The organism is Flavobacterium cauense R2A-7, assembly GCF_000498475.1.
GTDB classification, from domain to species: Bacteria; Bacteroidota; Bacteroidia; order Flavobacteriales; family Flavobacteriaceae; genus Flavobacterium; species Flavobacterium cauense.
In genome coordinates this window covers 229,501-344,843 of record NZ_AVBI01000012.1, presented here as the reverse complement: position 1 = coordinate 344,843, position 115,343 = coordinate 229,501, and the positions used below count along the sequence as shown (strand labels likewise).

Below are 115,343 nucleotides of genomic sequence, written 5' to 3'. Positions count from 1 at the left end.
AAAAAATAGAAGCACTGCGTTCAGACATAAACGAAGTTCTTTTACGTTTGCGCGGACAACTTGAAATTTCAAAAAGAGACTTGGCTTATCAGAATGCCGTTTTTAACGGAAAGATTTCAAAAATTCCCACACTGGAAAGAGAAGCAAGAGCTTTAGGTCGTCAGCAGCAAATTAAAGAAGCATTATACTTGTATCTTTTGCAAAAAAGAGAAGAAACCGCTATTTCGCTTGCTGTTACATCGCCTAATGCTAAGGTTGTTGATTCCGCCATTTCATCCGGTGCACCGGTATCCCCCCAAAAGAAATCCATTTATATGATGGCCTTGGCTTTGGGGGCTTTATTACCTTTTGGAATACTTTACCTGTTGCAGGTGTTGGATAATAAAGTGAAAGGACGTTCCGATGTGGAGAAAAAAATGTCGGTTCCGATTTTGGGAGATATTCCAACGTCTTATTCCAGTGAAGAAGTTATTGAAGCCAATAGTACGACCAGTGCCGCAGAGGCTATCCGAATTGCAAGGACCAACTTAGAGTTTCTGCTTAATCAGGTTCCTGAAGGAAGAGCCAAAACCATCTTTATCACTTCAACATTGCCAAAAGAAGGAAAGACATTTGTTGCCGTGAACATGGCGGGAGCAATAGCATTGTCCGGTAAAAAAGTTTTATTGATTGGGATGGATATCCGTAATCCGAAACTTGAGGATTACCTTCATTTGCCTAAACAAGGCGTTACTAATTATCTTTCCTCTAAAGATTTGGCTATCGAATCGTTAATTCATAAAATTCCGAATTACGAAGCATTTTACGTTTTGCCTTCTGGGGTGATTCCTCCTAATCCGGCAGAATTGCTTATGAGCAACAAAGTAGAGCTTATGTTTGATCAGTTAAAATCGGAATTCGATTATATTGTAGTGGATACTTCACCGGTACATTTGGTTACGGATACTTTATTAATAGCCCGTCACGCAGATTCTTTCGTGTATGTAATCCGTGCCAATTATCTGGACAAAGGATTGCTGTACATCCCATATAAGTTTTATCACGAGAAAAAACTTCCTAACATGGCGCTTCTTATCAATGATACCAATATCCGTAAAGGATATGGCTATGGGTATGGCGCTTACGGTTATGGTTATGGTGTTGAAGTTGTCAAGAAGTCTTGGTACAACCGGTTTTTAGATAAATTCAAAAAAGAGACTTAAAGCCTCTTTTTTATTTGAAAATACTATTGTTTTTCATGGCTTCCGTAACGGGAAGTACATCTTTAATTCTTATTTTTTTTGAAAAAGCATCGATGTGCATTTTATGATGTGCGTCTGATCCGGTAAAGTCAATCATTCCTTTTTTTAGTAATTTTTCTGCTGCTTCGGTTACATCCGGACCATAGTATCCCATGATGGAGAGCAGATTAAGCTGAAAAAGACAGCCGGCTTTTTTTAGTTTTTTATATTCGGCAAAGTTATGATGAAAAAAAGAATACCGTTCCGGATGAGCCAAAACGGGGGTGTAGCCGGAAAGCTGCAATTCAAACAAAATATCATACAATTGAATGGGCGGATTGAGATAGGACATTTCCACCAATATATAATTGTCTTTAATGGTTAACAGTGGTTCGGACTTAAAAAGTTTCACAAAAGAATCGTTCATCATGTATTCTGAAGCTGCTCTTAACTGCAGTTTTTGACTCAAATCCGGAGAAAGCGCTATTACTTCTTTGTGTTTTTCTTCAATGTTTTCTCGGGTGTTGTCCCAAACGTGTTCGCTGGTGTGTGGAGTTGTAATGCTTTGTGAAAAACCCATTTCCAACATCGATTGCATTAGAAAATTAGAGTCTTCTATTGTTTTTGCCCCATCGTCAATTCCGAATAGAATATGGGAATGAATGTCCACATACTGGTCGGGAATCAGATCTTTTAAAACAGGCTTGGATTTGAAAAATGATAACATGGTGCAAAGGTAAACATTTTTGTTGTTTGGATGAATTCTTCTGCAGGCTTAAGGTGGTAAGATCTTTTATAAGTTTTACTATCCAGAGGACAATCAGAAGGGAATTGTGGAGGTTACGGATTAGAGATTTACAACATTCTAATAGTATTCAATTGCTTTTAGTTTCTTAAACTTTAGTATATTTGGCCGTTGGGAATAATTAATTTTATTTAAATACCACCGTCTTAAAATTAAAGTGTCTTTAAAATAAATTCAATAATTTTTGACACATATGAACTTTTATGATTCTATTAGGATTGACGATTTTGATGTATGAAAGAATATAAGGATACTGAAGGAGAATGGGATCACGTGATACAGTCGCAAACGTCTCTTTTTGATTTGCGGCTGAATGAAGTTTGGCATTACAGGGATTTGCTTTTTCTTTTTGTAAGAAGGGATTTTGTAACCGTTTACAAGCAAACTATTTTAGGGCCACTTTGGTTTTTTATCCAGCCTATCCTTACTACAATTACGTTTACCATTATTTTTGGTAACGTTGCCCAGCTTTCAACAGACGGAGCGCCAAAATTGGTATTTTATATGGCCGGTATTACCTTGTGGAATTATTTTTCAACTTGTCTTACAGCGGTTTCAGGAGTTTTTAATGCCAATGCCGGAATCTTTGGAAAAGTGTATTTTCCACGTTTAATTATGCCATTAACAATTGTGATTTCCAATCTTATGAAGTTTGTGGTACAGTTCGTGATGTTTTTGGTATTTGTGATTTATTTTTATTTTCAGGGGGAAATACAGCCTAATTTTTGGATATTGTTGACGCCAATTGTGATAGTGTTAATGGCAGTTATTTCCATGGGGATTGGTTTAATATTGTCGTCGATGACCACCAAATATAAAGATCTTACTATGTTGATTGGGTTTGGTATTCAGTTGTTTATGTATGCTACTCCTGTAATTTATCCCAGTTCATCCATCCCTGAAGGATATCAATGGTTAATTCAGATGAATCCTTTGTCTGGGTTGTTTGATTACATGCGTTTTGCTTATCTTGGAGTTGGAGAATTCGGTTTGACCTCTTTACTCTATCCAACGGGTTTTGCTTTTATAATATTGGCGTTAGGAATTGTAGTGTTCAATAAAGTGCAGAAATCATTTATGGATACGGTTTAGGAAAAAAGGAAAAGATTAAAGGGAAAGAGAAGAGATTATTAGCGAGGATTTTTACAATGAGCAAAATAGTAATAAAAGCAGAGCATATTTCCAAACAATACCGTTTGGGGTTAGTAGGGACTGGTACCGTTAAAGATGATATGAAACGGTGGTGGTACAATCTGCGTGGAAAGGAAGATCCTTTTTTAAAGATTGGAGAAGCTAACGATCGTGCCGTAAAGGGAGAAAGTGATTATGTATGGTCTTTACGCGATGTTAATTTTGAAATTAACCAAGGGGATTCCGTTGGAATTATTGGACGTAACGGGGCCGGTAAATCTACCTTGTTAAAAATATTGAGTCAGGTTACCCAACCTACGACCGGAAAAATTTATACCAAAGGACGCATCGCTTCTTTATTGGAAGTGGGAACCGGATTTCATCCTGAAATGACGGGGCGTGAAAACATTTACCTCAATGGCGCTATTTTAGGTATGAGAAGGCATGAAATCACTCGAAAGTTTGATGAAATTGTTGCCTTTTCAGGCGTGGAACGTTATATTGATACTCCCGTAAAACGGTATTCGTCCGGGATGTATGTGCGATTGGCTTTTGCAGTAGCTGCTCATCTGGAATCGGAAATTTTGATTGTAGATGAAGTATTGGCAGTTGGTGATGCGGATTTTCAGAAAAAATGTCTGGGGAAGATGAGTGATGTCAGTAAAGGAGAAGGCAGAACGGTTCTTTTTGTAAGCCACAATATGGCTGCCGTAAAAAGTTTGTGTACTAAGGGAATTGTTTTAAAAAATGGTTCTGTTCTTTATGACGGAACAGCCGTAAGTGCTGTTTCGACCTATTTAAGTGGTGATTCGGAAAGTTTGAATCATAAAAAATTTGGTGATGAATATGAATTTAATTCTTTTAAACTGAAAGAAATATTCATAAATCCGAAAGGAAAAACCTCAAGTGAGGCTCTTGATGAGTATCAGGAATTAGAATTCAATACAAAAATACTGATTAAGGAAAACGCAGAAAGATATCATTTGACTTATGTTCTAAAGAATGATACCGGAGAGGCTTTGTTCACTTTCTCAAACACTTCTTCCTCAACAAAATTAAAAAACGGTGAAAACCATATTAAATGTTTTTTCCCAAAAGGGTTTTTAAATATTGGGAATTATTTTTTAGACTGTTATATTATTGAAGATTCTAAAAAAACAGTTTTTTATGAATCAGATATCATGAGTTTTACAATTCAGGAAGGTGAACGGGAGTTAGGTGCCTGGTTAGGGAAAGAACCCGGATTCATTAAGCCGGTTTTTAACTGGGTTCAAGTTTAAATATTTTATAAAAAATGAAAAAAAAAATTAGAAAAATAGTACATGCAGTATTAGATCCAATTGTAACGCGATTGGGGTATATGAACAAAGTTAGTCTTACAAATCAAGGAAATGAGTTTGATAAAAATAACTTGTTAGAGACCTTTTTTTTAAATTTGAAAGCGATGGGATTTATACCAAAACATATTGTTGATGTTGGTGCTAATCATGGTACCTGGACAAGAGAAACACTGAAGTATTTTCCGGATGCTTATTATACTTTACTCGAACCGCAAAAATGGCTACAGTCTTCTTTGCAGGATATTTTAGATACCAACAATAAAGTTACTTTTCACCCAGTTGGCGCAGGATCCTCATCGGGTTCTTTTAAATTTACTATTGTTGACAGAGACGACAGTTGTTCTTTCCGATATACAGAAGAAGAAGCAAAAGACAAAGGGTACGAGCAAATTGAAATTCCAATTGTAACATTGAATGAATTGGTTGGGAAAGGTAATTTGCCAACTCCGGATATAGTAAAAATAGATGCAGAAGGATTGGATGTTGAGGTTTTAAAAGGGGCAGATTCTCTTTTTGGAAAGACTGAAATATTCATGGTTGAAGCCGGAGTTTTTAATAAGGAGTTTGATAACAGCTTTTTAAACATGATTAATTTCATGGATGAAAAAGGGTATCGACTTTTTGAAATAACCGATTTAAACCGACCGTTTCAACCGCAAGTATTATGGTTGGTTGAATTGGTTTTCATAAAAAAGAACGGCATTGTCGATTCTTATAAAATTAACTGGTAGATTATGATAAACGTTACCAAAACTTTTCTTCCACCAATTGAAGAATACCAGAAACAGGTGAAACGTGCCTGGGACAATCAATGGCTTACCAATCGAGGAGAACTGGTTTTGGAGCTGGAAGAGAAACTGAAAAGCTTTTTATCGGTTTCCAACATAATTATTACCAATAACGGTACCATTCCTTTACAAATAGCACTGAAATTATTAGGTAAGCAAGGTGAGATTATTACCACGCCCTTTAGTTATGTTGCCACCACGGCTTCAATACTATGGGAAAATTGCAAACCCGTTTTTGTGGATATTGATCCGGAATATTTAACTATCGATGAAACGCAGATTGAAGTAGCTATTACCGATAAAACCACTGCTATCTTAGCTACCCATGTTTTTGGGAATCCCTGTCATCTTGAAAAGATTGAAAAGATAGCGGAAAAACATAATTTAAAGGTTATCTATGATGCTGCTCATGCTTTTGGGGTAAGCTATAACGGAAAGTCGATTTTTGACTATGGTGATGTAAGCACTTGTAGTTTTCATGCCACTAAACTTTTCCATACCGGTGAAGGAGGTGCAATGTTTGCCAATAATCCCGATTTACAACACCAACTGTTTTACAGTCATAATTTCGGACATAACGGACCATTAGCTTTTCACGGACTGGGAATTAATGGGAAAATATCTGAATTACAGGCGGCCATGGGATTGGCTGTTTTTCCTTATATGGGAAAAATACTCTCCGGACGGAAAAAAGTTGTTGATTATTATGATGATGCTCTTGATTTTTCAAAAATGAAACGTTTGAAAATTAGGGAAAATACCGATTGGAATTACAGCTATTACCCTGTAATTTTTGAAACAGAGGCTGTTTTGTTGGAAGCTCAAAAGCAGCTGAATGAAAACCAAATTTTCCCAAGACGTTATTTTTACCCTTCTTTAAATACAATTGAGTATGCTTCGGGGACCAAAATGCCGGTATCAGAAAGTATTGCTTCCCGCATATTGTGCTTGCCTTTGTATGTAGGGTTAGAAGAACATGAGTTAAAAAATATTGTAGGGATTATAAATAGATGTTTATGATAATTGTTGGAGCTAAAGGTTTTGCCAAAGAAGTGTTGGAAGTAGTACGTGAATTAGACCAATTGAAGAACTTGGTTTTTTACGATGACATATCCATAGATGCTCCGGACAGATTGTTTGGACAGTTTCCTGTTTTGCGAAATATAGAAGCGGCCAAAGAATATTTTTTAAAAACAGATTCTCGATTTACAATTGGTATTGGTAATCCGTTCTTACGAAAGAAGCTTTATGATAAATTCGAAGCAATAGGAGGCGTATTTACTTCTACAATTTCTCCTTCAGCAACCATAGGTTCTTTTGAGGTTCAAATAAATGATGGATGCAATATACTTCCGGGAGCCATTTTTTCTAATAGCACCAGTGTAGGAAAAGGCTGTCTGATTTATTATAATTCTTTAATCACACACGATTGTTGTGTTAATGATTTTGTTGAAGTTTCACCTGGTGCTACACTTTTAGGACGTTGTGAAGTTGGTTTCTATTCCCAAATCGGGGCAAATGCAACTATTTTACCCGACGTTAAAATAGGGAATAACGTTATTGTAGGGGCCGGTTCAGTAGTCACAAAAGATGTTCCAGATAATAGTTTGGTTGTCGGTGTTCCGGCAATGATTAAAAAACAATTACCTCCTTTACAATTTTAACATGAACGGAAAACCTCTCGTTAGTATATGTATGATTACCTATGGCCATGAAAATTATATTCGTGAAGCTATTGAAGGGGTTTTAATGCAACAATGTGATTTTGAAATTGAATTAGTTGTAAGCAACGATTGTTCACCGGATGCTACCCATGATGTTATTCATGAAATTTTGGAAAGCCATCCGAATGCTTATAAACTTAAGTATATAAAGCATGAAAACAATATTGGCATGATGCCTAACTTTGTTCATGCTTTGCAGGAATGTAGAGGGAAATATATTGCTCTTTGCGAAGGAGACGACTATTGGATCGACCCATTAAAACTCCAAAAACAAATTGATTTTTTAGAAGAAAATCAAGATTATGTATTGTGTTTTCATAAAGTCAAAGTCTTGCAGTCGGATGGTGTTTTGGGAGACGATTCGATAACTGAGGTTCCAGCCGAATATGAAACCATGGAGGCAATGGCGCGATACGGAAATTATATTCATACGCCATCTGTTGTATTCAGGAATTGTATTAAATCATTTCCTGAAGAATTTGAAAAAACCCCAATCGGAGACTATTTTCTCTATATGTTGTTAGCGTCACACGGTAAAATAAAACGTTTAGACGAGACCATGGCAGTTTACCGTCATGGAGTGGGTGTTTTTTCCGGGAACTCTTCAGATGTTATGCTTTATAAGTCGACAAAAACATTCGTTTTAATTGCTTCAGCTTTAAAGGATAATAAGGAAATCGCAGCTATAATGGTTTACAGGGTCTACAGGAATTTGAAATTTTATTCTTTTCAGAAGAATAATGATGAGGCAAACGTATTCCTGAAATTATTAAATGCTGAAACGGATAATCATTTTTTGAAGTATTTTCTTGAATTATACTTGCCTTTTGTTTCGGAGAATCTTATGGAAAAAAAAGGATATCAAAAAAGAAGTACTTTTAATGCCGTAAAGTATCATTTAAAAGAAATCATTAAAACAATTGTGAAAAAATGATGCTTGCGGTTGTAATTCCATATTATAATATTTCGTTTTTCGAACAAACGTTAGCATCTTTGGCTTCTCAGTCTGATAAAAGGTTTGTTGTTTACATCGGTGACGATGCAAGTCCGAATGATCCTTCAGGAGTCATTTCCGATTATAAAGCTGTTTTGGATATTCATTACGTCAGGTTTGAAAAAAACATGGGAGCTTTATCATTAGTCAAACAATGGGAACGTTGTATCAATCTGATTAATGAGGAGCAATGGATCATGATTTTAGGCGACGATGATGTTTTGGGAAATGAATGTGTAGCCGAATTTTATAAACATTTGCGAACTGTTGAAAGCGAAAAATATAATCTTATCCGTTTTGCTTCCGCTTATTCCAATCGTTCCGGTGAGAGGATTTCGGAAGTTTACCTGCATCCGAAAGTTGAAAGGGTAACCGATTCCTATTTTCGACATTTTAAAGGAGATTCAAGAAGTTCTTTGTCGGAACATATTTTTAGAAGAAAAGCTTATGAAGAAAGCCGTTTTACGGATTTTCCGCTGGCATGGCATTCCGACGATAAAGCGTGGTTAGATTTTACCAATTGTGGTTATGTTTATACCATAAATGAGGCCGTTGTTGATGTCAGAATTTCGGAATCCAGCATTTCAGGAAAATCAGATAATCTGCTGTTAAAACAAAACGCCAGATTATTGTTTATAGAAGATCTGGTTACGAAAAAACTTTCTTTTTTTAATAAGCTACAGAAAACCACATTTTTGTTGGAATATGGGGTTTTGCTTAAAAAAGCAGAAAAACTCAGTTTTAAAAAAGGATGCTATATAGGTTGTCAATTATTGAAAACAGGGGCTTTTATCCCTTTTGTAAAGTTTTTGAGAAGGTTTATTAGAGCTAAATATAAAAGTAATTAATTCATTTTTTTGATGTTTACAGTATCCGTTATAATTCCTGCTTTTAATGCAGAACGTTTTATAGAAAAAGCAGTTTTGTCTGCATTGCAGCAACAAGATGTTCTTGAGGTTGTGGTCGTTAATGACGGTAGTACCGACAATACACAGGTGATCCTTGAAAAGCTTCAGGGCGCAGATGGCAAAATTAAAATTTACCATCATGAAAATAGAATGAATAAAGGACGCTCTGCCAGCCGTAATTTGGGGATTAAGAAAGCAATTGGAAATTACATCGCGTTTTTGGATGCGGATGATTTTTATCTTCAAAACCGTTTTGATAACGATAAAAAAATCTTCAATGAAAATAAAAATGCAGAAGGAGTATATAATGCCATAGGTGTTCATTTTTACCGGGATGCGACAGTGGCAGAAAAAGAAGAACTACACTTAACAACCGTAACAGAATCCATCCGTCCTGAAGAACTTTTTGAAACTTTGCTTTCGGGTAAAAAAGGGTATTTTTCCATCGACGGATTAATCATAAAAAAAAATGTCTTTGAACGAACAGGTTACTTCTCCGAAGATTTGATTGTAGCAGAGGATACGGAATTGATTTTAAAAATGGCTTTAAAATCGGTTTTGGTTTCAGGGATTATAGATAATCCGGTAACTTTGCGCGGTGTGCATGATGAGAACAGTTTTTCAAACGAAGAGTTGTACAGGGTGTATCGTATAAAAATGTATGACGCACTTTTAAGGTGGTGCATGATGGAAAAAATAGCATTGGAGAGGGTGTCTGCGGTCTTAAAGTTACTTTGGGATTACAGACTTAGATACGGAAAAACGATTTGGGAAGATTTAGCATATTGGGCAAGGTTAGCAATACGCTATCCACAGTTTTTGGGAACAAAAATATTCCTAAAAAATTTTCCTTTAATCAGGAGAAGAAAGTTGATTTTTAAATAGTAAAAAAACAGTTCATGTTGCATAATAACAATTTTGATTTTTTAAGGTTAATTTTTGCCTTGTTTGTTATTGTATCGCATTCCTATCCTTTGTCCGGGATTGAAAACTGTGATGCTCTTTGTGAACTTACCAATGGGCAAATGCATTTTTCCTATATAGGAATTAAAGGTTTTTTTATTATCAGCGGGTATCTTATTTTTCAAAGTTTAAATCGTAGTAAAGGAATAGTCGATTACTATTGGAAGCGTGTTTTGAGATTGTTTCCTGCTTTGTTGGTTGTTTTGTTACTTACTATATTATTAGCTCCGTTAGTATACGAGAACAGTACTGTCTCTTATTTCAGTAATGAAACGGTATGGTCGTATTTTTACAATAACCTGTCTTTGTACAGAATGCAGTATGCGATAGACGGGGTTTTTGAAAAGAACCCATACGGCCCTGCCATAAACGGGTCGCTTTGGTCAATTTGTTATGAGTTTACCATGTACATTATCCTCTCAGGGTTGTTTCTTTTTAGAAATAATAAAACGATTGTAAAGGTTTTAGTGGTTACCTTGTTTCTTTCTTTTTTGATGTTGACTGTTTTTTTTGAAGACAAGCTGCATCGCAATCTGTTTTATATGGATGTGTCTTTGTTCGTTAACTTAGGCTTGTTTTTTTTAGGAGGCGTGATTTTGTCTGTTTTTGAATATGAAAAAAATAAAAACAGTACTCTGATTAATACAATATCCCTGTTAATCGTTATAATATCAATCGTAACGGAAAAATATTTTTCAGTTATCCAATTTATATTTATTCCTTTGTTAATAATCGGATTGGGAATTAAATCAACAAAATACATAAATTCGGTGTCAAGCAGTGTCGGAGATTTGTCATATGGTATTTACATTTATGGTTTTCCGGTACAGCAAACGCTAATGTATTTTTTTAAACTTGACTATATTAACCTGATGTTGTATGCATCAATCATTTCGGTTGTATTTGCTTATTTTTCATGGCATCTTGTAGAAAAGAAAGCATTAAAATTTAAGAAAATAAAACCTCAATTATTAAAATTAGAAGTATAATGAAAACAGCCTTATATAAACTGGTATCTCAATTGGGATATAAAATCGAGAACAAAAAGAAGGAGCAGGAAAGAAGAACCAAGGCAGTTTCCGGATACGGTGTTACCAAACAGATTCCTTTGCTTGTTAAGTCATTTGTGTTTGTTCAGAATATTGCACGAAAATACCAGGATTTGCAAATTACCGATTATAAAGATGGTGTACTGATGACTTTTAACGGGTTGAAAATATACGTGGAAAGTTACGAAGAATTGTTTATTCTAAACGAAGTGTTTGTTCAGAATGACTACAATTTTTTAACCAATGAAAAAGTTGTGGTTGTCGATATCGGAGCCAATATAGGAACTTCCTGTCTGTTCTTTTCTAAAATGGAGAATGTTCAAAAAATATATGCTTTTGAACCTGTTCCGGATACTTTTATGCAAGCAACTTTGAACTTGGAGCTTAACAAGGAAATCAGCAAAGTGGCGCAGCTTAATAATTTTGGTTTGGGAAAAAACAATCGCGACGAAGTATTTTTGTTTGACAGAAATGTAAAGGGGAATACGGGTGTTCGTGGTGCCATGAGTACCAGTTTTAAATCGGAAAATGTTGTTGAAACCAACGTGGTAATAAAAAATGCCGCCGACCAGATTAATGCCGTAATTGCCGATAATCCAGATTGTAAAACAGTTGTAAAAATGGATTGTGAAGGAGGAGAATATGAAATTTTTGAAAGCCTTTCCGAGTCCGGAGTAATTGCAAAGATTGATTATTTAATGATGGAATGGCATGATAAAGGAGCTGAGGTGCTGGAAGAGGTTTTGCGTAAAAACGGATTTATCTGTTTTTCACAAAGACTGGAGTTTAATTCCGGAATGATTTATGCTGTAAAATTAAAGTAATGAATTTGCCTTTGGTTTCCATAATTATCCCTGTTTTTAATAGGGCAACCATACTTAAAGATACTTTAGATTCTATTGTAAATCAAACTTACGCTAATTGGGAGTGTTTGATTGTTGACGATGGCTCTACGGATGAAACAAAAACGGTTATTCAGAAGTATGCCCAAAACGATTCAAGAATTATTGAGTTAGATCGGCCTCAAGAAAAAAATAAAGGCGCCAATGCCTGTAGGAATTACGGACTTTCCGCAGCTAAAGGGGATTACATTATTTTTTTTGACAGCGATGATATTATGGCTCCTACATGCTTGGAAAGAAGAGTTCAAGCTTTTACAGTTCATCAGGATAAAGATATGCTGATTTTTTCGATGGGAGTGTTCAAAGAAGATTTGAAATTTGAAATTTACCCTTTTCGCAAAGTCGTTAATCTAAGTGTTGCAGCTACTTTGGAAGAATTCGTTTTGAGTGATACCTTACCATGGAATGTTTGCCGGCCGATTTTTAAAAGTAAACTCATTAAGGATAAAATTGGATTTAATGAAAAAATCCAGAATTTTCAGGATGAAGAGTTTAATATTAGAGTTTTGGGCAAGTTAAAACCTGAATATTTATCAATTGACGAAACGGATACCTATTACCGTTTTGACCAAGTAAGTCAAAATAAATATAAAACACTAAAAGGAACACAAGATATAGTTGATTGTTTTTATGAATTTTACGCAACTGTTTTTTCAGTATTTAATGAAGATCAAAAGAAGAGTCAACATAAAAAATTAAAACTGAAATTTTTCAACCATATTCGGTTTTATGCGATTCCGGGAATCAATAGGACAGTGGTGTTTCAAACGATACAATTGTTTAAAAAAGAATTGGGTTTTACCCTTAAAGAAAAGACAATTATTGATTTGATGTTATTGCTGAATAAATATTATTATCAGAAAAGAGGCTATCATTTTGTTTCGACAAAATTGAAAGAAATGATGCTAAAATAAACCTTGTTATGGTACAGCCGTTACTCTCAATTATAATTCCGACATTTAACAGAGCCCATCTGATAAGGGAAACGTTAGACAGCATTCTGCTACAGAGCTATCAAAATTGGGAATGTTTGATTGTTGATGACGGCTCAACAGATCATACTAGCGGTGTAGTTCAGGAATACAGCAAAAAAGACAGTCGTTTTCAATATCATCAGCGCCCTGTTAATAGTGTTAAAGGACCAAATTCTTGTAGAAATTACGGCTTTGAATTGTGTAAAGGAGATTACGTTAATTGGTTTGATAGTGACGACCTTTATCATCCATTCGCTTTGGAAAATTATACAAAAGCAATTCAGGAAGATACAGATGTTGTGATTGCTCCATTAGAAGTTGTTGATTTTGAAACTAAAAAAAAGATCAAAGAAAACACGATTCTCTCTAACAATATCATTGAAGATTATTATGTTGGTAAAATTGCATACTACGTTTGTGGACCATTGTGGAAAAGAAGCTTTCTTACACAACAAAAACAATTGTTTGATCCCGCAATACGCAATTTAGACGATTGGGATTTTAATTTAAGAATGCTTTACGCAAAACCCAAGGTCCTGTATATTGACAAGCCATTAATTAAGTATCGTTTTCATACCACTTCGCTGTCACAGGAATTGGCAAAACTTAATTTCAGCGAAATACAGTCTGAATTTACTGCCAGAGAAAAACATATATTGTTACTGTCTCAAAACAAAATGGCTAACCTAAAGGTTCTTAAAAAGTTTATTAAAAACCGATATCTCTTTTTTTTCAGAGAAGCTTTGATGCAAAATCATCCAAAGAAATTTTATTTTCTGAAGAAATTACTTCGTTGTGAATTCTTTTTATTTGATATTTACGGTATGTTGAAAACGGTAACCGGATATATGATTTTTTCCCTTTTTAAAAAGGGGTATGCACTTTTAAAATAAGCTCATGAAAATACTTTTTATTTCCATGCCTTCCGTGCATGTTATTCGATGGATTGAAAATCTGAAAGATACTTCTTTGGAGTTGTTTTGGTTTGATGTTTTGGGTAAAGGGAAATTAGAAACCCTTTCTTCTGTAACGCAATTTACAGATTGGAAAAAAAGAAAAGTAGCTTATGTGAAAGGAGAGCATTTTTTGAAAAAAAAGATGCCATCCTTGTATGATTCGATTCAGTCTGTATTGGAAGTAACTGCAAATGAAGCGCTTGATAAAATCATTCGGGAAGTCCAACCGGATGTTATTCATAGTTTCGAAATGCAAAGCTGCAGTTATCCCATCCTTAAAACCATGAATGCCTTCCCGGATATTAAATGGGTTTATTCCTGCTGGGGAAATGATTTGTATTATTATCAGCATTTAAAATACCATCAACCCAAAATTCAGGCCGTGTTACAACGTGTAAACTTTTTGCATACGGATTGTTTACGGGATTTTGAGCTTGCCAAAAACTTAGGATTCACAGGGAAGCACATTGGGGTAATTCCGGGAGGGACAGGATATAAACTTTCAGAATTACAGCATTTTAAAAAACCGGTTTCCGAACGAAAAATAATATTGGTAAAAGGATACCAGCATTTGTTTGGTCGCGGTCTGGTTGTTGTTAAAGCATTACATGCAATGCTTAAAGCAATCAAGGATTATGAAGTGGTTGTTTTTGGGGCGCACCAAAGCGTAATCGACTATATTTCTGTTAACAATTTATCTTTTAAAGCATACAGCCGACACGGGTTATCACACCAAGAACTTTTGGAACTCATGGGGCAGTCTTTGATTTACATTGGAAACAATATCTCAGACGGAATGCCAAATACGCTTTTGGAGGCAGTGGTTATGGGGGCCTTTCCGATACAGTCCAATCCCGGAGGTGTTACTGCAGAAATAATTCGTCATGGGGAAAATGGTTTTCTGATTTCAGAACCTGAAAGTATAAATGAAATAAAAGGATTGATAAAACAAGCTCTCGAAATTCCCGATAGGTTTGTCGAAATTTCCAAAATAAATGATGCAATAGCAACGCAACGCTTGGATTATTATGTTAATCAGCAAAAAGTGATAGCTTTATACCAAAATATAAATAGTTTATAATGCGAATAGGTTTCAATCCTTTGAAAGATAAAGAACTGCCTCCAAATGATTTTTTTCATCAGGTTATTGTTCCTGTTTATATACCCAATCAGGAGGGGTATTTTAAAGATAGTTTTACCATTTTTAAGTATTGTTTAGCCTCTCTTTTTAAAACCTGTCATTCTAAAACGTATTTTACTGTAGTCAATAACGGTTGTTGTCAAGAAGTCATCGATTATTTAAACGATTTGCACAATCAAGGTGAAATTCATGAACTGATTCATACTACTGCAATAGGTAAGCTCAATGCGGTTTTGAAAGGGCTGTCGGGACAAAATTTTCAGATAGTTACCATAACGGATGCCGATGTATTGTTTTTAAATGATTGGCAAAAAAGGACTTATGCCGTTTTTGAAGCATTTCCAAAAGCTGGAGCGGTATGTCCAACACCGTCTTCTAAAACAATACGGCAAAATACTTCAAACGTGCTGATTGAAAATTTGTTTTCGAAAGAAATGAAATTTACACCGGTTATAAACCAAAAGGCTTTGCAGGCTTTTGCAATCAGTATTGGAAATCCGGATTTTTATAATAAGTATCAATTGGATAATTATCTGACGGTTGCAAACGGCACAGTAAAGGCAGTTGTTGGAGCAGGACATTTTGTAACCAGTTATAAGGGAACAGTTTTTAATACGCTCAAAGAAAGGTATTCTAATTTCAGTTTGGGTGGAAACAGTGAAATCGAATTGTTGGATAAACCCGTTTCCGAAAAAGGATTTTGGCGACTCTCCACAGAGGATAATTATGCCTATCACATGGGAAACACTTTAGAGTCATGGATGGAGGAAGCATTTGAGAATTGTAAAATCCTCACGGAAGAGGGAGCTTTTCCACTAAAATTGGCCAAAGTAAAAACGAATTCATTACTGATTTGGGTTCAACAGCTATTTTTTGCTAAAGTTCTTGTGAGAAAGCCAATATGGAAATGGTTTCTGCATTTTAAAGGTTTGTCAAAAGAAGCGGCATCAGGTTATTAACTATGATTAAATTGAGATGAGAAATTTTATAAAAAAAATTTTATATTATTTTTTGAATACACCGGAAAATAAGAATGGAGTGCTTTTGTCCGGATTTTCAAGAGGTTTACAAAATGTAGCGTTTGAAGGAAAAAATGCTGTACCCGATTCATGCAATTTTTCAGGAAAAATTAAAATTGGGTATGCTACAACTTTAGGGTATAATAACTTCTTTCACGGTAATATTGTTGTTGGGAAATATTGCCAAATCGGGGCAAATGTCGCAATACATACCACCAATCATCCAACGGCATATCTTTCAACGTACATTAATAAAAATCTTTTTAACGGCGAACTTAAAGAACATAAAGAAACCAAAAAAGTAACTGTTGGAAACGATGTTTGGATAGGACATAACGTAATTATTGTTGGAAACGTGACTGTTGGAGATGGTGCGGTTTTAGCAGCGGGTAGTGTGGTTACCAAAGATGTGGAGCCTTATACCATAGTAGCGGGTGTGCCGGCAAAACCAATGCGAAAACGATTTTCGGCTACCATTATTCAGGAAATTGAAGCCCTGCAATGGTGGGATTTGCCGGAATCGGAATTGGAAAAAATAAAACCACTTTTTTTTAAAGATTTTACCAATAAAGAAAGCATTTATGAATAAACCTTATTTAATTGCCGAAATTGGTCAGGCTCACGAAGGGAGCTTAGGGATTTTACATTCGTATATTGATGCTGTGGCAGCAACCGGAGTGCAGGCCATTAAGTTTCAGATGCATATTGCCGAAGCAGAAAGCAGTATTCACGAGCCTTTTCGGGTGAAATTTTCTTATGAGGACGCCACGCGTTTTGAGTACTGGGAACGAATGGGTTTCACACAGGAACAATGGAAAGGAATAAAAACACATTGTGATGAAGCCGGATTGGATTTTATCTGTTCGCCTTTCAGTAATCTGGCGGTGGATTGGTTGGAAGACATTGGTGTGAAATACTATAAAATCGGGTCAGGGGAAGTCAACAATTGGTTGTTGTTGGATAAAATAGCCCAAACCGGAAAACCGCTTATCCTGTCGTCCGGAATGAGCAGTTATGCAGAATTGGACAAAACCATTGCTTTTTTAAATGAACGAAATGTCTCTTTTTCCATTCTGCAATGCACCACTTCCTATCCAACACAACCGGAGCAATACGGTTTAAATGTAATCAAAGAATTAAAAGAACGTTATGGTGTTACCGTTGGTTTTTCCGATCATTCTTCAAAAACGTCAACCAATATAGCAGCAGTTGCTTTAGGGGCTGAAATCCTTGAATTTCATGTGGTTTTTGATAAACGGATGTTCGGACCCGACACAAAATCCTCATTAACCATTGATGAAGTGTCCGATATGGTGGTTTCGGTTAATGAAATATATGCAGCATTGCAACATCCGATTGATAAAAATCACAATGAACAATTTCTTACTTTAAAATCCATATTCGAAAAATCTTTAGCGGTCAATAAGGATTTACCGAAAGGGCATTTGCTTACTTTTGATGACCTGGAAGCTAAAAAACCTAAAGGTTACGGCATCGATGCCCAGAAATTTCAGGAACTTATTGGGAAACCCCTGAAAAAAGACCTTAAGCAATGGGATTTTTTAAATGAAGCGGATTTAGCCTAGAAGATTATAACTCTGAAGTGTCAAATAACATTTTTGTCATTCCCTTTTTTTCGCTATTTTTAGCACTTGAAATAAAGAAAAAATGCCGAAAAGAAAAATAGCTGTAGTGATTACTGCCCGACCTTCTTACAGTAGAGTAAAGACGGTTTTAACCTCTATTCAGAAACACCCTGAACTGGAACTTCAACTGATAATAGCGGCTTCGGCTCTGCTTGATCGTTATGGTTCTGCGGTAAACTACATCGAAAAAGACGGTTTTGAAATTGCAGCACGTGTTTTTAATGTTTTGGAAGGTGAAAATCTAACGGCTGCTGCCAAAACTACCGGAATAGGAATTTTGGAATTGTCTACGGTTTTCGATAATTTAAAACCGGACATTGTAGTTACCGTTGCCGATCGTTTTGAAACCATGGCTACTGCTATTGCTGCGTCTTATATGAATATTCCTTTGGCACACATACAAGGCGGTGAAGTGACCGGGAATATTGATGAAAAAGTACGTCATTCCATCACTAAATTAGCCGATTATCATTTTGTGGCTTCTGAAGGTGCTAAAGAAAGAGTTATAAAGCTGGGAGAAGATCCGGCTATGGTTTTTAATACCGGATGTCCTTCTATCGATTTGGCGAAAGAAATAAAAAGCAGTACAAAACTGCCTTTTAACCCGTATGAAAAATACGGAGGGGTTGGAGCACAACCCGATTTAAGCAAGGGATATTTAGTCGTAATGCAGCATCCCGTGACTACCGAGTATAAAGATTCCCGAAAACATATTGAAGCGACCCTTGAGGCGGTTTATAAATTAAACAAACCGACGTTATGGTTTTGGCCTAATGTGGATGCCGGTGCCGATGGTACATCAACCGGAATAAGAGCTTTCAGGGAACAGCACCAGTTGCCTCAGGTTCATTTTTTCAAAAATATGGAAGGAAAAGATTTTCTGGAATTATTAAAACACAGTGATTGTCTTATCGGAAATTCAAGTGTTGGTATCCGTGAATGCGCCTATTTAGGTGTACCTGTGGTTAATATCGGATCCAGACAAAATAAACGCGATCGCGGAAATAATGTTATTGATGTGGATTATTGTCAGGATGCCATAGAAAATGCCATTTTACAATCCTCAGAAAAAGGAGTTGCCCTGTCATCCTCGTTATACGGAAACGGAAATGCCGGCGAAGAGATTGCCTCTTTGTTAACCACACTTCCGCTTCAGTTTCATAAAACAATAATGTATTAGCGATGAGGATTTTGGCTGTTATCCCTGCTCGGGGAGGTTCCAAAGGGGTTCCCGGAAAAAACATAAAAATTTTAGGGGATAAACCTTTAATTGCGTATTCCATTGAGAGTGCTAAAAAAAGCAGACTCCTTTCTGAAATAATGGTAACTACCGATGATGAAGCTATTGCGGGCGTTGCTTTGCAATGGGGCGCTAATATCCCTTTTATACGACCAAAAGAATTAGCGGAAGACACTACACCAACATTGGCGGTAATTCAGCATGCACTCGAGTTTTACGAAAGCCGGGGTGATTTTTTTGATGCGGTTTGTTTGTTACAGCCTACCAGTCCGTTTCGCGAAGACGGATTTATCGATGCTGCCATAGCCAAGTTTATCGAATCAAACGCCGACTCTTTAGTAAGTGTGTTACCGGTTCCTCATGAATACAATCCGCACTGGACTTTTGAAACCAATGAAAGCGGGTTTTTAAAAATTGCTACCGGTGATGAAAAACTGATTTCCAGACGACAGGATTTGCCTAAAGCCTATCATAGGGATGGTGCTGTTTATATAATGAAGACCGATATTGTTAAACAAGATTCGTTATATGGGAAGCAGCTGACTTATATCGAAAGTAATCCCGAAAATTACGTAAATATAGACACACTGCAGGATTGGGAAAAAGCTACTTTACTTATAAAAAAATAATGGTATGTGCGGAATAGCCGGTATAATTGGTGGTAAGGCAACAAAAGAGATTTTATATAAAATGTTGGCTGCTCAAAAGCACAGAGGTCCTGACTATACAGGGGAAGCATTAGCAGAAAATAAATTTGCCTTGGGACACAACCGATTGAGTATAATCGACTTGAGTGCTGCTGCCAATCAGCCTTTTGAGAGTGACTGCAAACGGTATTTGATTGTTTTTAACGGTGAAATTTATAATTACCGGGAACTAAAATCGGAACTGAAATCTAACTATAATTTTCGAACATCTTCTGATACCGAAGTCCTTTTAAATGCTTATAAGGAATGGGGAAGTGAATGTATGGCCCGATTTAATGGTATGTTTTCTTTCGCGATTTGGGACAAGCAGGAGGAAAAACTTTTTGCGGCCCGCGACCGATTCGGCGTTAAACCTTTTTATTATTCGATGCAGCAGGATTCACTTTTTTTTGCCTCTGAAATCAATGCTTTTTTTGCTTCCGGCATAAAAAAAGAACCCAGAAAAACACTATGGGCCTCATTTTTAACCCAAGGACATTACGGAACCCCCACTGAAACATTTTGGAACGATGTCCAACAATTGCAGCCCGGCTATTATCTGGAATTTAAAAAGGGAAAAATTAATTTCAGTAAATGGTATGACTTTGTAGAAAATATAAATGAGTTGCTTCCGGTTTCCAAAGAAAATGAAGAGGACTATATTACCGAATTATTACTCGATGCCATAAGATTGCGTTTTAGAGCTGATGTTCCGGTAGGATTTAATGTAAGTGGCGGTCTTGATTCCAGTATATTGTTAGCACTTATTGATCACGAGTTTAAAGCAGATAGTAAAAGTATTGAAACCTTTACATTTTATACCGGTGATGATCGTTATGATGAGCTTTTTTGGGTGGAGCAAATGCTAAAAGGAAAAGAGTATCCGTTCAACAAATGCCTGCTGACCCCAAATGAAATTCCAGAGAAAGCAACGGCAATGGCTCATTTACAAGCAGAACCTTTCGGAGGTATTCCAACGTTAGCTTACAGTGAGGTTTTTAAAACAGCAAGAGCGAAAGGCGTGAAAGTGCTCTTGGACGGGCAGGGTTCTGATGAAGCCTGGGCCGGTTATGATTATTATGTTAAGAATAATGGGGCTGTGATTCAAGGGGTTTCGCAATCGCCTTTTAAAACGAACGTGCTGCAACAGGATTTTTTGAAATTATCGGATAAGATTGTTTACGAGAAGCCTTTTTCAGATCAATTACTGAATTTGCAATACCGGGACTTGTTTTTTACCAAAATTCCGAGGGCGTTGCGTTTTAATGATCGGGTTTCCATGATGCACGGCACTGAATTGCGTGAACCGTTTTTGGATTACCGTTTGGTGGAATATGTTTTCAGTCGTCCAGCCGACTTTAAAATTAAAAATGGGCAACAAAAATGGCTGTTGCGAAAAATAGCCAATAAGTATTTGAATAAGGAAGTAGCCCTGGCTCCAAAACGTCCGTTGCAAACCCCGCAACGCGAATGGCTTGCAAATGAATTACAAGCTTGGGTAAGATCTGTTGTCGGAACTTTGGAAAATCAGGAATGGTTTGATAAAAAAGAACTCCGAAATGAATTGGAAAGCTATTTTAAAGGAAATCAGGAAAGTAGTTTTCATATTTGGCAATGGGTAAATTTAGGATTGCTATTGAACGAATAACAGTTTTTGACTTTCGAGTCGTTAATAGATGAATACAGTTTTGAATTTTTAAAAAACAGCAGCAAATTAGTATTAAACATGGATAAGAATCCGGTTATTTCTTTTGTAAGTCCGGTTTATAGAGCCGAAAAAATTCTCGACAAATTAGTGGAAGAGATTCATCTGGTTATGTTGGAAATCAATGCCACTTTCGAGATTGTTTTGGTTGACGACAGGAGTCCGGACAACAGTTGGGAAGTAATGCAACGGATTTCCGGTAAATTTCCAGAGGTTAAAAGTATACGATTGAGCCGTAATTTCGGTCAGCATCCTGCTATTATGGCTGGGCTAAGTCATGCAAAAGGGGAATGGGTGGTTGTAATGGATTGCGATTTGCAGGATCAGCCCAAAGAAGCACTTAAACTGTATCGAAAAGCTCAGGAGGGGTTTGATGTGGTTTTAGCCAACCGGAAAAACAGAAAGGATGGCTTTTTTAAGAAATTATCTTCCAAACTGTTTTCGGTTCTTTACAGCTATTTAACCGATACAAAGTTTGACTCCTCAGCGGCTAACTTTGGAATTTACAACCAAAAAGTTATTCGGGAAGTATTGCAAATGAATGATGCTATCAAATCCTTTCCACTGTTTGTAAATTGGGTAGGGTTTAAAAGTACAATTGTCGAAGTGGAACATTCCGAACGGTATTCGGGGGCATCAACTTATACACTTTCCAAATTATTGAGCTTGGCTTTTAATACTATTCTGTCCTTTTCCAACAAACCGCTGAAACTTTTCGTGAAATTCGGATTGTTAATGTCGCTTATTGCCGTTTTGTTGGGCTTTTATACTCTTTATAAATACAGTGTTGGCGAAATAAAAGTAATGGGTTATAGCTCACTGATTGTGTCCATTTGGTTTTTATCCGGAACGATAATAACAGTTGTGGGTGTGGTGGGGATTTATGTTGGAAAGATTTTTGATCAGTCCAAAAACAGACCTTCTTATATAATTGATACCGTTTATGATAACAAAATATAACAATATTCAGGCTGAAGAAATTATCGTTGGAATCAATACGGTAATAGAACCTACGGCAAGTATTCGTGGAATCAACGGGAAAGCCAAGCGTATTGTTATTGGTGATAACTGTTATATAGGACATAATGTACAGATTATTTGTGATGCTTTTTCATTGGGTGATTATTCCAAGATTCAGCATAATGTGAATGTTCATGGTTATCAGCCTTGCAGGATTGGGCACAATGCCTGGATTGGACAGTTTACAATCATTGATTCAATCGGAGGGACTGCTATTGGGAATAATTGCGGTATTGGCGCCCATTCCCAATTGTGGAGTCATATTAAGTTTGGTGATACTCTGGAAGGATGTCGTTTTTTGGATGAAAAACCACTTCTCGTAGGCAATGATGTCTGGTTCGTAGGACATTGCATCGTTTCACCTATAACAGCAGCCGACAAATCCATGGCTATGGTCGGGTCGGTTATTACTAAAGACATGCGGTATAATGAAATTTATGCTGGTTCTCCTGCAGTTTCGGTTTCAGATAAAATGGGATTTCAGTTTAAAGAGGTAGCTGTGGGAGAAAAATTTGCCAAAATGCAGGAGTATCTGAATACGTATCACGGCAAAAAAAACAATTTGAAAATTGTAACAGATGCTTCCGAAATTGATTTCGGAAAACATGAAATTACCTATTTTGACGTTTCCGACCGGACCTATACTAAACGAGGCACGGAAGATGAAATTCAATTCATGAAGTTTTTATTGCCTGAAAAGGCTAAATTTACTCCGATAGTATAATATGCAAATCCCGTTCAATAAACCGTATCTCACAGGTAAAGAGACACACTATATAGAATCGGCAGTGAAAGCGTGGCAGCTATCCGGAAACGGCATGTTTACCCAAAAATGTCATGCTTTTTTTGAACAACACTATGGTTTTAAAAAAGTGCTGCTGACGACTTCCTGTACCGATGCTTTGGAAATGTGTGCCATACTGGCTAACATTCAGCCTGGCGATGAGGTAATTGTACCGAGTTATACTTTTGTTTCTACAGCAATTGCTTTTGTGCGTCAAGGCGCTACCATAGTTTTTGCAGATTCGGAATCAAATACACCGAATATCGATGTATCGAAATTGGAAGCGTTAATTACGCCTAAAACCAAAGCCATTGTTCCGGTTCATTATGCCGGTGTGGCCTGTGATATGGATCCGATTATGGCTTTAGCCGATAAATACAATCTTATTGTGATTGAAGATGCGGCTCAGGCCATTGATTCCTGTTACAAAGGAAAACCCTTGGGTTCTATCGGGCACATGGCCGCTTTTTCGTTTCATGAAACCAAGAACATTATTTCCGGCGAAGGTGGTATGCTCGTTATTAATGATGAAAAATACACAAACCGGGCTGAAATTATATGGGAGAAAGGTGCAAATAGAGCTGCTTTTTTCAGAGGAGAAGTGGCTAAATATACTTGGGTGGATACGGGTTCTTCTTTTTTACCCTCTGAAATTATAGCCGCTTTTTTATGGGCACAGATAGAAAATCTGAATAAAATTCAGGAAAAACGGTTGACGCTTTGGCAATCGTATTACGCTGGTTTAAAAGACTGGGCAGAAGCAAACGGTGTTCATTTTCCCCTGGTTCCCGATTATGCTACCAATAATGCACATATGTTTTACCTCATTTGTAATTCTGAAGCACAACGCTCCCAACTTATTAATCATTTGAAAGGCAATGGTATTTTGGCGATTTTTCATTATCAGAGTTTGCATTCCAGTCCGTATTATTTTGAAAGACATGACGCTAGAGAGTTGCCCAATAGTGATAGTTACAGCAACAAATTGGTAAGACTTCCCATGTATTATGAATTGGATGTGGAAAAGGTGATTGCAAAGATCAAACAGTTTTAAATTAAAGTCCGACTTGAAAAATCAGATTGAAATTTGATTTTGAAACAATTCAGTATTGCCGAAAAAAAGCGATATTTGGCAACTGAATTATATAAAGTTCCGAAATATCCAATGTCAAAAAATAAAATCATATTGTTGTTTCCCGATGGTGTCGGAATCCGAAACTATCTGTATTCTGATGTTTTCAGAACTTCAAATGAAGAACTAATATTATTTCATAATTTTGATGATGAAACGGAAACGGAAATAAAAGAACTTACCAAAGTTTCATCTGCAATTAAAATTCCTAAATATAATGAAGGTGTTAAGGAGAAATTTATACGGGAATTAATCTGCATTTCCCGTTTGCAGTACAATAGTTCGTTAACGGATAATAAAACCATTCTTTCTAATTGGAAATCAAACCATAAGGGCAGTTTTAAAAATATTTTTTACAAGGCAATAACAATTTCGGCTTCATTATTTAAGAAATATGAAAATATCCTGAAACTGGAAACCGCTTATCAGAAAGCTATCAGGAAAAATTCATTTTATACTGAAGTAAAGAAAGTGCTTGAGGAAGTTAAACCGGATAAGTTATTTTGCTCCCATCAGCGAGGTTTGCAATGCGCTACGATTTTTGCTGCCGCACAAGATTTAGGTATTGAAACGACTACTGTGATTTATTCTTGGGATAATTTACCTAAGGCAAGAATGGCGTTGCGTGCAGACAATTATTTGGTTTGGTCCGAATACATGAAAGCGGAAATGAAAATGTATTATCCTGAAATTCATCAATCAAAGATTTTTGTTGCTGGGACGCCACAATTTGAATGTTATGCAAACCCTGAAAACATTATCCCGAAAAAAGAGTTTTATGACAGGTATAATTTGGATTTGAACAAGAAAATTATCTGTTATTCCGGAGATGATGTTTTGACTTCTCCAGACGATCCTCAATATTTAGAAGATATTGCAGTGGAAATTATAAAAGAAGGGCTGGATGCGGAATATCAGATTTTGTTGCGCCGTTGCCCAGTGGATTTGTCGGGAAGATTCGATTCCGTAATACAGAAATACAACAATCTTATTAAAGAAGCTCCGCCGGTCTGGTTGTTTAAAAAGTCAACGGATTGGAGTATGGTTTATCCTTCAAAAGAAGATATTCCGTTGCTGGTAAGTACCGCTTATTATTCGGATTTGGTCATTAATATAGGTTCAACCATGGCTTTTGATTTTGCTATGTTTGGAAAGTCTTGTGTTTTTATAAATTATGATCAAAAAAACAAAAATGTCGAAAATTGGTCGGTTGATACAATCTATCAATTTCAACATTTCAGAAGTATGCCTGCCAAAGAAGCGGTACTATGGTTGAACAGTAGCGACGAGATAACTCAGAAAATAGTTCAGAAAAGCAATATGGATGATATGGCACAATGGAAGTCAGTTGTTATTGCTGATCATAAAAATGCATCATCAAACATTAAAGCGATTTTAAAAATACAGTAACATGCACATTTGTTTCATAACATCCGAATTTCCAAAAACAGGTTTTCCTCATGGAGGTGTAGGTACATTTGTGGCAACATTGGGAAAATCATTAGCAGAAAACGGGGTTAAAGTAAGTGTTATAGGTTTAAATTATATTTCCAAAGAAGAGAAAGAAGTCGTAAATGGTATAACGGTTTATCGATTAGCTCCTAAGAAAATTAAAGGATTGCAATGGCTGCTTAATTCCAGAGCAATTTCTGAAAAAATTGAAGCAGTACATAAAGAAAATCCTATTGATTTTGTAGAAACTTCAGAATTAGGGATGGCTTTTTTATCTAAGATAAAAGGGATAAAGTATGTCATAAGAATGCATGGAGGCCATCATTATTTTGCAAAAGCGGAAAACAGGCCTGTGGAATTCTGGAAAGCATTTCAGGAAAAACGTTCTTTCAAAAAGGCGGATCATATAATTGCAGTGTCAAAATTTGTTGGTGAAACTACACGTGAATTACTTGGTTTAGGAGAAAAACCCATTGAAGTAATTTTTAATCCTATCGATACAAACAAGTTTTTTGATGCGACAAATGTGAAAACAGTACCCAACACGATATTGTTTGCCGGTAGCATTGTGGAAAAAAAAGGAATCAGACAATTGGTTGAATCAATTGAATATTTGATTGATGATTTTCCGGATATTCATTTGTTGATTGCCGGAAGAGGTGGGAATTTGCCGGGAACTAAAATTCCGTATTTGCCTGAGTTGGAAAAAAAAATCACCCCAAAAATAAGACCGCATATCACGTTTTTAGGAGTAGTGCCCAATGATGAAATGCCAAAAACTATTGCCACGGCACATGTTTGTTGTTATCCAAGCCATATGGAAGCAATGCCTGTAGCATGGTTGGAAGTTTTGGCAATGGGGAAAAATTTTGTGGGAAGTATTGCCGGTCCTGGTCCTGAGGCTGTGCTCGATAATGTAACCGGAGTTTTGGCTAATCCTTTTTCACCTGAAGATATCGCCAAAAAAATAAAATGGGTTCTGGAGCATGAGGATGAATCTAAAGTGATGCGGGAAAATGCTCGAAAAGATGTCAGTAAAAGATTTAGTATTGATGTTATTGTAAATCAGAATATTATTTTTTTTAAAGCATTACTGGATAAAAAAAGATAACTTTAGCAGCAAATAATAGGAGTAATGAAGGTTGTGGAAGCAATTGCAAATAGTTGTGAAGCAAAGAAATAACGACAGTTAAAATGATAGTTTCAGCATTAATAGCTTCGGATTATAGAAAATATAAAAAATATGGTGGAAATTTTATTTCTATTCTGTTTTTTACTCAGGGATTTTGGGCAATTTTTCAATATAGAATTTCAAATGCTATATATAGAAGGATAAAAATTCCAATATTCCGTCATTTTTTACTTTTTATTTGTCTTATATGGCAAAAATTCACAGAAATTATTACAGGAATTTCTATACCTTATTCAGTATCAATAGGGCATTCGTTTTATATAGGTCATTTTGGAGGTATTATTCTTAATGCCAATACGGTTTTAGGCAATAATTGTAATATTTCTCAAAATGTAACTATAGGTGTTTCAGGATTAGGAGAAAAAAGAGGTGTCCCCATCATCGGGAATAATGTCTATATCGGAGCTAATTCAGTTGTTGCAGGGAAAATAGTTATTGCAGATAATGTGCTTATTGGCGCCTGTTCGTTAGTTACAACAGATGCGAAAAACCACGATGTACTGTTAGGGGTTCCTGCGGTAGTAATTTCCAATAAAGGTTCGGAGGGCTATATTTAATGAAGTTGTTAATTGTATCCGCAGCACCTTTAATCCCCAAAAAAAAAGAGTGGAAAGCTTATGGTCCTTATGTAAAGGAAATGGAATTTTGGGCTAAATATGCAGATGAAATTCAGTTTTGTTGTCCGGTTTGGGAATCCGACCGGGGCTTATTGGTTACCACGATTCCTTTTGAAACAGTGTCGCCCGTTGTACTGAAAGAGTTTGATGTGCAATCTGCAGCTAAGGCTTTTAAAAGTATTTTTGCAGTTCTTGTTAATTTGGTTTACATAGCCAAAGCCATGAAAACTGCGGATCATATTCATTTGCGTTGTCCGGGTAACATTGGACTGTTGGGCTGTTTGGTTCAGATACTGTTTCCGAATACACCCAAAACAGCCAAATATGCCGGAAACTGGGATCCGAAGGCCAAACAGCCTCTAAGTTACCGTATTCAAAAATGGATTTTGTCTAATACTTTTTTGACCCGAAACATGCAGGTTTTGGTCTATGGAGAGTGGCAGGGAAGTACAAAAAATATTAAACCTTTCTTTACGGCATCATACAAGGAAAGTGATAAAGAGGATGTTCCTTTGCGGAAGATTCTTCGACAGACTCAAGATGGCAGTGAGCCTCAGGAAGATATTCGTTTTTTGTTTGTGGGAACCTTGTCTGAAGGGAAACGTCCTTTGTATGCCATTCAATTGGTGGAAGAGTTAAGGAATAAAGGGTATAGTGTTCGAATGGATCTATATGGAGAAGGAAAAGAAAGAGCACAGTTGTTATCATATATTCAGGAAAAGGGATTGCAGAAAATTGTTGTTTTACACGGCAATCAAAGTGCTGAAACAGTTCAGCATGCATACCGTGACAGTCATTTTTTATTGTTGCCTTCTAAAAGTGAGGGTTGGCCTAAAGTGGTAGCGGAAGCCATGTTTTGGGGTTGTGTTCCAGTTGCCAGTGCTGTTTCCTGTGTACCAACAATGTTGGATAACGGTACTCGTGGTGTTGTGTTGACAATGGTTTTTGATGAAGATTTTAATCAACTTAAAAAAGTTATAGATGATGCTGGAAAGTATCAGATTTTAGCTGAAAAAGGTATGCTGTGGTCGCGTCACTATACTTTGGATTATTTTGAATCAGAAATAAGAGGCCTTTTGGAGAGGCCTTCTTGAAAATTATACAGTGTGTCTTTCTGCAAGTACAAAAGCACACAAAAGTTCTTCGACAAAGCGGAGTGGTATCGGGACAGAATGATGAAAACAAATAAAATTATTAAAAAAATAAAATATAACAGTAAAGTGCGTATTCTTCAATTAATAGACAGCTTGGAAGCAGGAGGAGCTGAACGTATGGCGGTAAATTATGCCAATACATTGGTTTCACGTGTTGAAGTTTCTGCGTTGGCGGTATCGCGAAAAGAAGGCGCCCTCAAGGATGAGCTTAGTGACGAGGTTCCTTATTTGTTTTTAAATCGGAAAAAATTACTGGATTTAAGCGCTTTGTGGCGCCTTAGAACGTTTATATTTCATAATCGTATTGAATGGGTTCATGCACACGGGACATCCTTTTTTATGGCAGTTTTACTCAAGTTGGTTTATCCGAAACTGAAAATTGTATGGCACGATCATAATGGCAACAGGGTTAAAATGAGAACGAATGATAATAGAATGCTTATTGCGAGTTCATTCTTTTTTAATCGTGTACTTGTCGTTAATGAAGAATTAAAGATTTGGGCAGAACAACATTTAAAATGTAAAAAAGTGGCGTATTTGCCAAATTTTACTGTAATAAATGAAAAGGAACAAAAAAATACCGTTTTAAATGGAACTTCAGGAAAACGGATTGTTTGTTTGGCTAATCTTCGTCATCCCAAAAATCATTTGACTTTGTTGACGGCATTTCATATTTCCCGTCTGGCAGAAACCGGGTGGTCGTTACATTTGATCGGAAAAGACAATTCGGATGCTTATTCGGAAGAATTAAAGAATTATATCAGGACAAATAATTTGTCTGAAAGCGTTTTTGTATATGGAGGGTGTAATGATGTTTTCCATGTTCTTCAGCAGACAACTATAGGAGTATTAGCCTCCACTTATGAAGGCTTTCCGGTAACATTATTGGAATACGGGCTTTCCGGATTGGCTGTTATTTCCTCAAATGTGGGATATTGTTCTGAAATTATCAATGACACTGAAAGCGGAATGCTTTTCAATCCAATGAATAAGACAGAATTAAGCGAAAAATTAGTAGTTTTGGCAAAGAATGATGACCTGATAAGCGAATTTGGATCATCATTGAAAAAAACTGTTGAAAATCGATTTTCGGAACAGGCAGTGATTACGGATTATTTGCATTTTATTAATTGATTTTGGAAAAAGGAAAATTATCATATACTTCACTGATATTCATTCATGTTGCCATTGGATTGGTTGTTTATTTCCTTCCTTTTCTCTCCAAAATATACAGTTTCCTGATATTGATTGTGGGGTTGTTGTATGTAATGAAAACCAAAAATAAAAATAATGAGGTTTTATTCGTTGCCGCCTACATGGTTGGTAGTGAGGTTTTTTTGCGCATGACTCATGGGAATTCTTTTCACGAGTTAACCAAGTATTCTGTTATTTTCTTTGCTGTTTTGGGGATGATTTACAGCGGTATCTCAAAAGGAGGCATTCCGTTTTGGATATATTTGATTTTTTTATTGCCCGGGGTTTTAGTAGCCACAGAAACACTTAATTATACAACAGATATGCGTAAAGCAGTCATGTTTAATTTGTCAGGGCCTCTTTGTCTTGGGTTTACTGCTATTTATTGTCATCGACGCCGATTTACTTTGGAAGAACTTAATAACTTGTTGTTAACGATCCTGCTTCCGATTATTTCTACGTTAACCTATATTTTTCTGTACACTCCCAGTGTTAAAGACGTAGTTACCAATACTGCATCCAATCACGAAACTTCTGGCGGATTTGGCCCAAATCAGGTAGCAACCATATTAGGATTGGGAGTCTTTATTTTGTTTACCCGAATTGTGCTGCGGTCTAAAAGTAATTGGTTGCTTTGGTTGAACGTTGTTCTTTGTGTATTGATGACTTTTCGCGGAATTGTGACTTTTTCAAGGGGTGGTATGATGACTGCCGGTTTTATGATTCTTCTCTTTCTTAGTGTTTTATTCTTTTATATGAATGCAAAAAGTCGTTTTAAGATATTGCAAACACTAGGTTTCGGATTGTTATTGCTTTCAGGGGTTTGGTTGTACAGTGCCTCGGAAACCAGCGGGTTAATCGAACGACGATATGCCAATGAAGGGGTACACGGAAATAAAAAAGAAAGTCAGTTGTCCGGAAGGGAGGATTTGATTTCTTCCGAGCTAAAAATGTTTCTCGATAATCCTGTTTTTGGTATTGGAGTAGGAAAGAACAAAGAATTTCGTGAGGAAACAACAGGAATTCAAGCGGCTTCACACAATGAAATTACCCGTATGCTTGCTGAACACGGTAGTTTTGGATTAATTGGTTTTCTCATTTTGTTACTGGTTCCGTTTGTGTTGTATCTGGATAATAAGATGCATGTTTATATGTTATCTTTTTATTTTTTCTGGTTGCTGACCCTTAATCACGCCGCGATGCGAACGGCCGCACCAGCCTTCATTTACGCCTTAACTCTTTTAAAAATTTACGCACTTGAAAAACCTGTTGTACATAGGGAACAAACTGTCGGGTAAAGGTTTAAATACCACAATAATAGAAACGTTAAGCGCGCAATTTACCAAAGAAGGCTATCGTGTGGTTGCTGTTTCTGGTTTTAAAAATCCTGTTTTGCGGATGTTGGATATGCTGTTGGCGGTAATCCGATATCGAAAAAGTGATTTTGTTCTGATTGATACTTACAGCACTTCTGGGTTTTGGTTTGCGTTTAGCGTAAGTCAGCTTTGCCGTTTATTTGGAAAGAAATACATTCCGATTTTGCACGGCGGGAACTTGCCCAACCGATTGCAAAACAATCCTAAACTTTGTACCATGGTATTTGGGAATGCTTATAAAAATGTTGCTCCTTCTCATTATTTGTTGGAGGCTTTTAAAAAGGCAGGGTTTTCAAATCTTGTATTTATTCCGAATACTTTGGAAATCGGACAGTATCCTTTTTTGGAAAGAACCGAATTACAGCCGAAATTACTTTGGGTAAGAGCTTTTGATGCTATTTACAATCCCAAGATGGCTATTGATGTGCTGAGCCTGCTTCAAAAAAAGTTTCCGGAAGCACAGCTTTGTATGGTAGGGCCCGATAGGGATGGCAGCATGGAAAGTTGCAAAGACTATGCTTTGGAAAAGAATGTAGCGGTTCATTTTACAGGACGGCTTCCTAAAACAGAATGGATTGCCTTAGCAGCAGCATACGATATCTTTATCAATACCACTCATTTTGATAATACCCCGGTTAGTGTCATGGAAGCGATGGCTTTAGGACTTCCGGTCGTTACCACTAATGTTGGAGGAATTCCATTTTTATTGAAGAATAATCAGGAGGCTATGTTGGTTGCTGATAATGATTTTGTTGGTATGGTGGATGCGATTGTGTCGTTGATTGAAAATCCTCAGACGGCTAAGGAAATGGCCCGTAAGGCCCGAATTAAAGCAGAAAGTTGGGATTGGAATGTTGTGAAAGACCAATGGAAGAACTTGCTGTCTTAATTTTTAAGGTTTTTCTATTATTTTGTTATTTCATCTTTGGTTGTGTTTTTTTCTCTAATAATTCGTTATTTTGCATCATATCGATTTGAGAATGACGAACAGGAAAAAAATACATTTTGAAATTTCGGAGCGTAAGATACTTCTCCGTCTTTTTGACGTGATGCTGGTGTTGCTGGCACTTTATTTTCTGAGCAGCTGTTTCCAGTTTGATTATTTCAGGTTTTCCATTCACAATTACTATTGGGCATTTGTTTTGGCTTTTTACCTGCTTTTGTTCGGTACCGTATTTGAAATGTACAATCTTCAGGTGGCCGGAAATCAGTTCCAGATTATCAAAAGTATCATACTGACCGCTACCACAACGGTTTCTGTTTACCTTCTAACACCCGTTTTAACCCCATCGCTACCCAAAAACAGGTTGCAGATTTTGTTTTTTTATGCCACTATTTTGGGCGTTCTTTTTCTTTGGCGCATGGTGTATCAGAAGTTTTTGGCTTCTGATCGTTTTTATAAAAATGTACTTTTTTTAGCAGATGATAAAACAGTTGACAGTCTGGTGGATGAACTGGAAAAAGCCGATCCCAATTATAAGGTAATTGGATATTTTAGTACGAAGGAATCGCTTAAAAAGAAGGTGAAACTGCAAAAAATTACGCTGGAAACGTTTGAGGATTTTATAAAAAAACATTCTATTTCGGAAATTGTAATCGCCAATAAATCGACTGATGAGTTTCCGGTTGAAGTATACGATAAATTGCTGTTTTTTTTGGAAAAAGGTGTTGTCATTCGTGAGTATTCGCAAGTGTATGAAATGAGTACCTACCGTCTTCCGGTGCAATTTTCGGAAAAAGATTTTTATAAATATTTTCCTTTCAGCAGAAGCAATCAGAATAAGCTGTACCTGTATGCCATTCGCCTTTTCGATATTATTGTTTCTTTGATTGGCTTATTGATTGGTGCTTTATTGCTGCCGTTTCTTTTTATAGCGAATCTGTTGGGGAATAGAGGGCCGTTACTTTACACTCAGGAAAGAGTAGGGAAAAACGGTATTCCTTTCAAAATTTACAAATTCCGATCGATGGTAACCAATGCCGAAGCCAATGGTGCTGTTTTTGCCGCGGCGAACGACAGCCGAGTTACACCTTTTGGTAAATTCCTGAGAAAAACCCGTATCGATGAATTTCCGCAGTTTATCAATATTCTTAAAGGGGATATGGCGGTAATCGGACCAAGACCGGAACGCCCCATTTTTGTAAATCAAATTGCCGAAATCATGCCGTTCTACCAAACACGACATGTAATTAAACCGGGACTTACCGGTTGGGCACAGGTAAAACACTCGTATGGCGAAACCATCGACGACAGCCTGATAAAACTACAATACGACTTGTATTACATCAAAAACCGCAGTTTGTTTCTCGATGTGAATATTGTGGTGAAAACACTCAGCACGGTGTTGTTCTTCAGAGGGCAGTAATCAGAAAGCAGATAGCAGGAAGCAGAAGTATGTGATTACTCCTTCGTCGGAATAACTGTAATTAAACGTTACTTCTGAAGTGTTTCTTTTCGTACTTTACAAAGTGCTGTAAGCGATGTAATTGCAAATGGTACCATCATTATCAAATGAGCTTTGTTGAGCATGTAAACCAAATAAATTGCAATCAATCCTAGGTTTAACAGTACGATTCGGTTGGTCCAAACCGCATTTTTTTTCCAAACAAAGAAAACCAATAGTAAGTAGAGCGGACTCAAAACCAAAACATTATAGTTCCACAATACTTCTTCATGCAGGGAATACAGTCCGACCAATGAAAAGAAAAGGCCTAATAAACCAATAATTGTTAGGTATATAATCGCTGCAGATTTCTTTTTGTAAGCAAGAAAAGCGATAAGAAGCATCGCAAACGCAAAAGTGTAAAAATTATTCCAAAGCGATTTATTTGCTTTAATGTCTTGTCTTTTGAATACGGTTACGGTAGCGTCTGATAATGGTTTTCCGTTTATTTTGGTTTGTTCAATGCCTTGTAATAATTCTATCGGAAGGAACAATTGGTCGGATTGACGGTCGGTTTTAGCGCCGAAAATCAAATTGATTCCCAGATTTTCATAAAATTTATCCGTTTGGTAATCGTATAAAATCTGACGGTAGTTTTTCTGTGTGTCGGGAACTTTCGTAGAAATGGGCTCTGTTAAAACCTTATTGATCACATCGCGAACCATCGTGGTACAGTTTCGGTCAATGAATTTGTAAGTGTAAAAACGTTTTTCAGAGGCTAGTACTTCATTCAGTTCGCTAAAAATCTTTTGTTTTTGTTCGCGCGAAAGGTTTAGTTTTTGTTCGAAAATATCCCTGTTGTCATACACATAACTGTAATTGAATTCTTCGAAACTGCTTGTGGTTACAAAATATTCCAAATCGCCTTTAACGAATTTCCCGTAAAAATTAGGCGTGCTAAAGTCGAAAGCACCATAATTGTAAACAACATCTATCTGGTTTATCGGGTCGTTAATGCGCAAAGCGGTATGGCCGTATAACGAATACAATTCTTCTCCCGTACCACAGGTTAGTAAACTGATTTCGGCTTTGTCGGATAAAAATGGAGTCTGTCCAAACGCGGATATAAAACTGAAAATCAGTAAAAAGAACGAAAATGATTTTTTGAAAAGTAGTGATGGTGTCATTATCTGAAAATACCTAAGTCGACTTTTAAAGAGAAAATATTAGAGTATAAAGCGGCACTCTGGTCGCCGATGTCAGTTAAAGCATAATCTACCTGAATGCCTTTGTATTTAAATCCGACACCAATATTAGGCTGGAAACTTAAGCTTTTGGAATTGTCGATTTCTGTAATGTTTTGAAAGTTACCCACACCCGCACGAAGAAACACCAAATCAATGTAACCGGCTTCAAATCCAACGGCAGGGTCGATACTTACGATATCTGTTGAGAAAATATCGTTGGTTCGGGTAAACTGCATGTTTAAATTGGCGGCGGCCACAAGACTGTAATCGTAACGGATGATAAATTTCTTTGACATTCCCAATTGTGCTTTGGGTAAGGTTATTTCCGAGGTTTCCGGTGGTTCCTGATTTTCCCCTGGAACGGCATTTTTTATTTTCTGAAATTCTTCGTCGTCGATAGCCCAGACATTGTAAGTGGTCGTAATATCACGAAGCATCAGTCCGAATTTCCATTCGTCACGGGTTTCATACTGTAATCCCAAATCAAAACCAAAACCCCAGGAGCTTGCAAATTTTCCGATAACGCGACGGATGATTTTTGCATTCACACCATAATTGAATCCCTGAACCGGTAATGCTCTGGCATAGGAAAAGGTTAAGCCGTAATCGGCTGCGGAAAACAGGCTGACTCTGTTGTAATCAATATTGCCTTCGTTGTCAATAAGTTGTGTGGTGTTTAAGATGTCATCAACCCCAAATCGGATTAACGATACTCCAAAAGCACTGCGGTCGTCTATTGGCATTGCGAAAGCGGCATAATCGTATTGTGCGATATTGGCAAAATAACTGGCATGCATTAAAGCGATTTGTTTGTCTTCCAGTTTTAAAAGTCCTGCCGGATTCCAGTAGCCCGAATTTACATCTGCGGTATGAGATGTTACGGCATTAGACATTCCTAAAGCGGCTGCATCCACACCAATACTCATAAATTCATTGGAGTATTTTCTAACAATCTGACTGTTAGTTGCGATGCAGGTTAAAAGGAGTAGTACTAAGTAGGTTTTTTTCAAAGCCGTTTTTTTTACAAATATACATCAGTATCCGTTACACAATGCTGACTAAACGAATGCCAGATAGGGTTTTACGTTATACCTTTGACAAATATACTATATTAAGATGAAATGCCCATTAAAAATCATTCTCCCAAACGGTGCCGAAATGGTCTTGTTATTGCCTTTCCGGTTATGTTTGCTTTTTAAAAGAAATGAAATTCTCAATTACTAAACTCCATTTTGTATTAACTTATTGTATAACTTTGTGTCAGTTTAAAAAGAAAACGTATGTCATTTAAAAAACAGATTCCAAATTTTATTACTTTCTTAAATCTTATTACAGGACTTTTAGCGTTAATTCATGCGTTTAACGGTAATTACAATGAAGCCTTTTCGTTGGTGTGTCTTGGTATCTTTTTTGATTTTTGGGATGGTTTTTTTGCCCGAATCTTCAATGCACAAAGTCCTTTGGGTGTTCAGTTGGATTCTTTGGCCGATATGGTTACCAGCGGTGTGGTTCCGGGAGTGGTGATGTATAAAATGCTGTCTGATATTCAGGAAAACCAGGATATTTATACGTTAACACCGGATACTTATTATATGGCTGTAGTGCCGTACATTGGTTTTATTATTACGGTGGCTTCGTGTTACCGTTTGGCAAAATTTAACATCGATACCCGTCAGACGGACTCATTTATTGGGTTGCCAACACCGGCCAATGCGTTGTTAATTATGAGTATTCCGATGATTTTATTCGCGAATCAGTTCGATTGGCTTTCTGATATTTTAAGCAATCCTTATTTCCTTGTAGGATTGTGTTTCTTGAGTGCTTATTTGCTAAATGCTGAAATTCCGCTTTTCTCTTTAAAAGTGAAATATTTCAGTTGGGAAAAGAATAAACTTCAGGTGTTGTTTTTGGCTGTTTCGGCTATATTATTGGCTGTTTTCCAGTATTTGGCGATTCCGATAATTATTTTGTTTTATGTTGTGCTTTCAGTGCTTAACAATACGGTTTTAAACAAGCCGTCATAAATTATGAAACGCGTTCCTGCGAAAAAATCAACGCTGTTAAGAAAATCAACCCGCTCAAAATCGAAAAAGACTGCCAAAACGCCTTTTGGGAGGTTATTGTTGTATACTTTAGGCATCTTGTTTGTGGTAACGATTGTTGGCGGTTTGTATAATTATCGTCACGGTTTGTTGTATTTTTTAGGATTTAAAACCGATAGAAGTACGAGTGAACTTTCCGAAGAAGAACGGAAGATTGAAGACATCCGTATTTTTGAAGTACTGAGCCGTCACGACACCAAACTGGTCGGATTTGACGTTTCGGAATATCAGGAAAAAATTGAATGGGAAAAAATCAATACCATTGAAGAGGAGTTTCCGTTGTCGTTTGTTTTTATCCGTGCCACGGCAGGAAGTAATAAAATTGACGCCCGATACAAAGAAAACTGGAAAGCTGCGAAAGAACATTATTTTGTGCGCGGTGCGTATCATTACTATCGTCCGAACGAAAATTCCATTGCGCAGGCCGATCATTTTATTAAAAACGTAAGACTAAGAAAAGGCGATTTGCCGCCAGTTTTGGATATTGAAAAGTTGCCTAAAAATCAATCCATCGATAGTTTGAAAGTTGGCTTACGCCGATGGTTAAAACGAGTGGAAAGGCATTATAAAGTAAAGCCTATTATTTATTCCGGACAAAGTTATTACACCGATTTCCTGAAGGACGAATTCAAAGAATACCCGCTTTGGATTGCCAATTACAATTTTTTTGTAGAACGGATTCAGAACGACTGGCTGTTGTGGCAGTTTACCGAAAAAGCCCAGATTTCAGGCATTAAAGGAATGGTGGATGTGAATGTGTTTAACGGAAATAAAGAAGATTTAAAGGCTATTACCATAAAATAAAAAATCCCAAATAACTTGGGATTTTTTAGTATTAAAATTCTAATTTCTTTTTACGCAATTCGAAATTCTGGCCCAGATACACGCGGCGTACCATCTCGTCTTGTACCAATTCTTCCGGTACTCCGGCTTTTAAAATTCCGCCTTCGAACATTAAGTACGTTTTGTCGGTAATGGCTAAGGTTTCCTGTACGTTGTGGTCGGTAATGAGAATTCCGATGTTTTTATTTTTTAACTGTGCTACAATGCGCTGAATGTCTTCTACGGCAACCGGATCTACTCCGGCAAACGGTTCGTCCAATAAAATGAATTTCGGATCGGTAGCCAAACAACGCGCGATTTCCGTACGACGACGCTCACCTCCGGAAAGTAAATCCCCGCGATTGGTGCGAATGTGTTGTAAGCTGAACTCGTCAATCAATGATTCCATTTTGGCTTCCTGCTCGGCTTTGGAAAGATTGGTTAGTTGCAATACACTCAGTATGTTGTCTTCAATACTCAGTTTTCTGAACACCGATGCTTCCTGAGCCAGATATCCGATTCCGTTTTGCGCGCGTTTGTACATCGGATAATCAGTGATGTTCATGTCGTCCAAATAAATATTGCCGGCATTGGGTTTTACCAAACCTACTATCATATAAAAGGACGTGGTTTTTCCGGCACCGTTTGGCCCTAATAAACCCACGATTTCACCTTGATTCACTTCTACCGAAACGCCTTTTACCACGCTTCTTCCTTTGTAGGTTTTAACTATATTTTCGGCTCTTAATTTCATTTTTTGAGTTGCTGAGTAGCTAAGTTACAGAGTGACTAAGTTTTTTATCTGTGCAAATAAACGAATTACGGTTTACAGCATCAACTAATTAACAAATAATTATTCCTGGTTTTCCAAGGCTTCCCAGAATTCGTAGGCTCTTCTTAAATGCGGAATTACAATGGTTCCGCCTACTAATGTGGCAATTCCCATGGCTTCCATCATTTCTTCTTTGGTGATTCCTTGTTTATAAGACGTTTCCAAATGGTATTTAATACAGTCGTCGCAACGCAAAACAGCCGAAGCGACCAAACCCAGCAATTCTTTGGTTTTTACATCCAAGGCGCCTTCCATATAGGCATTGGTGTCCAAGTTGAAAATGCGCTTTACGATTTTGTTGTTGTCGTTTAATAATTTTTCGTTCATTTTAGAACGATAATCATTGAATTCTTTGACTAAATCTGACATATTATGTTGTTTTTAGTGTTTCCTTTTTGGTTACGAAATGAGAAATGAAAATACTGATTTCATATAAAATTACCAGCGGAATGGTTACGATGGTCTGACTGATAACATCCGGGGGAGTAACGATGGCGGCAATTATCAAAATAATTACATAAGAGTATTTTCGATAGTCCTTAAGGAATTGCGGGGTCACGATGCCTAATTTGGACAGGAAGTAAATCACAATCGGCAATTCGAAAACCAGTCCGGTTGCCAAAGAGGTGGTTTTTACCAATCCGATATACGAATCAACATCAATGGCGTTTTTAACGTGGTCACTGATGGTTAGATTCGCTAAGAAATTGATGGAAAGCGGCGTTAATACAAAATAACCGAAAGCTACTCCTAGGAAAAACAAAATGGAAGCGATAAAAATGAATAGTTTGATGTTTTTTCGCTCTTTGTCATATAATGCCGGACTAATGAATTTCCATAATTCCCATAAAACAAAAGGGAAAGCGATAACAAATCCAACAGTTATTGATGTCCAGATTAACATGGAAAACTGTCCTTCCATGGTTCGGTTTTGCAACTCGAACGGTAATTCCTGTATGCAGAAACTTTTATCTAAATCATATTGATTGGCCAAATCACAGAAAAAACGATACGTGATAAAGTTTCCGTCTTTCGGGCCGAATATGATGGTGTCGAAAATAAAGTCACTGAAATAATAAGCTACACAAGCGCCTAATAAAATGGCTATAGTGCTTCTTACTAACAACCATCGGAATTCTTCCAAATGGTCTAAAAACGACATTTCTTTCCCGGATTTATTCTTTGCCATTATACGATGCCCTCTTTTAAAATGTCATGAATGTGAAGTACTCCTTTGTATTGATTGTTGTCGACAACAACCATTTGTGTAATCGAATGATTTTCCATGGTATTGAATGCGTCTACCACCATATCGGATAGTTGTACGGTTTTTGGGTTTTTGGTCATGATGTCTTTTGCGGTTAAATCGCTGAATGTATCTCTTTTTTCCAACATTCTTCGGATATCGCCATCGGTTATGATGCCTACAAGGTTGTTGTTTTCGATTACAGCGGTGACTCCCAAACGTTTTTCAGAAATTTCCATGATTACGTTTTTAATGCTCGCATCAGGATTTACCTGCGGACGGTGGGTTTGGTCTAACATGTCCACCACACGAAGTAATAATTTTTTACCCAATGCGCCTCCCGGATGGTATTTCGCGAAATCTTCACTTTTAAAGTTGCGCATTTCCATCAAACAAACAGCTAAAGCATCGCCTAAAACCAATTGCGCAGTCGTGCTGTTGGTGGGGGCTAAATTGTTCGGACAGGCTTCCATGTCTACATGGGCATTCAGTACGAAATCGGATTCTTTACCCAAAAACGACGATGGGTTAGCGGTCATTCCGATTAACATATTACCGAAACGTTTCAACAATGGAACCAAAACTTTGATTTCCGGACTGTTGCCGCTTTTGGAAATACAAATGATTACATCGCCCGGTTGTACCATACCCAAATCCCCATGAATGGCTTCGGCAGCGTGTAAAAACATCGACGGTGTTCCGGTAGAATTGAATGTGGCCACCATTTTCGTTGCAATAATGGCACTTTTTCCTATTCCGGTTACAATCAAACGGCCTTTGCAGTTGTAAATCAGTTCTACCGATTTTGCAAAATCATCATCAACAAGGTTTATAAGATTGGCAATGCTTTCGCTTTCCGATAGTATCGTTTTTTTTGCCGTAGCTAAAATGGTTTCCCTGACTGTCAAAATAGAAATTTTATTAGTTTGTGAATGTTAAAGATTTTTGTATCTTTATTCTCTGCAAATTTATGTAAAAATACCTATTAATAAATAATGAAGCCAAGCGAAATTGACTTACATAAAGAGTTAAAGAAATATTTTGGTTTTAACCAATTCAAAGGTTTACAGGAAGGTGTTGTTAAAAGTATTATTACGGGTAACAACACTTTTGTGATTATGCCTACTGGTGGCGGTAAGTCATTGTGTTACCAATTGCCGGCTTTGGTGTTGGATGGTACCGCAATTGTGGTTTCTCCGTTAATCGCTTTGATGAAAAATCAGGTGGATGCCATTCGGAGTTTGTCTTCTGAATATGGTATCGCGCACGTTTTAAATTCCTCACTTACCAAAACGGAAGTCAATCAGGTAAAAAAGGATATTACTTCGGGCGTGACGAAATTATTATACGTAGCTCCGGAATCCCTAACCAAAGAAGAGTATATCGATTTTTTGAGAAGTGTTCCGATTTCTTTCGTAGCGATAGATGAAGCACATTGTATCTCGGAATGGGGGCACGATTTTCGTCCGGAGTACCGAAACTTGCGAGCAATCATTAAACAATTGGGTGATGTGCCCATCATCGGCCTGACCGCAACAGCTACCCCAAAAGTTCAGGAAGATATTCTGAAAAATTTGGATATGACGGATGCCAATACGTTTAAAGCATCGTTCAATCGTCCTAATTTATATTACGAAGTACGGCCAAAAACTAAGAATGTTGAAGCGGATATTATACGTTTTATCAAGCAGCATAAAGGAAAATCGGGTGTGATTTATTGTCTTTCCCGAAAAAAAGTAGAAGAAATTGCACAGGTTTTACAGGTGAACGGAATCAGTGCGGTGCCGTATCATGCAGGCTTGGATGCGAAAACCCGTGCCAAACATCAGGATATGTTCCTTATGGAAGATGTAGATGTGGTGGTGGCGACAATTGCTTTCGGTATGGGAATTGACAAGCCGGATGTGCGTTTTGTAATCCACCACGACATTCCGAAATCGTTGGAAAGTTACTATCAGGAAACGGGCAGGGCAGGTCGTGACGGTGGCGAAGGACATTGTGTCGCATATTACTCTTATAAAGATATAGAGAAACTGGAGAAATTTATGGCCGGAAAACCGGTTGCGGAACAGGAAATTGGCTTTGCCTTATTGCAGGAAGTGGTTTCGTATGCGGAAACATCCATGTCCCGACGTAAATTTTTACTGCATTATTTCGGAGAGGAATTTGATGAGGTAAACGGTGAAGGCGCCGATATGGACGATAATGTTCGTAATCCTAAAAAGAAAGTGGAGGCGAAAGATCAGGTGGTATTGTTACTCAAAACCGTTCGCGATACGAAAGAATTGTATAAGTCGAAAGAGATTATTTTTACCCTTATCGGCAAGATAAACGCGGTGATAAAAGCCCATAAAACCGATGCTCAGCCATTTTTCGGCAAAGGAAACGATCACGATGAAAAATATTGGATGGCTTTAATCCGTCAGGTATTGGTGGATGGTTTGCTTTCCAAAGATATTGAAACCTATGGCGTACTGAAGCTTTCTGAAAAAGGTGCCGATTTTATCAAAAATCCAGTTTCCTTTCTGATGTCTGAAGACCATGAATACAGCGAAACGGATGATGAAACGGTTGTAACCGCGGCAAAATCTTCAGGAACCGCAGACGAAGCCTTAATGACCATGCTGATCGATTTGCGTAAAAAAGTGGCCAAAAAACTCGGAGTACCGCCATTTGTAGTGTTTCAGGAGCCTTCATTGGAAGATATGGCCTTAAAATATCCGATTACTATTGATGAACTAAGCAATGTTCACGGTGTAGGAGAAGGAAAAGCCAAAAAATACGGAAAAGAGTTCGTAGAGCTGATTGCCCGTTACGTAGAAGACAACGACATCATGCGCCCGGACGACTTGGTGGTGAAATCTACCGGAGCCAATTCGGCTTTGAAATTGTATATTATTCAGAATATCGACCGCAAGCTTCCGCTGGATGATATTGCCAAATCAAAAGGTTTAGATATGGATGCTTTGCTGAAGGAAATGGAGCAAATTGTATATTCCGGAACGAAGCTCAACATCAAATACTGGATTGATGAAATTCTGGATGACGATCAGCAGGAAGAAATTCACGATTATTTCATGGAATCGCATTCCGATAAAATTCAAGACGCTTTAAATGAATTTGACGGCGATTATGATACAGAAGAACTGCGGTTGATGCGCATTAAGTTCATCAGTGAAGTTGCCAATTAATTTTTTTGTAAACCTTAAACAAATAAATATTTATGTCTGAAAATCAAAACGTTTGGAAACCTACTGAAGAAGCTAAAGGATAAGCTACGCAGTTTCGATTGTTTGCAGTTTTGTTATGGCTTGGTGCTATTGTAGCGCAGGTGTTTGCGATTCGCATGTTTTTAAAAGCTGTGAATTCAGGTGAATCACCGGTAAATGCTTGGGTTATAGGATTGATGGTCTTGGATTTGATTCTAGTTTTTGCAGGTTCTTATCTGTGGAAAAAATCAAACCGATTGGATCCGCCTTCAGAAAAAAATAAATTCCTTTTTTACATGCAAAGCCAATTGGGTGTTGTGATGGCATTTGTAGCTTTCTTGCCACTTATCATCTTTATTCTAACAAACAAGAAAATTGATGGCAAAAGCAAAGCGATTTTAGGAAGTATCGCCGGTGTTGCTTTAGTAATTGCAGGTATTGGTGGTGCGGAATTCAATCCGGCTTCGGTCGAAAAATATACCGAAGAAACCAATATGGTGGAAGCTTTAACCGGAACAAACAACGTTTATTACACCAAAGGTGGTGGAAAATACCATATTTACGAAGATTGTTATACGATCAAAAACAGTGAGCGTTTAAATGGAACGGTAGCCGATGCTCATGCTGGCGTAGCGAATCATTCTGATTTTGATCTTTGCGGAATCTGTAAGAACAAAAAAATGAAAGAAGACGGAATGTCAGAAGAAAGCTTAAACGAAAAATTAGAACAAGTTAAAGCAGGATTGAATAAAGAGAAATCCGAAGAAACTCAGACTGCTACTGAAGAAGAGCATAAAGATGCTGCTTGATTTAACGCTTAAAAAGTAATTAAAAAGCCCTGAAATTACTTTCAGGGCTTTTTAATGAGATGATTGTGGATAATATAAATGGATTAAATCAAAACTTTTTTAAAAACAGAAAGCAGTATAGGGAACCTAGAGGAAATAACTAAAAATAAATGAGATTTTTTTTAATTATTTCGTTGTTGAGCATTGTTGAAAAATCGTGAAAAAATATAGTATCTAGGTTTCTATAACTGCAATCTGTTTTGCATTCATGAGATGAATGATAAACAAACAACAAACGAATCGTGTGTTATTTTCTATTCGGGTGGCTTTGTTTTATTTGGTTGACTAAGTTTTTAAGTTTTTTGTTTGTTTCTTTTAAGGCGTCAATTTTAATTTGTTGTTCTTGTATCGCTTTAATGGTAACCGGAATAATTTCGCTATAACTTATTCCTAATCGTTCTGATTCTTTTTCCTGAAGTCCATTTTCGGGATGTTCCCCATCTATGAACCAGTCTTTTGTTACAATGGCTTCAGGGATAACTTGTAAAACTTCTTGCGCTATAAAGCCAAGTTTAGTTTCTTTTTCTTTTGACGGAATAATAAAATCATCCGCTTTTTCCTCTTTCCACTGAAAACTAACGGGTCTAAGTTTTAAAATTTCTTCTAAACCGTATTCTAAAGGTTTTATGTCTTCTTTTAGGCGTTCATCAGATGTTTGTATAGTTCCATTAGAAGCATAAACAGCAGTCCATCGTCTTGCAGTGCTTCCCAAATCTTGAGACGCATCGGTTAAAGGAGTAAATAAATCACTAACTCTGATTTCGTTTGTGCCGTCTTGTAAGTATTCAACAGATCCTACTTCAACAATTGTTCCTGTAGCTGTACCATTCCATGCTTGTAAGTTTCTAGTTGTAGTAGTTGCGCCACTACCGATAAAAACATTTGCTACGTGATAAATAGGATCAGTGTTTGTACTTCCAGAGTTCCATGTCCAATCTTGATCAATAGTGTTTGATGGTGTAGGATTTTGCCAAGTAGCTTGTCCTGTTGCATTTGAAACTAAAACTTTGCCATTAGCCTGAAAACCATCAACAATTTGTAATCCGTTTGAACTTCTTACTGAAATATTATCAACAGTTGCACCACCAGCATAAGTTCCAATGTATTGAAATCTTAAACTATAATTATTTCCAGGAATAATTGTGTAGTTCCCAGAATGTGTAGCATTAGCATCTGCTGTAGAAAGATTAAAAAATGTGGCAACAACGCTATTGGTTGTATTGTTGTAAAGTGTAGCAATAAATTGATCAGTAGTATTATAATCATCATAACCATAATCAAACGAAATAGTAACAGTGTCTATATTTATTACTCCTAGTTGAACTACTAATGTTGCATTTTGAGCACATGAAGAAGCTCCATAATCTATTACAGCTCTGTTTCCGTTGCAATTTGTACAGTTAGCGGAACTTGTGTTTTCAATTCGCCAACCATCGTCTACACCACAGCTAGTATTGTTGTTTATGTAATATAAACTAGCTGCAGTTGATGTTGTAATATTTCCTGTAGCAATACTTGTGAATGGTTGTAAGTATTCAAATGAGCTACCAACAATATGTAAACGAGTAGAAGGGGCATTCGTACCAATACCTACATTTCCAGTATTAGAAACACGAATTTTTTCAGTGTTGTTAGTAGCTAATGAGAATCCTTGATTGTCTATTGTTCCTACTTTATTAATACTTGGAGAAGTTCCATTATTGCCAGTTGTAGACCAACCAGCACTTGCGAAACTAACCCAAATGGTTCCGTTAAAATAGTAAAATCCAGGTGAATTGTTTGTTTGATAAATTAATAAACCCGTAGCAGGTCCGGTAATGGCATCTCGTTGTGCTTGAGTCATTCTTGGAACAAGAACCCCTTTCGTAGTATCAGTAATATCCAATAGAGAACTTGGATTTGGATTTGTTGTCCCGATTCCAACTTGAGAAGTAGCAACAAACGGAAGTATTATAAATAGAAAGTATATTATTTTTTTCATCTTATTTGGCTAATTCGTTTAGTATTTTTTGAATTTCAAGTTGTTGTGCTTCTATTTTTGAAAGTTTACTTTCTTGCTCTTGAATTGTTTTTACAACAACAGGAATAATTTCGGCATAGTTTACTCCTAATCGAGGCATTTTTACCTTTTGATAGGTAGTATTGATTTCTTTCCATTCGTAGTTTTGAACTGTTTCAGGAAGTACTTTTTGTAGTTCTTGAGCAATAAAACCAATTTTATGAAGCTTATCCTTTTCAGGAACAACAGTATTGCCAAATTGCTCTTTTTTCCATTGATAAGAAACCGGATTTAAAAGCATAAGTTCTTTAGTTCCATACTCTAAATTTTTTATGTTTTCTTTATCACGGGCATCAGAAGTATTAATGGTTCCATTCGATGCGTAAACATCGTACCATCTATTAGCTGCGCTTCCTAAGCTAATTGAATTATTGTTAATTGGGACAACATGATGACTTATAGATTGTTCGGATTGAACATCTTGAAAGTATTCAGTATTACCAAAACCAAATTGAGTATCTTGGCCTAAATTGTTAGGTTCTTCCACTTCTAAAAGCTGAAAAGGTTCTTTGTTATTACCAACTTGCACAAACCCAGTTCTGTAGATGGGATCATTAGTGGTTGATCCGCTAGCAAAACGCCAATCATCGTCGGTTGCTCCTAATGAGGCAATATCAGCCCAAGTTCCATTTCCATTGGCATCAGAAATTAAAACTCTATTAGCGGCTTGATTTCCATCTTGTAAAGTGAAAACAGAATTTCCTCCAGAAACTATTACATTATCTACTGAAGCTCCGGCTGCATAGGTTCCCGTATATTGAAAACGCAAACTGTAACTATTACCCGGAATAACAGTGTAATTGTTGCTAAACGTAGTATCAGCATTAGAATTTAAGCTTAAAAGCGTTGCGACAACCGAGCTAGTAGTTTCATTGTAAAGAGTCACAACAAATTGATCGGTAGCATTGTATTCTTCATATAAATAACTGAAAGAAATATTTACTGAACTTATGCCGATTGCTCCTAATTTTATAACCATGATAGCATTTTGATTACAAGTAGAACTGCCGTAGTCAATTAAAGCATAATTTCCAGTGCAACCGGTACATTGATATGTACTTCCAGTATTGGTTACTTGCCAGCTATCTGCAGCGACGCATCCTGAATTATTGTTTATAACATAAGGGTTGTTTCCTGTTCCAGTTGTTATATTTCCAGTTGCAATACTCGTAAAATTTTGAGAGTAATTAAAAACAGAGTTGCCTACAACGTGAAGTTTTGCATTAGGAGTAGTCGTACCAATACCAACATTTCCATTAGCTAAAATTCTTGAAGTTTCAATATTGTTAGCTCTTAAAACTAAACTTTGATTATCTGTAGTACCAAGTTTGTTCGTAGTAGGATTTGTTCCTAAGTTCCCTAACAAATTCCAGCTATTACCTCCAGAAAATGGCATCCAAGCTACACCGTTATAAAACCAAAATCCAGAAGCGTTATCTGTTTGATAAATTAGCAAACCAGTTGCAGGCGAAGCAATGGCTAATTTTTGAGCTTGCGTCATTCTTGGTATTAACATTCCATGGTTTGTACTTGTAACATCTAAAGCTGCACTAGCATTTGGAGTGTTAGTTCCTATTCCAACTTGAGCTTTAACAGCAAAAGTGAAAAGTAAGATTGTAATAAGATATATTTTTTTCACCATTAGTTGCTTTTTAGTAGTTTAACTTTTTGTAATAACTCGGCTGTTTCTTTTTCAAGTTGTTCAATTTCAAGTTGTTGTTCTTGTTTTGCTTTTACTAAAACAGCAACTAACTCTTCATAATTTACTCCTAAATACTTGTTTTCAACTTTTACAAATTCTTTATTCTCCTTTTCACTTTTAGGACGCCAAGTGTGATTATATACAACTTCAGGAATTACTTTTTCGAGATCTTGTGCTATTAAGCCTATTTTCGTTTCTCTTTTGTTTGATGGAATTTCTTGATGTAAATAGTGTTCATTTTTCCATTTAAAGCTTATGGTTTTTAACTTAGCTAAATCTTTAACCCCATATTTAATTTTTTGAATATTGGTTTTGTCATTAGCATCAGAAGTTTGAATAGTTCCGTTTGTTGCATAAATAGTTCTCCATCTATTTGTAGAAGAACCTAAATTCAAATAAGCATCTGTTAGTGGAACAAAATTGTGGCTAAATTGTGTTTCATTGTTTCCATCTTGCAAGTATTCGTTATTGCCAATTCCCATTGTAGTTCCAGTATTGGCTCCGTTGTCTACATCAATATGATGTGTAGTTGTACCAGTTCTTCCTATAACTACGGGTCCTATATGATGTATTGGACTTGCGTACGAACTTCCAGAATTAAATCGCCAATCATCATCTGGCGTACCTATTATTGAATTATTATTGCTCCATGTTGCTTTTCCATTAGCATCTGAAGTTAATACTTTGTTTGCAGCTTGACTTCCGTCTTCTAAACGAAAAGAAGGGTTTGTTCCTGTAATATGGATTTTAGTAGTAGGATTGGGTTGATTTACTCCAATATCTCCATCTGTTTGAATACGTACACGCTCGTTGTTGTTTGTAGCAATTACAAAATCTTGATTGTCGGTTGTGCCTAAGAAATTAGTAGTAGGATTTGTTCCGGCGTCACCTAAAATGTTCCATCCAGTTGATGAAAATGTTACCCAAGCAGTGCCGTTGTAATACCAAAAACCAGTTACATTATCTGTTTGGTAGATTAACAACCCTGTGGCTGGAGTTGCAATGGCCGTTTTTTGTACCTGTGTCATTCGCGGTATTAAAATTCCCGACACAGTTGAGTTAAGTTCAAGCATTGAACTCGGATGCGGCGTGGTCGTGTTAATTCCAACTTGCGCACCAATTGATAGGGGCAAAAGGGTAAAAAGAAAAGTTAAAATTGTTTTCATAATGTTTTCTAATTAGTTCTTTTGAGTGTTACAAAAATAACATGACAGAAAACTTTTGTTGTATTTTTGCATCTCATATACATCTCATATATATAGGTTTTGTAACTCATTAATTCCTAATATTGCTTGATTTCTTAATATTAGCTTAAAATCCATGAGAAGATTTTTGACATTATTAATTAGCTTTTTTATGTTTATTACCTGTGTTGCTCAAGAAGGCTCATCAAAGATTTTATCTATACGAGCAGCGGCGGAGAAGAATTTTCTTAAAAAGGACAGTTTAATATTTTATAAATCAAGATTGAGAGAATCCTCATTAAGGGAAAAATCGAAATATGTGGGAGCCTTAATTTATAAATATTCATCTCAAATTAGTTTTTTGAATAGGGATTTTGCAACTGCATCCCTGGAAGCAAATAAAGGATTAAGCTATTTTAAAACACATAATTTGGCAGAGGATGAGGCAGACACGTATCGGATTCTCGGAAATATTGAATTGTTGAATGATAAGTCTGACATAGCGTACGGATATTTTAGAAAATCCCAAATGTTATATGCTAATTGTGAGAACCTCACTAATCCTGACAAGGTTTATTTGGCTTTAAATGATTTGGCTTATTTGTATATTTTAAATGGAAACTTTTCACGCGCTATGGAATTGCTTTCAAAAACTCAGAAAGAAGCTAAGTCTGACGAAGTGTTAGCAAATACGTTTAGTTTGTTTTCGGTCTTGTCCAACAGGATTGATAATTTTCAGGAGTCAATTAAATATTTTAAACTTTCAAAAGCTATTTATCTTAAAGAAGGCAGGAATACCGCAGCTCTTATTTGTGATATGAACATTGCGATTAACCATTATCATCTCAAAGATTATAAAAAAGCTATAAAAGAGTTGAAAGCTGTTTTGAGTAAAACTACAAACAGCAAGGAATATTATCCACTTCAGTTACGCGGAAACTTGTTTTTAAGTAATTCTTATCTTGAACAAAGTCAATATAAACAGGCGATTTACTATTTTGATAAAGTAGAACAATTGGTTCATTCTAAGCAACATGAATATGATTTTTTGTTTGAGTCTGTTTATTTTGAAACGAAGGCTTTGTTTTTAGCGAAAGAGAGAAAGTATGATAAAGCAGAAAAAATTCTACTTGATTTTGTTGAGAATAAACTTTCAGGGGAATCTACAGGTTCTAAAATTTATTTTTATAAAGAGTTGATAAAATTGGCAAAACTTCAAAACAAAACGGAGTGTATTACGGCTTATCAAGATTCCATCAATGTGTATGAGGAGAAAAAAAGATTGGAAATTCAAAAAACCACCACTGATTTACAAATAGCGGAATTTAAATTTAATACGATTGAAAAGGAGCTTGAACTCAAAAATAAGGAAAACGAACTGTTAAAACTTAAAGAAAAAAATCTAGAAATTCTTATTACATCAATTTTTGGTGGAATCATTCTAAGCTTATTGTTCTTTACAATTTTATATTCCAGACAGCGAAAAATCAATACAATTCGCGAAGAAATGTTGTTAAAAGAAAAGCAGTATCTAGAAATGATAAACAAACAAAAAGCATTTGAAATCGAATTTAAAAACAAAGAGATTCTTGATTTTGCCCTACACATTTCAGAAAAGAATGAAATTTTGAACGAAATTAAGGTGAGATTAAAAGAACTGCCTCAAAAAGATAGTAGTTTCAAAGCAAAAGTTAACAACATCATGATGTTTATCAATAACACTATTGATCAGAATTCTGACAAAGTGGCCTTATATGCTGAAATTGACGATGTTAAAGATTCCTTTTTGCAAAAAATTTCTACTTTTTTTCCTGATTTGACCGAAAAAGAAACCCGTGTAGCCAGTTTGGTAAGAATGCAATTGTCTTCGAAGCAAATTGGTCAACAATTAAATATCACTCCTGCAAGTGTGGATAATTACCGGTCTATTCTACGAAGAAAAATGCAAGTCCCTAAAGAAAAGTCACTACAAGATTTTTTAACGGATTTGATTTAAGCAAGCTCTCCACGATGTGGTTTTAGTGCATCCCGAACCTGAATCATGTGTTCATCGGTTACCACCATAAAAGCGATGGCATGCATATCATTCAAGATTTGAAATCCGGTAATTTTTAACGGAAGTTTTTCGATTTCGATGTACTCTTTCAGGTGAATTTCGTGATGTTCGGCGGTTTTTGCAGCTGCCGGTCCTCTGAAATCCCAAATAAGCTTTATTTGTCGTTGCATTTTTAATTTTTCAGAATGTAAAGGTACTATGATGATATGAATTTCTAATGCTTAAATGTTTAGATTTGTGTTTTAGCTATTTTTTTATATGAAAAATGTATATGTCTTTCTTTTTAGTTTTGGTTTTTTTACAGGAGCTTTTTCCCAGCAACTTACACTGGAGCAGGCAAATCGATTGGCTGCTTTACCTCTAAAATGCTTGCAGCAGGAATACCCGAATAAACTCGGACAGTTATTGCAGGATTCCACAGAAATTGCTTCACCAAAAAAATTGCATCCTTCATTTTATGGTTGCTTTGACTGGCATTCCTCGGTTCACGGACATTGGTCGTTGGTGTATTTGGTAAAACAATTTCCAAATTTGAAAAATCGTTCCGAAATCATTCAGAAGCTGCAAACAAACCTTTCAAAGGAAAATATTACTCAGGAAGTAGCCTATTTATCAAAAAAACATGAAAAATCATTTGAAAGACTATACGGATGGGCTTGGGTATTGAAGCTGCAGCAGGAATTGACTGATTTTAACGACCCATTTGCTCAGGATTTAGCCAGAAATCTGCAGCCTTTGTCGGATTTGTTGGTTGAACGGTATTCGGAATTTTTGCCCAAACTGTATTATCCGGTTAGAGTCGGAACGCACACCAATACAGCTTTTGGAATGACTTTAGCTTGGGATTATGCTGTCTTTTCAAAAAATGAAAAATTCAAAGATGTGCTTAAAGAAAATGCGCTGCGTATGTTTCAGAATGATGTAGATTGTCCATTTGCATGGGAACCGAGCGGAACCGATTTTCTATCACCTTGCATGGAAGAAATAGGTATTATGCAACGCGTTTTGAGCGAGAAGGAATTTTTGAAATGGTCACGTAAGTTCGCTAAATCGCTATTTGATAAAAACTTTAAATGGGAAACCGCTAAAGTTTCAGACCGAACTGATGGTCATTTGGTGCATTTGGATGGCCTGAATTTTAGTCGTGCCTGGCATTTTTATGCTTTAGAAAACCAATACGAGCGATTTGCACATCTAAAGAATGTGGGAGATATACATCTGAAGGAATCATTGAACTCTTTAGTTGCCGGAAATTACGAAGGAGAACATTGGTTGGCTTCTTTCGCACTTAGGGCTTTCGAACAGCAAAAAGCATTGCGGTAAAATCGGTTTCTAATTCGTACTTTTGCCTTAGAATATGTTTGTAAAATAAAAATTTACCAGCTCATGCCAAAAGAATTGCTAATTCAAGTAGCTCCAGAAATAGCTTCCAACGAGGAAATGTTGAAGGTTCATGTTTCGAAATTGCTTCATGTTTCTGTTTCAGAAATTCAACATCTAACTATTTTAAAACGCTCGATTGATGCGCGACAACGTGCCATAAAAATCAATCTTAAACTTTTAGTGTTTTATCAAGGTGATGAAGTTCAGTTGGATAAAATTACCCTTCCTGAATACAAAGATGTCAGCAATGCAGCTGAAGTTATTGTGGTTGGAGCCGGACCAGCCGGTCTTTTTGCAGCACTTCAATTAGTTGAATTAGGGTTGAGACCGATTGTAATTGAACGAGGCAAAGATGTTCGAGGAAGACGACGCGATTTAAAAGCTATCAACCGCGATCATATTGTGGATGAAGATTCCAATTATTGTTTTGGTGAAGGTGGAGCAGGAACCTATTCTGATGGTAAACTATATACACGTTCTAAAAAGCGCGGAGATGTTGATAGAATTTTACGACTTTTAGTAGCTTTTGGCGCAACACCGGATATTTTGGTGGAAGCACATCCGCACATCGGTACCAATAAATTGCCGCAAATTATTCAGGATATCCGCGAGAAAATCATCGAGCACGGCGGAAAAGTGTTGTTCGAAACCCGTGTGTCTGATATTCTCATCAAAAATAATGAAGTTCAGGGCATTGTCACTCAACATAATGATGTGATTGAAGCAAAAAAAATAATTCTTGCTACCGGTCATTCCGCTCGTGATATTTTCGAATTGTTAGACAGAAAAAAAGTTTTAATAGAAGCCAAACCGTTTGCTTTAGGAGTACGCGCCGAACATCCGCAAAGTTTAATTGACAGTATACAATATTCCTGCGATTTTAGAGGCGAGTTTCTGCCGCCGGCACCGTATTCAATTGTGAAACAGGTGAACGGTCGTGGGATGTATTCGTTTTGTATGTGTCCCGGTGGGGTAATTGCGCCTTGTGCAACCAGTCCGGGCGAGGTGGTAACGAATGGCTGGTCGCCTTCCAAACGCGATCAGGCTACTGCGAATTCCGGCATTGTAGTGGAATTGAAACTGGAGGATTTTAAGCCTTTTGCCAAATTCGGAGCCTTAGCCGGGATGGAATTTCAGAAAGCGATTGAGCAAAAAGCCTGGCATTTGGCAGGGGAAACGCAAAAAGTTCCGGCACAGCGTCTGGTGGATTTTACACAAAGTAAAGTGTCGGCAACCATTCCCAAAACATCCTATGTGCCTGGCACGACTTCCGTGGAATTAGGGCAGGTTTTTCCGGGCTTTTTAACGCAGATTATGCGCGAAGGTTTTGTGCAGTTCGGCAAATCGATGCGAGGGTATTATACCAATGACGCCATTTTGCACGCGCCGGAAAGCCGTACCTCGTCGCCGGTTCGTATTCCGAGAGATCATGAAACGCTGGAACATCTTCAAATAAAAGGACTGTATCCGTGTGGGGAAGGGGCGGGTTATGCCGGAGGAATCATTTCGGCAGCCATAGACGGCGAGAAGTGTGCCATTAAATGTGCAGAATCATTAAAGTAGCCATAGATTTACAATAGCTTTTCGTAATTTTACGGAGCAATTGAAAAAAATGACAGAAGAAAACGTAATATTAGTCAACGAAAAAGACGAGCAAATTGGTTTAATGCCAAAATTGGAAGCCCATGAGAAAGCATTGCTGCACCGGGCTTTTTCGGTATTTGTGTTGAATGAGAAAAATGAAATTATGCTGCAACAAAGAGCGCATCATAAATACCATTCCCCTTTGCTATGGACCAATACCTGTTGCAGTCATCAGCGCGAAGGAGAAAATAATATTCAGGCGGGAACACGAAGATTGCAGGAAGAAATGGGTTTTACCACCGAGTTGAAAGAACTGTTTTCGTTTATTTATAAAGCGCCATTTGATAACGGTTTGACCGAACACGAACTGGATCATGTAATGATTGGGTATTATAATAACGAGCCAAGTATCAATACCGATGAAGTGGAAAGTTGGAAATGGATGTCGATTGATGCCGTGAAATCCGATATGGAACAGCATCCTGATATTTATACGGTATGGTTTAAGATTATTTTCGATGAATTTTATCATTTCCTTGAAGAGCATAAACTTTAAAATTCTATTTCTGAATTCTAATTTCAACATTTAATGAGAGTAACAGTAAGCAGAAAAGCGCATTTTAACGCAGCACATCGTTTGTATCGCAAGGATTGGACCGCGGAGCAGAATGAGGCTGTTTTTGGGAAATGCAACAATCCGAATTTCCATGGTCATAATTATGAACTGATTGTAAGCGTGACCGGAAAAATCAATCCGGAAACGGGTTATGTGATGGATATTAAGGATTTGGCGGATATTATTTATGAAGAAGTCGAAACGCAATTCGATCATAAAAATTTGAATTTAGATGTTCCGGAATTTCAGGATTTAAACCCTACTGCTGAAAATATAGTGGTTGTAATCTGGAATAAAATCAGAAAAAGAATCATGGCCGGCAATGATTTAGAGGTTGTCCTCTATGAAACACCACGTAATTTTGTAACCTATAAAGGCGAATAATGGGAGAGATTAAGGTTGGCGATAAATTGCCTTTATTTGGGGGAAAAGACCAAAACGGTAATGATTTTTACATCAGTTCAGTGTTGCATAAAAAAGTGCTGGTGATTTACTTTTATCCAAAAGACGATACGCCGGGCTGTACGAAACAAGCTTGTTTTTTTCGTGATCAGTATGAAGAATTTAAAGATTTAGGAGCAGAAGTTATCGGTATAAGCGGTGACAGTGTGAAATCGCATAAAAAATTTGCCGCCGAATACAAATTACCATTTACCTTACTTTCTGATGAAGATAAAAGCCTGCGAAAACTGTTTGGCGTGCCGACCAACCTTTTGGGATTGCTTCCGGGCAGGGTTACCTATGTTGTAGACAAATTGGGAATTGTTCGTTTGGTGTTTGACAGTATGAACGCGGAAAACCATTTTCCAAAAGTGGTGGAAGCAGTGAAAAAATTAGTGTAAATGAATTTTGATTGTTATCCGCTGGTTTTTAAACCAATAATAAAAGACCGTATTTGGGGTGGAGAAAAACTTCATACCCTTTTAAATAAAGAGATTGCTACCCAAACAGCCGGTGAAAGTTGGGAAATTTCCACTGTTCCCGGCGATGTGAGTATTGTGGAGAACGGAAAATTTTCCGGCGTTTCTTTGAATGAACTGCTTCAAAAGTATCCGAAAGAAATTCTAGGAACAACCGTTTATGAACGTTTCGGAAATGAATTTCCATTATTGTTTAAGTTTTTGGATGCCCGGGATGATTTGTCGATTCAATTGCATCCGAATGATTTATTGGCGAAAAAGAGACACAATTCTTTCGGAAAAACCGAAATGTGGTACGTAATACAAGCCGATGCCAAGGCTGAAATTATTGTGGGGTTCAAAGACAAATCTTCCTCTGAAGAATTTTTACATCATTTGGAACAGAAATCACTTCCTTTCATTTTAAATAGAATTCCCGTAAAAAAAGGGGATGTTTTCTTTTTGGAAACCGGGACCATTCACGCTATCGGGGCAGGAGTCGTTATTGCTGAAATTCAGCAGACTTCAGACATAACTTATCGTATTTACGATTGGGATCGGGTTGATGCACAGGGAAATTCCCGTGAACTCCATATTGATCTGGCTTTGGATGCCATTACTTATGATGTGGTGCAGGCCCAACGAAAATACGAATCAAATGTGAATGCCGGTAATTTGGCGGTACATTGCCCTTATTTCACGACAAATGTTATTCCGCTTGACGGGAAAATGCACTTTTCGACAGACAGAAGTTCTTTTAGGGTTTTGGTTTGTACGGAAGGGGAATTTTATGTTGAAATGAATTCGTATTTGAAATATTCGTTTCAAAAAGGGGATACGGTTTTGCTTCCGGCTGCGCTGACTGATTTTGAGTTGGTTGGAAAAGCTACTTTGTTAGAAATATTTATTTCTTAACTTATTATCTAAAGAATAGTTGTAATTTTGCAAACGAAATTTTAAACAAAATAAAATGGCAAGCGTAAAAAACTTAAAAAAAGACATCAACTTCGTATTAGGTGATATTATTGAAGCGGTTTATATCTATGAGATGACTACAACAGGGAAACCAACTGCTGAATCTGATGCGTTAATTGATGAGGCTATTGCTTCTTTTGATGGTTTGATCACAAAAGTGAACCAAAAGAAAGTTGAAAATAAAAAAGCACATTACAGACAAATTAATAAAGATTTAGAAGTTGTTGCTACTCAGTTGGTTGAAAAAATCAACAAATTGTAGTCGGAAAAAATCTTGAAAAAAGTGTAAATAAGAATTTGGAAGTTTGAAAAACTCCATTATATTTGCACCCGAAATGTAATTCACGAACGCTTATAAATATAAGAGTTTTTGAATAATTGAGACGCCGGTGTAGCTCAGCTGGCTAGAGCAGCTGATTTGTAATCAGCAGGTCGTGGGTTCGAGTCCCTCTATCGGCTCAATTTTTTCAAACACGCTTCAGCGTGGTTTCTTACTGAAACAAAAGCAACAGTACAGTTGCCGGTGTAGCTCAGCTGGCTAGAGCAGCTGATTTGTAATCAGCAGGTCGTGGGTTCGAGTCCCTCTATCGGCTCAAAAGGCTTCCAATTTTGGAAGCCTTTTTTGCATTTATATCTTCTTGAAAATTAGCAATAAAAAAAGCGTTCACTTTAATGAACGCTTTTTTATACTTTAAGTTAAATTATTCTGAGGCTTTGCGTTTTGCGATGAATTCGGTTAACTGTTTACCGTATTTGGATTTGGCAACCTCAGGAGACATTGATTTTTGAATCGTATCTAAATACTTGATGTTGGCGTCATAAATCTCTGTTAAGGCGATATACGGAGCTACTTCGTGTTTTCCGTTGTTTACGGCAAAATTAATAGCGTCCAAATAACTTCTCATAGTTAGTTTGTCGGCGCGTTGGTTTAAGCTGTCCAGTTTTTGCGCGCTATTTATTTTTCGTGCCAAAATGGTTAAACTGAATGTTTTGTTTTTTTCGTCATTGTAACGCATTTTGATTTTCTTGAAATCATTGTAAAGATCGTTGTTTTTAGATCCGGTTATTTTCGCTTTGGCGTAAAATTCTTTTAAAGTCGTTTCGATGGTCATGTTACCCGGCTCAGCAAAGAATGGTAAAATATTATCCAATGAATTCGAGGTTCCCCTGTTTAAGGATAAATACAACATTTCTGCTTCTGGTATCTGAATGTCGCTTTTGAAATTGGAATTCCCATCAATTGTGATGCTGTCCAATGTTACTAAACTAGTGTCTACAATATGTTGAATGTATAGTTCTCCTTGTTTTAGCCCTTCTACCTTGCCGGTAATGTGCAGGTTTTTGTCATTTTCTTTTTTATTGCAGGCTACCAAAGCTGAAAAAGCAAAAGCAGCGATCAGTATTTTTTTCATTCCGTTTCGTTTTTAATGATTGCAAAGTAAAGAAAATTAATTGAAACGCCTATAAAGAAACGTTTGTGCCTTTGTATTACTTGAAAAGAACCTGTTTGTATCCATAAAAAATCCCCGAGCTACTTTTGTAAATCGGGGATTGATGTTCAGTTTAAGAATTAGCCTTTTAACCAGCCTTCTTTTAATTTTGCTTTGCTGTTGTCTGTGGCATGATACCCTTCGACTTCGTCCATTGGTAAGGTGATTTTTCCTTTAATAACCTGTTCTTTGCCGTTACGTTTGATTTTCATTGTGATTGGGTCACCTTCTTTCCAGCCCATACTCAACATGATTAAATCGTAAATATTATCAAGGTTGTAATTGGTGTCGTTTACACTGACGATAATATCGTTGTTTTTGATTCCAAGGGTTTTCATAAAAGCATTCAATTCAATTTCCGGAAGAATTTTGATTTCTTTGGTGGATTGATCTACTGTTATATAAGGCGTGGTTTGGTCTTTTAAAAACGGATTACCTGCTTTTTTAACTTTTGCCTGTGTTACTCCCATTTTGGCGAAATACTGATCGTATGGAATCGGAGTTTCTCCGGAAACATAGGTTTTCAGGAATTCACCTATTGCAGGATAGGATAAAGAAGTGATTTTTGCAAACAATTCGTCATCGTTAAAGGCTTTTTTAGTTCCGTATTCTGCAGATAAAGCGTGCATTAAATCTAAAATTCCTTTTTCGCCGTTGCTGCTTTCTCTCATTTGGATGTCTACACACATTGCAATCAAAGCACCTTTTAAGTAAACATTATAGTAAGAGTCTTTGTATTGTTTGTCTAAAATGTTTTTACTCATTGTGGTAAACGGCATTTTTTCATCAAAACGCTTGGACTGGTCGATTTTATCCACCATTCGGTTGTAAAAATCTTCTTCAGAAATCAATCCTTGGTTTACTTGGAACAGATTTGCGAAATATTCGGTTACTCCTTCATACATCCATAAATGTTCTGACATTTTAGGGTTGTTGAAATCGAAATACTGGATTTCATTAGAGTGTACTGTTAAAGGCGTTACGATATGGAAAAATTCATGGGAAACCACGTCTTTTAATTGTTCCAATAAGGCTGCTTTCGGCATCATTTCCGGCATTACTACTGTAGTAGATGTAGTGTGTTCTAAAGCTCCGAAACCTTTAGCATCAGCTTTTTTCATGTCGGATAAATACAATAGAACACTGTATTTTTTGGTAGCATTTACCGGACCTAAGAATTTTTTCTGAGCACGCATCATGGTTTCCATTGCAGGAGTGATGTCGGCTGCTTTATAAGTTCCGTTAGGCGAATATACACTGATTAAAATATCCATGTCGTCTACTTTAAACGTCGTGTAATCCGGTTTGGAGTACATAATCGGGTGGTCAACCAATTCCGCATAACGGGAAGTCATGAATACATCCTTATCGGCGCTGGCATCGGTGTCGGTTAAGGACGTTGCACCCCATAAAGCCGCAGGATGTGTAACGGTTACTTTGTATGGTAGTTCTGATTTTCCTTCAAAATATCCAACAAAGCCATGGGTGTTTATCATGAAGTTTTCTCCGGCTGCTATGTTTGTTCCGGCGGGAGAAAATACATCTTTTCCGCCCATACCTCCTGAAACTTCCACGTCAAAAGAGTCGTTTACCAGATACGTAATCTTGCTGATTTTTTTTGCATCGGCAATAATCCATGAATTTTCGTCTTTTTTCGTAATGGTTAGCAGGTTGCCTTTTGCATCATAAGCTTTCACCGCTTCAATGAATCTTCCGTAATTGTCTTCTGAATAGGTTCCTGGAACAGTTTTTGGAATGTGGAATGTAACGGTTTCCGTAGTGAAAGTTGGTGGGGTAATGGTCACCATAACTTTGTCGTCGTTTACGTTTACCAGATCAATGGCAACATTTACGTCGTTTATTGTTGGCGTGTTGTTTTGCGCTGTTTTACAACTTACCAAAACTGCGGCCAATGCCAATGTGCAAATTAGTTTTTTCATTATTTCTTTTTTGATATTGAATAAGTAGCAGAGTTGCGTTTTTTGTTACAACTTACGGTTTAAGAATTTTAGTATGGTTTCGGAAAGTTCCGGAGCGTTTTTTAAATTAGGGTTAGAGTAGGAATTCATGTTTTCAGTTTTATCGCCTTTGATGGTTTTAAAAACGTGGTTCATATTTTTAAGAATAACCAGCTCACTTTTTTTATTGACCTGATTTAAGAGAAGGGCATCTTTAGGTTCTACTTGTAAATCGTTGTCGCCGTTGATGATGAGTATCGGGCAGTTCAGTTTTTGGATTTCCTCCTGAGGGTTGTATTTTATCCATGAAATAAGATACGGCTGTACACTTGCTCTGAAAATGGATTCCAGTACAGGAACTTCATTTTTAAAAGTTTCGCCTTTTTTGAGCAGGTTGAAAGAAGCAGTGATTTTTTCCTTTTGCGAAGGTAATTGTTTGTCAAGTTGTTCTATCAGTACTTCGTCGATAGATCTTCCGGCACCTGAAATTGAAATATAAGCGTTTGCATTGATTTCACGGGCGGCAATCATGCCCACTAACGACCCTTCACTGTGTCCGGCAAAAACGATTTTTTTGTAATTGTTTGTTTGTTTAAAATGTTCGGCAATGCTTTTTGCGTCCGAAATTAAATCTTCAAATCGCGATTCGGATTCATTGATATTTCCAGCTATAATCTGAGCGATGATTCTTTTGTCAAAAGTAAATACACTATATCCACCGTTTGCCAGATCTTCCGCCAGATATTTCAGCGAATTGTTTTGCATTCCGATTTGGTTTCCGTTACGGTTTGTCGGACCGGAACCTGCCAGAAGAATGACTAATGTTTTTTTGGTTTTTCCTTTTTCTGGCGTATACAAGTCGCCTTTCAGTAAAGAGCTTATGATGATTTCTTCTTTGCCAAACGTTTCATTTTGTGAATAAGTGAATGAAGAGAAACACAGTAAGAAAAAAGTAATAATTGTTTTCATAGTAGATATAAATAAAAAATCCCCTAAAAGTAGGAGATTTTTGATGTTAATCCATTTTATTTTTAAAATAGTATTTGCTGTCTAAATCGTCATCCTCAATTTCATTGAATTTTAGAGGTTTTGGTTTCGGTTTGCTTGCTGTAACCTTTTTTTTCCAAAGCTCGAAATTGTCTTTGGATAATTTTTTCCGCATCAGTTCCGTGACATCGTTTTCTGAAATCCCAAATTCTTCTTTTAATACTTCAAAAGGTTTTTTTTCCTCCTGAGCCATAGTGACAACACGCTCTAACGTTTCGTTGTCCATTTCTGAAATCTTTCTTTTTTGCATTAGATAAAAAATTAATACAATAAATGGTTTTAGTTGTGTTTACAAATTGATACTCAATATTACTAAAAAAACACCTTTAGAAATACGAAGTTTTTATTTTTCATGAATTTACAAAAATCAGACCAAAAAGGAAATCACCTTTGCATTTTGTTTTATAAAATTGTACGAAACGTAAGATTTATTCGCTGATTTATTGGTTTTGCTGTTTTCGGAATCTGGTGCTTCCAATAGTGTTGGGTAGTGCCTTTCATCAAAAGAAGGCTACCATTTTCCAGGAGAAGGTTTTGTTTGCAATCTTTAATAGTGTTGTGTTTTAGCTGAAACACCCTTTTTTCGCCAAAACTTACCGAAGCGATTACCGGATTTTGACCTAATTCTCTTTCGTTATCGGCATGCCAGCCGTTGCTGTCTTTTCCGTCTCGGTACAAATTGAGTAAAACGGAGGTAAATGTTTGACCAGTTGCTTTTTCGATTTCCGATTTGATGTGCAGCAGCAATTCATTCCATGGATGGGGTTGCATGGTAATGTTGGAATAGGAGTACGGTTTGCCTTCATTTCCGAATAAAGCCGTTAGTCGGGGTTGCTGGTATGTTTTTCCGAAAACAGTGATGCTGTCCTGTTGCCAGGGAATGTCTCTGTAAAGTTTCTGAAAGATGTTATTGGCTTCGCTTTCCGGGAAAAAATGCGGATAGTAGTCGATTTCGGCATCGGGTAAATCGAAATTGATTTTATCTTGTGGAAACAAATTCATTGATCAAAAATAAAAAAAGCGATGCACAATTGCATCGCTTTTACTTTGAGTTTTTTACATTTATTCGGCTTCGTTGTTCTGAAGCAGGTTTTTATAAACAAATCCGGCAACCAGTGCGCCCAAAACAGGAGCCAGCCAGAACAACCACAATTGCATCAATGGTTCGCCTTGAACAAATAAAGCCTGAGAAGTGGAACGGGCTGGATTTACGGAGGTATTGGTTATCGGGATGCTTATTAAATGAATTAAGGTCAGCGCCAATCCAATTGCAACTCCGGCAAACTTTCCATTAGCGAATTTGTCCGTAGCGCCAAGAATAATTAAAAGGAAAAACATGGTAAGTATAAATTCGGCAGTAAATGCAGACAACATGGAATATCCGTCTGGGGAAAAAGCACCATAACCATTGGAAGCAAATGCTCCGGCTTTAGTATTGTCAATGGCGAATCCAGCCTTTCCGGATAAGATGAAAAACAAGGTGGCAGCTGCTGTAACGGCACCGGCACATTGTGCGATAATGTATGAAATCAGGTCTTTTGCTTCAAAACGTCCGCCGGCCCATAACCCTATAGAAACTGCAGGATTGAAATGTCCGCCGGAAATATGTCCGATGGCATATGCCATGGTTAAAACCGTTAAACCGAATGCTAAAGCGACACCGGCAAATCCAATGCCTAAATCGGGAATGCCCGCTGCAAACAAAGCACTTCCGCAACCTCCAAATACTAACCAGTAAGTTCCAAAAAATTCCGCAAATAGTTTTTTCATAATAGTGTTATTTGATTATTGATTGGTTAAAAATAGTTTCAGGTATAAATATAAGCCCATAAGATTAAGGCCAATTGTAGTGGTAAACGGATAAGTCATAACCAGGAAGGAATGCCCAAACTGGCGGTATCGTCTAAATACATATAAATATTGGCAGGAAACACCGCTAACAATAATGTAATAATGCCCAAAGCGGCGAATTTTGTAAGTATCGGGATGCAAAGTGCTGATCCTAATACAATCTCTGAACCACCACAAATAAGGTTGAGTGTTTTTGGTTTGGGGAAATACGGTGGAATTATTTTATGATAAATTTTGGGAACCCTGAAATGATTTATACCAGCAATAATGTAAAGTACGGCCATGAGGTATAAATGCCAAGGTAGATTCATAATAAAACGTTTTATTTATTACGAATTTACTTAAAAAAGTATTGAAAAAAATAAAATGTTATGATTTTTTTCTGAAATTCATATTCATAATAGCAATGGCTAGTATAATTAATAAAATTCCAATCCATTGTGTTGCAATAACGGTTTCGTCTAAAATAACAAAAGCCATGGTAACTGATACGGGTAATTCCAATGACGATACGATGCTCCCTAATCCAATTCCGGTATGCGGAAATCCGGCATTCATTAGCATTGGAGGAATTATTGTTCCGAAAACAGCCAACACAATTCCCCATTTCATGAAAATTCCGAAATTAAAAGGAGTGGTTTGAGTAGCAATTGAAAATCCAAAAACAATTACTGCTCCACCTAAAAGCATGTATAAACTTCTTTGGGCAGATGAAATTCCAACAGCTATTCGGTTAGCCGTAAACATTGTAGTTGTAAAAGAAGCTGCAGCCAACATTCCCCAAATGATTCCGCGGATATCCAAATTGATACTACTGTTTATTAGGTTGGTTGCAAGAGCCGTTCCTATTAAAACAATCACTACAGAAGCTATTTTTTGAAGCGAAGGCGCTTTTTTATCCAAAATCCATTCCAGCAAAACACCCATCCAAACGGTTTGCATCAATAAAACAATTCCGATGGAAACCGGAATGTATTTTACCGCCAAATAGTAGAATACGCTGGTCATTCCTAGAGAGGTGCCGGCCAGCATCAGATGGAAAATATTTCTTCCGGATGCTTTAACAACTTCATTTTTATTCTTTGCTTTTTGAAAAGCATTAATGAGTAAGATTCCAATAATTCCTAATATAAATTGTGAAGAAGTAACTTCCGCAGTAGTGTAATGCTCATTATAGGCCAGTTTAACAAAAGTGGCTAACATTCCATAACTCGTAGCGCCTAAGCCAACTAAGAAAACTCCCTTTAATACTCTGTTCCCAAACATATTTTCAATTTTAAAAAGCCGGCAAAGATAAGCGTTTTGTTTCAATTATGCTGTTTGTTGACACAAAGTTGTGGTTTTTGATTTGTGAGATACATTAGTGAAGTGGAATTATTTCAGCGGAACTATACTAAAATAAAAATAGTTGTGTTTTGAAAGGAGTGCTAAACTTTTAATGTTTTATGAAAAGAACCTTTCTTCTGCTTTTGCTTTCTTTCGTTTGCTGTAATAACACCAACAATGAAAAAGCTAAATATTCCGATTATCATGCGGAAGCCAAAAAATATTGCAAGAACCATAATTTTAACGAAGACTATTATTTTTTGGTGGATCTTAGCGTTCATTCCGGGAATAACCGTTTTTATGTTTACGATTTCCGTTCTTCTGAAATTGTAGATAAAAATCTGGTAACGCATGGCGCCTGCGATCATTTTCAAACGAATCTGACCAAATACAGTAAAGCAAAATTCAATACTAAAGTAGACAGTCATTGTTCGATGAAAGGGAAATACAAAATCGGGAAACGGGATTACAGTTCGTGGGGAATTAACGTAAAATATTGGCTGAAGGGTTTAGAGGCTTCCAACAAAAATGCAGAAGAAAGAGTCGTTGTTTTGCATTCCTGGGGGAAAGTTTCGGATAAAGAAATATTTCCGAATTACAGTCCGCTCAGTTGGGGCTGTCCGGCAGTTTCCGATGCTTTCATGAAAAAACTCGATGAAAAACTGCAGGCAAGCGGGAAGCCGGTTTTGCTTTGGATTATTGAATAAAAAAACCTGTAAATTTGCGTTTACAGGTTTTTACTATGATGAGAGTTAATAAATCGTTGTTATTTAATCAACTCAAAACTACGTTTTACAAAAGCGGTCAAATCTTCGCCTTTCAGTAAACCTTGCGATAATTTTGCTAAGTCTAAAGCTTGTTTTACCAAACTTTCCTGAGCGTTTTTGTCTTTTTCGTTAAGAATAGATGTTGCCAAATCCGAATTGGTGTTTACTACCAGATTGTACATTTCCGGGAAATTGCCCATACCGAACATTCCGCCACCGCCGGTTTTGCTCATTTCTTTCATTCTGCGCATGAATTCCGGTTGTGTAATCAGGAATGGTGCGGCTTTGCTGTCCATGGCTTCCAATTGTACCGTGTAAGTAGTTGTCGGAACAATGCCTTCCAAAGTGGTTTTTAGCGTTTCTTTTTCATCATCGGATAATTTCGAAATCTGGTTGTCTTCTTTCTTAATTAAATTGTCGATATGGTCCGAATCTACGCGAACAAACATCAGGTTTTCGTTGTCGGCTTCCAATTTCTGAATCAGATGCGATACGATTGGCGAGTCCAATAACAAAACTTCATATCCTTTGGCTTCAGCTGCTTCCACATAACTGTGTTGTGCATCATTGTCGGAAGCATACAAGATTACTAATTTTCCGTCTTTGTCGGTTTGCTGGTCTTTAATGGTTTCTGTCAGTTCATCCAGCGTAAAATATTTCTTGTTTACGGTTGGATATAAGGTAAACGCTCCTGCTTTTTCGTAGAATTTCGGTTCCGATAACATTCCGTATTCCAAAACGATTTTGATATCGTTCCATTTTTGTTCGAAATCTTCTCGGTTTTCGGTGAATAGCGATTTTAGTTTGTCGGCCACCTTGCGAGTGATGTAATTCGAGATTTTTTTCACGGCACCATCCGCCTGTAAATACGAACGCGATACGTTTAACGGAATATCCGGAGAATCGATAACTCCTTTCAGCATGGTAAGGAATTCCGGTACGATGCCTTCCACATTATCGGTCACAAAAACTTGATTTTGATACAGTTGGATTTTGTCTTTCTGAATCTGTAAATCGGCCGACATTTTCGGGAAATACAAAATTCCGGTCAGGTTGAACGGATAATCAACATTTAAATGGATGTTGAATAATGGCTCCTCAAACTGCATCGGATACAATTCACGGTAGAAATTTTTATAATCGTCGTCGTTTAATTCTGAAGGTTGTTTGGTCCAGGCCGGCGTTGGATTGTTGATGATGTTGTCCACCTCAATTTCTTCCATTTTTTCATCTTCGCCTACGCCAAACGCTTTTTTCTCTTTACGGGTTCCGAATTTAATCGGCACCGGCATGAATTTGTTGTATTTGGTTAGCAGTTCACGGATTTTGAAATCTTCTAAGAATTCAAGCGAATCTTCGGCAATGTGCAGGATGATTTCGGTTCCGCGTTCGGTTTTGTCAGACGGAACTAAAGTGAATTCCGGACTACCGTCACACGTCCAGTGCGCTGCCGGCTCGTCTTTATAAGATTTGGTGATGATTTCGACTTTTTCAGCCACCATAAAAGCAGAATAAAAGCCCAAACCAAAATGTCCGATGATGCCACTGTCTTTCGCTGAGTCTTTGTATTTTTCCAAGAATTCTTCGGCACCTGAAAAAGCGACCTGATTGATGTATTTTTCAACTTCATCGGCTGTCATTCCCAAACCTTGGTCTATGATGTGCAGTTTTTTGCCTTCCTTGTCGATTTTTACTTCGATTATCGGGTTACCGTATTCCACTTTTGCTTCACCAATACTGGTAAGGTGTTTTAATTTCAGAGTGGCGTCGGTAGCATTGGAAACCAATTCACGAAGGAAAATTTCGTGATCGCTGTACAAGAATTTTTTAATTAAGGGAAAGATGTTCTCTACCGAAACGTTAATTTTTCCTGTTGTCATATTTTTGAGTTTTAAATTAATGTTGATGTTTTTCCAATAGTCAAAATCAGTACCAATTTGAAAAATATGACAAAATGACGTAGCAATAGGTTTACAAAAAATTAATTTGTAAATTAGTCCTTCTTGAATTTTGAGAGTACATTTGTATCAGTAACTAAATTTATTTCTATGAAAAAAAGCATTGTTTTATTGTTGTTGTCCGTTTTTGCTCTTGGCTGTAAGTCAAGTCAGGCAACAAAGCTGGACATGAAATCAGAAGTTGCGGTGAAAGGAAATTGGGAAATTGCCTCGGTTTCTTATCCGGGTTCTGAATACATAAAAGTTACTTCATTCGATATCGCCGATTCGAAATGTTTTGTTGGGAGTACATGGAAATTCGTTTCCAATAATAATAAGGGGCAAATGGCCTTAACGAAATCGAATTGTGCCGCATTTTCCTCCGACATTACATGGTTTATCAATAAGGAGGGAAATATGGTCATTAAATTTTTGAACGGTGAAAAAGCTAAAAGAGTTACGGGTGGTTATGTTTTAAGAGTGGCCAATCAAACCGGGACATCTTTTCAGTTGATTGATAAAGCCAATGTTGGCGGAAATACGGCTGAAGTAGTTTATCAGTTTCAAAAAGTAAATTAAATAAATTAATAAATAAGGCAATATGAAAAAGGTAAAAATATATGTATTGGTGGGTGCTGTAGCTTTAAGTTCCCTTTTAGGAAGCTGTGAGGCTGCAAAAAATACCAATAAAACGCAACGTGGTGCCGCAATTGGTGCAGTAGGAGGTGCTGTTATTGGCGGTATTTTAGGGAATAATATCGGTAAAGGTGGTAATACTGCTTTGGGTGCTGTAATTGGCGGTGTTGTAGGCGGTGTTGCCGGAGGTTTGATTGGAAATAAAATGGACAAACAAGCCCGTGAAATCAAGGAAGCTTTGCCCGGAGTTGAAGTACAGCGCGTAGGGGAAGGGATTCATTTGGTATTGGGTGAGAATTCAGTGAATTTCGATTTTAATAAATCAAACCTAACGGCTACAGCAAAACAGAATTTGGATAAACTGGTTCCTGTTTTCAAAGAATATCCGGATACCAACATCCAGATTTTTGGGTATACCGACAGCAAAGGTTCGGATGAATACAATTTGAGTTTGTCTGAACAACGTTCGGCAGCCGTAAAAAATTATCTTGCCAGCAAAGGTTTGGTGGCTTCCCGTTTTAAAACGGTTGGAATGGGCGAAGCGGATCCTGTAGCCGACAATGAAACTGATGCAGGAAGAAGTAAAAACCGACGTGTGGAATTTGCCATTACAGCTAATGAAAAAATGGTTCAGGACGCTAAAAAAGAAGCAGGTAATTAAACTGTTAATGGTATAAAATAAAAAATCCCGGTTACTTCCGGGATTTTTTATTATCTGTATGTTTATTATGGTTCTCCAAAAGTATAGGAAAGTCCAACTGTAAAATTGTAAATAAAAGTAGAAGTGGCATTTGGTGATCCTTTAAATTCCGGACTGGTGTAAGTGTAATTACCATCAAACCAATAGTGTTGTGAAAGGTGAACAATTCCTGTTGCATCCAGTCCGACTGCTAAATTATCGGTAATTGAGAACTGTGGATTAACACCAAAAATAATATGCCCGATTTCATCCGTTCCGCCTTGAGGAATTGTTACGGATTTTTGCATGGAATATCCAACACCCGCATGACTCAAAAGATTAAAAGTCCTACTGTAAAAATAACTTCGGGTATCAATAAGATTGGTTAGATTACAAGCAGCCTGAATAGAAATTCGGGACACATCAATACCTTTTTCGACAGGTGTTTTCTGTGTTCTGAATTTATCCATTCCGTAATCAAGTTTTATACCCCAAGTGTCCCCAAACATATATCTTCCTCCGAAATCAAGATGCGAGAAATCACTCAATCCAGGATCTTTTACTCCTGATATACCATAACTCGCGTCAATGGAAAAGTTATTGTAAACTCTTTGTCCAAATGATAGCGAAGTAAAAAGTAATAAGATGAACGTCAAATTTTTAACTGAAAAACTCATGCAAATAGTAGGTTATAATTTCTGCAATATTAGACATAAACTTTCAAATATTGATGAATTTAGATTTAAAAAAAAGACGTATTAAAATTAATAGCCATTAAATTTGCACACTCTATTTTATAATGATGCTACAGGTTAAAACAATTTCATTCGGATATACAGAAAAAAGAATTATTCACAACATTGATTTTTCCGTTGTTAAAGGAAAAAATATTGCTGTTTTAGGCGAAAGCGGTTGCGGAAAGAGCACACTGCTCAAGTTGATTTACGGATTATTTGATTTGGATGAAGGTCAGATTTTCTGGAAGGATACCGAAGTGACCGGACCAAAATTTAATTTGGTGCCCGGAATGCCGTTTATGAAATATTTGGCGCAGGATTTCGATTTGATGCCTTATGTAACCGTAGCGGAAAACGTTGGGAAGTTTTTGTCGAATTTTTATCCCGAAGAAAAAAAACAACGCATTCAGGAATTACTCGAAATTGTGGAAATGACTGAATTTGCTGATGTGAAAGCCAAGTTTTTGAGCGGAGGACAGCAACAGCGCGTGGCTTTAGCAAGAGTTTTAGCCTTGGAACCTGAGGTTTTATTGTTGGACGAACCGTTCAGTCATATTGATAATTTCCGGAAAAATGCCCTTCGCCGAAATTTATTCGCTTATCTGAAAGCCAAAGGGATAACTGTTATTATTGCCACGCACGACAGTGTGGATGCGCTTTCTTTTTCTGATGAAACCATTGTTTTACGTAAAGGCGAAATGGTTGATAAAGGCATTTCGATGGCCGTATATAATAATCCGAAAGACAAATATGTTGCTTCTCTTTTCGGGGAAGTGAATGAGTTGCTGTTGTCGCAAATTGTTTTTACCGAAGGCGAAGATGAAACACTTCTACTGTATCCGCACCAATTAAAAGTGGTCGAAAACGGAATGCTGAGAGTCGTTGTAAAACAATGTTATTTTAAAGGAAGTCATTACCTGGTGAAAGCGGTTTTTGACCGAAAAGTGATTTTCTTCGAAAACGATTCGGAGTTGGAAACGAATTCCGAAGTAACTTTAATGATCAGTTAATATGGCAAAAGAAGATTTATTGACGAAGCAGATCAACCAGCTTGGTTTTTTTCTTCGGCGGATGCTTGAGAAAATTACAAATGATAATGCTCATGATGATTCTGGTGCAACCGATTCAGTATTCAACCAGAAATTGCAGGAAGAATTGGGTTTCGATTTAAAAACGATTGAAGCGATTTCTACCGATGAAATTATTGATTTTTTGCTGAAAAATGAGTGTTTCAGTCCGGAAAATCTTGAACTATTTGCCGATATTCTTGTGAAATCAAATAAGAACGGATTTGCTGAAAAAGCACTGAAAATTTACGATTACATCAACAAACAAACCGCGGTTTTTTCTATGGAACGCGATTTGAAAATGCAAAATTTAAAGAAACGTTTATAAAAACAAAGCCCGAATTCAAATATTCGGGCTTTGTTTTACATTAGTTTTTCAAATATTTCTCCAAGAACTGATCCTGTTCCCAAAGCAGGTGAAAAATATTTTCTTTAGCAACATATCCATGTGATTCTTTTGGTAAAATCACCATTCTTGCCGGTGCGCCCAATCCTTTTAAGGCCTGAAAATAGCGTTCTGTCTGCAAAGTGAAAGTCCCTGGATTGTTATCGGCTTCACCGTGCACCAATAATAAAGGAGTTTTCATTTTATCAGCGTTCATAAACGGCGACATTCCGTTGTAGATATTAGGAACTTCCCAATAATTGCGTTGTTCGCTTTGGAATCCGAAAGGCGTCAAAGTGCGGTTATAAGCACCACTACGTGCAATTCCGCAGGCAAATAAATTGGAATGGGTCAGTAAATTTGCGGTCATAAAAGCACCATACGAATGTCCGCCCACCGCTACTTTTTTACGATTGATATAGCCTAAATTGTCCACGGCATCAATAGCCGCTTCTCCGTTTGCGACCAATTGCGAAATGAATGTGTCGTTAGGTTCTGTTTTTCCTTCTCCGATAATAGGGAACGAGGCATCGTCCAAAACGGCATAACCCTTGGTTACCCAATATACGAACGAACCGTAGTTAGGAAACGTAAATTCGTTTGGATTTTGATTGGATTGTCCGGCCGAATTCTTGTCTTTAAATTCAGTAGGATAGGCCCAGATTAATAACGGAAGTTTTTCTTTTTTGGCTTTACGGTCGTAATTGGCCGGAAGGTATAGGGTTCCCGATAATTCCACGCCGTCTTTGCGTTTGTATTTGATTACTTCTTTGTACACGTTTTTAATGCTTTCAAACGGGTTTTTGAAGGCGGTTATGGGTGTGATTTTGTCTTTCGATTTAATATTTCGGAAGTAGTAATTCGGAAATTCGGTTGGCGATTGAATCTGAACCAAAACGTCTCCTTTTTTATAATCTTCAATCGATAAAATATCTTCTTTTTTGTTTTTGAAAGCCGACTGGTACAAGCGTTTTGACTTTAAAGTTTTGGTGTTGAATTCATCAATAAAAGGAAACTGACCTTCTTTGGTAAATCCGTTTCCAATCAGGTAAGCGTTGTCGCCTTCCATGGCTAAAACCGACCTGCCGAAATCATTTTTCTTGGTTTCAAAATTTCCGGGATCGGCGTAAATGTCCTGCGAATTTCTGTCGGAAATCACTTTTGGGGCTACTGACGGATTCGACGGATTGATTAAATAGGTTTTGGTATTTCGGGTGTCGTACCAACTGTCGTAAACCACGGCGATTTGGTCATTGCCCCAAGTAATACCGCCAAAACGTTGCGGTGTTTTTACCAACGAAACGGGAGCGGAAGCAAAAGGCGCTTTCCAAAGAAAAACTTCATCTCTAAATTCCACTTTGTTAGCCGGGTCGCCGCCATCTAAAGCTTCTGCGTAATATAATGTAGCCGGTGCGTCGTTTCTCCAGCCCATGCTTCTTTTACCCTGACGTACCGCCATAAAACCTTTTGGCATAACTTCGTTCAGCGGTACTTCGTTTACGGTTTTTATTTCGTTTCCGGATTTGTCGTATACGATAGTTTTTTGCGGAAAACGACCTAACGGAACGATATAAGAAAACGGCTTCTGTAATTTCGAAATCATAATGTAATTCCCGTCTGGCGAGAAACTTTCTCCGGCATACATATCGGCTTTTTTGAACAATTCTGCTTTTCCGGTTAAATCGACTTTGTACAATTCGGAAGTTACCAGATTTTCAAAATTTTGTTCGTCGGTTTTGTTTTTCAGCAAATCCTGGTAAGTTCTGTTTTGGGAAACTTTTCCTTCACTGTTGGAAACTATCGGTCCGTTTGGCAAATCTTTTTTAGAATCGATTAATGCGGCGCGGTTTGGAACCAGTGTTTTTACCAGAATGGTTTTTCCATCACGGAACCAGCTCACCGGATTGCCCATGTTGGCATTCAGGTTGTCTGAAGTTAGTTTGGTGGCTTTCGCCGAAGCAAGGTCCAAAACCCAAAGTTCTACTCCGGAATTTGTGGTGTGGGTAAATGCTATTTTTTTTTCATCGGGCGACCAGGAAAGGTTGGCAATTTTAGGATTGTTTGGTAAACCCTGAACCTGAAGTTCGTTTTTGTCTTTAATCCGGCGTACTTTCAGATTGTTAATATAGGTAACCGTACTGGAAATATTTGTAATCGGATTGATTCGTAAGCCGCCCAAACGCATCTCTTCCTGATTTAAATCGTCTAAACTTTTATACGTATTTCGGTAGCTCAAGAGCATCCATTCTTTTTTGGTATCCATCGTTACCGATGGCGCTCTGTCGTATTCGGCTAAGGCCAGGATTTCTTTGGAAGGCTTTTGATACGTCAGGTTTTCCTGTGCAAACAGCGAACTGCTTAACAATAAGAAGAATACCGATTTATAAAGTAATTTCATAGTGTGAATTTTTTTTGAAAATGAAAGCCTCTAAAATACTATATTTAGGTAAGAAAATAAAGAGGGAATTGTTAAATGTCAACTGTTTGTCGGAAAAGAATTGCTGTAATCGAAAAAAAAAGTGCGGATAATGATTATAAATTCAATTATGCTTAGATTTGTAGCCCGATTTTTAACAAAAAAACAAAGATGATGTATCATTCAAAAATCTCTGGACTAGGTTTTTATGTTCCGGAAAATATTGTTACCAACGACGATTTATCGAAAAAAATGGATACTAACGACGAATGGATTCAGGAGCGAACCGGAATTCAGGAGCGTCGTCATATTATAAGAGGTGAAGATACTACCACTTCAATGGGGGTTAAAGCCGCAAAAATTGCTATTGAACGCTCTGGAGTTGCAAAAGAAGATATCGATTTTGTGGTTTTTGCCACATTAAGTCCCGATTACTATTTTCCAGGACCGGGTGTTTTGGTACAACGCGATTTGGGCTTAAAAACCGTTGGTGCATTGGATGTTCGTAATCAATGTTCCGGATTTGTGTATGCGCTTTCGGTTGCCGATCAGTTCATTAAAACCGGAATGTATAAAAATATTTTGGTAATCGGTTCGGAGGTTCATTCCACCGGTTTAGACATGACTGATCGTGGTCGTGGGGTATCTGTAATTTTCGGAGATGGTGCCGGAGCAGCTGTTTTGAGTCGTACGGAAGATACCACGAAAGGAATTTTATCAACCCATTTGCATTCCGAAGGACAACATGCTGAAGAATTGGTATTAATCGCACCGGGAATGGGCAAACGTTGGGTAACCGATATCATTGCCGATAATAATCCGGACGATGAAAGTTATTATCCGCACATGAACGGACAATTCGTTTTCAAAAATGCGGTGGTGCGTTTCAGTGAGGTGATTAACGAAGGTCTGGAAGCGAATAATTTACAGGTTTCGGATATTGATATGTTGATTCCGCATCAGGCGAATTTGAGAATTTCACAGTTTATTCAGCAGAAATTCAAATTAACCGACGATCAGGTATACAACAACATTCAGAAATACGGAAACACTACGGCAGCTTCCATTCCGATTGCTTTAACCGAAGCATGGGAAAAAGGAAAAATAAAAGAAGGCGACTTGGTGGTCTTGGCGGCTTTTGGTAGCGGATTTACCTGGGGAAGCGTAATTATTCGCTGGTAGTCTGTTTTTTGTGCTACTGGTCTGATTTTCTTTGCCTTGTGTTTTAATATTTTATAAATTCAAGTCGTATTTTCAGTTATTAATTTTAATATCGAACTTATGGCACGAAGAATTACCGTTAACAACGAAGGTCAGGCAAAATTATTTGAAAACCAATATCTTGAAATGCTAACCAAAGCCAATCCGTTTGTGATTTGGGGAATGTATGTTCCGATATTGTTTTTTTTAGTTTATAAAGCTCATATTGTTTATAAAATATCAGGTCCAATGACAGGATGTCTCTTTTTAGGCGGAATGTTCTATTGGACCTTTTTTGAATATATAGCGCATCGGTATTTGTTTCATTTGGTTAGTGAGAATCCGAAAATGAAGAATATTTCCTATATACTTCACGGCAATCATCATGAATACCCGAAAGACCGCGAACGGTTGTTTATGCCGCCGCTTCCGAGCTTGATTTTATCATCGACACTATTTCTGATTCACTATATTATTTTCAGAGAATATACTTTTGCTTTCTTCCCCGGATTTATGTTGGGGTATTTGTTGTATGCTTCCATGCATTATGCGATTCATGCTTTCGAACCGCCGTTTGAATTCATGAAACCGCTTTGGCGCAATCATCAGATGCATCATTATCGAAATGAGAATTTAGGTTTCGGCGTTAGTAATACGTTTTGGGATACGATTTTCGGAACCACTTTCGATTTACGGAAACATAAAGAAGAACCGGAAAAAGCAAAAGCACTGAAATTCGATAAATAAAATAAAAAAACCTCGGAGTTGACCATCTCCGAGGTTTTTTCGTTAAATAAAATATTGAAAAACTAAAAACTCATAGTTAGAACATTCCGCCACTTTGGGTTTCGTTGGCATCACGTTGTTTGCGTTGTAACGCTTTGTTTTTTCCACCACCAAACATATAGTTGAATCCGATGTAGAAGGTCTGACTTTCCCAGTAGAACGCACCATATTGTCTGTACGGAATCTCGCCATCGAAGGCAAAACGCATGTTTTTGAAAATATCGTTGTAACGTGCGGTAATCGTTCCTTTTCCTTTGAAAACATTGTAGGTTAAACCAACATCGGCTTTGTACATTTCTTTTCTTTCAAACTGCAAACTCATGTCACGGCCGCGATACATCCCGAACAATTGGAAACGCAAGTCTTTAGTCGCCGTAAAGGTGTTGTTTAATCTTGTGTTGAATGAGGTTACGTCTACCTGAGCATTTTCCAATACACCGGTATTTACATTTTGTACAGCACCTTTAACGGTTTTAAAATAAGCATCGGCACTGGCGTTAGCTGCCCACCATTTCGTAAATTTTAAATTAGCCGAAGCTTCCACTCCATAGGCGTTGTTGTTATTAAAATTGTCAAAAGAAAGGATTTTTCTGTTGTTGGACGGGTCGTTAGGATCATTGTAAACTACTCTCGAAATTTCGTCGCTTATTCTTCGGTAGAAAACACCGGTTGTTATCGAACCTAATTTTGTATTTCGGGTATAATTTACTTCAAAGGAATTTGTGAATTGCGGCTCTAACGAAGGGTTTCCTCTGGATTCCATTAACGGAGTGGTCCATTCTCGAATCGGACTGATTTGCCCGATGCTTGGTCGGTCCACACGTCTGGAATAATTAAAATTAAACGAGTTTTTTTCGTTAACAGTATAATTGATAAAAGCAGATGGATACACTGTGAAAATATCATCGGTTACTCGGTCTTTAAGGTCTACATTGGAAGATTGCGGCACTAAATTCGATTGGAATTTCGATTCGGTACGTGCAAAATCACCCGAAATATCATAATATTCAACGCGTAAACCTATTTGTGAGCTCCATTTACTGTTCCATTGTTTACTGAAATTCGAATATACGGCATTGATGTTTCGGTTAAACGTAAAGTTGTAATCAGAATCTTTGGTGTAGTTGTAAGGCGTTGCATACTCATTACCGGCTTCAGTGGCGATGAAGTTGTTTTTTGTGGTCTGGATTCTTGTTTCGGCACCCAACTCTAATTTCAAGGATTCGGAAAGAGGATTCACATAGTCAATATTAATCTGCGTATAATCCGTTACACCGTCCACAATATTCTGTGATTTTGAATCGGAAAATAAGGTTCCATCGGATGCATTTGAATTATTGTTGTATCGGGTGTCTTCCGTGTTTTTTGTTTTCGAAAAATTGGCCTGAAATTCGATATTTTCTCCTTTTTTGGTGAAATCGTGTTTGAATGCTAGGTCGTACGTTTGTGTTTTGTTTTCATTTTCGTTGTTGTAACTCTGAAAATTGTCGTTATTGCCCAAACCAAAATAATCTACAGTTGTTTTTCCATAGCCATCCATGTGGGTGATGTTTTGATTCGTGTAAAACGACAAGGTGTTTTTCTCGTTAATGTAGTAATCCATCCCCAGTTTCAGTAGATGAGAATTGTTCAGATTTCTGAATTCAAAATTCTGAAGATTCTCAAGTCCCGGATTGGCACTATTTACAAAGCCATGATTAGCATTGATACCGTGATTGAAGCCGTAGTTGCTGTAAAAATTCACTTTTCCTACTTTATAATTCAGATTTAACGCCGAATTCGTTTTAGGGGTTATACCAAATGTAACTCCAGTATTTATCGAACCGTTGAAACCGGCACTTGCATTTTTATGTAAAATGATGTTGATGATTCCGCTCATTCCTTCCGGATTGTATTTTGCTGACGGACTGGTAATCAATTCAATTTGTTTGATGGAAGACGATGGGATTTGCTGTAACAGTTGCGCAGCATCCACATTAGAAGGTTTTCCGTCGATTAAAACTCGTACGTTGCTGTTGCCTCTCAAACTCAATTCTTTGGTTTGCGGGTCGATGCTTACCGTGGGAACGTTATTCATAATATCGGAAGCGGTTGTTCCGGAAGCAATTAAGTCTTTGCCAACATTCACTACTTTTCGATCAATTTTCTGTACAATATTCGAGCGTTCTGCCACAATATTAACGCCTTCTAATTGCGTAGCTTCAGCTTCAATAGCAATCATCCCAAGATTGAGGGTTTTGTCGGTTGCACTTAAAACAATTGCTTTGGAGTAGGGTTTATAACCGATGAACTGTACTTCAAGTGTATAGGCTTTCAGTTCAAGATTCGGGATGTTAAAATTTCCGTTTTCCTGGGAAATTGCTCCGGTAACCACTTTTCCGGCGTCTTTTACGGAAACCGATGCGTATCCGATAGGCTCTTTGGTGGTTTTGTCGATTATTTTTCCGGAAACACTCCCTGAATTTACAGCGGCTGGCGCTTGTGCGAATGCAGAGCCTACAGTGCTCAACAAACAAACGAGGAATAATTTAAGCTTCATGTTTTTTGATTTTTTTTTCGTTGCGGTTGATTTTAAATGATTGCCGAATGTTACTTGAACATTCTGCTCATTACTATCAAATGCTTCGGTTTGATTGATGATTATTGAATTCTGTTTTGTCATTTTAATATGTTGCGCCTACTACGGAAACCATCCGGAAGAGCACGTGTAATAGACTCATAAAAGGATTAATTGTTACATAATTTTCATGAAAAAATAAGGAATCACGAAATTTATTCGGTAAAGTGTTGGATTTCAGGGTTGAAATTTGTGATTTTCTAATTTTCAATTTCTGCAATTAAACGTATCTTTGCACCCTTAAAAAATCTAAGATTATGATACTTCAACAAATTCTTACGGAAAAAATCCAGAAAGCAGTTCAGGATTTATTTGATGTTACACTCGAAAAAGTGGAATTTCAGGCTACCCGTCGGGAATTTGAAGGCGACATAACCGTGGTGATTTTTCCGTTGTTGAAATTGGTAAAAAGCAATCCGGTAGAATTGGGAAACAAAATTGGCGATTATCTGGTTCAGAATGTTACCGAAGTAGACCGTTTTAATGTGGTTTCCGGATTTTTGAACATTGTGATTTCCGATGCTTATTATCTGAATTTCTTTAACGGGATTAAGAATGCCGACAATTTCGGTTTCGTAGCTCCGAAAGAAGATGCGAAAGCCATTATGGTTGAGTTTGCTTCACCCAATACCAACAAACCCTTGCATTTAGGACACGTAAGAAACATTCTTTTGGGATCTTCCGTAGCTGAAATCATCAAAGCATCCGGTAAAAAAGTATACAAAACTCAAATTATCAACGACCGTGGTATTCATATCTGTAAGTCGATGTTGGCTTGGCAGAAATTCGGAAACGGTGAAACACCCGAAACTTCCGGATTGAAAGGCGATAAATTGGTTGGTAAATATTATGTGGAATTCGATAAGGCTTATAAATCCGAGATTAGTACATTAATGGCAGAAGGAAAATCGGAAGAAGAAGCCAAAAAACAGGCACCCATGATTCTGGAAGCACAACAAATGCTTTTGGATTGGGAAGCCGGAAAACCGGAAGTGGTGGAACTTTGGAAAACCATGAACCAATGGGTATACGACGGTTTTGCCGTTACTTATAAAGGTTTGGGTGTGGATTTCGATTCGTATTATTACGAAAGCAATACCTATTTGTTAGGAAAAGAAGTGGTGCAATTCGGATTGGAAAAAGGCATTTTCGAGAAAGATCCGGACGGTTCGGTTTGGATCGATTTAACCGAAGAGGGCTTAGACCGAAAAATCGTGTTGCGTTCCGACGGTACAGCCGTTTACATGACTCAGGATATCGGCACCGCGATTCAGCGTGTGAAAGACAATCCCGATGTGGGCGGAATGGTGTATACAGTTGGAAACGAACAGGATTATCATTTTAAAGTGTTGTTCTTGATTCTGAAGAAATTAGGATTTGACTGGGCAGAAGATTTGTATCATCTGTCGTACGGAATGGTGGAATTGCCGTCTGGAAAAATGAAATCCCGTGAAGGAACCGTGGTAGATGCCGATGATTTAATCGAAGAAATGACGGTAACCGCAAAAGCAATATCCGAAGAATTAGGGAAATTGGAAGGTTATTCTGAAGAGGAAAAAGCGAAATTATACGTTACCATTGGAATGGGCGCGTTGAAATATTATATGCTGAAAGTTGATCCGAGAAAAGGAATGATGTTCAATCCGGAAGAATCGGTTGATTTTGCAGGAAATACGGGACCGTTTATCCAATATACTTATGCGCGAATCCAGTCGATTTTAAGAAAAGCTGCTTTCGATTTAAGTCAGGATGTAGTAGTGGAAATCCACGAAAAAGAAAAGGAATTGTTGAAACAAATCGAAGCATTTCCCGTTGTTATTCAGGATGCGGCCAAAAACCACAGTCCGGCTTTAGTGGCGAATTACACCTATGATTTGGTGAAAGAATACAATTCTTTTTATCAAACCGTTTCTATTTTAGGCGAAGAAGACGAAATGAAGAAAATTTTCCGTGTTCAATTGTCTAAGAAAGTAGGTGAAGTTATTAAATCAGCTTTCGGTTTGTTAGGAATCAATGTGCCGGAGCGAATGTAATTTAGAATTTAGAAGCCAGAATTTAGAAGTCAGAATTTTGATAATCCTGATTACTGAATCATAAAAATAAAATGAATCAAAATAAATCATACTTTGTTCAATCGTTAACGATTTTTGCTGTTTCCATAGCGGCATTTTTGGTTTTTAAATCGTTTTTGCCAAAGAAAATCTTTTCGGAAAGTACGGCCAATTCCAAAAATGTAGTGATTGACAGTTTGCTTTTGGAAGCCATCGAAGAAGATAAAGATGCCAGCGAAGGCGATACACTTTCCAATCAGCCTATTTCTTTCACAGCGGTCGACGGTATTGCGTTTCCGGATGAAGATTTCAACGATTATAAAGGATTTCAGCATTTGGTTCAGTTTTTTGAAAAGTTATACCAGCTGGAAACCAAACACGAAGGGAATGTCCGTATTGCTTATTTCGGCGATTCGATGACCGATGGCGACATGATTGTTCAGGATTTCAGAACCAATTTCCAAAACCAGTTTGGTGGGCAAGGTGTTGGATTCGTGAATATCACATCTGAATCCGCTGGGTCACGTAATTCCATCAAACACGAATTTTCACCAAATTGGAAAACACAATCCTATTTGAACGTCAAAAAACCACGCAGTCCTTTCGGCGTTAACGGGCACGTGTTTTTTGCCAACGATACAGCGCATGTGGAATGGGTGAAATACAAAGCCAGTACTCTTAAAAATTTAACCGAATTATACAATCCGACACTTTTCTACGGAAAATCATCCAACAAAAACGGAAAAATTGGTTTGAAAGTTGGAAACGACACCATTTACAAAAAACTGTCTCCTAATAAATTGGTGAATACTTTAGTAATCGGAAATACAACCAAAAATCTGAAAGTGGATTTTGTAAAAGCCGATTCTATTCCGATTTACGGCTTCAATTTCGACGACGGAAAAGGCGTTCACGTGGATAATTTCTCCAATCGCGGAAATTCCGGTTTGCCGATCTCAACTTTTAATACCGAAGTAATGCGTCAATTTCAGGAGAAATTGGGTTATGATTTAATCGTATTGCATTACGGAACCAATGTGTTGAATTACGGTTCGTTAAATTACACTTGGTATGAGAAACGCATGAAAAAAGTGGTGAATCATTTGAAAGAATGTTTTCCGGGTGTAGCAATTCTGATTGTTTCCACTGCTGATAAAGCCACGAAATACGACTTGGAAATGAAAACCGATTCGGCTGTAGTGCCGTTAACATTAGCGCAGAAAAAATACGCCATTCAGTCGCAAGCGGGTTATGTGAATTTGTATACTTTAATGGGCGGTGATGGTTCGATGGTGAAATGGGTGGATGAAGCGCCGGCTTCGGCAAATAAAGACTATACGCATTTTAATTTCCGCGGCGCCAAGAAAATTTCTGGGATGATTTACAATCAGATTTACAGCGGCTACGAACAATTCAAAAAGTTGCGTGCGAACCGAAAAGTTGCTAAACCGATTATCAAAAAAGACAGTTTAACCGTTGCTAAAGACAGTGTTCATGTGGAATAAATTTGTCATTGCTTTAATCGGACTTTTGTTTTCCGTTTCTGTTTCTGCTCAGGTGGTTGATTCTACCATGGTGGAAGTGGATACGCTGGGAATGGAAGCCAAAGTGAGTTATGGCGAAAATGCCATTGCGAACGTGAAAGCGCTGGATAAATTCTTTGAAAAATTATACTTGCTTGAAACGGCTAAAACCGGTAAAGTCCGCGTGGTTCATATCGGAGATTCTCACATTCAGGCTGATTTGTTTACCGGTGTGATCCGAAAAAAACTTCAGGATGCATTCGGAAACGGCGGGTTGGGTTTTTCCTTTCCACATAATCTGGCACGAACCAACGGAAGTCATTTTATCCGTTATTCCTCCAACGAATCTTGGAACAATCACCGAATTACCAAAGAGAAAAACGGCAGTCCAATTGGTTTAAGCGGTATTTCATTAACCACTAAAGCGAAAGATTTTGCTGTGGAAATCAACGTAAAAGACAACGCGTATCAATTCAATACGTTAAAAATTATTACACCTAATAATGCTTCCATGTTTGATGTGGCCACGAGTTCGAAAACCATTGTTTTGGAATCCAACGTACCGAAAAAAATCACCCACAAAATCAAAAACGGGGAGGCGATTTCCATTATTGCCGACAAATACAATATTTCTGTTGCCGAATTAAAACGGGCCAACGGTTTAAAATCCGATAAGATTCGTGCCGGAAAAACACTGAAAATTCCAACAAATGAAATGCAGAAACGCAGTATCAAACGTTCGGAGTTTATTCCGCTTTCGCTGAATGACGAACCCAATGCGCATTCGTTCTATTCCGCAACGGCCATGGATAAGATTTACCTGATTCCGAATAAAAAAGCCAATTCTTTCGCGCTGAGCGGACTGGTTTTCGAAAACGATGCACCCGGAGTTACCTACAGTGCCATTGGTGTGAACGGCGCCAAAGCCTCGGATTACAATAAATATCCATTGTTTTTCGAACAGACACCAGCGTTACAGGCCGATTTGGTCATCGTTTCTTTAGGGACGAATGAAACTTTCGACAAAATGCCGTCTTCCGATTATATGACGCAACTCAATACTTTTATCGCTAACATTAAAGTCAAGAATCCAAATGCAGAAGTTTTAGTGATGTCGACACCGCCTTCGTTGTTGTACCGACGTTCGTTAAACCATTTTGCCGATGCGTATGCCCGTGATGTTAATGCGCAGGCAACGGTGGTAAATCACGCTTCATGGGATTTGTTTGCGATTATGGGAGGAATGTACGGCGTGAACAGAAATTACCGTCAAGGACTGATGTCGGGTGATAAAGTACATTATTCCAAAGCCGGTTACGAAAAACAAGGTGCCCTTTTCAGCGAAGCGTTGCTGAATGCTTACGAAAATTTTAAAGCCATAAAGAAAAATTAATATGCAGGATTGGTTTACCCAAAATATAGCCTCACTTTTTACAACTATAACTCCTGAAACAGTACAAAGCTGGTTTGTTTACAACCCGAAAGAACCGATTTTATTCAATACCGGTTTGTTTTTGGGACTGTTTTTGGTGTTCTACAGTATTTATATTGCACTTAAAAATACCTTTTACCCGAGATTGGTTTATGTAATTATCTTCTCGTTGTTTTTCTATTACAAATCGAGCGGTATTTTCTTTTTACTGTTGCTGGGTTCTTCGGTTGTCGATTATAACTTAGGGAATTTGGTGCATCGTACGCAAAGTGTTTTGAACAAAAAACTATGTTTGGCATTCAGTGTCGTGTTGAACTTAGGTTTTTTGGGCTATTTCAAGTATACGAATTTTATCATTGATACTTATAATTCGGTTTCCGACGGGCATTTCGAATTTCAGAAAATCATCCTTCCGGTAGGGATTTCGTTTTATACTTTTCAGTCGATAAGTTACATCATTGAAATCTATCGTAAGGAAATTGAGCCAACGAAAAGCTACGTGGATTACCTGTTTTTTGTTTCGTTTTTCCCGCAGTTGGTGGCCGGTCCGATTGTTCGTGCCAAAGATTTCCTGCCGCAGATTTACCAGAAATTAAACGTAACCAAAGACGATATCAATCGCGCGTTTCTGTTGATTATTGGCGGATTGATTAAGAAAACGATTATCTCCGATTATATTTCCATCAACTTCGTGGATCGTGTTTTTGATGCGCCTTCCGCTTATACGGCTTTTGAAAATCTGATGGCTTCGTACGGTTATGCCATTCAGATTTACTGTGATTTTTCCGGTTATTCGGATATGGCGATTGGAGTTGCCCTTTTGTTAGGTTTCAAGTTACCAACGAATTTCCGAACGCCTTATCAGTCGGCTTCGATTACCGAATTCTGGAGAAGATGGCACATTTCGTTGTCAACCTGGTTAAAAGACTTTTTATACATCTCAGTAGGAGGAAACCGTAACGGGACTTTCGCCGGATTTTTATTCCCTGCTTTGTTCTTCTTCGGATTGATTGTTTGGGGTATTACGTATGCACCCACCAGTAATGTTCCGCTGTTTATCGCGATAGGAGCAACTGTTGTTTTTGCCTTAACGTTCTTGTTGTCGAAAGAAAAAGAACGTACCATGTTTACCAATGTTAACTTGATGACCACGATGTTGTTGGGCGGATTATGGCATGGGGCGAGTTTGCGTTTCATCATTTGGGGGGCTTTGCACGGAATGGGATTGGCAGTTCATAAAATCATCATGGAGTTTTTTCCTTCCAAAAAAGACGATAAGAAATCGTTTTTCGGATACGTTTGGTTGGTGATTTCAGTGCTGATAACGTTTCATTTCGTTACCTTCTGTTGGATTTTCTTCCGCGCGAAAGATTTTGCCATCGCTTTGGAATTAATCAACAATATCGGAAAAGTAACTTTTGATTGGGAACAATGGATGGTCATCGCGCAAGGCTATAAAAATGTATTTTTACTGATGGCAATTGGTTTTGTTTGGCATTACCTGCCGGAGAAAATGGTTACTGCAATGCAATCCGTATTCAAAGCCATGCCGATTATCGTAAAGGCAATTTTACTCGGATTGGTATATTGGCTGGTCTATGCCACTGCTTCGGCCGGACCGCAACCTTTTATTTATTTTCAGTTTTAATTTTAATAAAATATTAAGTTAGCAAAAATTATCATAATTCATTTTTTTTTCTACATTTGAAGCAATGAAATTTTTGACAACAATACTAACGTTTTATTTTGTACTGCTGATTGGTGCCCAAACTTTGCGTGTGGCAAAGTCGCATTTCTCAGAAAGTTGTATGGCTATGACCGAAAAACGCGGATGTTGTCAGGGTGATGATATGCCGGAAGGCTGTCAGAAAGAGAAATGTGTTTTGAATATTAATTTTACTGCCGGACAGTTTATCGTACAGCAAATTCAGAATATTTCTATCCCGGTTTCATTTGAAGTTGAAAAACAAGAACAGTTAACTTACGAAAAAACGTTTATACCAAAGTATTACAATACCTTCTGGCATCCTCCGGAAAGGATTTCGTAATTCGGCATCATCAATCAAATCAGAATTTAAAAAACAAACAAACAATAAATAATTTTTAAAATATATCAAAATGAAAAATATCGTAGCAATTTTAGCAGTAGCATTATTTACAGTATCAATGAACGTTAATGCTCAAGAGAAAAAACAAGCAGGTCCTGCTAAAAAAGAGGCAACTACTAAAAAAGAAGCTTGTCACAAAGAAGGTGAAAAGAAAGAATGTGCATCAGGTGAAAAAAAAGCTTGTTGTGCTGCTAAAAAAGCATAATTCTTTAAGATTATCCATAAGACGCCTCGAGAAATCGGGGCGTTTTTTTATTTTTACTTTGTAACTAAAGTTACAGAACACTGTTTTTAAATTTATATTTTTCCCAAAATTGTAACTTCGGTTTGGAAATTGAGTTTACGGTTTTAGAGAAAAATCATTTAAAGATGACTATAGTGTCATTATTTTGAATAATTCTAATGTGTTGGTGTAAAGTATATTAAAATTTATATAATATTCGAACAATGAAATTTTTGGTCTACATACTATGCTCTTATTTGGTTGTGCTGACGGCGTTGCCTTCAGTGCGGTCTGTTAAGTTGCATCATATTGGGTCAAAAGCACTTTCCTGTGAAAAAAAATCTCAAAAAAGTATTTTCCCAGAAGGTTGTGAAAAAAGTAAATTCATAACCAGTTTAAATTTCAGTCCGTTACAGTTTGTGAGCGAATTACGGTTGTCTCCGGGGCCTTTTATTCTGGAAGCCGCCATCGGAAAAAACCAGTCCCATTACGAGAAGATATTTATCCATAAATATCAGAATACCATATGGCATCCTCCCAAAGCTTCATCTTTGTTATAAATTAAATTTTCAATTATTATTAATGATGTCGGTTACTGTTTTATTCAGTTTCGGACATGCTTATTTATACCTAATTATGAAGTCTATACTATCAATTTCAGTAATGTTGTTTGGTTTGGCATTTTTATGTTTGGGAAACCAGTCCGCCACAATCCAATCTTCAAAATATTCTTTAGAAAAAGAAATGCCTTTCGCATTGGCACATTCTCAAACCAATTACGCGGTAGCATCCGAAAGTTGCGTTCGTTGTCATGATTGTTCGGGAGCCGGTTTAGAAAATGACGAAACAATTCAAAATATTGTGACTCCTTCCCGTATCGGTGTTGAAAAAGCCACGAATCAGGAATCAGCATCGGAATCGGTTCTTGATGACACCGCAACTGTTAAACCGGAAGTGGCAGACCGTTTTGTTCAAAGTGAATTAAATTAAAAAACAGATGAAGAACTATATTTACATAATGCTGCTGCTGTTTGTAACTCATTCCGCATTAGCTCAAAATACCTTTGCTTATGATGTGGTGCTTACACCGGTAACGGTTTCCGGTTTGCCGGGATTGCATTCGTATGCCTTTGCCCAATCGAACGGAAAATGGCTGATTATCGGTGGAAGAAAAGACGGAATTCACGCACGCCAGCCTTTTAACGCCTTTCCGGGTGCTCAAAACAATACCGACATTTATGTGGTTGATATTGCGACGCAACAATCGTGGTCGGCCTCTTTAAACTCTTTGCCTACGGGAATCAAGGAACAATTGCAATCCACTAACATGAATTTTCATCAGGATGGAGATGCTTTGTACATTATCGGTGGGTATGCTTTTTCCGTTACGGCAAATGACCATAAAACCTTTACTAATCTGACTTCGGTTAATGTTCCCGGTCTGATTAATGCCATCATAGCCGGCACACCCATCACATCCTATTTCAAGCAGATTTCCAATGATGTTTTCGCCATAACGGGCGGGCAATTGGCAAAAATCGATGGGACCTTTTATCTGGTAGGCGGACACCGTTTCGACGGAAGATACAATCCGATGGGCAACCCAACATTTACACAGACCTATTCCAATCAGATTCGGAAATTCACTATTAATAACTCAGGAACTCAGTTAAGTTATGCCAATTATCAGGAGATTACGGATGCGGTTCATTTGCATCGTCGGGATTACAATCTTTTGCCCCAGGTGTTTCCGGACGGCGAATTGGGATACACCATTTCATCCGGCGTTTTTCAGATCAGTGCCGATTTACCTTTTTTATACCCTGTGGATATTAAGAGCGGAGGCTACTATCCTCAAACACAATTCAATCAGTTTCTGAGTAATTATCACAGTGGGAAAGCCTGTTTGTACGATCAAACCGAAAACCGAATGCATAATTTGTTTTTCGGAGGCATGAGTCAGTATTATTATCAGAACGGAACTTTACTGCAGGATGACACTGTCCCGTTTGTAAAAACGATAAGCAGGACTACGCGCTCGGCAGACGGGACTTTAACCGAATACCAGTTGCCTGTTGAAATGCCAAGTCTGAAAGGATCGGGCGCCGAGTTTATTCTGAATACCAACTTGCCTCATTATTCCAACGAAGTGATTAAGCTCAGTGAGATTACAGCAGATGAGTTTGTAATCGGACATCTTTACGGCGGGATCCAAAGTTCTTCCAAATCGGCCTTTACAGACAATCAGGTGAACTTAACGAGTGCCGATCCTACGGTTTATGAGGTTAAATTAATCAAAAACCCGGCTTTGAGTGTTGCGGAAATTGACGGTTCAAATCCATATTCATTCACGGTTTCGCCAAATCCGACCACTTCAGATGACGTTAATGTGACGTTCAAACTGACCAAAGAAGTGTCTTTGGACTATTTGGTTTCTTCTTTAGACGGTAAGATTATTGAAAATGGTGAAATTGTCGGGACCAATATTGGCTTGAATACCATGAGTTTCGGTTTAGCCAAAGCTAAGACTGATGTGGTAATTATCACGTTTGTTTTTGACAAAAAGTATTTCGTTTCCCGTAAGGTAATACGAAAGTGAAATTTTTAAAAATAATCATCAGTAAAAGGCACCTTATTTTAGGTGTCTTTTGTTTTGTGGTAGCTTATAAAAATCTGATTTATAGTGTTATGTGAGTTGTGTAAAGATTTTTCTTAACTTTAATATGTAATAGTATAGAAAGCGATTTCATTCCTGAATCTCTTTATATTCAATCCTGCTAATTGCGAGTATTCCATAATTTTTGTCCCGGTCATTTTAGTGTTTGATGGATGTATGAGGAGTGTAACACTTGTTACTGACTATACTTTTTACCCGTCATACATTTGCTTCACAATAATGAAACAATATGACAGCTATGAAATATAAAATTTTAGGATTTCTTGTTTTTACGCAAGTGATGATGGCTCAGGATACACTGCGTATCTCCAAAAACGATTTGTGGCAAAAAGCTTCTGAAAAGAACTTACAACTCAAAATCGCCAATCAGGAATTCAAATCCGCTCAGGCCGATTACCGCCAATCGAACTCACTTTTTTTACCGAGTATTTCGGCTTCGCATACGGCCATGACCACGACCAATCCTTTAATGGCATTCGGTTCGAAACTGAATCAGGAGATTTTAACGGGAGCCGACTTTAATCCCGCGTTACTGAACAATCCGAATCAAACCCGAAATTATGCGACCAAAATAGAAGTGTTGCAACCGCTAATCAATGCGGATGGTTTTTACGGAAGACAAGCCGCTAAAGCGAAAATGGAAGCCTATCAGTTGCAAACCGAACGTTCCAAAGAATACCTTCAATTGGAATTGAACAAAGCGTTTATGCAGTTGCAATTGGCGTATAAAGCGGTAACCGTTTTGGAAAAAGCAAACACAACTTCCGAAGCAACTCTTAAATACGTGGAAAATAATTTCAAACAAGGGTATCTCCAAAAAACCGATGTATTGTCCGTTCAGGTACGTGTTAATGAAGTGAAAAACCAACTGCAATATGCCAAAAGCAATGTGCAGAATGCTTCCGATTATTTAGCCTTTCTGCTTCAGGAAGACATGACCGGAAAAGTATACCAACCGGAAGAAGCTTTGGAAAATACGATTGCGGTGACTTCAGTAGCGGCAACATTGTCAGACAACCGAAAAGACTTTCAGGCGATGAACAAATCAAGTGAAGCCTACCGTAAAATGATGCAGTCGGGAAAAATGAGTTTCCTGCCGCGTTTAAATGCTTTCGGATCATATGAGTTGTACGATACTAAAATTTTCGGAACGGCTGCCAACGGTTATACTGTAGGGGCTCAGTTATCATGGTCTTTATTCGATGGGTACAAATCTGTTGGAAAACTTCAGAAAGCCAAAGCCGATTTCCAGAAATCCGAATTGGATGTGAAACAATATAAGGCACAAAGTCAGCTGGAACTTAACAAAACCAACCGTCAGTTACTGGACGCCGAAAACAAAGTAAACCTTTCCAAACTGGCTTTCGAACAATCGCAGGAAGCGCAAAGAATCCGCAAAAACCGATTCACACAAGGTCTTGAAAAAACCACCGATGTATTGCAGTCGGAAACCCAAGTAGCTCAAAAAGAACTCGAGTATCTGCAAGCCGTTTTCGAATACAACTTCACCCAACAATACCAACAATTTCTAACAAAATAAATAACCAACCATGAATAGAATCAGTAAATCTTTAATGATAATCGGAACCGCTGTTTTAGTAGCGAATTGTTCCGGAGATAAAAAACAGGAAGCTGTAAATCAACCGACAGTTTCCGTAAAAGTGAGTACGCCTTCCGGTGATTCGGGCAGCCCGTTTGTTACCGCAAGCGGAAAAATTGAAGCCGAAAACAGTGCCAACCTAAGTACCCGAATGATGGGTTATGTAACCAAGTTGAATGTGAAAGTCGGACAAAATGTAACAGCCGGACAACTTTTAGTAAGCGTTAACAGCACCGATTTACAGGCAAAAAAAGCACAAGTAGACGCTTCCATTATTCAGGCGGAAGCCGCTTATAAAAACGCGAAGAAAGATTACGATCGTTTTGTGAACTTATTTAATCAGCAAAGTGCTTCGCAAAAAGAATTGGATGATATGACCGCCCGTTATGAAATGGCCAAAGCCGGATTGCAGGCAGCGCGTCAAATGCGAAATGAAGTACAGGCACAGTTTTCTTATGCCAATATTACGGCTCCGTTTTCAGGCGTGGTAACCAATACGTTTGTAAAAGAAGGCGATATGGCGAATCCCGGAATGCCGTTGGTGAGTATTGAAGGTTCTGGACGTCTTCAGGTAACGGCGATGGTTTCCGAATCGGACATAACCTCCATCAAAAAAGGAATGCCGGTGAAAGTACTGGTAAAATCCTCCAATAAAGAACTGACCGGTAAAGTATCGGAAATCAGCTTGTCGGCAAAAAATACCGGCGGACAATATTTAGTGAAAGTGAATCTGGAAAAAGCGGATGCCGCTACCTTGTCCGGAATGTTTGTCAACGTACATTTTCCTGTTGAAAAAGCGATTAAAGCATCCGAAAGCGATGTGGTTTTAGTACCCGAAAGCGCTTTGGTAAAACAAGGTCAGTTGACCGGAGTTTATGTGGTCGGATCCAACAACACGGCGTTATTACGTTGGATTAAAACCGGAAAATCGTTCGGGAATCAGGTAGAAGTACTTTCCGGGTTAAATGCTTCGGAAAGTTATGTTATCGAAGCCGAAGGGAAATTGACTAACGGAGCGAAAATCAGTATTCAGTAACTGTAAACCGTTAACTGTAAACTTTAAACGAAAGAAATTATGCAAGAAGGTATTTCAGGAAAAATAGCCAATTTCTTCATCAACTCGAAGCTAACCATTTTGTTGATGGTAGCGTTGATGATGATAGGTGTCTACAGCTCGTTCTTGATTCCGAGGGAAGAAGAACCGCAAATTAATGTTCCGATGGCAGACGTAATGGTAGGTTATCCGGGAGCAAGCCCAGCCGAAGTGGAAAGCCGCGTGGTAAAACCGCTGGAGAAAGTGATTTCCAATATTAAAGGGGTGGAACACGTTCACAGTATGGCAATGAACGGTCAGGCGATGTTGATTGTTCAGTTTTATGTAGGCGAAGACATCGAACGTTCGTATGTGAAATTGTACGACGAATTGAATAAAAATGCCATGAATCTGCCACAAGGCGTGATGCAGCCAATGGTAAAAACACGTTCCATAGACGATGTTCCGATGTTGGGACTGACGCTGTGGAGTGAAAAATACGATGATTATGAGTTACGTCAGCTTGCCGGCGAGGTAACCAACGAAATCGAAAAAGTAAAAGACGTAGCCATTACCAATAAAATCGGAGGAAGAAACCGCGAACTGAAAGTGGTTCTGGACAAAGACAAGTTAGCCGAAAACGGAATCGATGCGCTTTCCGTGGTACAAATGATTCAGGCGAACAACCAACAAACGCAATCGGGCAGTTTTGTCGCGAAAGATCAGGAATATCTGCTGACGACGGGGAACTTTTTAACCTCGGATGAAGATGTTGAAAGTTTGGTTGTCGGTGTCAACAAAAACATGCCGGTGTATTTAAAGCAAGTGGCAACGGTTCAGGACGGACCTTCTTCGCCGAGAAGTTATGTGTCTTTCGGATACGGAAGCCAGAATGTTGCGAAAGCCAAAAACACTTCGGAATACCCTGCCGTAACCATTTCGGTAGCCAAAGTAAAAGGTGCCGATGCGATGAAAATCTCGGAAAAAATCATCACGAAAGTGGAAGCGTTGAAAAAGAACCTGATTCCGAATGACGTTCATGTGGAAGTTACGAGAAACTACGGAGAAACCGCATCGCATAAAGTAGGCGAGTTGCTGTTGCACTTGGGTGTGGCGATTATTGCCGTAACGCTTCTGGTAATGTTTGCCATGGGATGGCGCGGCGGATTGGTCGTGTTTTTCTCCGTACCGTTAACCTTTGCACTGACACTTTTCAGTTACTATTTATTAGGGTATACCTTAAACCGAATCACCCTTTTTGCTCTGGTGTTCGTGGTGGGAATTGTAGTGGATGACAGTATTATCATCGCTGAAAACATGCACCGTCACTTTAAAATGAAGCGACTTCCGTTCAAACAGGCGGCGATTTACGCGATAAATGAAGTTGGAAACCCTACTATTTTGGCGACATTCACAGTTATTGCAGCAATTTTGCCAATGGCTTTCGTGTCGGGAATGATGGGGCCGTATATGAGTCCGATGCCGATTGGTGCTTCCATTGCGATGATCTTGTCGTTGTTCGTAGCCTTAACAGTGACGCCATATCTGGGGTATCATTTGCTTCAGGAAAAAGACGAACAAAAACATAAGGAAGAACAAGGACTCGAAACGAGTTGGATTTACAAAATCTACAATAAAATCGAGCGTCCGTTCCTGGAAAATTCCAAGAAACGTTTAATCATGTTCGGAATTACGATTGTCCTGTTATTGGGTTCGGTACTGATGTTCTTTACCAAATCGGTAGCCGTAAAAATGTTGCCTTTTGATAATAAAAACGAATTTCAGGTAGTAATTGACATGCCGGAAGGAACAACGCTGGAACGAACTGCGGCAGTTACGAAGGAAATCGCCCAATACCTTTCCCAGCGCCCTGAAGTGGTGAGTTATCAGAATTATGTGGGCACCTCGGCACCGATTACCTTTAACGGTTTGGTGCGTCATTACGACCTACGTGGTGGAAGCAATATGGCTGATATTCAGGTGAATCTGTTGCATAAAGAAGATCGAAGCGAACAAAGTCATGACATCGCGAAAGCCGTACGTCCGGAAATTCAGAAGATTGCCAAAAAATGCGGTGCGAATGTAAAAGTAATCGAAGTGCCACCGGGACCACCGGTATTATCCACTTTGGTGGCCGAAATTTACGGGCCGAATTACGAAGAGCAGATTGAAGTAGCGAATCAGGTGAAAAATATTCTGGAAACCACTTCGGATATCGTGGATGTGGATTGGATGACCGAAGACAACCAAACCGAATACAAATTGGAAGTCGACAAAGAAAAAGCCATGTTGTACGGCGTAGCGCCTCAGCAGGTTGTAGCCACATTGACCACGATTATGAAAGAATATCCTGTGTCCCGATTGTACGATGAAAATTCAAACGATAATATCGGAATTGTATTAGGCTTGGACGATAAAGAGAAAACGAGTCTGCAGGACATTCAGAACATTAAAATCAAATCGGCACAAGGAACGATGATTCCGGTGAGTGATTTGGTAAAAGTGAAAAATGAAACCCTGAAAAAAACAATTTACCGCAAAGATCAAAAACGTGTGGTGTATGTAACTGCCGATATGGCCGGTGAACTGGAAAGTCCGGTGTATGCAATCTTGGGGATGAATGAGAAATTGCAGCAAATGAAATTGCCAAAAGGGTATAAAGTGAACGAACTGTACATGGATCAGCCTTCCGATGAAAGCGATTTTACCGTGAAATGGGATGGCGAATGGCAAATTACGCTGGAAGTATTCCGTGATTTAGGCGCAGCATTTTTAATCGTAATCATTGTGATTTACATGCTGATTGTGGGCTGGTTCCAAAACTTCAAAACGCCGATTGTCATGATGATGGCCATTCCATTATCGTTAATCGGAATCGTTTTAGGGCACTGGTTGCTTGGCGCTTTCTTTACAGCAACTTCGTTTATTGGGATGATTGCTTTGGCGGGAGTTATGGTGCGAAATTCGGTCTTACTCATCGACTTTATCGAAATCCGACTCAAGGAAGGTGTCGCTTTAAAACAAGCCATTATTGAAGCAGGAGCGGTAAGAACTACGCCGATTTTATTGACAACGGGTGCAGTAGTAATCGGCGCTTCCATCATTTTGTTTGACCCGATTTTCCAAGGATTGGCAATTTCACTGGTGGCCGGAGCGATTGTGTCCACATTGTTAACCTTGGTTGTAGTGCCGTTAATCTATTACATAACCGAAAAACACAAATACGAATAATTTAAAAAAATAGAAATTATGATAAACAGAATAATCAGAGCTATAGCAGGAACATTTATACTTATTAGTGTGTTGTTGGCTGTTTACGTCAATCAGAATTGGTTGTGGTTCACGGGATTTGTGGGAATCAATTTGCTTCAATCATCATTCACAAAATGGTGTCTGATGGAGGACATTCTCCGGAAAGTATTCAAGATTCAGGATTAAATCAGAAAATAACCGTCGTAAGGCGGTTTTTTTATGCAACTTTATTCAGAAAAAAGCGTTAATTTTATTCTGGGTTTTTAATGTTTAAAATTTTAATATGAAAAAAATAGTGAGTTTTTCAGCAGCGGTTTTTCTGCTAATGGTTAGTTTGGGTTGTTCCGATAATGATGATACCAGCAACTCTTCTTCGTCTAACAACAGTCAGACTATTACTGCAATCAGAACTGCTGTTTCGGACGGGACTTGGCGCATAACTTATTTCTATGACACCGATACCGATGAAACCGCAAACTTCACCGGATACAATTTTACTTTTGGTGCCAGCAATGTGTTAACCGCAATCAATGGTGGTAATACCTATACGGGAACATGGTCGGTAACGGACAGTAACAGTAATGACGATAATCCGAGTGACGTCCATTTTAATGTTGGTTTTACGGCACCTCCAAATTTTCAGGATTTAACCGATGATTGGGAAGTGTTGGAACACACGGCTACCAAAATAAGACTTACTGATGTAAGCGGTGGTGGTGGTGGAACCGATTTTCTGACTTTCGAAAAGAATTAAATTCATGACCAGTCTGCGGACTGGTTTTTTATTGTCTAAAAGTTAAAACTTTGCACCACTGTGACTTTGCGACTTTGCGACTTTATATTATCTTTGCACCTCATTAAACAAAAACTATCATGTTTGATAATTTAAGCGATAAACTCGACAAAGCCTTCCATATATTAAAAGGTCACGGAAAAATCACCGAAGTAAACGTAGCGGATACTTTGAAAGAAGTGCGCCGCGCCTTACTGGATGCCGACGTTAACTTTAAGATTGCCAAAGATTTTACCTCCCGCGTAAAAGACAAAGCAATTGGTCAGGACGTATTAACGACGTTACAGCCGGGTCAGTTAATGGTGAAACTTGTAAAAGACGAGTTGACCGAATTGATGGGTGGTGATGCGGCTGGTGTAAACCTTTCCGGGAATCCGTCTGTGATTTTAATGTCCGGTTTACAAGGTTCGGGTAAAACCACTTTCTCCGGGAAGCTGGCGAATTTCCTTAAAACAAAAAAGAACAAAAAACCGTTATTGGTTGCCTGTGATATCTACCGACCTGCGGCGATTAACCAGTTGCACGTAGTTGGAGAACAAATCGGAGTTGAGGTGTATTCCGAACCCGATAATAAAAATGCGGTTTCCATTGCTGAAAACGCTATCAAGCACGCGAAAGCAAACGGTTTCAATGTCGTAATTGTCGATACGGCCGGTCGTTTGGCAGTAGACGAGGAGATGATGACTGAAATAGCGAACGTTCACAAAGCCATTCAGCCTCAGGAAACCTTATTCGTAGTGGATTCCATGACAGGTCAGGATGCGGTAAACACAGCAAAAGCCTTCAACGACCGATTGGATTTTGACGGAGTTGTATTAACCAAATTAGACGGTGATACCCGTGGTGGAGCAGCAATTTCTATCAAATCCGTAGTAAATAAACCGATTAAGTTCATCGGTACGGGAGAGAAAATGGAAGCGATTGACGTTTTCTACCCAGCACGTATGGCAGAACGTATTCTCGGAATGGGAGACGTTGTTTCCTTAGTGGAAAGAGCGCAGGAGCAATACGACGAAGAAGAAGCACGTAAATTACAAAAGAAAATCGCGAAGAACGAATTCGGTTTCGACGACTTCTTAACGCAAATCCAGCAAGTGAAGAAAATGGGTAACATGAAAGACTTAGTCGGAATGATTCCAGGTGCCGGAAAAGCGTTGAAAGACGTTGAAATTGAAGACGATGCTTTCAAACATATCGAAGCTATTATTCATTCGATGACCCCGGCGGAAAGAACAAAACCGGCGTTATTAGATGCAAAACGAAAACTGAGAATAGCAAAAGGTTCCGGAACAGACATTCAGCAAGTAAACCAACTGCTGAAACAGTTCGACCAAATGAGCAAAATGATGAAGATGATGCAAGGTGCAGGTGGAAAGAACCTGATGCGCATGATGGGCGGAATGAAAGGAATGAGACCATAAATATAAAAGACGTGAGCAATCGCGTCTTCTTTTTTTAATATAAACCACAACACAAACAAGAATGCAACTACTGGACGGAAAAAAAGTATCGGAAGATATTAAAAATGAAATCGCTGCCGAAGTACAGCGCATGAAAGACAATGGCGAAAAAGTACCTCATTTGGCGGCTATCATCGTAGGAAATGACGGTGCGAGTTTAACTTATGTGGGCAGTAAAGTAAAAGCCTGTGAAAGAGTAGGTTTTGAATCGACGCTGATTAAAATGCCAAGCACAACTTCAGAAACCGAATTATTAAAAAAGATTAAGGAATTAAATACCAACGATGATATCGACGGGTTCATCGTACAGCTTCCGCTTCCGGAACAAATCGATACACAGGAAGTCCTGATGGCGATTTGTCCGAGCAAAGACGTGGATGGATTCCACCCGGAAAACTTCGGGAAAATGGCATTGGATATGAGTACTTTCATTCCGGCAACACCTTTTGGAATTCTGGAATTGTTAGAACGTTACAATGTGGATACTGCCGGAAAACATACGGTGGTGATTGGAAGAAGTCATATCGTAGGCCGTCCGATGAGTATTTTGATGGGGCGTAAAGGATTTCCTGGAAACTCAACGGTTACTTTAACTCACAGTCATACTAAAAACATCACACAAATTACTTCTCAGGCAGATATTATCATTACAGCGTTAGGAGTGCCAAATTATCTGAAAGCTGAGATGGTAAAAGATGATGTAGTGGTTATCGATGTGGGAATTACGCGTTTAGCCGATGAAACCAATCCAAAAGGATATGTAATCACCGGTGACGTTGATTTTGAAAACGTAAGCAAAAAAGCCTCGTTTATCACGCCGGTTCCGGGAGGAGTAGGACCGATGACCATTGCGATGTTATTGAAAAATACATTGTTAGCAAGAGAGCAGAAAAGAGCAAAATAATAACTACATGCAAATTCTTCAAGCAGATAAAAGTCAACTGCACATTGTTCGTGATCTAGCCTATAAAATCTGGCCGGATGCTTACGGAGAAATCCTTTCGGAAGCCCAGTTGGATTATATGCTTGAAAATTTCTATGCGATTCCGGCATTGGAAGCACAGATGGAAAAACACCATGTTTTTTTATTGGCGGAAGAAAACGGAACTTTTTACGGTTTTGCTGCCTATGAAATAAATTGCAATGCTACCGGAAAAACCAAGTTGCATAAAATTTATGTTTTACCCGAAACACAAGGCAGAGGATTAGGAAAACTGCTTCTAAATGAAGTGGAAACTGCTGCTAAACAAGCCGGAAATTCCCATTTGTTTTTAAATGTGAACCGTTATAATATCGCTCAGGAGTTTTACAAGCGATTGGGTTTTGAAATCGTTCACGAAGAAGATATTGAAATCGGAAACGGTTATCTGATGGAGGATTTCGTTATGGAAAAATCATTATAAAATAAAACCCAAGACATTCATCTTGGGTTTTTTATTTCGCCAAATCAAATGGTTATTCCCCTAAATAAACAAAAACATTGGCGACAATATGTTGTGGTGTAGCATTAATGGGAACATCAGATCCGCCCGAAGGAACATTTACAGTGTGAGCATGGTTCCCATCATTTTCCGATGTATGTAAGTTTCCCGGTAAAACATCATTGGTTCCTACGGTTTCACTAATCAGCGGTACCAAAGGCAGCACATTTGTGGCTAGTCCAAGTGTCTTGGCTCCGTTGTAAGAATCTGTATAGGAATGATTATGGTTTCCATTGGTACTGGTTACGGATGAATAATTGATGTTTGGGAGATTTGCCTGTGTTACCACAATTGAGTTGTTTCCGGCAACACTACCTTCGGATTCTGTTCCGTTATTGGTTTTAATGAACGTATCCGATGCATCGGGAAGATTTGCTCCAATTCCAACAGCTCCGGCATTGAATTGCGCAACAGTAGGCAAACTGCTTATGTTTCTGCCATCCAGTAAGAACCAACCTTTGTGGTCTGCAGTTTCCAAAGAATGTTTAATATCCCCAATCATTAAGGTATTTGGTCCCATTTGGGTCCATTTGGTACCGTCGTTATAGTATAATCCTTCGTATACGGAAACCGGGGTTTGTGCAGCTGAAGTCGTTGTATTATATGTGGTCATTCCCATTACATGGTTTGCTAACGGGGAAGGATTGTCTGTTGCGGTTAAAGGTAAACGCGTCATAATCAGTCCTTTTTTTTCGCTGTAAATATCCAAAGCGGCATTGGTGTCAGGATAAGCGGTATCTACTCCAACGTTTTGTGCTAACATCGGATAGCAGAAGAAAAGCAATAAAAAGGAAGTCGTTTTTTTCATGTGAGCTGAATTTAGATAATTTGTTTCGTTGAGGTTTTTGCATTTTCACTCCGATTTTTAAGAGTGGATTGCACAACAGCGGAATCTATTTTCCCAAATACACAAAGGTGTTGGTTACTAAATGCGATACTTGGCTTAAAGGTGCAGAAGAGCCTCCGGTATTTATACTGGCAGTGTGATTATGATTTCCGTTTGACGAGGAAGTTGATGTTGTTGTTGATACCACATCAGAACCTACATCATTATTTAGAATATTCAGAACCACACCACTCAGAATTCCTAATAACCCTGTAACAATATTAAGATTTTCAACTACTCCATGATATTTGTCGGTATAATCATGAGTGTGATTTCCCGAAGCAAGGGCAGTGCCATTGAACGTTACATTCGGTAAATTCGACTGCGTTAGAATAACGGTGTTGTTTCCTCCTGTCGCCATTAAAGCTTCCAAACCTGATTTTCCTTTTAAGAATTTATCAGAAGCATTGGGAATCGTTGCTCCAAATCCGATTGATGTGGCATTTGAAGCCGCAACAGCAGGTAATGAAGCAGTGGTTCTTCCGTCAAGTTTATACCAGCCATTATGGTCTTGGGTAAGCAAACTGTGTTTAATGTCGCCAATTGCAGTGGAAAGCGGTTCGAGCCGAATCCATTGCTTACCGTCGTTATAATAAAATCCTTCAAAAACAGCTGTATTTCCACTACCGTTGGTAGCAGTATTGTAAACAATCATTCCGGAAATATGATTGGCTAACGGACTTGGGTTGGTGGTTTCAGAAAGAATCACCCGGGTTATTAAAACACCTTTAGTGTCACTGCTAATGTCTAACACCGACTCACTATTTGGCGTACTTGTACCTATTCCAACTTGAGCATGTAGTAAACCGTTAACGAGCAAAAAAAGAATCAGAGTAATTTTATTTGTCATAGCTGTCGTGTTTTGGTTAGTAGCCTAAATAGATGAAAATATTTGTAGCAAGATAATTGGGTGTCCGATCCACCGGTACGTTTGATCCACCTGAGTTAAAGCTTACGGTATGAGTGTGATTGCCGTTGCTTTGTGTGGTTCTTAAAGTGGTACTCATGGTCTCTTTTGCTACAGAAGCGATGTAAAATAATGTCAAAACAGTGGTAGATAAAAGTCCGATATTCTCTGCCCCGATATAACTGTCTACATTATGATTGTGTGTCCCTGCGGAATTCGTTGTGCCTGAAAAAGTAACGTTCGGCAGATTGCTTTGCGAAATGGTAAACGTATTGCTTCCAGACGAGGTTCCTAACATTTCGGCACCCGTTTTGGCTTTAAGAAATCGGTCGCTTCCATTGGGAAGGTTAGCAGCAATTCCAATTCCGGTAGCGTTGGTTTGTGCTGTTGCGGGTAAGGTGCTTTTTGCTCTTCCGTTCAATAGATACCATCCGTTATGGTCGGCAGTGGCAAAACTGTGTTTCAATTCTCCTATTTTAACCGTATTTGGGTTTAATCGGGTCCAGTACTGACCGTTGTTGTAATACAAACCGGGAAAGACAGTTGTTGTTCCTGCGCCAGAAGAAGCAGTGTTGTATACAAGCATTCCGGAGATATGAGTGTTCATAGGGTAGGGATTATTCGTGCTCTGAAGTGCTATTCTGGGCAATAAAATGCCTTTGTCTGAACTTACAACTTCAAGCATGGCGTCTTCATTCGGAACGGCAGTACCAATTCCAACCTGAGCGTGAAGGTTGCAATACAGTAATAAGAGTAGTAGTTTGCGCATAAGTATAGAATTTTTGATTAAAGACGGTGCTGATTTTGAAACGCTGTATAAAAGGGGCGAATTTTAGCAGAGCGTTTTTCAAATAAAAAATGAACGATATACAAATGGTAATATTGGTTATTTTGTAACTCTTTTTTTGTTTACAATTGTTTAATGTTTTTTGAGGTTAACATTAAATTTTTTAATACTGTTTTGAAAAAAAAACTTTGCAAATAGTGTATGATGATAATCCTTTTTATTATGCTGGTTGCTTTTTTTGAAATTACAATTATCTTAAAATGAATTTCGAGGCTTCTTCTTTTTCCTCAACAATTGTTAATGTTTTTTTATGTACACTTTTAGTAGTGCAAACGTTTGTTTTTTTGTTTTACATAAATATACCGGAAATATTTTTTATTGTTCCGGAACGTGGTTATTGTAGTGGAAATGCTGAAAATACTGACTTTTTAATCCTTTTTCAGATGCGACTGAAGGTTTTGAATTTTTAGATTTTATTCCTGACAACGCCATAACTGTTTTTGCCAACGCTTTAACTATTATCGCCATTAGTTAAACTATTAAAGATATTTCAAGTATTTAAAAAGCCAATTGATAAACTATTATATCCGAGACTAATACTATTGATGACAATGAAAATAAATTAATTGCCAATCAAAATAGTTTTAAAGACAATTGCATAAAATAAAACTTCCATGCTTTAATTGCTAAAGATCATGGAAGTTCTATGATTTACGGGGTGTTATTCTTCGGTGCGGATTTTAAATTCCAAGCGGCTTACCAGATTGTACTCGGGGCTGGTGGCGCCATAGACGCTTTTAATGTACAGTTTGACTTCTTTGGCGGTTTGAACAAGGCCTGTTTCCGGATTGTATAGTTCTCTGTTTCGCTGTAGTAAGGCGTTGCTGTAGCGGCTGTAGCTTTCAGATAGATTGTTGTTCTTTTCCTGAAGGTTGATCAGTTTTGCTTGTAATGCGGTGATTTTTAATTCTTCTTCGTTGGGATTGTATGCCTGACTTTGGGAGAGAATCTCAATCAGATTGGCCAGATGATCAATCTTTCGGTCGTAGGATTGTTGTGAGGTTGATATGGTGTTGCTCGAGGTTGTGTCTCCGGAGTCTGATGTTGGTGCATCGGTTCTGTTTGTGGCGGTGCCCTGAATTTTTTTGTTGATGGCTTTGGCGTCTTCAATCGTAAGTTTATCGGCTCCTGAAACAATAAAGGCGTTGATAATTCTTGTGGCGAACGGTCTTAAGTCTTCGAAAGCGGCACGACGGATGTTTGTAACGTTATCGAAATTGGTTTTATGAACACGAACTTCGTTAATTCGGGTTGTAACACTTTGGGAAAGCGAGTGTAGTTGAGGGATTTTTAAACGGTCGTTTGCCGGATTGTAGGTTGTTCCGAATCCTTCACAAAAAGAAATCAATCGTTGGAAATTGGCAGCATTTTTAACGTGTCCGGTTTCGCTGACTGATTTTTTGGGATGATTGGGTGCGTTTTGTAACTCTGATGTGGCTTCCATAGTTGTGAGTTTTTTAGTTAGAAACTCAAAAATATGAAAAATATTTCTGTAGGTAAATTTCTATTTTATTTTTTTAACTGAAAATTGAATTTTGGAAAAAAAATAAGGCCCCGGATATTCAGGACCTTATTGTTATTCTTTTTTCAACCGATTTTATTCCGGAACGAAAACTATTTTTTGGATGGCATCGTTACGGGAAAGGACGATTTCGTTTTCTTTTAAGGAATGTACGGTCCAGGTGTTCTCGCCCCGTCGGTCTTTGGTGTGTATTTTACGGGATGTTTTATCCAGACGCCAGGTACCGGTTAGTTCAGTAACGAATTCGAAGGTATATGACATATCGGTATTGAAAATCAACTTGGTGCCTTCCAGCATTGAAAGATTTTCCAGTCGTTCTGCTTCGCTTAATTTGGGATTAATGATGTTTTTTACCACCCATTTTTTAGCGATGTTATTTTCGTTGATTGCAACCGATGATTTTTGTTGACCAAAGGAAATAAATCCGATAAGCAGTAACAGATATAGTAGTATTTTCTTCATGGCAATCAGTTGTTTTTTCGGTTGCTGTTTCTTGGGGGCAATGGTTTTCTGTTCTCGCGCTGAATCGGTTTTCTGGTTTCCACTTTTGGTAAACTGGCTTCTTCGGTTTTGCTTGAAGGTGCAATCAGTTGGTTCAGTTCCAGAATTTCGGCATCGGTTAAATCGCGGTAACGGCCAATCGGGACATCCAAAGAAATATTGATAATTCGGGTACGTTTTAAAGAAGTTACTTCATAGTCCAAATACTCACACATACGGCGTATTTGTCGGTTTAAACCTTGCGTAAGGATAATTCGGAACACAAACTTACTGATTTGTTCGACTTTACATTTTTTGGTAACGGTATCCAAAATCGGAACACCATTGCCCATGCGTTGAATAAATCGGTCTGTGATGGGCTTGTTAACCGTAACCACGTATTCTTTTTCGTGATTGTTGCGCGCGCGAAGAATCTTGTTTACGATATCGCCGTCATCGGTCATAAAAATAAGTCCTTCACTGGCTTTGTCCAATCGTCCGATAGGAAAAATACGTTTCGGATAGTTGATATAATCGACGATGTTGTTTTTTACATTTTGGTTGGTGGTGCATTCAATCCCCACCGGTTTGTTGAAGGCAAGGTATATGGGTTTGGAAGTTTTTTCACGGATTAGTTTACCGTCTACGCGGATTTCATCGTCCAATGAAACTTTGGTGCCCATTTCAGGAACTACACCATTGATGGTGATTCGGCCTTCTTCCAAAAGTCTGTCGGCTTCACGACGGGAACAGTATCCGGTTTCGGAGAGGAATTTGTTAATTCGGGTTTTGTTTTCTTCCATGCTGCAAAAATAGCACATATTTAAATAATAGCGTTATTCTGCTTCTTAATGCCATAACTTTTTTTATATCTTTGAGCCTTAATTTGTTAGCGCATTGAAAAAAATACTCGTGCTTTTTCTTTTATTTAATTCGGTCCTTTTTGCACAAAGCAGAAAAGGCGAATTTCAATTGGCACCCAATACCAGTGCGCACGAATTGTATGTTTCTTTTTTTGATACCGTTGTTTTTCAGGGGGAAAACTATTCTGAAGTGCTTTCTGAAAACGAGACCATGCGATTGCTTGTGGATAAATTCAGCATTGATTTTCGAAGAGGAATACAGCTTTCTGACGAAAAAATAAGTGCTTTATATGAAGCGGCACGACATAACGGACACGATGGGAAGTCGATATTGAAACTTAAAAATATCCTTAAATTAGAGATTAAAAACCCTACCAATGAGCGTTTATTGGACTTAGCAACCCAGTTGGAGCGTCTTGATATGGTGGAATACTGCAGTTTAATGCCTTTACAGTCTATTGCACCACCGGGCGATATTGCGCCGGCCACCCCTAATTATGAGTTGAATCAAACTTATCTCGATGCTAATCCGGGCGTGAACATGCGTTATGCCTGGGGATTGGGATTGAGTGGAACCGGAATACGGATTCGCGATGTAGAATATGGGTTTAATAAGAATCATGAAGAGTTGGTTGATCGTAACACCTACATTGCTTCGGGGATGACAATTTCAACCAGTGCAACACCTTCTTATACGGAACACGGCACCTCGGTTTTCGGAATAATGTATGCAGATAAGGGAACTTACGGGATATCGGGTATGGCTTATGGTGCTGCCGAAATGGTATTGTTTCCGGAATGGCAGCAAACCGGTTACAGTCGGGTAACAGCCGTTACGCAGTCGGTAGGGAATTCGGTTGCCGGTGATGTTATTGTATATGAAATGCAGGCGTACGGTCAGGGAAGCAATTATGTTCCGGCCGAATTTGACAATACGGTTTGGGATCTGACCAAAGCGGCCACGGATGCCGGGATAATTGTTGTGGAAGCTGCGGCTAATGGTAATCAGAATTTGGATTCGGCTTATTATGCAGCTTATATGGCAAGGGGAAATTCTGGTGCTATTATAGTAGGTGGCGGCACGGATAATCTGTTGCATAACAGAGTTTCGTACAGTACTTACGGTTCGCGTGTGGATGTTCAGGGTTGGGCGAATAATGTTCGGGCTTGCGGTACAGGCGATTTGATTATGATAGGTGGTGATTTCAATCAATCTTATACAAATTTTTCCGGTACCAGTTCGGCTACGCCAATCGTAGCTTCGTGTGTTGTGGTTTTGCAATCCTATTATTATGGATTAACGGGGACATATATGTCGCCATCAGCTATGCGTCAGCTGTTAAAAAATACCGGAATTCCTCAAGGAACAGGAGTTGCGGGAAATATTGGTCCGCTACCCGACATGCAGGCGGCTATTTTGCAGATTAATACCAACTTGAGTCTGACCGAAAACGAAAATATCAGTTTTACTTTATTTCCAAATCCTGTTACGGATGATGTGAATATTTTGGTTCCGGAAGTGAAAGACTCCAACGCGCAATTAGAGATTTATACTGCTTTGGGGCAAAAAGTTTCGGAATATAAGCTACAGCAAGGGCTTACTACTTTGAATATTTCGGAATTGTCACAAGGGGTATATTTTGTGAAAGTGGTTGATGGGAAAAGAACCCAAACCAAGAAAATTATCAAACGATAGTTTATTCTTCAAAAAGAAATAAGTTTATTTTTTCGTACAGGGCTTCATCGTGCAGGCTGTGTCCTAAGCCTTTTGTTTCTATAAATTGTGCTGATTTCCAAGCTTCGGCTATTTTTTTTCCTTCGTTAAAGGAAACAACGGTATCGTCTATATCGTGAGCAATTAATCCTTTGAAATTAAAATTGGAAGCGAATTTTTTTCCTGAAAACTCGGAGGGATGAATGTTGAAACGCTCCACAAATTTTTCTTTCAGCAGTTGAAATGCTTTTTGGTTAAGGCTGATGGTTTTTTTGTAATTGTTCAAAATGATTTCGAATTCGCTGGGAGATCCCAATAAAACCATTTTCTGTACTAGAGGATTGTTGTATTTGTATTGATAGTACAAGCAGGTTGCGCCTCCCATAGAATGCCCGATAATGAATTGCGGTTGAAATTTTTCCATAAGGGCATTGACGTGTTTGGCGTATTGCGGAATGTTGAATTCGATGCCGCTGGAAAGTCCCTGTCCCGGGCCGTCTAATGCAATAATGGTGCTTTTGGTTTTTTTGAGCAGAACGATGAATTGTTCCCAACGCGAAGCATTGCTTTCCCAGCCGTGAACCAAAAGGATTTTGTTTTCATTGCCTCTCCAGGTGTAGGTTTGAATAGCGTACTCTTCGTGGAAAAGTACTTCCTGTTCGGCTTCTTTTAAAATATCGGGAATGGCATTTGGTAATAGTCTTCCTTCCCGTGGTTCGCTAAAGAATTTATAGGCTAATTTGGCTGCTTTTTTTGGGAATAGGTAACTCATCAGGTTAATGTACAGCCCGATTGATTTAGTGAGGGTGAAGTATGCTATTTTGTTGACGAGTTCCATAAAAAAAGTCCCGATGTTTCGGGACTTTAAGTTAACTAAAATTTAGCAAATAATTGCTCTATTTTTTCTTTTTCTTCGTCTGCTAATGCGCTGTCTACTAAAATTCTTCCACTGTGTTCGTCAGTGATGATTTTTTTACGGGAAGCGATTTCCATTTGCGTTTGTGGCGGAATCGTAAAGAACGATCCTGCGGAAGCACCACGCTCAATGGAAACAACAGCTAAGCCGTTTCTAACGCTGGTACGGATTCTGTCGTAAGCTGCTAATAAACGCTCTTCGATTTGTCCGCGAAATTCTTCTGATTTTGAAGATAAGAAGTTTTCTTCTTTTTCAGTTTCCGCCATGATAGCGCTTAATTCTGCTTTTTTGTGTTTTAAATGGTTTTGTTTAGCGTCTAATTTTTCTTTAGTTTCACTTAAAACCACTTTTTTGTGCTCGATAGAAGCTTTCATTTCTTTAATGTGCTTCTCGGCCAATTGAATTTCCAACTCCTGGAATTCTACTTCTTTTGTTAAGGCGTTGAATTCTCTGTTGTTACGAACTTCTTTTTGTTGAGCGGAATATTTTTTAATCGATTCTTTATGGCCTTCGATAGCATTTTTCTTGTCTTTGATTTGCTCTTCGATAGTCTCTAAATCGCCTTTTAATTTGTCTAAACGAGTGCTTAATCCAGCTACTTCATCTTCTAAATCTTCCACTTCAAGAGGTAATTCTCCTCTAACATTTCTGATTTCGTCGATTCTTGAATCGATCAACTGTAAGTCATAAAGAGCTCTTAATTTTTCTTCTACACTTAGTTCTTTAACGTTTGCCATATTTAAAAGTACTTAACCGGATTTGTATTTTCTTGCGATAAAATGATTGCAAAATTACTAATTTTTTCCGTAAGATAAGCAACTATGTGATTTTTTGTAAATCTTTCGCTTTCAAAATGACCGATATCGGCCAAAAGCAGTTTGTTTTCGGCTTCATAAAACTGATGGTATTTCAAATCGGCAGTTAAGAAAACATCTGCTCCGGCAGCTATCGCATTTTTGATGGCAAAACTTCCAGAACCTCCTAAAACTGCGACTTTCTTCACCGGTTTGTTTAAGAATTCACTGTGTCGGATGCCGCTACATTCCATTTTTTCTTTTACGAATTTCAGAAAATCAGATTCTTTCATTGTGTCGGGTAATTCACCAATCATCCCCAACCCGATGTTCTGATGTGGGTTCTGTAATTCGTAAATTTCATAGGCCACTTCTTCGTAAGCATGATTTGAAAACAGTGCTTTCAGGATTTTACCCTGTAAATGTTTCTCGAAAGTAACTTCGATTTTAATTTCTTCATTTTCCACAAATTCAAAACGTTCACCAATTTGCGGATTGCTGTCTTCATTGCCCATATAGGTTCCGATGCCTTTCGAATTGAAACTACAGTCTTCATAATTGCCGATTTTTCCGGCACCGGCATCAAATAAGGCATTGCGCAACTGTTCCACATTTTCAGGTATGGTATAGGTAACCAGTTTTTGAATGAAGTTTTGTTTCGGAATCAGAATTTTGGTGTTTGTCAGTCCTAAAGCGTCACAGAAAATTTTATTGACGCCTTGTTTGTGATTGTCTAATGCGGTATGCACGGCATAAATGGCAATGTCATTTTTAATGGCTTTAATAATGGCGCGTTCCACATAATTCTTTCCGGTGATTTTTTTTAATCCCGAAAATAAGATGGGATGGAAGCAAACCACCAAATTACATTTTTTGGCAATAGCCTCATCAATAACAGCTTCCAAAGCGTCGTGACAAACCAAAACACCACTGGCTTCTGTGTTGGCATCGCCTACTAAAAGTCCGACATTGTCAAAATCTTCTGCGTAGGCCAAAGGTGCCATTTCTTCTAAAACCGAAAGAATTTCCTGTATCTTCATTTGAAATAATTTTCTGTATAACAAAGTAACGAATAAACCGATAACTTTTTTCAAAAAGATAAAAAATAGCTACATTCGTAGTATGAATTTTTTCCGTAAAATACTCTTTCCGTTTGCCATTTTGTATGGTTTTATTACTGCTATTCGCAATTTTTTATTTGATAAAGGAATTTTGAAATCGGTCGCTTTTGACGTGCCGGTTATTGCTGTGGGAAATTTAAGCGTAGGCGGTACCGGAAAAACACCTCAGATTGAATATTTGATTCGGTTGCTATCGGATCATTATAAAATAGCTACATTGAGCAGAGGTTACAAACGAAAATCAGAAGGGTTTGTTTTGGCTAATGCGACTTCCAATGCTGAAATTTTGGGTGATGAACCGTATCAGTTTTATCAGAAATTCCCAAATATTCAAGTCGCTGTCGATGCGAATAGGGTAAACGGTATTACGCAATTGCTTTCGCAGAAAAATGCACCTGAAATCATTTTGCTGGATGATGCCTTTCAGCATCGAAAAGTAAAAGCCGGTTTTTACATATTGCTGACGGCTTATAACGATTTGTATAGCGATGATCTGATTCTGCCCGCCGGAAATCTAAGGGAAAGCAGCAGTGGAGCAGAACGGGCGGATGTGATTGTGGTAACGAAATGTCCGCAGGATTTAACATCGGAACAACAAGCGGAAATCAGATTCCGACTAAAACCGAAGTCAAATCAGCAGGTGTTTTTCACGTTTATTGAATATGATAGTCGGGTGTATTCGGAAACGAAGCAGTTGTTGTTAGCGGAAATTGAAACTGTTGATAAATTACTTTTGGCCGGAATTGCAAAACCGGAACCTTTTTTTGCATATTTGCAGGCTGCGAAATCGGGAACGATGGTTTTTTCGGATCATCATGATTTTACGGCGCAGGATATAGAAACAATAAAAGAAAAAGCAAAAGACAAAATTATTATTACCACCGAAAAGGATTTTGTTCGTTTAAAAGGGAAATTGCCCAAAGAGCAATTGTTCTGTTTGCCGATTAAGAGCTCGTTTGTAAATAATAAGGCGGATTTTGATAAAACAATTATGAATTATGTGGGAACAAGTACAGGAAACCGTTAGTTATATTAAAGCAAAAACGAATTTTACGCCGGAATACGGTGTGATTTTAGGCTCCGGTTTGGGAGGTTTTACAAACGATATCCAAATTGAATTTACCTTACCTTATGATGAGATTCCGAATTTTCCGGTTTCTACCGTAGAAGGGCATAAAGGCGCTTTAGTTTTTGGAACCATTGAAGGGAAAAAAGTGGTTGCCATGCAAGGCCGTTTTCATTTTTATGAAGGCTACGACATGAAGCAGGTAACGTTTCCGGTTCGTGTAATGAAATATTTAGGTATTACGAAACTTATCGTATCAAATGCTTCCGGAGGTGTAAATCCGAAGTATAAAGTAGGTTCAGTAGTGATTATCAAAGATCACGTGAATATGATGCCGGAACATCCGTTACGCGGAAAAAATGACGAACGTTTCGGACCGCGTTTTGTAAACATGAGTGAGCCTTACAGTAGAGCTATGATGGTAAAAGCCAAAGAAATTGCGGCGTCAATGAATATTGAAATTCATGATGGTGTGTATCTTGGGTTACAAGGACCAACATTTGAAACACTGGCCGAATATAAAATGGTGAAAGCATTGGGTTGTGATTGTGTGGGGATGTCTACTGTTCCTGAAGTTATTGTGGCACGTCATATGGAATTGGAAACATTTGGTGTTTCTGTAATTACGGATATGGGTGACGAAGAAAGCATCGGTACCATTACCCATGCCGAGGTTTTGGAAGCGGCAAAAGGAGCAGAGCCGAAAGTAAGAAACTTAATTAAAAACCTGATTATACAGTATTAATTTTTTGGTGGATGGTGGTTGCAATAACCTCGTAGAACTTCTCCGGATCGAAAGGTTTTGTAATCACCTCATTCATACCAAAAGATAACAGCATTTCTTTGTTTTCGTCTAATGAAATTGCTGTAAGCCCAACAATAGGGGTTTCCGGATCGAATTTTCGGATTTGTTCCGTTGCGATAGTTCCGTTGATTCCCGGCAGGTGAACATCCATTAAAACCAAATCATATGTGTGATTGCGCATGTGTTCCACGGCATCTTCCCCGTTTTCTATAATGTGGCAGGTCATTCTCTTTCTTTCCAGCATTTTTTGGGTAATCATCTGATTGATTTTGTTGTCTTCCACCAAAAGAATGTTTTTGCCAACAAGCCAACTTTCATCATATTGAGGGCCTGTTTTTTTCTCTAATTTTTTGTCACTCACCCGTAGCGAAATATCGAAATAAAAACGCGATCCTTTGTTTTCTTCACTGTCCAGTTTGATTTTTCCGCCCAATAAATGCACCAGTCGTTTTACAATGGCAAGTCCCAAGCCGGTGCCGCCATATTTTCGGTTTATTTCTACGGAGCCTTGTGTAAAGCTGTCGAAAATAGTTTCAATACGGTCTTTAGGAATTCCGATTCCGGTATCGCGGACTTCAAAGTGAATTTTAACCGAATTGGTTTTCTCTTTTTTCACGGTAGCGGAAACCCAAACATGTCCGTTTTTAGTGAATTTAATAGCGTTATTAATCAGATTGATAAAAATCTGAGACAATTTTGTAGGGTCACCAATTAAGGTGGACGGTATTTTTTCGTCTAACTCAAGATGATAAACCGTTTTGTTTTTGTTGGCAATTTCGGTAAAAGAACCTAAGATGTTCTCCAGCAAATCTCTTAAGTCAAAATCAATGGTTTCTACTTCCACCACATCCGATTCTACGCGATTGATTTCAAGAATGTCGTTGATGAAGGTTAACAGATAATTCCCTGAGAATTTCAGTGAATTCAGATAATTCATCTGGCTTGGCTTCGGATTGTCTTCTATGAGAATATGAGTGATTCCGTTGATGGCGTTTAATGGTGTTCGTAGCTCGTGGCTCACTGTTGAAAGGAATTCTGCTCTGGCTTTGGAAGCTCTTTCGGCCCTTTCTTTTTCAATCTCAAGCTCCTGGTTTTTGTCCTTTAAAAGCTGGTTGGTTTTGGTTCGGATGATGTTGTTTTTGTACAACGAAAGACTCAAAAGTGATAAAATCGAGATTAATGCAATACTCAGAATGCTGATTAATTTTGAAAATTTTATTGATTTTTCCTGTGCTTTGTTTTCCCGGTTTATTTTGTCAATGGTTTTTAACTGTTCGGTGGCTATGTATTTTTCATACGCCGGAACGCCGGTTGTTCTGGTTCGGATATTGAAAAGGGAGTCTCTGATTCCGATAAATTTCTTCAAATAGAAGTGCGACTGATTTGTAGATTTGAGAGAATCATATAAATCGCTCAACCGTCGTGTTATTCTTAAAGTCTGATTGGTGTTTGAACTTTCTTTGGAAATTTCATACGCTTTTTCAAGATCTTTGATGGCAGCTTTAGGATTTGTTTTGGTTTTGATGTCGGCTAACTGAAAATAAGCTTCTGCTTTTGCTTCAAAGATGGTTCCTGATGTGTTTTTGTTTGTGATGGCGCGAAACTGTTTTGCCGCTTCATCGATTTTACCTTTGTGTTTCAGGATGATTCCTTTCTGCAAATCAATCAGATCTATGGCATCGGGTATGTTGATGATTTTGTATTCGGCAGCCGCTTTGTTAAAGTAATTATCGGCAAGATTTAAATTGTTTTTTTCCAGATAACTTAATCCGATGCTGTAATAACAAAAAGCACTGTTTAAGGATGGTTTAAGGTTGTTGTATATGGTAATGCTTCGGATGTAATTTTCAATGGCTTCATCCTGTCGATCGAGTTCGTGGTAAATATTCCCAATGGTAAGATGGCTGTCGGCAATTTCTTTTTGAAGATTATTTTGGGTGGCAAATTGTTTTGCTTTTCTGGCAAACAGTAAGGCTTTGTCGTAATCAAAACTGCCTTTGTGGAAGTTGGAAACTTCAAGGTAATAGGAGACACTGTCAACTTTAACGGTTGCATTTTTCTCTTGCGAAAAGCAATTAAATTTTGCGAATGATAAGAAGAGTAAAAGGTACAGGTATCTCATGTCTATGCTTGAAATTCGCATAAATATAAGGATTTATTTCTTAGAAATGAAACAAATAAGGTCAATAATTCTTGAGGAATACCCAATTTCATTATCGTACCAACCCACCACTTTTACCATTTTGTCAATTACGGATGTAAGCTGCGCATCGAAAAGACAGGAATTGGTATTGCCTAAAATATCCACGGAAACAATCGGATCTTCCGTATAATCGAGAATTCCTTTCAGGTTGGTTTCGGCTGCTTTTTTAAAGGCGTTGTTGATTTCTTCAATGGAAACTTCTTTTTTGACATTGAAGGTAATATCAGTCAGCGACCCATCCGGAACCGGAACCCGAATACCGCACCCACCCATTTTTCCGTCCAGGTGAGGGAAAATTTTGGTAATTGCTTTGGCAGCTCCGGTGGTAGTGGGAACTATGGATTGTGAAGCGCCTCGGGCTCTTCGTAAATCTTTATGGGGTTGGTCGTGAAGGCTTTGGTCGGTTGTGTAGGAATGAACAGTTGTAATATAAGCTTGCTCAATTCCGCACAATTCTTCAATAACCTTAATCATAGGGGCAGCGTTGTTGGTAGTGCAACTCGCGTTGGAAACAATTAATTCGTTTCCGTCAAGTATGTGTTCGTTAACCCCTAAAACAACTGTTTTAATGGAATCTACTTCAGCGGGAGCGGAAAGAATGACTTTTTTGGCTCCTGCAGTTATGTGTTTGTTGATGTCTTCGTAGGATTTGTATTTCCCGGTGGATTCCACAACAAAATCAATGTTTAATGCTTTCCAGTTCAGATTCAGAATTTCTTTTTCGTGAAAAAATAGAAACGGTTTACCGTCTACCAAAATCGAATTTTCATCAGATGAAACAGTATGGTGTAAAACACCATGAATGCTGTCGTATTTCAGTAAATGGGCCATCGTTTTTTTGTCGGCGATATCATTTACGGCAACTACTTCCAGAGTTGGATGATTTAAAAGCAATCGGAATAAATTCCTTCCGATTCTTCCGAAACCATTGATAGCAATTCGTGTTTTCAAATCTGTAATTCGTAATTTTTAATACTTAAAGAATGTGTTTTTGGGCATGGTAAGACGAACGCACCAAAGCGCCGCTTTCTACATGACGGAACCCTAATTCTTTTCCGATTTGCTCGTATTTGGCAAATTGTTCCGGCGTGATGAATTCTTTTACCGGAAGGTGTTTTTTGCTGGGTTGCAAATACTGTCCGATGGTTACAATATCAACATTCGCTTCGCGCAAATCTTTCATGGTTTGGATTACTTCTTCTTCAGTTTCTCCGAGACCTAACATGATTCCGGATTTCGTTCTGCGGATGCCCTGGTCTTTCAGGTATTTCAAAACCGCTAAACTACGGTCGTATTTTGCTTGAATTCTAACTTCACGCGTTAAACGACGTACGGTTTCCATGTTGTGGGATACTACTTCCGGACTAACTTCAACAATACGGTCAATATTTCTTTCGATGCCTTGAAAATCAGGAATTAAGGTTTCCAAAGTGGTTTCCGGATTCATTCTTCGAATGGCTTTTACCGTTTCCGCCCAAATGATGGAGCCTCCGTCTTTCAAATCGTCACGATCCACGCTGGTTATTACCGCATGTTTGATGTTCATGATTTTAATGGAACGGGCTACTTTTTCCGGTTCGTCCCAATCTACGGTTTCTGGTCTTCCGGTTTTTACACCACAAAAGCCGCAGGAACGGGTACAAACATTTCCGAGAATCATGAAAGTGGCGGTTCCGTCTCCCCAACATTCTCCCATATTCGGGCAACTCCCGGATGTACAGATGGTGTTTAGTTTGTATTTGTCAACCAATCCGCGCAATTCGGTGTATTTTTTACCGGTTGGCAACTTTACGCGCAACCATTTTGGTTTTCCTACCGGAAGTATGTTGGATTCTAAAACCGTGTCCATGTTCTCAAATATTTGTAGCAAAGATAAGCATTGTTGTTAATCTGACGTGCGGTTTAACGCATTTTTAATAAGGGTTGTCATAAAGGCTTTTGTAGGTTTTTCTGTCCGGACAAAAAGTGTTAATTTAGCAAAACTCATTTTAAAAGCCATAATCCTATGCGTGTTTCCAAGTTGTTTACCGAGTTTGTTGAAAGTGAAAAATCTTCTGGAATTGTTCTGATAATTTGTACGCTTGTTTCTTTGATTCTGGCAAACTCTGTTCTTCAGGAAAGTTACGGACATCTTTGGCATTATCAGATTGGGCATCATTCGGTGGAGCATTGGATAAATGACGGACTGATGACGATTTTCTTTTTACTCATAGGTCTGGAATTGGAACGAGAGGTTTATATCGGCGAATTGTCTAAAATAAAAAACGCACTTTTACCAATCATAGCAGCAGCTGGCGGTATGTTGGTTCCTGCCGGAATTTATATGATTTTTAATTATGGAACGCCAACACAGTCGGGTGCGGGAATTCCAATGGCTACCGATATTGCTTTTGCATTGGGTGTTTTGTCTTTGTTAGGGAACAGAGTACCGACGTCATTAAAAGTATTTTTGACTGCTTTGGCCGTTATTGATGATCTGGGTGCGATTTTAGTAATTGCTTTTTTTTATACCGATACGCTTTCCTTGCTGAATTTAGGAATTGCGTTAGGGATCATGGGTGTTTTATTTGTTTTTAACCGAATGAAGATAAACAACTGGCTTCCGTATGTTATTGGTGGAATAGGAATGTGGTATTTTATGTTAAATTCCGGCATCCATGCAACAATTTCCGGAGTTTTACTCGCCTTTGTAATTCCGTTCGGGGATGGTGGTGAAAAAACGATTTCAACTAAAATGCAGCATTTTTTACATAAACCGGTGGCGTTTTTTATCCTTCCGGTTTTCGCTTTGGCCAATACTGCTATCGTTATCGGAAGCGATTGGATGGAAGGATTGAAACATGAAAACAGTATTGGGATTTTTTTAGGACTGGTTGCTGGTAAGCCGCTGGGTATTGTATTGTTTTGTTTTGCTGCGGTTGCTTTTGGTTTGTGTCAATTGCCGAGGGGATTGAAATGGGGGCATATTCTGGCTACAGGATTTATGGCGGGAATCGGATTTACAATGTCAATTTTTATTACCCTTTTGGCGTTTAAATCGCAACCGGATGATGTAACCATTTCTAAAATTGCTATTATGATTTCATCAGTTGTAGCGGGAATAGTTGGGTATGTGTTTTTAAATAAAATGCTTAAAAATAACACTTTAGAAGAAGACGAATAAAAAAAGGCAGAACAAAGTTCTGCCTTTTTTTATTGTTCAACATTGATTACTATAGGTAGATTGTATGCGGTTCTTACTGGTTGTCCGTTTTTGTATCCCGGAGACCATTTGATTTTCATATTGTTTAAAACGCGAGTGGCTTCTTTTCCAAGGTTGTACCCCGGATCTCGGGTTACTCGGATATTGGATAGAGAACCATCTTTTTCAATAACAAAATAAACCAATACCTGAAGGGTTTTAATACCTTCGTCTACTTCCGGCGTTTTGAAATTTTTCCCGACCGTTTTCAAAAAAGCTCCTATTCCTCCCGGATATTGTGGCTGAACCTCTAATGAAGAAGGTATTTCAACGATAGTGCTTGAGTTGCCTCCGTTTCCGTTGGTGTTCGTTTTTGGTTCGGTTACAATGGCGTTGCCGGTTGATTCCGTACCTTCGTTGTTTACTTGCCCAATTTGCGCTTTTTCCAATTGTGAGTTTGTCGCTACTTCTTCGGTTACTTTTTCTTTTTCAGCAACAACCATGTTAACATGTTTGATTACTTTCTCATCGGTTAACGGTTTTGAAATTTCAGGGCCGGTTTCTTCCTTTACAGGATCTTCTTTTTTAAAAACATCCGTATCAACCGGGATAATTGTTTCGTCGTTAGTGTCCGGGACAACTAAGGCGGCTGTTTTATCTGGCTTTAGGTAACTGATTGTTGCGGGGACTGCAGCTATCGTACCCAATAAGACCATTGCAGAGAAAAATGCTTTTACAGTTGTTTTTGGATTTTCAGTTCGTAACTGATACGCACCATAGGCTTTGTTTCGTCCTTCGAAAACCATGTTTAACCAACCGGTTTCGTAAATGTTGATTTTAGACATAATAGATAGTTTTTGAGGTTAATTAAATAGCTTTTTTTATTTAATAACGAAAACTATGCTATCATAGTATTTAAAATGTTAAAAATTTGTAAAAATATTTTTCAATTAACATTTTAGTTGTCTAAATATGTTTAAAAAAGGTTGTTTTTTGGTGAAAAAATAGGTGTTTTAGCGTTTTTGCTGAATAATTTCAGCCAGAAGTTTTTTAGCGCGCAAAAGTTTGATTTTTACATTATTTAAAGGTTCTCCGAGTTCATCGGCAATTTCCTGATAACTCATTTCCTGAAAATAACGCAATTGTATCACTTCTTGGTATGCCGGTTTTAATTCTTTTATGAACAAAAGCAGTCGGGCAAGGTTTTGTTCTTTGATGATTTCGTCTTCTACTGTTGGAGTGGTAT

Annotated in this window: 109 protein-coding genes and 2 tRNA genes (2 of these 111 only partly in view); 73 read left to right on the top strand and 38 right to left on the bottom strand. The window is 38.0% G+C overall.

Translation table 11 applies throughout. The features are described 5' to 3' along the window. Positions 1–1,202, top strand: partial view of a GumC family protein gene (locus FCR2A7T_RS05420; RefSeq protein WP_023570281.1) — the 3' portion only. Its footprint begins 1,186 nt before the window's first position; 1,202 of the gene's 2,388 nt are visible here — the last part of the coding sequence; the start codon falls outside the window, past its left edge; the stop codon is at positions 1,200–1,202. Between the two features lie 10 nt (positions 1,203–1,212). Here the strand turns inward: FCR2A7T_RS05420 and FCR2A7T_RS05415 are convergent, their stop codons facing one another. Beyond that, a complete protein-coding gene (locus tag FCR2A7T_RS05415) occupies positions 1,213–1,947 on the bottom strand; it encodes a tyrosine-protein phosphatase (protein WP_023570280.1) in 735 nt (244 codons plus the stop codon). 312 nt (positions 1,948–2,259) lie between these two features. Here FCR2A7T_RS05415 and FCR2A7T_RS05410 point away from each other — a divergent pair, with 312 nt between their 5' ends. From FCR2A7T_RS05410 to FCR2A7T_RS05265, 30 genes are all read left to right on the top strand, one after another. Then, positions 2,260–3,117, top strand: a complete 858-nt coding sequence (locus FCR2A7T_RS05410) for an ABC transporter permease (RefSeq protein WP_023570279.1) — start codon at positions 2,260–2,262, stop codon at positions 3,115–3,117. Positions 3,118–3,173: 56 nt separating this feature from the next. After that, positions 3,174–4,436 (top strand): ABC transporter ATP-binding protein, encoded by a 1,263-nt coding sequence (locus FCR2A7T_RS05405; RefSeq protein WP_023570278.1) that lies wholly within the window; start codon positions 3,174–3,176, stop codon positions 4,434–4,436. 14 nt (positions 4,437–4,450) lie between these two features. Beyond that, complete coding sequence (locus FCR2A7T_RS05400; protein WP_023570277.1) at positions 4,451–5,227, top strand: FkbM family methyltransferase; 777 nt, start codon at positions 4,451–4,453, stop codon at positions 5,225–5,227. Between the two features lie 3 nt (positions 5,228–5,230). Beyond that, on the top strand, positions 5,231–6,304 hold the full coding sequence (locus FCR2A7T_RS05395) for a DegT/DnrJ/EryC1/StrS family aminotransferase (RefSeq protein ID WP_023570276.1): 1,074 nt from the start codon (positions 5,231–5,233) through the stop codon (positions 6,302–6,304). Then, entirely contained in the window at positions 6,301–6,948 is a 648-nt protein-coding gene (locus FCR2A7T_RS05390; RefSeq protein ID WP_035117558.1) for an acetyltransferase, read from the top strand. Before FCR2A7T_RS05395 ends, FCR2A7T_RS05390 begins: the two co-directional genes overlap by 4 nt. A 1-nt stretch (position 6,949) precedes the next feature. Then, the gene (locus FCR2A7T_RS14730) at positions 6,950–7,942 is read left to right on the top strand and encodes a glycosyltransferase family 2 protein (RefSeq protein ID WP_081709368.1); all 993 of its coding nucleotides are present in this window, start codon (positions 6,950–6,952) and stop codon (positions 7,940–7,942) included. Continuing rightward, a complete protein-coding gene (locus FCR2A7T_RS05380; protein ID WP_051369511.1) occupies positions 7,939–8,850 on the top strand; it encodes a glycosyltransferase family 2 protein in 912 nt (303 codons plus the stop codon). Before FCR2A7T_RS14730 ends, FCR2A7T_RS05380 begins: the two co-directional genes overlap by 4 nt. A 12-nt stretch (positions 8,851–8,862) precedes the next feature. Beyond that, positions 8,863–9,795 (top strand): glycosyltransferase family 2 protein, encoded by a 933-nt coding sequence (locus tag FCR2A7T_RS05375; RefSeq protein ID WP_023570272.1) that lies wholly within the window; start codon positions 8,863–8,865, stop codon positions 9,793–9,795. A 14-nt stretch (positions 9,796–9,809) separates the two neighbouring features. Beyond that, entirely contained in the window at positions 9,810–10,862 is a 1,053-nt protein-coding gene (locus FCR2A7T_RS05370) for an acyltransferase family protein (protein WP_023570271.1), read from the top strand. Then, a complete protein-coding gene (locus FCR2A7T_RS05365) occupies positions 10,862–11,746 on the top strand; it encodes an FkbM family methyltransferase (protein ID WP_035117405.1) in 885 nt (294 codons plus the stop codon). The genes FCR2A7T_RS05370 and FCR2A7T_RS05365 overlap by 1 nt, the downstream gene beginning before the upstream one ends. Continuing rightward, positions 11,746–12,738 carry a glycosyltransferase family 2 protein gene (locus FCR2A7T_RS14970; RefSeq protein WP_023570270.1) on the top strand — a complete coding sequence of 331 codons (993 nt, stop codon included), beginning with the start codon at positions 11,746–11,748 and terminating at the stop codon, positions 12,736–12,738. Before FCR2A7T_RS05365 ends, FCR2A7T_RS14970 begins: the two co-directional genes overlap by 1 nt. 8 nt (positions 12,739–12,746) lie before the next feature. Further along, positions 12,747–13,691, top strand: coding sequence for a glycosyltransferase family 2 protein (locus FCR2A7T_RS14725; protein ID WP_051369510.1), 945 nt, complete (start codon positions 12,747–12,749; stop codon positions 13,689–13,691). A gap of 4 nt (positions 13,692–13,695) precedes the next feature. Further along, positions 13,696–14,835 carry a glycosyltransferase gene (locus tag FCR2A7T_RS05350; protein ID WP_023570268.1) on the top strand — a complete coding sequence of 380 codons (1,140 nt, stop codon included), beginning with the start codon at positions 13,696–13,698 and terminating at the stop codon, positions 14,833–14,835. Then, positions 14,835–15,854: a glycosyltransferase family 2 protein gene (locus FCR2A7T_RS05345; protein WP_035117404.1), complete on the top strand. Its 1,020-nt coding sequence runs from the start codon at positions 14,835–14,837 to the stop codon at positions 15,852–15,854. Before FCR2A7T_RS05350 ends, FCR2A7T_RS05345 begins: the two co-directional genes overlap by 1 nt. A 52-nt stretch (positions 15,855–15,906) precedes the next feature. After that, the gene (locus FCR2A7T_RS14720; protein ID WP_240471512.1) at positions 15,907–16,503 is read left to right on the top strand and encodes a CatB-related O-acetyltransferase; all 597 of its coding nucleotides are present in this window, start codon (positions 15,907–15,909) and stop codon (positions 16,501–16,503) included. Then, positions 16,496–17,500 carry an N-acetylneuraminate synthase family protein gene (locus FCR2A7T_RS05335; RefSeq protein WP_035117403.1) on the top strand — a complete coding sequence of 335 codons (1,005 nt, stop codon included), beginning with the start codon at positions 16,496–16,498 and terminating at the stop codon, positions 17,498–17,500. Before FCR2A7T_RS14720 ends, FCR2A7T_RS05335 begins: the two co-directional genes overlap by 8 nt. A gap of 82 nt (positions 17,501–17,582) precedes the next feature. Continuing rightward, complete coding sequence (neuC, locus tag FCR2A7T_RS05330) at positions 17,583–18,740, top strand: UDP-N-acetylglucosamine 2-epimerase (protein ID WP_023570264.1); 1,158 nt, start codon at positions 17,583–17,585, stop codon at positions 18,738–18,740. A 2-nt stretch (positions 18,741–18,742) separates the two neighbouring features. Next, positions 18,743–19,429, top strand: a complete 687-nt coding sequence (locus FCR2A7T_RS05325; protein ID WP_023570263.1) for an acylneuraminate cytidylyltransferase family protein — start codon at positions 18,743–18,745, stop codon at positions 19,427–19,429. Positions 19,430–19,433: 4 nt separating this feature from the next. Beyond that, positions 19,434–21,134, top strand: a complete 1,701-nt coding sequence (gene asnB, locus FCR2A7T_RS05320) for an asparagine synthase (glutamine-hydrolyzing) (protein WP_023570262.1) — start codon at positions 19,434–19,436, stop codon at positions 21,132–21,134. 78 nt (positions 21,135–21,212) lie between these two features. Then, positions 21,213–22,151, top strand: coding sequence for a glycosyltransferase family 2 protein (locus FCR2A7T_RS05315; RefSeq protein WP_035117544.1), 939 nt, complete (start codon positions 21,213–21,215; stop codon positions 22,149–22,151). Next, positions 22,135–22,935, top strand: a complete 801-nt coding sequence (locus FCR2A7T_RS05310) for an acyltransferase (protein WP_035117401.1) — start codon at positions 22,135–22,137, stop codon at positions 22,933–22,935. The genes FCR2A7T_RS05315 and FCR2A7T_RS05310 overlap by 17 nt, the downstream gene beginning before the upstream one ends. A gap of 1 nt (position 22,936) precedes the next feature. After that, entirely contained in the window at positions 22,937–24,049 is a 1,113-nt protein-coding gene (gene rffA / locus FCR2A7T_RS05305; RefSeq protein ID WP_035117398.1) for a dTDP-4-amino-4,6-dideoxygalactose transaminase, read from the top strand. Between the two features lie 75 nt (positions 24,050–24,124). Next, entirely contained in the window at positions 24,125–25,537 is a 1,413-nt protein-coding gene (locus tag FCR2A7T_RS14715) for a hypothetical protein (protein ID WP_131473113.1), read from the top strand. Position 25,538: 1 nt separating this feature from the next. After that, positions 25,539–26,690: a glycosyltransferase family 4 protein gene (locus tag FCR2A7T_RS05295; protein ID WP_023570257.1), complete on the top strand. Its 1,152-nt coding sequence runs from the start codon at positions 25,539–25,541 to the stop codon at positions 26,688–26,690. A gap of 83 nt (positions 26,691–26,773) precedes the next feature. Continuing rightward, positions 26,774–27,328 (top strand): serine O-acetyltransferase, encoded by a 555-nt coding sequence (locus FCR2A7T_RS05290; RefSeq protein WP_023570256.1) that lies wholly within the window; start codon positions 26,774–26,776, stop codon positions 27,326–27,328. Then, a complete protein-coding gene (locus tag FCR2A7T_RS05285) occupies positions 27,328–28,482 on the top strand; it encodes a glycosyltransferase family 4 protein (RefSeq protein ID WP_035117396.1) in 1,155 nt (384 codons plus the stop codon). The genes FCR2A7T_RS05290 and FCR2A7T_RS05285 overlap by 1 nt, the downstream gene beginning before the upstream one ends. Before the next feature lie 81 nt (positions 28,483–28,563). Continuing rightward, positions 28,564–29,676 (top strand): glycosyltransferase, encoded by a 1,113-nt coding sequence (locus FCR2A7T_RS05280; RefSeq protein ID WP_023570254.1) that lies wholly within the window; start codon positions 28,564–28,566, stop codon positions 29,674–29,676. A gap of 2 nt (positions 29,677–29,678) precedes the next feature. Further along, on the top strand, positions 29,679–31,034 hold the full coding sequence (locus FCR2A7T_RS05275) for an O-antigen ligase family protein (protein ID WP_035117537.1): 1,356 nt from the start codon (positions 29,679–29,681) through the stop codon (positions 31,032–31,034). Further along, the gene (locus tag FCR2A7T_RS05270) at positions 30,994–32,001 is read left to right on the top strand and encodes a glycosyltransferase family 4 protein (protein WP_023570253.1); all 1,008 of its coding nucleotides are present in this window, start codon (positions 30,994–30,996) and stop codon (positions 31,999–32,001) included. Before FCR2A7T_RS05275 ends, FCR2A7T_RS05270 begins: the two co-directional genes overlap by 41 nt. A gap of 91 nt (positions 32,002–32,092) precedes the next feature. Beyond that, positions 32,093–33,478: a sugar transferase gene (locus tag FCR2A7T_RS05265; protein WP_035117394.1), complete on the top strand. Its 1,386-nt coding sequence runs from the start codon at positions 32,093–32,095 to the stop codon at positions 33,476–33,478. Between the two features lie 68 nt (positions 33,479–33,546). Here FCR2A7T_RS05265 and FCR2A7T_RS05260 read toward each other — a convergent pair whose 3' ends face one another. Continuing rightward, on the bottom strand, positions 33,547–34,683 hold the full coding sequence (locus FCR2A7T_RS05260) for an Lnb N-terminal periplasmic domain-containing protein (protein ID WP_081709367.1): 1,137 nt from the start codon (positions 34,681–34,683) through the stop codon (positions 33,547–33,549). Further along, the gene (locus FCR2A7T_RS05255; protein ID WP_023570251.1) at positions 34,683–35,753 is read right to left on the bottom strand and encodes a putative type IX sorting system protein PorV2; all 1,071 of its coding nucleotides are present in this window, start codon (positions 35,751–35,753) and stop codon (positions 34,683–34,685) included. The genes FCR2A7T_RS05260 and FCR2A7T_RS05255 overlap by 1 nt, the downstream gene beginning before the upstream one ends. Positions 35,754–36,023: 270 nt before the next feature. On the opposite strand from FCR2A7T_RS05255, the gene FCR2A7T_RS05250 reads away from it, so the two are divergent. Both FCR2A7T_RS05250 and FCR2A7T_RS05245 read left to right on the top strand, forming a co-directional pair. Further along, positions 36,024–36,767 (top strand): CDP-alcohol phosphatidyltransferase family protein, encoded by a 744-nt coding sequence (locus tag FCR2A7T_RS05250; protein WP_023570250.1) that lies wholly within the window; start codon positions 36,024–36,026, stop codon positions 36,765–36,767. 3 nt (positions 36,768–36,770) lie between these two features. Next, positions 36,771–37,649, top strand: coding sequence for a glycoside hydrolase family 25 protein (locus tag FCR2A7T_RS05245; protein WP_023570249.1), 879 nt, complete (start codon positions 36,771–36,773; stop codon positions 37,647–37,649). 31 nt (positions 37,650–37,680) lie between these two features. Here the strand turns inward: FCR2A7T_RS05245 and lptB are convergent, their stop codons facing one another. The 4 genes from lptB to FCR2A7T_RS05225 all read right to left on the bottom strand — a co-directional run bounded on the left by lptB (position 37,681) and on the right by FCR2A7T_RS05225 (position 40,653). Further along, positions 37,681–38,421, bottom strand: a complete 741-nt coding sequence (lptB, locus tag FCR2A7T_RS05240; protein WP_023570248.1) for an LPS export ABC transporter ATP-binding protein — start codon at positions 38,419–38,421, stop codon at positions 37,681–37,683. A 99-nt stretch (positions 38,422–38,520) separates the two neighbouring features. Then, positions 38,521–38,868 (bottom strand): carboxymuconolactone decarboxylase family protein, encoded by a 348-nt coding sequence (locus FCR2A7T_RS05235; protein ID WP_023570247.1) that lies wholly within the window; start codon positions 38,866–38,868, stop codon positions 38,521–38,523. A 1-nt stretch (position 38,869) separates the two neighbouring features. Next, positions 38,870–39,688: a twin-arginine translocase subunit TatC gene (gene tatC, locus FCR2A7T_RS05230; RefSeq protein WP_117614383.1), complete on the bottom strand. Its 819-nt coding sequence runs from the start codon at positions 39,686–39,688 to the stop codon at positions 38,870–38,872. Further along, positions 39,688–40,653 carry a KpsF/GutQ family sugar-phosphate isomerase gene (locus FCR2A7T_RS05225; protein ID WP_023570245.1) on the bottom strand — a complete coding sequence of 322 codons (966 nt, stop codon included), beginning with the start codon at positions 40,651–40,653 and terminating at the stop codon, positions 39,688–39,690. Before FCR2A7T_RS05225 ends, tatC begins: the two co-directional genes overlap by 1 nt. A gap of 87 nt (positions 40,654–40,740) precedes the next feature. Here FCR2A7T_RS05225 and recQ point away from each other — a divergent pair, with 87 nt between their 5' ends. Together recQ and FCR2A7T_RS05215 are read left to right on the top strand one after the other, a co-directional pair. Continuing rightward, positions 40,741–42,936 (top strand): DNA helicase RecQ, encoded by a 2,196-nt coding sequence (gene recQ / locus FCR2A7T_RS05220; protein ID WP_023570244.1) that lies wholly within the window; start codon positions 40,741–40,743, stop codon positions 42,934–42,936. A gap of 170 nt (positions 42,937–43,106) precedes the next feature. Beyond that, the gene (locus tag FCR2A7T_RS05215) at positions 43,107–43,763 is read left to right on the top strand and encodes a hypothetical protein (protein ID WP_131494799.1); all 657 of its coding nucleotides are present in this window, start codon (positions 43,107–43,109) and stop codon (positions 43,761–43,763) included. 286 nt (positions 43,764–44,049) lie between these two features. On the opposite strand, the gene FCR2A7T_RS05210 is transcribed toward FCR2A7T_RS05215, so the two are convergent. The 3 genes from FCR2A7T_RS05210 to FCR2A7T_RS05200 are packed head-to-tail and all read right to left on the bottom strand — an operon-like array spanning position 44,050 to position 48,729. Next, positions 44,050–45,783: a tail fiber domain-containing protein gene (locus tag FCR2A7T_RS05210; protein WP_023570241.1), complete on the bottom strand. Its 1,734-nt coding sequence runs from the start codon at positions 45,781–45,783 to the stop codon at positions 44,050–44,052. 1 nt (position 45,784) lies between these two features. Next, a complete protein-coding gene (locus FCR2A7T_RS05205; RefSeq protein ID WP_023570240.1) occupies positions 45,785–47,503 on the bottom strand; it encodes a tail fiber domain-containing protein in 1,719 nt (572 codons plus the stop codon). Then, complete coding sequence (locus tag FCR2A7T_RS05200; RefSeq protein WP_035117389.1) at positions 47,503–48,729, bottom strand: tail fiber domain-containing protein; 1,227 nt, start codon at positions 48,727–48,729, stop codon at positions 47,503–47,505. Before FCR2A7T_RS05200 ends, FCR2A7T_RS05205 begins: the two co-directional genes overlap by 1 nt. Positions 48,730–48,883: 154 nt before the next feature. On the opposite strand from FCR2A7T_RS05200, the gene FCR2A7T_RS05195 reads away from it, so the two are divergent. Continuing rightward, positions 48,884–50,743 (top strand): tetratricopeptide repeat protein, encoded by a 1,860-nt coding sequence (locus FCR2A7T_RS05195; RefSeq protein WP_081709366.1) that lies wholly within the window; start codon positions 48,884–48,886, stop codon positions 50,741–50,743. Here FCR2A7T_RS05195 and FCR2A7T_RS05190 read toward each other — a convergent pair. Then, on the bottom strand, positions 50,740–50,973 hold the full coding sequence (locus FCR2A7T_RS05190) for a hypothetical protein (protein ID WP_023570238.1): 234 nt from the start codon (positions 50,971–50,973) through the stop codon (positions 50,740–50,742). The genes FCR2A7T_RS05195 and FCR2A7T_RS05190 overlap by 4 nt on opposite strands. Before the next feature lie 88 nt (positions 50,974–51,061). On the opposite strand from FCR2A7T_RS05190, the gene FCR2A7T_RS05185 reads away from it, so the two are divergent. From FCR2A7T_RS05185 to FCR2A7T_RS05145, 9 genes are all read left to right on the top strand, one after another. After that, on the top strand, positions 51,062–52,126 hold the full coding sequence (locus FCR2A7T_RS05185) for a DUF2891 domain-containing protein (protein ID WP_023570237.1): 1,065 nt from the start codon (positions 51,062–51,064) through the stop codon (positions 52,124–52,126). Positions 52,127–52,189: 63 nt separating this feature from the next. Beyond that, positions 52,190–53,749 (top strand): NAD(P)/FAD-dependent oxidoreductase, encoded by a 1,560-nt coding sequence (locus FCR2A7T_RS05180; RefSeq protein ID WP_023570236.1) that lies wholly within the window; start codon positions 52,190–52,192, stop codon positions 53,747–53,749. A gap of 49 nt (positions 53,750–53,798) precedes the next feature. After that, positions 53,799–54,326, top strand: a complete 528-nt coding sequence (gene idi, locus FCR2A7T_RS05175; RefSeq protein WP_023570235.1) for an isopentenyl-diphosphate Delta-isomerase — start codon at positions 53,799–53,801, stop codon at positions 54,324–54,326. A gap of 33 nt (positions 54,327–54,359) precedes the next feature. After that, the gene (locus FCR2A7T_RS05170) at positions 54,360–54,770 is read left to right on the top strand and encodes a 6-pyruvoyl trahydropterin synthase family protein (protein ID WP_023570234.1); all 411 of its coding nucleotides are present in this window, start codon (positions 54,360–54,362) and stop codon (positions 54,768–54,770) included. After that, positions 54,770–55,228: a peroxiredoxin gene (locus FCR2A7T_RS05165; RefSeq protein ID WP_035117385.1), complete on the top strand. Its 459-nt coding sequence runs from the start codon at positions 54,770–54,772 to the stop codon at positions 55,226–55,228. Before FCR2A7T_RS05170 ends, FCR2A7T_RS05165 begins: the two co-directional genes overlap by 1 nt. Then, positions 55,229–56,200, top strand: coding sequence for a type I phosphomannose isomerase catalytic subunit (locus FCR2A7T_RS05160; RefSeq protein ID WP_023570232.1), 972 nt, complete (start codon positions 55,229–55,231; stop codon positions 56,198–56,200). Positions 56,201–56,255: 55 nt separating this feature from the next. Next, the gene (locus FCR2A7T_RS05155) at positions 56,256–56,522 is read left to right on the top strand and encodes a hypothetical protein (protein ID WP_023570231.1); all 267 of its coding nucleotides are present in this window, start codon (positions 56,256–56,258) and stop codon (positions 56,520–56,522) included. 123 nt (positions 56,523–56,645) lie between these two features. Next, positions 56,646–56,719: transfer RNA gene (locus FCR2A7T_RS05150), tRNA-Thr, on the top strand. A 60-nt stretch (positions 56,720–56,779) separates the two neighbouring features. Then, positions 56,780–56,853: transfer RNA gene (locus FCR2A7T_RS05145), tRNA-Thr, on the top strand. A gap of 108 nt (positions 56,854–56,961) precedes the next feature. Here the strand turns inward: FCR2A7T_RS05145 and FCR2A7T_RS05140 are convergent. The 8 genes from FCR2A7T_RS05140 to FCR2A7T_RS05105 all read right to left on the bottom strand — a co-directional run bounded on the left by FCR2A7T_RS05140 (position 56,962) and on the right by FCR2A7T_RS05105 (position 63,872). Continuing rightward, entirely contained in the window at positions 56,962–57,672 is a 711-nt protein-coding gene (locus FCR2A7T_RS05140; RefSeq protein WP_023570230.1) for a DUF4369 domain-containing protein, read from the bottom strand. Between the two features lie 158 nt (positions 57,673–57,830). Next, positions 57,831–59,690 (bottom strand): M61 family metallopeptidase, encoded by a 1,860-nt coding sequence (locus FCR2A7T_RS05135; protein ID WP_023570229.1) that lies wholly within the window; start codon positions 59,688–59,690, stop codon positions 57,831–57,833. A gap of 45 nt (positions 59,691–59,735) precedes the next feature. Beyond that, positions 59,736–60,677 carry an alpha/beta hydrolase family protein gene (locus tag FCR2A7T_RS05130; RefSeq protein ID WP_023570228.1) on the bottom strand — a complete coding sequence of 314 codons (942 nt, stop codon included), beginning with the start codon at positions 60,675–60,677 and terminating at the stop codon, positions 59,736–59,738. A 46-nt stretch (positions 60,678–60,723) separates the two neighbouring features. Further along, a complete protein-coding gene (locus tag FCR2A7T_RS05125; protein WP_023570227.1) occupies positions 60,724–61,005 on the bottom strand; it encodes a TIGR03643 family protein in 282 nt (93 codons plus the stop codon). Positions 61,006–61,157: 152 nt separating this feature from the next. Then, positions 61,158–61,757, bottom strand: a complete 600-nt coding sequence (locus FCR2A7T_RS05120; protein WP_023570226.1) for an alpha-ketoglutarate-dependent dioxygenase AlkB family protein — start codon at positions 61,755–61,757, stop codon at positions 61,158–61,160. Between the two features lie 60 nt (positions 61,758–61,817). After that, entirely contained in the window at positions 61,818–62,525 is a 708-nt protein-coding gene (aqpZ, locus tag FCR2A7T_RS05115) for an aquaporin Z (protein ID WP_023570225.1), read from the bottom strand. Between the two features lie 95 nt (positions 62,526–62,620). Continuing rightward, a complete protein-coding gene (locus FCR2A7T_RS05110) occupies positions 62,621–62,917 on the bottom strand; it encodes a DoxX family protein (RefSeq protein WP_023570224.1) in 297 nt (98 codons plus the stop codon). A gap of 58 nt (positions 62,918–62,975) precedes the next feature. Continuing rightward, complete coding sequence (locus FCR2A7T_RS05105; RefSeq protein WP_035117383.1) at positions 62,976–63,872, bottom strand: EamA family transporter; 897 nt, start codon at positions 63,870–63,872, stop codon at positions 62,976–62,978. Between the two features lie 179 nt (positions 63,873–64,051). Here FCR2A7T_RS05105 and FCR2A7T_RS05100 point away from each other — a divergent pair, with 179 nt between their 5' ends. After that, the gene (locus FCR2A7T_RS05100) at positions 64,052–64,639 is read left to right on the top strand and encodes a murein L,D-transpeptidase catalytic domain-containing protein (RefSeq protein WP_023570222.1); all 588 of its coding nucleotides are present in this window, start codon (positions 64,052–64,054) and stop codon (positions 64,637–64,639) included. 59 nt (positions 64,640–64,698) lie between these two features. Here FCR2A7T_RS05100 and htpG read toward each other — a convergent pair whose 3' ends face one another. Then, positions 64,699–66,579 (bottom strand): molecular chaperone HtpG, encoded by a 1,881-nt coding sequence (gene htpG, locus FCR2A7T_RS05095; protein ID WP_023570221.1) that lies wholly within the window; start codon positions 66,577–66,579, stop codon positions 64,699–64,701. A gap of 168 nt (positions 66,580–66,747) precedes the next feature. On the opposite strand from htpG, the gene FCR2A7T_RS05090 reads away from it, so the two are divergent. Together FCR2A7T_RS05090 and FCR2A7T_RS05085 are read left to right on the top strand one after the other, a co-directional pair. Then, positions 66,748–67,215, top strand: coding sequence for a lipocalin family protein (locus tag FCR2A7T_RS05090; protein ID WP_023570220.1), 468 nt, complete (start codon positions 66,748–66,750; stop codon positions 67,213–67,215). Positions 67,216–67,237: 22 nt separating this feature from the next. Further along, entirely contained in the window at positions 67,238–67,933 is a 696-nt protein-coding gene (locus FCR2A7T_RS05085) for an OmpA family protein (protein WP_023570219.1), read from the top strand. Positions 67,934–67,998: 65 nt separating this feature from the next. Here FCR2A7T_RS05085 and FCR2A7T_RS05080 read toward each other — a convergent pair whose 3' ends face one another. Next, entirely contained in the window at positions 67,999–68,628 is a 630-nt protein-coding gene (locus FCR2A7T_RS05080) for an outer membrane beta-barrel protein (protein ID WP_023570218.1), read from the bottom strand. Positions 68,629–68,753: 125 nt separating this feature from the next. Between FCR2A7T_RS05080 and FCR2A7T_RS05075 the strand changes: the two genes are divergently transcribed. Together FCR2A7T_RS05075 and FCR2A7T_RS05070 are read left to right on the top strand one after the other, a co-directional pair. Further along, positions 68,754–69,698 carry an ABC transporter ATP-binding protein gene (locus FCR2A7T_RS05075; RefSeq protein WP_035117533.1) on the top strand — a complete coding sequence of 315 codons (945 nt, stop codon included), beginning with the start codon at positions 68,754–68,756 and terminating at the stop codon, positions 69,696–69,698. 1 nt (position 69,699) lies between these two features. After that, positions 69,700–70,083 (top strand): hypothetical protein, encoded by a 384-nt coding sequence (locus FCR2A7T_RS05070; RefSeq protein WP_023570216.1) that lies wholly within the window; start codon positions 69,700–69,702, stop codon positions 70,081–70,083. A gap of 40 nt (positions 70,084–70,123) precedes the next feature. Here FCR2A7T_RS05070 and FCR2A7T_RS05065 read toward each other — a convergent pair whose 3' ends face one another. Next, the gene (locus FCR2A7T_RS05065) at positions 70,124–72,538 is read right to left on the bottom strand and encodes a S9 family peptidase (RefSeq protein ID WP_023570215.1); all 2,415 of its coding nucleotides are present in this window, start codon (positions 72,536–72,538) and stop codon (positions 70,124–70,126) included. A 192-nt stretch (positions 72,539–72,730) separates the two neighbouring features. Here FCR2A7T_RS05065 and FCR2A7T_RS05060 point away from each other — a divergent pair, with 192 nt between their 5' ends. Both FCR2A7T_RS05060 and FCR2A7T_RS05055 read left to right on the top strand, forming a co-directional pair. Beyond that, positions 72,731–73,738 (top strand): 3-oxoacyl-ACP synthase III family protein, encoded by a 1,008-nt coding sequence (locus tag FCR2A7T_RS05060; protein WP_035117531.1) that lies wholly within the window; start codon positions 72,731–72,733, stop codon positions 73,736–73,738. A 99-nt stretch (positions 73,739–73,837) separates the two neighbouring features. After that, on the top strand, positions 73,838–74,503 hold the full coding sequence (locus FCR2A7T_RS05055; RefSeq protein WP_023570213.1) for a sterol desaturase family protein: 666 nt from the start codon (positions 73,838–73,840) through the stop codon (positions 74,501–74,503). 76 nt (positions 74,504–74,579) lie between these two features. Here FCR2A7T_RS05055 and FCR2A7T_RS05050 read toward each other — a convergent pair whose 3' ends face one another. Then, a complete protein-coding gene (locus FCR2A7T_RS05050) occupies positions 74,580–77,204 on the bottom strand; it encodes a TonB-dependent receptor domain-containing protein (protein ID WP_023570212.1) in 2,625 nt (874 codons plus the stop codon). 212 nt (positions 77,205–77,416) lie between these two features. On the opposite strand from FCR2A7T_RS05050, the gene argS reads away from it, so the two are divergent. The 17 genes from argS to FCR2A7T_RS04970 all read left to right on the top strand — a co-directional run bounded on the left by argS (position 77,417) and on the right by FCR2A7T_RS04970 (position 96,714). After that, the gene (argS, locus tag FCR2A7T_RS05045; RefSeq protein ID WP_023570211.1) at positions 77,417–79,192 is read left to right on the top strand and encodes an arginine--tRNA ligase; all 1,776 of its coding nucleotides are present in this window, start codon (positions 77,417–77,419) and stop codon (positions 79,190–79,192) included. Positions 79,193–79,263: 71 nt separating this feature from the next. Continuing rightward, a complete protein-coding gene (locus FCR2A7T_RS05040) occupies positions 79,264–80,715 on the top strand; it encodes a hypothetical protein (RefSeq protein WP_023570210.1) in 1,452 nt (483 codons plus the stop codon). After that, on the top strand, positions 80,705–82,126 hold the full coding sequence (locus FCR2A7T_RS05035; protein WP_035117380.1) for a GDSL-type esterase/lipase family protein: 1,422 nt from the start codon (positions 80,705–80,707) through the stop codon (positions 82,124–82,126). The genes FCR2A7T_RS05040 and FCR2A7T_RS05035 overlap by 11 nt, the downstream gene beginning before the upstream one ends. A 1-nt stretch (position 82,127) precedes the next feature. Continuing rightward, a complete protein-coding gene (locus FCR2A7T_RS05030) occupies positions 82,128–83,813 on the top strand; it encodes an MBOAT family O-acyltransferase (RefSeq protein WP_023570208.1) in 1,686 nt (561 codons plus the stop codon). Positions 83,814–83,886: 73 nt separating this feature from the next. Further along, positions 83,887–84,213, top strand: coding sequence for a hypothetical protein (locus tag FCR2A7T_RS05025; protein ID WP_165551931.1), 327 nt, complete (start codon positions 83,887–83,889; stop codon positions 84,211–84,213). 70 nt (positions 84,214–84,283) lie between these two features. Beyond that, the gene (locus tag FCR2A7T_RS05020; protein WP_023570206.1) at positions 84,284–84,478 is read left to right on the top strand and encodes a hypothetical protein; all 195 of its coding nucleotides are present in this window, start codon (positions 84,284–84,286) and stop codon (positions 84,476–84,478) included. A gap of 242 nt (positions 84,479–84,720) precedes the next feature. Further along, positions 84,721–85,056, top strand: coding sequence for a hypothetical protein (locus FCR2A7T_RS05015; protein WP_131473115.1), 336 nt, complete (start codon positions 84,721–84,723; stop codon positions 85,054–85,056). A 22-nt stretch (positions 85,057–85,078) separates the two neighbouring features. After that, a complete protein-coding gene (locus FCR2A7T_RS05010) occupies positions 85,079–85,486 on the top strand; it encodes a hypothetical protein (protein WP_023570204.1) in 408 nt (135 codons plus the stop codon). Positions 85,487–85,493: 7 nt separating this feature from the next. Beyond that, a complete protein-coding gene (locus tag FCR2A7T_RS05005; RefSeq protein WP_023570203.1) occupies positions 85,494–87,095 on the top strand; it encodes a hypothetical protein in 1,602 nt (533 codons plus the stop codon). A gap of 316 nt (positions 87,096–87,411) precedes the next feature. Further along, positions 87,412–88,713: a TolC family protein gene (locus tag FCR2A7T_RS05000; protein ID WP_117614388.1), complete on the top strand. Its 1,302-nt coding sequence runs from the start codon at positions 87,412–87,414 to the stop codon at positions 88,711–88,713. Positions 88,714–88,723: 10 nt separating this feature from the next. After that, entirely contained in the window at positions 88,724–89,809 is a 1,086-nt protein-coding gene (locus FCR2A7T_RS04995; protein WP_023570201.1) for an efflux RND transporter periplasmic adaptor subunit, read from the top strand. 39 nt (positions 89,810–89,848) lie between these two features. Continuing rightward, positions 89,849–93,037 carry an efflux RND transporter permease subunit gene (locus tag FCR2A7T_RS04990; protein WP_023570200.1) on the top strand — a complete coding sequence of 1,063 codons (3,189 nt, stop codon included), beginning with the start codon at positions 89,849–89,851 and terminating at the stop codon, positions 93,035–93,037. Between the two features lie 18 nt (positions 93,038–93,055). After that, the gene (locus FCR2A7T_RS14965) at positions 93,056–93,244 is read left to right on the top strand and encodes a YgaP family membrane protein (protein WP_081709365.1); all 189 of its coding nucleotides are present in this window, start codon (positions 93,056–93,058) and stop codon (positions 93,242–93,244) included. A 97-nt stretch (positions 93,245–93,341) separates the two neighbouring features. After that, positions 93,342–93,812 (top strand): hypothetical protein, encoded by a 471-nt coding sequence (locus FCR2A7T_RS04985; RefSeq protein ID WP_023570198.1) that lies wholly within the window; start codon positions 93,342–93,344, stop codon positions 93,810–93,812. Between the two features lie 119 nt (positions 93,813–93,931). Further along, positions 93,932–95,272 carry a signal recognition particle protein gene (ffh, locus tag FCR2A7T_RS04980; RefSeq protein ID WP_023570197.1) on the top strand — a complete coding sequence of 447 codons (1,341 nt, stop codon included), beginning with the start codon at positions 93,932–93,934 and terminating at the stop codon, positions 95,270–95,272. Positions 95,273–95,333: 61 nt separating this feature from the next. Further along, a complete protein-coding gene (locus FCR2A7T_RS04975; protein WP_023570196.1) occupies positions 95,334–96,215 on the top strand; it encodes a bifunctional 5,10-methylenetetrahydrofolate dehydrogenase/5,10-methenyltetrahydrofolate cyclohydrolase in 882 nt (293 codons plus the stop codon). 7 nt (positions 96,216–96,222) lie between these two features. After that, positions 96,223–96,714, top strand: coding sequence for a GNAT family N-acetyltransferase (locus tag FCR2A7T_RS04970; protein WP_023570195.1), 492 nt, complete (start codon positions 96,223–96,225; stop codon positions 96,712–96,714). 52 nt (positions 96,715–96,766) lie between these two features. On the opposite strand, the gene FCR2A7T_RS14710 is transcribed toward FCR2A7T_RS04970, so the two are convergent. From FCR2A7T_RS14710 to rluF, 7 genes are all read right to left on the bottom strand, one after another. Next, positions 96,767–97,600 (bottom strand): hypothetical protein, encoded by an 834-nt coding sequence (locus FCR2A7T_RS14710; protein WP_023570194.1) that lies wholly within the window; start codon positions 97,598–97,600, stop codon positions 96,767–96,769. Between the two features lie 85 nt (positions 97,601–97,685). Next, on the bottom strand, positions 97,686–98,528 hold the full coding sequence (locus FCR2A7T_RS14705) for a hypothetical protein (protein WP_023570193.1): 843 nt from the start codon (positions 98,526–98,528) through the stop codon (positions 97,686–97,688). A 16-nt stretch (positions 98,529–98,544) separates the two neighbouring features. Then, positions 98,545–99,354, bottom strand: a complete 810-nt coding sequence (locus FCR2A7T_RS14700) for a hypothetical protein (protein WP_023570192.1) — start codon at positions 99,352–99,354, stop codon at positions 98,545–98,547. Positions 99,355–99,747: 393 nt separating this feature from the next. After that, positions 99,748–99,900 carry a hypothetical protein gene (locus tag FCR2A7T_RS15185; RefSeq protein ID WP_158634623.1) on the bottom strand — a complete coding sequence of 51 codons (153 nt, stop codon included), beginning with the start codon at positions 99,898–99,900 and terminating at the stop codon, positions 99,748–99,750. A gap of 193 nt (positions 99,901–100,093) precedes the next feature. Beyond that, positions 100,094–100,876: a hypothetical protein gene (locus tag FCR2A7T_RS04945; RefSeq protein WP_023570190.1), complete on the bottom strand. Its 783-nt coding sequence runs from the start codon at positions 100,874–100,876 to the stop codon at positions 100,094–100,096. Between the two features lie 153 nt (positions 100,877–101,029). Beyond that, positions 101,030–101,416 carry a hypothetical protein gene (locus tag FCR2A7T_RS04940; protein ID WP_023570189.1) on the bottom strand — a complete coding sequence of 129 codons (387 nt, stop codon included), beginning with the start codon at positions 101,414–101,416 and terminating at the stop codon, positions 101,030–101,032. Between the two features lie 5 nt (positions 101,417–101,421). Further along, entirely contained in the window at positions 101,422–102,237 is an 816-nt protein-coding gene (gene rluF / locus FCR2A7T_RS04935; RefSeq protein ID WP_023570188.1) for a 23S rRNA pseudouridine(2604) synthase RluF, read from the bottom strand. Between the two features lie 94 nt (positions 102,238–102,331). Here rluF and FCR2A7T_RS14695 point away from each other — a divergent pair, with 94 nt between their 5' ends. Next, on the top strand, positions 102,332–103,993 hold the full coding sequence (locus FCR2A7T_RS14695; protein WP_051369506.1) for a S8/S53 family peptidase: 1,662 nt from the start codon (positions 102,332–102,334) through the stop codon (positions 103,991–103,993). Position 103,994: 1 nt separating this feature from the next. Here FCR2A7T_RS14695 and FCR2A7T_RS04925 read toward each other — a convergent pair whose 3' ends face one another. The 3 genes from FCR2A7T_RS04925 to FCR2A7T_RS04915 all read right to left on the bottom strand — a co-directional run bounded on the left by FCR2A7T_RS04925 (position 103,995) and on the right by FCR2A7T_RS04915 (position 106,761). Beyond that, positions 103,995–104,783: an alpha/beta fold hydrolase gene (locus FCR2A7T_RS04925; protein WP_023570186.1), complete on the bottom strand. Its 789-nt coding sequence runs from the start codon at positions 104,781–104,783 to the stop codon at positions 103,995–103,997. 101 nt (positions 104,784–104,884) lie between these two features. Next, a complete protein-coding gene (locus FCR2A7T_RS04920; RefSeq protein WP_023570185.1) occupies positions 104,885–105,664 on the bottom strand; it encodes a zinc ribbon domain-containing protein in 780 nt (259 codons plus the stop codon). A gap of 2 nt (positions 105,665–105,666) precedes the next feature. Further along, positions 105,667–106,761: a Nif3-like dinuclear metal center hexameric protein gene (locus tag FCR2A7T_RS04915; protein WP_023570184.1), complete on the bottom strand. Its 1,095-nt coding sequence runs from the start codon at positions 106,759–106,761 to the stop codon at positions 105,667–105,669. Between the two features lie 82 nt (positions 106,762–106,843). Between FCR2A7T_RS04915 and lpxK the strand changes: the two genes are divergently transcribed. Together lpxK and FCR2A7T_RS04905 are read left to right on the top strand one after the other, a co-directional pair. Further along, positions 106,844–107,869, top strand: a complete 1,026-nt coding sequence (gene lpxK, locus FCR2A7T_RS04910) for a tetraacyldisaccharide 4'-kinase (protein ID WP_023570183.1) — start codon at positions 106,844–106,846, stop codon at positions 107,867–107,869. Then, positions 107,841–108,653, top strand: a complete 813-nt coding sequence (locus FCR2A7T_RS04905) for a purine-nucleoside phosphorylase (RefSeq protein WP_035117370.1) — start codon at positions 107,841–107,843, stop codon at positions 108,651–108,653. The genes lpxK and FCR2A7T_RS04905 overlap by 29 nt, the downstream gene beginning before the upstream one ends. Here the strand turns inward: FCR2A7T_RS04905 and FCR2A7T_RS04900 are convergent. The 3 genes from FCR2A7T_RS04900 to lipA are packed head-to-tail and all read right to left on the bottom strand — an operon-like array spanning position 108,640 to position 112,765. After that, positions 108,640–110,856: a tetratricopeptide repeat-containing hybrid sensor histidine kinase/response regulator gene (locus FCR2A7T_RS04900; RefSeq protein ID WP_242005365.1), complete on the bottom strand. Its 2,217-nt coding sequence runs from the start codon at positions 110,854–110,856 to the stop codon at positions 108,640–108,642. The two genes, FCR2A7T_RS04905 and FCR2A7T_RS04900, sit on opposite strands and share 14 nt — an antisense overlap. Positions 110,857–110,868: 12 nt before the next feature. After that, positions 110,869–111,867: a type I glyceraldehyde-3-phosphate dehydrogenase gene (gene gap, locus FCR2A7T_RS04895; protein ID WP_023570180.1), complete on the bottom strand. Its 999-nt coding sequence runs from the start codon at positions 111,865–111,867 to the stop codon at positions 110,869–110,871. A 25-nt stretch (positions 111,868–111,892) separates the two neighbouring features. Continuing rightward, positions 111,893–112,765 (bottom strand): lipoyl synthase, encoded by an 873-nt coding sequence (gene lipA, locus FCR2A7T_RS04890; RefSeq protein WP_023570179.1) that lies wholly within the window; start codon positions 112,763–112,765, stop codon positions 111,893–111,895. 156 nt (positions 112,766–112,921) lie between these two features. Here lipA and nhaA point away from each other — a divergent pair, with 156 nt between their 5' ends. After that, a complete protein-coding gene (gene nhaA / locus FCR2A7T_RS04885; protein ID WP_023570177.1) occupies positions 112,922–114,079 on the top strand; it encodes a Na+/H+ antiporter NhaA in 1,158 nt (385 codons plus the stop codon). 29 nt (positions 114,080–114,108) lie between these two features. Here the strand turns inward: nhaA and FCR2A7T_RS04880 are convergent, their stop codons facing one another. Continuing rightward, entirely contained in the window at positions 114,109–114,942 is an 834-nt protein-coding gene (locus tag FCR2A7T_RS04880; RefSeq protein ID WP_023570176.1) for an energy transducer TonB, read from the bottom strand. 168 nt (positions 114,943–115,110) lie between these two features. Continuing rightward, on the bottom strand, positions 115,111–115,343 hold the end of the coding sequence (locus tag FCR2A7T_RS04875; RefSeq protein WP_023570175.1) for an RNA polymerase sigma factor. Its footprint extends 286 nt past the window's final position; only the last 233 of its 519 coding nucleotides appear in the window; its start codon lies beyond the right edge, outside the window; it ends in the stop codon at positions 115,111–115,113.

Excerpts from the sequence above, each read along its gene's own strand:
- FCR2A7T_RS05415 (WP_023570280.1), bottom strand. The coding sequence starts at position 1,947 with ATGTTATCATTTTTCAAATCCAAGCCTGTTTTAAAAGATCTGATTCCC.
- FCR2A7T_RS05410 (WP_023570279.1), top strand. The coding sequence starts at position 2,260 with ATGAAAGAATATAAGGATACTGAAGGAGAATGGGATCACGTGATACAG.
- FCR2A7T_RS05405 (WP_023570278.1), top strand. The coding sequence starts at position 3,174 with ATGAGCAAAATAGTAATAAAAGCAGAGCATATTTCCAAACAATACCGT.
- FCR2A7T_RS05400 (WP_023570277.1), top strand. The coding sequence starts at position 4,451 with ATGAAAAAAAAAATTAGAAAAATAGTACATGCAGTATTAGATCCAATT.
- FCR2A7T_RS05395 (WP_023570276.1), top strand. The coding sequence starts at position 5,231 with ATGATAAACGTTACCAAAACTTTTCTTCCACCAATTGAAGAATACCAG.
- FCR2A7T_RS05390 (WP_035117558.1), top strand. The coding sequence starts at position 6,301 with ATGATAATTGTTGGAGCTAAAGGTTTTGCCAAAGAAGTGTTGGAAGTA.
- FCR2A7T_RS14730 (WP_081709368.1), top strand. The coding sequence starts at position 6,950 with ATGAACGGAAAACCTCTCGTTAGTATATGTATGATTACCTATGGCCAT.
- FCR2A7T_RS05380 (WP_051369511.1), top strand. The coding sequence starts at position 7,939 with ATGATGCTTGCGGTTGTAATTCCATATTATAATATTTCGTTTTTCGAA.
- FCR2A7T_RS05375 (WP_023570272.1), top strand. The coding sequence starts at position 8,863 with ATGTTTACAGTATCCGTTATAATTCCTGCTTTTAATGCAGAACGTTTT.
- FCR2A7T_RS05370 (WP_023570271.1), top strand. The coding sequence starts at position 9,810 with ATGTTGCATAATAACAATTTTGATTTTTTAAGGTTAATTTTTGCCTTG.
- FCR2A7T_RS05365 (WP_035117405.1), top strand. The coding sequence starts at position 10,862 with ATGAAAACAGCCTTATATAAACTGGTATCTCAATTGGGATATAAAATC.
- FCR2A7T_RS14970 (WP_023570270.1), top strand. The coding sequence starts at position 11,746 with ATGAATTTGCCTTTGGTTTCCATAATTATCCCTGTTTTTAATAGGGCA.
- FCR2A7T_RS14725 (WP_051369510.1), top strand. The coding sequence starts at position 12,747 with ATGGTACAGCCGTTACTCTCAATTATAATTCCGACATTTAACAGAGCC.
- FCR2A7T_RS05350 (WP_023570268.1), top strand. The coding sequence starts at position 13,696 with ATGAAAATACTTTTTATTTCCATGCCTTCCGTGCATGTTATTCGATGG.
- FCR2A7T_RS05345 (WP_035117404.1), top strand. The coding sequence starts at position 14,835 with ATGCGAATAGGTTTCAATCCTTTGAAAGATAAAGAACTGCCTCCAAAT.
- FCR2A7T_RS05335 (WP_035117403.1), top strand. The coding sequence starts at position 16,496 with ATGAATAAACCTTATTTAATTGCCGAAATTGGTCAGGCTCACGAAGGG.
- neuC (WP_023570264.1), top strand. The coding sequence starts at position 17,583 with ATGCCGAAAAGAAAAATAGCTGTAGTGATTACTGCCCGACCTTCTTAC.
- FCR2A7T_RS05325 (WP_023570263.1), top strand. The coding sequence starts at position 18,743 with ATGAGGATTTTGGCTGTTATCCCTGCTCGGGGAGGTTCCAAAGGGGTT.
- asnB (WP_023570262.1), top strand. The coding sequence starts at position 19,434 with ATGTGCGGAATAGCCGGTATAATTGGTGGTAAGGCAACAAAAGAGATT.
- FCR2A7T_RS05315 (WP_035117544.1), top strand. The coding sequence starts at position 21,213 with ATGGATAAGAATCCGGTTATTTCTTTTGTAAGTCCGGTTTATAGAGCC.
- FCR2A7T_RS05310 (WP_035117401.1), top strand. The coding sequence starts at position 22,135 with ATGATAACAAAATATAACAATATTCAGGCTGAAGAAATTATCGTTGGA.
- rffA (WP_035117398.1), top strand. The coding sequence starts at position 22,937 with ATGCAAATCCCGTTCAATAAACCGTATCTCACAGGTAAAGAGACACAC.
- FCR2A7T_RS05295 (WP_023570257.1), top strand. The coding sequence starts at position 25,539 with ATGCACATTTGTTTCATAACATCCGAATTTCCAAAAACAGGTTTTCCT.
- FCR2A7T_RS05290 (WP_023570256.1), top strand. The coding sequence starts at position 26,774 with ATGATAGTTTCAGCATTAATAGCTTCGGATTATAGAAAATATAAAAAA.
- FCR2A7T_RS05285 (WP_035117396.1), top strand. The coding sequence starts at position 27,328 with ATGAAGTTGTTAATTGTATCCGCAGCACCTTTAATCCCCAAAAAAAAA.
- FCR2A7T_RS05280 (WP_023570254.1), top strand. The coding sequence starts at position 28,564 with ATGAAAACAAATAAAATTATTAAAAAAATAAAATATAACAGTAAAGTG.
- FCR2A7T_RS05265 (WP_035117394.1), top strand. The coding sequence starts at position 32,093 with ATGACGAACAGGAAAAAAATACATTTTGAAATTTCGGAGCGTAAGATA.
- FCR2A7T_RS05260 (WP_081709367.1), bottom strand. The coding sequence starts at position 34,683 with ATGACACCATCACTACTTTTCAAAAAATCATTTTCGTTCTTTTTACTG.
- FCR2A7T_RS05250 (WP_023570250.1), top strand. The coding sequence starts at position 36,024 with ATGTCATTTAAAAAACAGATTCCAAATTTTATTACTTTCTTAAATCTT.
- FCR2A7T_RS05245 (WP_023570249.1), top strand. The coding sequence starts at position 36,771 with ATGAAACGCGTTCCTGCGAAAAAATCAACGCTGTTAAGAAAATCAACC.
- lptB (WP_023570248.1), bottom strand. The coding sequence starts at position 38,421 with ATGAAATTAAGAGCCGAAAATATAGTTAAAACCTACAAAGGAAGAAGC.
- FCR2A7T_RS05235 (WP_023570247.1), bottom strand. The coding sequence starts at position 38,868 with ATGTCAGATTTAGTCAAAGAATTCAATGATTATCGTTCTAAAATGAAC.
- tatC (WP_117614383.1), bottom strand. The coding sequence starts at position 39,688 with ATGGCAAAGAATAAATCCGGGAAAGAAATGTCGTTTTTAGACCATTTG.
- recQ (WP_023570244.1), top strand. The coding sequence starts at position 40,741 with ATGAAGCCAAGCGAAATTGACTTACATAAAGAGTTAAAGAAATATTTT.
- FCR2A7T_RS05210 (WP_023570241.1), bottom strand. The coding sequence starts at position 45,783 with ATGAAAAAAATAATATACTTTCTATTTATAATACTTCCGTTTGTTGCT.
- FCR2A7T_RS05205 (WP_023570240.1), bottom strand. The coding sequence starts at position 47,503 with ATGGTGAAAAAAATATATCTTATTACAATCTTACTTTTCACTTTTGCT.
- FCR2A7T_RS05200 (WP_035117389.1), bottom strand. The coding sequence starts at position 48,729 with ATGAAAACAATTTTAACTTTTCTTTTTACCCTTTTGCCCCTATCAATT.
- FCR2A7T_RS05195 (WP_081709366.1), top strand. The coding sequence starts at position 48,884 with ATGAGAAGATTTTTGACATTATTAATTAGCTTTTTTATGTTTATTACC.
- FCR2A7T_RS05190 (WP_023570238.1), bottom strand. The coding sequence starts at position 50,973 with ATGCAACGACAAATAAAGCTTATTTGGGATTTCAGAGGACCGGCAGCT.
- FCR2A7T_RS05185 (WP_023570237.1), top strand. The coding sequence starts at position 51,062 with ATGAAAAATGTATATGTCTTTCTTTTTAGTTTTGGTTTTTTTACAGGA.
- FCR2A7T_RS05180 (WP_023570236.1), top strand. The coding sequence starts at position 52,190 with ATGCCAAAAGAATTGCTAATTCAAGTAGCTCCAGAAATAGCTTCCAAC.
- idi (WP_023570235.1), top strand. The coding sequence starts at position 53,799 with ATGACAGAAGAAAACGTAATATTAGTCAACGAAAAAGACGAGCAAATT.
- FCR2A7T_RS05170 (WP_023570234.1), top strand. The coding sequence starts at position 54,360 with ATGAGAGTAACAGTAAGCAGAAAAGCGCATTTTAACGCAGCACATCGT.
- FCR2A7T_RS05165 (WP_035117385.1), top strand. The coding sequence starts at position 54,770 with ATGGGAGAGATTAAGGTTGGCGATAAATTGCCTTTATTTGGGGGAAAA.
- FCR2A7T_RS05160 (WP_023570232.1), top strand. The coding sequence starts at position 55,229 with ATGAATTTTGATTGTTATCCGCTGGTTTTTAAACCAATAATAAAAGAC.
- FCR2A7T_RS05155 (WP_023570231.1), top strand. The coding sequence starts at position 56,256 with ATGGCAAGCGTAAAAAACTTAAAAAAAGACATCAACTTCGTATTAGGT.
- FCR2A7T_RS05140 (WP_023570230.1), bottom strand. The coding sequence starts at position 57,672 with ATGAAAAAAATACTGATCGCTGCTTTTGCTTTTTCAGCTTTGGTAGCC.
- FCR2A7T_RS05135 (WP_023570229.1), bottom strand. The coding sequence starts at position 59,690 with ATGAAAAAACTAATTTGCACATTGGCATTGGCCGCAGTTTTGGTAAGT.
- FCR2A7T_RS05130 (WP_023570228.1), bottom strand. The coding sequence starts at position 60,677 with ATGAAAACAATTATTACTTTTTTCTTACTGTGTTTCTCTTCATTCACT.
- FCR2A7T_RS05125 (WP_023570227.1), bottom strand. The coding sequence starts at position 61,005 with ATGCAAAAAAGAAAGATTTCAGAAATGGACAACGAAACGTTAGAGCGT.
- FCR2A7T_RS05120 (WP_023570226.1), bottom strand. The coding sequence starts at position 61,757 with ATGAATTTGTTTCCACAAGATAAAATCAATTTCGATTTACCCGATGCC.
- aqpZ (WP_023570225.1), bottom strand. The coding sequence starts at position 62,525 with ATGAAAAAACTATTTGCGGAATTTTTTGGAACTTACTGGTTAGTATTT.
- FCR2A7T_RS05110 (WP_023570224.1), bottom strand. The coding sequence starts at position 62,917 with ATGAATCTACCTTGGCATTTATACCTCATGGCCGTACTTTACATTATT.
- FCR2A7T_RS05105 (WP_035117383.1), bottom strand. The coding sequence starts at position 63,872 with ATGTTTGGGAACAGAGTATTAAAGGGAGTTTTCTTAGTTGGCTTAGGC.
- FCR2A7T_RS05100 (WP_023570222.1), top strand. The coding sequence starts at position 64,052 with ATGAAAAGAACCTTTCTTCTGCTTTTGCTTTCTTTCGTTTGCTGTAAT.
- htpG (WP_023570221.1), bottom strand. The coding sequence starts at position 66,579 with ATGACAACAGGAAAAATTAACGTTTCGGTAGAGAACATCTTTCCCTTA.
- FCR2A7T_RS05090 (WP_023570220.1), top strand. The coding sequence starts at position 66,748 with ATGAAAAAAAGCATTGTTTTATTGTTGTTGTCCGTTTTTGCTCTTGGC.
- FCR2A7T_RS05085 (WP_023570219.1), top strand. The coding sequence starts at position 67,238 with ATGAAAAAGGTAAAAATATATGTATTGGTGGGTGCTGTAGCTTTAAGT.
- FCR2A7T_RS05080 (WP_023570218.1), bottom strand. The coding sequence starts at position 68,628 with ATGAGTTTTTCAGTTAAAAATTTGACGTTCATCTTATTACTTTTTACT.
- FCR2A7T_RS05075 (WP_035117533.1), top strand. The coding sequence starts at position 68,754 with ATGCTACAGGTTAAAACAATTTCATTCGGATATACAGAAAAAAGAATT.
- FCR2A7T_RS05070 (WP_023570216.1), top strand. The coding sequence starts at position 69,700 with ATGGCAAAAGAAGATTTATTGACGAAGCAGATCAACCAGCTTGGTTTT.
- FCR2A7T_RS05065 (WP_023570215.1), bottom strand. The coding sequence starts at position 72,538 with ATGAAATTACTTTATAAATCGGTATTCTTCTTATTGTTAAGCAGTTCG.
- FCR2A7T_RS05060 (WP_035117531.1), top strand. The coding sequence starts at position 72,731 with ATGTATCATTCAAAAATCTCTGGACTAGGTTTTTATGTTCCGGAAAAT.
- FCR2A7T_RS05055 (WP_023570213.1), top strand. The coding sequence starts at position 73,838 with ATGGCACGAAGAATTACCGTTAACAACGAAGGTCAGGCAAAATTATTT.
- FCR2A7T_RS05050 (WP_023570212.1), bottom strand. The coding sequence starts at position 77,204 with ATGACAAAACAGAATTCAATAATCATCAATCAAACCGAAGCATTTGAT.
- argS (WP_023570211.1), top strand. The coding sequence starts at position 77,417 with ATGATACTTCAACAAATTCTTACGGAAAAAATCCAGAAAGCAGTTCAG.
- FCR2A7T_RS05040 (WP_023570210.1), top strand. The coding sequence starts at position 79,264 with ATGAATCAAAATAAATCATACTTTGTTCAATCGTTAACGATTTTTGCT.
- FCR2A7T_RS05035 (WP_035117380.1), top strand. The coding sequence starts at position 80,705 with ATGTGGAATAAATTTGTCATTGCTTTAATCGGACTTTTGTTTTCCGTT.
- FCR2A7T_RS05030 (WP_023570208.1), top strand. The coding sequence starts at position 82,128 with ATGCAGGATTGGTTTACCCAAAATATAGCCTCACTTTTTACAACTATA.
- FCR2A7T_RS05020 (WP_023570206.1), top strand. The coding sequence starts at position 84,284 with ATGAAAAATATCGTAGCAATTTTAGCAGTAGCATTATTTACAGTATCA.
- FCR2A7T_RS05015 (WP_131473115.1), top strand. The coding sequence starts at position 84,721 with ATGAAATTTTTGGTCTACATACTATGCTCTTATTTGGTTGTGCTGACG.
- FCR2A7T_RS05010 (WP_023570204.1), top strand. The coding sequence starts at position 85,079 with ATGATGTCGGTTACTGTTTTATTCAGTTTCGGACATGCTTATTTATAC.
- FCR2A7T_RS05005 (WP_023570203.1), top strand. The coding sequence starts at position 85,494 with ATGAAGAACTATATTTACATAATGCTGCTGCTGTTTGTAACTCATTCC.
- FCR2A7T_RS05000 (WP_117614388.1), top strand. The coding sequence starts at position 87,412 with ATGAAATATAAAATTTTAGGATTTCTTGTTTTTACGCAAGTGATGATG.
- FCR2A7T_RS04995 (WP_023570201.1), top strand. The coding sequence starts at position 88,724 with ATGAATAGAATCAGTAAATCTTTAATGATAATCGGAACCGCTGTTTTA.
- FCR2A7T_RS04990 (WP_023570200.1), top strand. The coding sequence starts at position 89,849 with ATGCAAGAAGGTATTTCAGGAAAAATAGCCAATTTCTTCATCAACTCG.
- FCR2A7T_RS14965 (WP_081709365.1), top strand. The coding sequence starts at position 93,056 with ATGATAAACAGAATAATCAGAGCTATAGCAGGAACATTTATACTTATT.
- FCR2A7T_RS04985 (WP_023570198.1), top strand. The coding sequence starts at position 93,342 with ATGAAAAAAATAGTGAGTTTTTCAGCAGCGGTTTTTCTGCTAATGGTT.
- ffh (WP_023570197.1), top strand. The coding sequence starts at position 93,932 with ATGTTTGATAATTTAAGCGATAAACTCGACAAAGCCTTCCATATATTA.
- FCR2A7T_RS04975 (WP_023570196.1), top strand. The coding sequence starts at position 95,334 with ATGCAACTACTGGACGGAAAAAAAGTATCGGAAGATATTAAAAATGAA.
- FCR2A7T_RS04970 (WP_023570195.1), top strand. The coding sequence starts at position 96,223 with ATGCAAATTCTTCAAGCAGATAAAAGTCAACTGCACATTGTTCGTGAT.
- FCR2A7T_RS14710 (WP_023570194.1), bottom strand. The coding sequence starts at position 97,600 with ATGAAAAAAACGACTTCCTTTTTATTGCTTTTCTTCTGCTATCCGATG.
- FCR2A7T_RS14705 (WP_023570193.1), bottom strand. The coding sequence starts at position 98,528 with ATGACAAATAAAATTACTCTGATTCTTTTTTTGCTCGTTAACGGTTTA.
- FCR2A7T_RS14700 (WP_023570192.1), bottom strand. The coding sequence starts at position 99,354 with ATGCGCAAACTACTACTCTTATTACTGTATTGCAACCTTCACGCTCAG.
- FCR2A7T_RS15185 (WP_158634623.1), bottom strand. The coding sequence starts at position 99,900 with ATGGCGATAATAGTTAAAGCGTTGGCAAAAACAGTTATGGCGTTGTCA.
- FCR2A7T_RS04945 (WP_023570190.1), bottom strand. The coding sequence starts at position 100,876 with ATGGAAGCCACATCAGAGTTACAAAACGCACCCAATCATCCCAAAAAA.
- FCR2A7T_RS04940 (WP_023570189.1), bottom strand. The coding sequence starts at position 101,416 with ATGAAGAAAATACTACTATATCTGTTACTGCTTATCGGATTTATTTCC.
- rluF (WP_023570188.1), bottom strand. The coding sequence starts at position 102,237 with ATGGAAGAAAACAAAACCCGAATTAACAAATTCCTCTCCGAAACCGGA.
- FCR2A7T_RS04925 (WP_023570186.1), bottom strand. The coding sequence starts at position 104,783 with ATGAGTTACCTATTCCCAAAAAAAGCAGCCAAATTAGCCTATAAATTC.
- FCR2A7T_RS04920 (WP_023570185.1), bottom strand. The coding sequence starts at position 105,664 with ATGGCAAACGTTAAAGAACTAAGTGTAGAAGAAAAATTAAGAGCTCTT.
- FCR2A7T_RS04915 (WP_023570184.1), bottom strand. The coding sequence starts at position 106,761 with ATGAAGATACAGGAAATTCTTTCGGTTTTAGAAGAAATGGCACCTTTG.
- lpxK (WP_023570183.1), top strand. The coding sequence starts at position 106,844 with ATGAATTTTTTCCGTAAAATACTCTTTCCGTTTGCCATTTTGTATGGT.
- FCR2A7T_RS04905 (WP_035117370.1), top strand. The coding sequence starts at position 107,841 with ATGTGGGAACAAGTACAGGAAACCGTTAGTTATATTAAAGCAAAAACG.
- FCR2A7T_RS04900 (WP_242005365.1), bottom strand. The coding sequence starts at position 110,856 with ATGCGAATTTCAAGCATAGACATGAGATACCTGTACCTTTTACTCTTC.
- lipA (WP_023570179.1), bottom strand. The coding sequence starts at position 112,765 with ATGGACACGGTTTTAGAATCCAACATACTTCCGGTAGGAAAACCAAAA.
- nhaA (WP_023570177.1), top strand. The coding sequence starts at position 112,922 with ATGCGTGTTTCCAAGTTGTTTACCGAGTTTGTTGAAAGTGAAAAATCT.
- FCR2A7T_RS04880 (WP_023570176.1), bottom strand. The coding sequence starts at position 114,942 with ATGTCTAAAATCAACATTTACGAAACCGGTTGGTTAAACATGGTTTTC.